Source organism: Bacillus sp. FSL W7-1346 (genome assembly GCF_038593335.1).
In the GTDB taxonomy this organism is placed as follows: Bacteria; Bacillota; Bacilli; order Bacillales; family Bacillaceae; genus Bacillus; species Bacillus altitudinis.
In genome coordinates this window covers 2,017,358-2,132,700 of sequence record NZ_CP151988.1, presented here as the reverse complement: position 1 = coordinate 2,132,700, position 115,343 = coordinate 2,017,358, and the positions used below count along the sequence as shown (strand labels likewise).

Genomic DNA, 115,343 nt, shown 5'->3' with positions numbered 1-115,343 from the left:
AATGTCAAATTCGCTCCGTGAAAGTAGCTGTCCTTCCTAGACTGCAAAGGTTTTCTATCACGCTGAAAAGAAGACAAAAGGCTAAAATCAAGTACATTTTAGCCTTTTGTCAACAATTTGAGATAGACGTGTATACGTCTATCTTTTTTAGGTGCTTTCATGTATCATAACGACAACGAAAGGGGTTTTGCGAAATGGGAAAAAGCAAAGCAAAGAAAAAGAGAGAACACCTTCAAAGACAGCACAGCCGAAATCCAGAACAATCGAGAGGAAATATGCCGCATTTTAGTACACACGAAAGAAAGACAAAAACAAAACAAGAAGCCTTGCAGCATATGATGAAAAAACATAAAGGTAGGAATGCTTATGATCGCTATGAACAGGATCATAAGCATTTTTATTTTGCTTTTTTGTGACAAGTAGATCAAATAATTGGAAAAATTTTAAAAAATAGGACAAACGGTCGTTTCTTTTTGTCTAAAAATGTAGTTAAATGACAAAAAGAAATGAAAGGGAGAGTGGGTATCGTGAAGGTCAAATCATTTGGAGCAGGGCTTTGTATGGCAAGTATGCTACTGGCATCGATGACATTCGGCGCATCAGATGTATCTGCAAAGGATCAAGCAAAAAAAGAGTATATGATCGGTTTTTCTTCTTCCGTTCAAGACAAAACACAAAAACAGCTTGTTGAAAAAGCCGGCGGTCATGTGAAAGAATCAATAGAGAAAATAGATATGATGAAAGTTTCGTTGAACGAAGCATCAAAAGAAAAACTACATCAAGCAAAAGAAGTTACTTTTATTGAGGAAGACCAAAAAGCAAAAACAAGCGGTCAAAGCGTTCCTTATGGCATCAAAAGCATCAAAGCACAAAAGGTACATAAACGAGGATATGCCGGACAGAATGTCAAAGTAGCTGTTCTTGACAGTGGAATCGACGGCAAGCATGAAGATTTACATGTAACTGGTGGTGTCAGCTTTGTTCCAACAGAGTCCGATCCGCTCGTTGACCCGCATGAACACGGAACTCACGTTGCAGGCACGATCGCAGCATTAGATAATAAAGTAGGCGTCGTTGGTGTGGCACCAAAAGCTTCGATCTATGCGGTGAAAGTGGCAGATGAAAATGGTGACGGCTACTATAGCTGGATCATTAAAGGCATTGAATGGGCGATTGAGAATGAGATGGATGTTATCAATATTAGTATGGGGGGAGCAAGTGAATCGGAGGCGCTGAAAGAAGCGGTAGATCGAGCTTATGACAACGGGATTCTCATTGTCGCATCTGCAGGAAATGCTGGGAGCTACGGGTCACTTAATACGATAGATTACCCGGCCAAATACAGCTCTGTCATGGCAGTCGCATCTGTGGATCAACGAAAGCAAAGAGCCTTTGATTCCTCTGTTGGGGAAGAAGTGGAAGTATCAGCACCAGGTGTTTCAACATTAAGTACCATTCCTCATAACGAATATGGATATAAGAGTGGAACGTCTATGGCATCACCTCATGTAGCTGGTGCTGCGGCAGTCATTCTATCAAAACATCCGAATCTGACAAATGATGAATTGCGTGAAAGGCTGACAAAAACGGCAACAAAACTTGGCGAACCTTTTTATTATGGCGCTGGGCTTGTGAACGTACAAAAAGCTGCACGATAAAGGAAACGAGAGAGCGGTGTACAGCTGCTTTCTCGTTTTTCTTTTTATAAAACTGTCATGTTTCGTCTGCTCTCTCATAGAATCTAGTAACCTTTACTATTTGGGAGGAAGGCGCATGCGGAAAAAGTCTTGGAAAGAACATCTTCTTCAGCACGTGAAAGATCATGTATCGATTTATTTGTTTGTTTCTGTACTATTTTTAATGGGCGTCATTTTTGGAGCCATTATCGTCAATAGTATGACAATGAGTCAGAAAGAGGATTTATTCTACTATTTAAATCAATTTTTTGGTCAACTGACGAATGAGAAAGCAGCAGAATCAAAAGAAATGTTTTTGCAAAGCTTTTTACATCATATGAAATATTTGGGCCTCATGTGGATACTCGGAATTTCCATCATTGGCCTGCCGCTTATTTTTCTTATGATTTTTTTAAAAGGGATTGTAGTTGGGTTTACTGTCGGTTTTTTGGTCAATCAAATGGGGCTTAGCGGTTTTTTTCTATCTTTTGTCTCGGTGCTTCCTCAAAATATCTTGCTCATTCCAGCGTATTTAGTGATCGGAACTTGTGCGATTGCGTTCTCCATTCGTTTAATTGGTCAGCTTTTTATGAAAAAAACCATCAGTCAAGCGCCAATCCATTGGTTTGGCCGGTATGCTTCTGTTCTACTGATGATTTTAACCCTCGCTGCTCTTTCGTCCTTTTTTGAATCATACTTATCATTCATGCTGATGAAAAAGCTGGCAGGTGTTCTGTTTTGATGATTTTATAATCGTTATTAAATAATAATCAATTTATTTATCAATTTAAAATGATTATAGTTGGCTCTCTGCACATCATTTGATATAATGATCAAGTAATGTGGCGTAGGAGGGAAAGTCAATGGAAAATCGGATTGATCGAATTAAGAAACAGCTTCATTCTTCCAGCTATAAGCTCACGCCACAGCGTGAAGCAACAGTAAGAGTACTGCTTGAGAATGAAGAAGACCATTTAAGTGCAGAAGATGTATACCTCCTCGTAAAAGAGAAGTCTCCTGAAATTGGTCTTGCTACTGTTTATCGGACGTTAGAATTGCTTACTGAACTGAAAGTTGTTGATAAAATTAACTTTGGAGACGGCGTTTCGCGATATGATCTTCGCAAAGAAGGAGCCGCTCACTTCCATCACCATCTTGTCTGCATGGAATGCGGGACAGTCGATGAGATAGAAGATGATTTATTAGAAGATGTTGAAGAGATTATTGAACGCGACTGGAAATTTAAAATTAAGGATCATAGATTGACATTCCATGGTATTTGCCACCGGTGTCATGATGATGAATCCGGCAAATAATCCGAATTGGAACCTTTTCATTCAAGATGAAAAGGTTTTTTGCATGTTCGCTGTATATTCCTTGTCCCACCTGGCATATGCTGAAGTAATGAGAACACGAGAAAGGACATGAAGAACATGCGAAAATGGCTCAAAACAACAGGGGAAGTAATGAAAGTATTTATCTTGTTCACTGGTTTTACCGTCCTGTTCTATTATGCTATGATATGGATAAATTCAGAATATGAAAGCTATCATCGTTATGATAAACCAGAAGGTGCAGCGATAAAAGTGATGGAAATGGATCAGCCGAAACAAGACAGCTGGCAGGATCGATTGATTTATTTTTATCAAAACGGGGAGTAGAAACCATTGAAGGATCAATTATCCGACTTTATTCATTTTATGACAGTAGAGAGAGGACTCTCTGAAAATACCATTGTCTCTTATAAAAGAGATTTACAGAACTATTTGTCTTTTTTAATGACGCATGAACAATTGACAGATGTAAAAGACGTCACACGCCTTCATATTATTCATTATTTAAAACAGTTAAAAGACGAGGGGAAATCGAGTAAAACGTCCGTCCGTCATCTATCATCGATACGCTCCTTTCATCAATTTTTGCTCCGTGAAAAAGTGACAACAGATGACCCGTCATGGAACATTGAATCACAAAAAACAGAGCGGAAATTACCGAAAGTTCTATCATTAGATGAGGTAGAAAAGCTGCTCGATACACCTAAGCAGCAAACACCATTTGACTACCGTGACAAAGCCATGCTCGAACTTTTATATGCAACAGGTATTCGTGTAAGTGAAATGCTTGATCTGACTCTTGCGGATGTGCATCTGACCATGGGGTTTATCCGCTGTTTTGGAAAAGGAAGAAAAGAGCGGATTGTGCCTATTGGTGAAGCTGCTGCAAGTGCGATTGAAGTGTATATAGAAAAAGGAAGAAACAAGCTGCTCAAAAAACAGCCGGCCGATGCCTTATTTCTGAATCATCACGGAAAAAAAATGTCGCGGCAGGGCTTTTGGAAGAACTTAAAGAAACGAGCCATAGAAGCAGGTATTCAAAAAGAATTGACGCCTCATACGCTCAGACATTCATTTGCGACACATTTGCTTGAAAACGGTGCGGATCTTAGAGCCGTACAGGAAATGCTCGGACATGCCGATATTTCTACTACACAAATTTACACACATGTCACAAAAACAAGATTAAAAGACGTGTATCACAAATTCCATCCAAGGGCATAAGTAAAGCATGGCACGGTGAACGTGTATCATGCTTTTTTATGTTTGGACCGTTTATGGTTGTCAATTGACTTGAAAACGGTTTATACTTGAGATGTCTGACCTCTCCAGTTGTGAAAGGTGAAAGGACAAGAATATTGAAGGAGGCGCTTTTTTATGCCTGATTATCAGTATAAACGTATTTTCCTCATTGTGATGGATTCAGTAGGAATCGGGGAAGCACCTGATGCTGCTGATTTTAATGATGTAGGTGCAGATACACTTGGACATATTGCTGAAAAAATGAACGGGCTTCATATGCCGAATATGGCGAAGCTTGGGCTAAGTCATATTAAAGAAATTAAAGGAATTCCAGCGGACGAAAAACCGCTTGCGTATTATGGAAAAATGCAAGAAGCATCCAATGGGAAAGACACAATGACAGGACATTGGGAAATCATGGGTCTTTACATCGACACACCATTTAAAGTCTTTCCAGACGGCTTTCCAGATGAACTGTTAAATGAATTAAAAGAAAAAACAGGGCGCGGAATCATTGGAAATAAACCAGCGTCTGGTACAGAAATTCTGGATGAGCTTGGCGAAGAGCACATGAAAACAGGCGATTTAATCGTTTATACTTCAGCAGATTCTGTGCTGCAAATTGCTGCACACGAAGAAGTTGTGCCATTAGACGAACTTTACCGCATTTGCGAAATCGCACGTGAACTGACTTTAGATGAAAAATATATGGTAGGGCGCATCATCGCTCGTCCATTTGTCGGGGAGCCGGGGGCATTTGTCAGAACACCAAATCGTCATGACTATGCATTAAAACCATTCGACCGTACCGTCATGAATGAATTGAAAGATGATGGACTTGATGTCATTGCGATCGGAAAAATCTCTGATATTTATGATGGTGAAGGAATCACCTCTTCACTCAGAACGAAATCCAACATGGATGGAATGGACAAGCTAGTGGAGACGCTGAAAACAGACTTTACTGGGCTGAGCTTCTTAAATCTTGTCGACTTTGATGCGCTTTATGGGCATAGAAGAGATCCAGAAGGCTACGGTAAGGCACTAGAGGAATTTGACGCACGTCTACCTGAAGTGTTTGATCTATTAAAAGAGGATGATCTGCTTGTGATCACAGCAGATCACGGAAATGACCCGGTTCATCACGGAACAGATCATACAAGAGAATACGTTCCGCTTATTGCTTACAGCAAAAAGCATCAAGAAGCGAATGAGCTGCCAACAGCGAAAACATTTGCTGATCTTGGGGCAACGGTAGCAGATAATTTTAAATCAACGCTGCCAAAATACGGAACAAGCTTTTTATCTCAACTCAAATAGGGGGAAATCGCGTGGGAGCACAGTTTTCAGAAGCGGCGGCATATATTAAACAAGCATCGACATATGTACCAACAGTTGGATTGATTTTAGGTTCAGGTCTCGGCATTTTAGCCGATGAGATTGAAAATCCAATCAAATTGAAATATGAAGATATTCCTGGATTCCCTGTTTCAACAGTAGAAGGGCATGCAGGCCAGCTCGTCATTGGAACGCTGAAAGGCACGGTCGTTTGTGCCATGCAAGGACGTTTCCATTACTATGAAGGGTATGATATGAAGCAGGTGACATTTCCTGTCCGTGTGATGAAAGAAATCGGCATTGAGACATGTATTGTGACAAATGCAGCGGGCGGTGTGAATACATCCTTCCATCCTGGCGATCTCATGCTGATTACAGATCATATCAATATGATGGGGACCAATCCGTTAATTGGACCAAACGACAGTCAAGGGGTTCGTTTCCCTGATATGTCTGCACCGTATGATAAAGATTTGTTGGCACTTGCAGAGAAAACGGCTAAACATTTAGGCATATCTGTGCAGCAAGGGGTTTATGCAGGAATGACAGGTCCTTCATATGAAACGCCGGCAGAGGTTCGTTTCCTCAGAACGCTTGGCGCTGATGCAGTCGGTATGTCGACTGTGCCAGAAGTGATTGTAGCACGTCATGCAGGCATAAAAGTACTTGGTATTTCATGCATCTCTAATGCGGCTTCAGGTATTTTAGATCAGCCGCTTTCTCATGATGAAGTGATCGAAGTGACGGAAAAAGTGAAAGCAAGTTTCCTTGATTTAGTGAAAGAAGTTGTCAAACAACTCTCATAGATCGTGTGAAAAAGCCTTCTGTTCATGAAACAGAGGGCTTTTTTTTATGGCAATCAAACGATCTCTGAATAAAACAGCCTTTATGAGGAAAAAATAGAAAGGATTACGATAATGGAGGTCTGCCACTTGAAACGTCATATATGTGCATTGTTTACTTTAATGATCCTTATCTCAATGGTTTCACCATCAGCGATGGCAAAAGAAAAGATTGAAAAGCCAGGAGAAAAACAAACATCAGAATTGGCGCATGAAGCCAAATCAGCGATTTTAATGGAACGTGACACGGGAAAAGTGCTTTACAACAAAAACAGTGATGAAAAGCTTGCCCCTGCAAGTATGACCAAAATCATGACGATGCTTCTCATCATGGAAGCGATGGATCAAGGGAAATTAAAAATGACTGATAAAGTAAGAACGAGCGATCATGCAGCATCTATGGGAGGCTCACAAATTTTCCTTGAACCGGGAGAAGAAATGACGGTTAAAGACATGCTAAAAGGCATTGCGATTGCGTCAGGAAACGATGCTTCAGTTGCCATGGCAGAACATATTGCTGGATCTGAAGAACAGTTTGTTGAGCAAATGAACAAAAAGGCAAAAGAGCTTGGGCTCACCTCAACGGTCTTTCAAAATCCAACAGGACTTCCTGAAAAAGATCATTACAGCACGGCTCATGATATGGCAAAAATGGCAAAAGAGCTGTTGAAATATGAAGAGATCACCAAGTTCACAGGTGTATACGAAGACTATCTTCGTCAGAACACGGATAAAAAATTCTGGCTTGTGAATACAAACCGTCTCATTAAATTTTATCCAGGTGTGGATGGGGTGAAAACAGGGTTTACAGGCGAGGCAAAATACTGTCTAACGGCATCCGCTAAAAAAGGGAACATGCGCGTCATTGCTGTTGTATTCGGCGCAAGTACACCAAAAGACAGAAATGCCCAAGTCGTCAAAATGCTGGATTACGCCTTTAGTCAATATACAACGCATCCTCTGTACAAGCGTGGTCAAGACGTAGCAGAGATCAAAGTGAGCAAAGGGAAAAAGAAAAAAATTCAGCTTGTCACGTCAGAACCGATCTCTCTTCTAACGAAAAAAGGTGAAAATGTCGATCAGATCAAAAAAGAAATTAAATTATCTCAAGATGTCACAGCCCCATTTTCAAAAGGAACGAAACTTGGCACCATCATCTTGAAAAAAGATGGAAAAGTGCTTCATGAAAGTCCTGTTGAAGCGAAAGAAGATATGGAAAAAGCCGGTGTTTGGACGTTCTTCAAACGGGCGATGGCCGAATTTGTTAAATGGAAGTAAAAGGTGAAAGACTGCTGCAACTGGCAGTCTTTTTTGCTATGAACGAAAAGAACATCTAAATGTGACGAATGATCACTAGTTTTGTCATGGTGAAGGATTTGCATGTGAAGAAAGAGAAACATTCTTTATCCGAAAATAGAGCAAGGAGGAAGAAAAGATGAGCCTTGGTATTGATTTTCAAATAAAAGAGAGCGTACTTTGCATTCGGTTGACAGGGGAGCTTGATCATCACTCCGCAGAGACATTGAGACAAAAGGTGACGAATTATTTGGAAACAGAGGACATTCGCCACATCGTGCTGAATTTAGCTGATTTATCGTTTATGGACAGCTCTGGCCTCGGAGTGATTTTAGGAAGATACAAAGAAATTAAACAACTTGGCGGTGAAATGGTCGTCTGTGCGATCTCGCCAGCGGTGAACCGTTTATTTGATATGTCCGGCTTGTTTAAAATTATTCGTATGGAGCCTTCAGAGCAAACTGCGCTGCAAACATTGGGGGTGGCATCATGACAAATGAAATGAATCTGACTTTTTCTGCTTTAAGTCAAAACGAATCCTTTGCGAGAGTAACGGTGGCAGCATTCATCGCTCAGCTCGATCCAACATTAGATGAGCTAACAGAAATCAAAACCGTTGTATCAGAGGCGGTCACGAACTCAATCATTCACGGGTATGACGGGAATCCAGACGGCAAGGTACACATTAGCGTCACGCTGGATGACCATATTGTGTATCTGACGATTCGAGATGAAGGTATGGGCATTTCAGATCTTGAGGAAGCAAGGCAGCCGCTTTTTACGACGAAACCAGACTTAGAGCGTTCCGGGATGGGTTTTACGATCATGGAGAACTTTATGGATGATGTCATGGTGGACTCATCTCCAGAAATGGGCACAACAATCCGCTTAACAAAGCATCTATCAAAAAGCAAAGCGCTTTGTAATTAAGGAGCTGCTCATATGGATGTGGAGGTAAAAAAGCAAGCAAAAAAAGCACAGCTGTCTAATGATGAAGTGAAACAGCTCATCAAAAAAAGCCAAGACGGAGATCAACAAGCAAGAGACCTCCTCGTAGAAAAAAACATGCGTCTTGTTTGGTCCGTTGTTCAGCGCTTTTTAAATAGAGGATATGAACCAGATGATCTGTTCCAAATAGGCTGTATTGGCCTGCTGAAATCTGTTGATAAATTTGATTTGTCTTATGATGTGAAGTTTTCGACCTATGCCGTTCCAATGATCATTGGTGAAATTCAGCGTTTCATTCGTGATGATGGAACCGTCAAAGTCAGCAGGTCCTTAAAGGAACTTGGAAATAAAATTAGGCGGGCAAGGGACGAATTGTCTAAATCTCATGGACGAATGCCGACTGTTCAGGAAATCGCTGAATATCTGGACATCACACCTGAGGATGTTGTCCTCGCTCAAGAAGCGGTCCGCTCACCATCATCTATTCATGAAACCGTGTATGAAAATGACGGCGATCCGATTACGTTGCTCGATCAAATTGCCGATCATTCAGAAGAAAGATGGTTTGATAAAATTGCGCTAAAAGAGGCGATTAAAGAATTAGAAGAGCGTGAGAAACTGATTGTCTATTTAAGGTATTATAAAGACCAAACACAATCAGAAGTAGCAGAAAGACTCGGAATTTCCCAAGTGCAAGTCTCACGGCTTGAAAAGAAGATTTTAAAACAAATCCAAATGCAAATGGATCAAAAAGACAGCTAGCCAATTTGGCTGGCTTTTTTTGTGTGGTAATTACCGGTAAATTAAGTTCTTTCAGTATGAGAACCATTTTTCACCACATACTATTTTTAACCCATCGTATAGGAAGTGACTTGGATGGACGGACAAATCTTTATTCGGCTGCGCCATCGGATTAAGACTGGTAATGATCAGCTTATTTATTTAGAGGATATTGCCCAAATCACTGGAGATGACAGTGCTGTGCAAAAGCTGAGCAAAATGCCGATATACCATGTCAGTAAAAAGGATCGTCACATCGTTGTGTTAGATATCATGCATGTGGTCAAAACGATCAAAAAAGCGTGGCCTGACATCGACATTCAAACGGTCGGAGGCTCAGAAGCCATTGTTGAAATAGACACAGGTAAACGCCAACTGTCGCCCGTATTATTCGTGTTTGTATGGCTCCTCTTATTTGTCGGAGCGGCCCTTGCCATCATGAATTTCCATGAGGATGTTAGTATGCGGCTTGTTCATATCCGCCTTTACGAGATGATTACTGGAAACACGGTTGAGCATCCTTATTTATTACAAATTCCATATAGCTTTGGACTCGGTTTTGGCATGATTTTATTTTTCAATCATGTGTTTAAAAAGCGTTTAAACGAAGAGCCAAGTCCGCTTGAAGTGGAAATGTTTAAATATCAGCTCGATCTTGATCATTATGTCGCACTCAATGAAAACAAAGAAACATTGAAAGATATCCATGATCGGTAAATGGCTTTTTGTGGTGCTTGTTGGGCTCGGCGGCGGTTTAACGGTAGGGGCAGGATTTGTGGCGTTTCTCACAGTGCTTGGTATTATCCCTCGATTAATGCAATTAACGAAAACGCAGCGTTTCATTCAAGGATATGAGGCTGCCGTGATAAGTGGAGCGGTCGTTGGCGGCTGGGCTACTTTAAGTCAAGTCCATTTGCATTTATCCAAATGGCTAGCGCTTCCGATCGGTCTTTTATCTGGCATTTTTGTCGGCATGCTTGCAGCCGCACTCACTGAAGTGTTAAATGTACTTCCTATCTTAACGAAAAGAATTGGAATGGACGGGAAAATAGTGCTGCTGCTCATGGCCATCGTCTTAGGAAAGGTGTTTGGCTCGCTATTTCATTGGCTTATTTATATTTAAAAATGTGGAGGGAACAACACGTGTCAAGTTTAAAAGAGAACTATCCATCTAAAGTGAAAACGTATCAGCCGAAACCTCCTTATGTACTGAACTGCATCAAGGCTTTTCTTGTCGGCGGTTTGATTTGTGCGATAGGCGAGGGATTGCAAAATTTCTATATTACTTTTTTTGATTTTAATGAGAAGACAGCAGGGAATCCAACGGTGGCGACCCTTATTTTAATTTCTGCTATTTTAACTGGTATTGGTATTTACGATAAAATCGGCCAGTTTGCTGGAGCGGGATCAGCTGTCCCGGTGACAGGATTTGCAAATAGCATGACAAGTGCGGCTCTTGAGCATAAAAGTGAAGGGCTTGTGTTAGGTGTAGCGACCAACATGTTTAAACTGGCTGGGAACGTTATTGTGTTTGGTGTCGTCTCGGCATATGTCGTAGGGATTATTCGATACGTCTTGGAAAAGATGTTTTCGTAGGAGGAATAAAACGTGAAACTAACAGGTAAGCAATCTTGGGTATTTGAACACAAGCTTTATGTGAATGCGGAAGGAACAGCTGCAGGACCGAAAGAAAAAGAAGGCCCAATCGGTCATCTCATTGATAAAACCTATGATGAAATGCACTGTTATCAAAAGAACTGGGAAATGGCTGAAAGGCAGCTCATGGATGATGCCATATCAATGGCCTTATCAAAAGCGAATTTGCAAAAAAGTGATATTGACCTTCTGCTGGCAGGAGATTTACTGAACCAAAACGTGACTGCCAACTATGTGGCAAGAGAACTCAAAATCCCGTTTCTTTGTTTATTTGGTGCCTGCTCCACATCAATGGAATCAGTCGCGATTGCCTCAGCGCTAGTAGATGGTGGCTTTGCCAATAGAGCACTTGCTGCGACAAGTAGTCACAATGCGACGGCAGAGCGGCAATTTCGTAATCCAACAGAATATGGCGGGCAAAAACCCGATACAGCCACAAGTACAGTGACAGGGAGCGGTGCTGTCGTCATCAGCCAAGAACCTTCCCAAATTCAAATTACAAGTGCCACCGTCGGACGGGTGATGGATCTTGGGATTACAGATCCATTCGATATGGGTTCGGCTATGGCGCCTGCAGCGGCAGACACAATCAAACAACATTTAGAAGACTTAGGAAGAACAGTAGATGATTATGATCTCATCCTAACAGGAGATCTATCTGGAATTGGATCGCCTATTTTAAAGGATCTTCTCAAAGAAGATGGCATTCAGCTTGGACGGAAGCATGATGATTGCGGATTAATCATATACACACCTGATCAAAATGTATTCGCTGGAGGCAGCGGCTGTGCCTGCTCAGCTGTCGTGACATTCAGTCACATCTTTCAAGAAATGAAGGCAGGGAATTTGCAAAGAGTATTGGTTGTGGCAACCGGGGCGCTTCTCAGCCCAATGATGGTTCAGCAAAAAGAGACCATTCCAACCATTGCGCACGGAGTTGTATTTGAGCGTGCAGGAGGAGAAAGCTAATGGATTATTTGATTGCTTTTGTTGCAGGCGGACTGATTTGCGTGATCGGCCAGCTTTTACTTGATGTACTGAAACTCACACCGGCACATGTCATGACGACCTTTGTTGTGGCGGGGACGATTTTAGACGGGTTTGGTATTTATGATAAATTTATTGAATTTGCAGGAGCGGGTGCTACCGTCCCTATCGTAAGCTTTGGTCATAGCTTGCTTCATGGGGCGATGCATCAGGCTGATGTCCACGGATTTATTGGAATTGGAATTGGAATTTTTGAGTTAACCTCTGCTGGAATATCAGCTGCGATTTTATTTTCATTTATCATTGCACTTATCTTTAAACCGAAAGGATAACCTAATATGGGGCAAAGACGCAAAGTCATTTTAGTGACAGACGGAGATATATATGCTGCCAAAACGATTGAGCTTGTCGCAAAGAAAGTCGGCGGAAGATGTATTTCCAGCTCAAAAGGGAATCCGAGCAAACGAACAGGACCAGAACTGGTCCAGATGATTTTAAAAACGCCATATGACCCAGTGTTTGTCATGTTTGATGATTCTGGCTTAACAGGTGAAGGAACAGGGGAGACGGCGATGAAGCACGTAGCACGTCACCCTGAAATTGAAGTGATTGGCGCCATTGCAGTGGCATCTAAAACCCATCAAGCGGAATGGACAAAGGTACATGTCTCCATTGACCGGGAAGGTGAACTGACAGAATACGGCGTTGACAAACATGGACTTCCAGAAATGGAACCACACAAAATGAGTGGAGATACAGTGTATTGTCTCGATTCACTACAGCTTCCGATTGTTGTCGGCATTGGAGATATTGGCAAGATGGGACGGAAAGATGATCTAAGCAAAGGGTCCCCCATCACAATGAAGGCAGTCGAATTAATTTTAGAAAGGAGCGGTTTCCATGAAGAAAGACAAGGTGCACGTGTACCGAGATCCGAAGAAAAATGAAGATTTTTTCAAAGACAATGTCGGGATGGGTCTCAGCTTTGACCTTGGCGTTCGGAAAATTTATGTCCATGATCAGGAAATCCAGCTTTACTATGTAAATGGATTATGTGATACACAATATGTGATCTATTTATTAAAAGAACTGATTGAAATCAATGATAACGAACCTGAATCAGATGATCTTGCACGTGTGGTAGAAAACCGTCTTGTCAATCAGCAAGTCTCAAAAGTTGAAACGCTTGATGAAGCAGTGGATCAAGTGTTGTCTGGACTTGTGGCAGTCGTTGTCGAAGGTGAAAATTACGCATTTATTATTGACGTCAGGAGCTACCCTGGCAGAATGCCGGAGGAACCGGATACAGAAAAGGTTGTCAGAGGTGCAAGAGACGGCTTTGTTGAAAATATCATTGTGAACACAGCACTCATTCGCAGAAGAGTGCGGGATGAAAAACTGCGATATAAAATGCTTAAAGTAGGTGAGCGTTCTAAAGCGGACGTCTGTGTTTGTTATATTGAAGACATAGCTGACCCTGATCTTGTTGATATTATCGAAAAAGAAGTGTCTGGGATTAAAGTTGACGGACTGACGATGTCTGATAAAACAATAGAAGAATTTATCATTAAGCAAGGATATAATCCCTTCCCGCTTGTGCGATACACCGAGCGCCCAGATGTAGCCGCTAACCATATATTAGAAGGGCATGTCATCATCATTACGGATACATCTCCTAGTGTCATCATTACACCAACCACTATTTTTCATCATGTTCAACATGCTGAAGAATACCGCCAGGCGCCAGCAGTTGGGACTTTTTTAAGATGGGTGCGTTTTTTAGGCATCTTATGTTCTACTTTTCTTTTGCCGATCTGGTTTCTTTTTATTCTAGAACCGAATCTTCTGCCAGACAATCTAAGCTATATTGGATTTAACAAACCTTCTCATATCCCTGTCATTCTCCAAGTATTCCTTGCTGATTTTGGGGTGGAATTTTTACGAATGGCGGCGATTCATACGCCGACCGCCTTGTCGACTGCCATGGGCTTGATTGCAGCCGTTTTAATTGGACAAATTGCAATTGATGTCGGTTTATTTACACCAGAGGTCATATTATACGTCTCGCTAGCAGCCATCGGCACATTCACCACTCCAAGTTATGAATTGAGTGTCGCTAATAAAATCATCCGACTGATCATATTAGCACTAGTAGCGATCTTTAAGCTGAATGGATTGATCATCGGTTTTACGCTGTTACTTATTTATTTAACATCCATTCGTTCCTTACAGACACCTTATATGTGGCCGTTCATTCCTTTTAATGGAAAGGCTTTGTGGCAAGTGCTCATTCGGACGTCTGTACCTGGCTCAAAAGTAAGGCCAAGCATCGTTCACCCTCAGAACAGATCAAAAATTCCGCCAAATTCTTAACGCTCGTTGAAAGTGGCTGAAGATTGTGATATTGTATTTTTAACTTTGAGAAACGGCAAAAGGCAGCTTGTGCAGCTGTCTTTTTTCAGCCGAGGCGGAGAAAGAGGGAATGACATTGTATTTACACGGCACTTGCAGACAAAATGAACTCGGACATTTAGAAATTGGTGGTGTTGATGCCGTTTCTTTAGCTGAAACGTATGGGACACCACTTTATGTATATGATGTGGCTTTAATACGGGAGCGTGCAAAAAGCTTTCAGAAAGCATTTATTGAAGAAGAACTAAAAGCTCAGGTGGCATATGCGAGTAAGGCGTTTTCTTCTATTGCCATGTTCCAGCTGGCAAAAGAAGAAGGCTTATCACTTGATGTCGTTTCAGGCGGGGAGCTGCACACAGCCATTTGTGCCGGGTTTCCAGTAGAAAAAATTCATTTCCATGGTAACAACAAAAGCAGAGAAGAATTAAAGATGGCACTAGAGCACGGAATTGGCTGTATTGTCGTTGATAATTTCTATGAAATGACACTCATTGAACAGCTTGGTCAAGAGCTGTCAAAACAGGTGAAAGTACTACTCCGCATCACGCCGGGTGTTGAAGCACATACGCATGACTATATCACAACAGGTCAAGAAGATTCAAAATTCGGTTTTGATCTTCATAATGGACAAGCAGACGAAGCAGTCAAACAAGTACTTGAATCAGAAGTGATCGAGCTCTTAGGTGTTCATTGTCATATCGGCTCACAAATTTTTGATACGGCTGGTTTTGTCCTTGCGGCAGATAAAATTTTCTTGAAGCTAGATGAATGGAGAGAATCATTTGGCTTTATTTCCACAGTGCTGAACTTAGGCGGAGGCTTTGGCATCCGTTATACAGAAGAGGACGAACCACTTCCAGCAACTGAATACGTGGAGAAAATTATTCAAGCGGTGAAAGAAAATGTAGCCCGCTATGAATTTGAGATGCCTGAAATTTGGATTGAGCCAGGCCGCTCACTTGTTGGAGATGCGGGAACCACTCTTTATACGATCGGCTCATCCAAACATGTACCTGGAATTCGCGATTATGTAGCCATTGACGGCGGAATGAGTGATAACATTCGACCTGCTTTATATCAAGCGAAATATGAAGCAGCGAGCGCCAATAAAATGAGCCAAACGCATGATCAAACGGTGTCCATTGCAGGGAAATGCTGCGAGAGTGGAGATATGCTCATTTGGGATATTGATCTGCCAGAGTTATCACAGGGAGACTTGTTAGCTGTCTTTTGTACAGGAGCTTATGGCTACAGCATGTCAAACAACTATAACCGCATCCCGCGCCCGGCTGTAGTATTTGTAGAAGATGGGGAAGCGCAGCTTGTCGTTGAGCGTGAGACATATGAGGACATTGTCAAATTGGATTTACCTTATCAATCAAAAGTGAAATCATCGACTTAAAAAAAGCTGCCTGATCATCAGGCAGCTTTTTCTATGACATTTATTTTCCACCAGTAAATACAGAGACGATCGCATTCCAAATGGAGACAAAGAAATCCCAAATCTTCTGTAGAAGGTTTTTCCCTTCATCTGATTCTATGAATTTTGTAATCTTGTCTTTTGCTTTATCAATTTGAGATCCGACTTGTTTCCAATCGATATTGATATTTTTCATTTTATCGAAGAGAGAGACAAGTTGATCTTTTTGGTCCTGCGTCAGATTTAAGTTCAAATCAGAAGCGGCTTGATCTACTTTTTCTTCCACTTCTTTTGTTGTTTTAGGAACTCCATTTTTGGCAATGTCATCTTTGATTTTTGCAATCAGGGCAGAAGCATTGTCTTTTCCAATAGAGTCACCCAATTTAGATGTTGTTACAAGCTCTTCGTTAGCCACCTGTTTCACATCTTCGGGAATGGCTTTGTCGCTTGACACTTCATAGGCTTTTAATAAACCTGTCAGTGCTGCTGTGCCAGATACTTCAAACGGCGCCGTCACGACAACCTTTGCATCTTTCACGCCTGCGGTCATTAAAGCATTTAAATACATCTCATCTGTAATGGTCTTAATGTTATGTGTATCCACGGTCAGACCCGCACCTGATTTTTCAATGGTGATGGATGAAGATGATAATGCTCGAGTCCCGATTTGAGAACGAGGGATATACTTTCCTAAATATTCGTGCTCTTCTTTATTGGTTACTTCAATTTTTGTCGCATTTTCAGGTGGATTCAACTCGTCAAGCACCTTCTGGCGATCAGCCGGTGTTAAGTCTTGCCCGAGTGTGACGATGACATCGCCGACAGCTGCATCCGCTAAGCTGACTTTTGGCGCACCAATCAGTAAAAGGAGCGCTGCCATCATACCAAGCATTGTTTTTTTAAACATGTTGACCTCCTTCAAGTCGAAAGCGTTTCTCGATGGTGAGAAACTCATCTTTTGAGTACATGATTTGAATCGTACTCCATCATATAGACGTAACAAATCAGTCTGACGTTTCAATTTTCTTTTAAAGATGTTTGAAACCTCCAATATGATGAAGTGATTTGCTCAGTCTGTGATCATTTCCTTAGGAGAAAAGGATCAAGCTCTTTTATTTTATCAATGATGGCAAAAGAGGTAAATCACATTAGGTAAGCAGGGGATGTTTAACATCACCGAAAATGTGCTATAATGAGCGTTGTTTAACCTGAAAGGAGAATGTGAAAAATGGCGAAAAAAGGATACATACAATTAACGAATGGAAAGAAAATTGAGTTTGAACTTTACCCAGAGGCTGCTCCAGGTACAGTAGCAAACTTTGAAAAATTAGCGAATGAAGGCTTCTACGACGGATTGAAATTCCACCGCGTGATCCCAGGGTTCGTAAGCCAAGGCGGCGATCCGAACGGTAATGGAACTGGAGGACCTGGTTACACAATTAAATGTGAAACAGAAGGAAACCCTCATCAGCACGAGAGAGGTTCATTATCAATGGCACACGCTGGTAAAGATACTGGCGGCAGCCAATTCTTTATCGTACATGACCCACAGCCGCACTTAAACGGTGTTCACACTGTTTTTGGCAAAGTAACATCTGGTATCGAAGCTGTTCTTGATATGGAACAAGGACAAGGCATGGAAAAAGTCGAAGTGATCGATGCTTAATCCAAAACACCGCTTAATTGCGGTGTTTTTTTATTTTACATCTGATGTTCCTGTGATCTGTGCCGTGAAGCGGTAGGTGATCATCCAATATAAAAGGGCTAAGGCGCTGATTGAGGCTCCAAATAGACATACCCCATTCCAGCCAGCGTTTGCGTATATGTTAGTTGATACAATAGAACCGAGCGCACTGCCGAGGGAATAAAAAATCATATAAGCAGCAGTCAGCCGGCTTCTCGCCTCAGGCCGGACCATGAAAATCATACTTTGATTGGTCACATGAACGGCCTGCACAGATAGGTCAAGAATGATGATACCAACGATTAATAAAATGAGGGAATATTCAGTGAAAAAAATAAAACACCATGAAAAGAGTAATAGGACAAGGGCGATGCACGTTGTTAACTGTCCTAAGCCTCGATCAGCAAGGCTTCCAGCTCGAGCGGCACCTAATGCTCCGGCAACTCCAGCAAGGCCAAATGCACCAATCGCCGTATGTGACAGATTGTATGGCGTAGTGCTGAGAGGCAGCACAAGTGAAGTCCACAGCGTGCCAAACACAACAAAGATCAGAAAACCCAGTACGCCACGAATACGTAGAATTCGTTCTTGTCTGAACAATATAAACATTGAAGCGAGCAAGTTCACATAGGATATGGAGACTCTCTTGCTGTCAGCACGCGGAAGATACCGGTACAACACGCCAGTAATGATCAGCATCATCACGCCGGAAACGAGATAGACTGATCTCCAGCCGGCGAGATCGGTTAGTACACCAGCAAACGTTCGTGCGAGAAGAATACCAATCACAATTCCACTTTGAACCAAGCCCACTATGCGGCCACGTTCTTCAGGAGCGGCCCATGTCGCTGCGAATGCTACGAGTACCTGAGTGACTACAGCAAGCAGTCCCACCGCAGCTAGTCCTATGAATAGGACGGTGGCGGTAGGGGCGATACCGACTAGAATGAGAGATAACACGGAAACTAGCATTTGAGCTACGATGAGCCGCCGTTGGTTGAACAGATCACCAAGTGGTACGATCAGTAGCAGTCCTAGCGCATAACAAAGCTGAGTAATCGTAATGACCATACCAATGGATGAATAACTGATACCAAACTCGGATGCGAGAGAGTCTAATAATGGCTGTGCAAAGTATATGTTTGCAACTGCCATCCCGGAGGCTGTCGCAAACAGTAGAGCCATATTGCGAGTCATCGTTGATCGGGTGTTTATTTGTAAATGAGTTGTTTCCAGATCAGAATGTTCAACGGCATTCATTTTTTCTTTTTTCATGCATGTCAGCAGCTCCTTTTGTACTGAAAAGTATAATATACTGATTGGTATAAAATGATTCCTGTTAAGGATAACCAGAGAAACGTTTTAAAGTCAAGATGATGTAGTGAAGATCTAGTCAATTTGACAATGATATGTCAATAAAATAAAATGATAATATACCGATGAGTAAAAAACGTTATAAGAAATAGATGATTGATTTAGTGAAGAGATTTTTATGATAGAAATGAGGGTTGATAATGGTTCGACAACGGGAATTTGATGAGGAAAAAGCGTTAGATGAGGCCTTGTTGCTTTTTTGGGAGAAGGGGTACAGAGCGACTACATTAAGCGACTTAACTGCAAAAATGGGAATACAGCGGCCAAGCTTATACTCAGCGTTCGGTGATAAAGAGGAATTGTTTGAAGCAGCATTACGCAAATATACAACTCAGCATGCTGCCCACATTCGAACAAAACTTCAAAACAATCTATCTGTAAAGGAAGCATTTCATACATTATTTGCTGAATTAGTAGAAGAGGAATATGGACATGGGCCGAGTAAAGGGTGCTTCTGCATCAATACAATAGTCGAGCTTGCCCCACACGAAGAGAAGTTTGAAATTCTCACAAGAGAGCATCAGATGTATCTTTCGGTCATTTTTGAAGAAAAAATTGTACAAGGTATTCGCTCGGGTGAGCTCGAAAGCAGTCTGAATGCCAAAGCCTTAGCACAGGCGCTGGTTGTTTCTTTTATTGGACTTACAGTTCTCATGAAATCTCGCCCAGAGCGTTCATTTGTAGATCATTCTGTAGCGACGATCCTATCCATATTGAAATAAATAGTCTATATAAAGAAAGCGTATTTTGATCCATTGATTAAAACACGCTTTTTCTTTTAGGGTGTGATGGACACGTTTTTGTGATATGATAAGAGAACAAACATTCGTATTCGTGAGTGTCACCATATGTAGCTCTAAAAATAAGTGGAAGTGCACATCTAAAAAGCGTGTGATCATGCTGAAAGAAAGCAGGAGATACTTTGAAACCATTAACAAAAGAAGAAAAAAACCAGATGATGATTGCTATTCAACGTTACTTTGCCGAAGAACGAGAAGAGGAGATTGGTGAATTAGCAGCCATCAATCTATTAGAATTTATCACAAAACATCTTGGAAGCTACTATTATAATCAAGGGGTTCGTGACAGCCGAAATATCGCTGTTCAAAGATCTCAATTGTTAGAGGAAGATCTATTCGCATTAGAGAAAAGAATATAATCAAAAAGCTCGTCTTTCTTGTTTACCCTGCTAACAGATAAAGAGGAAAAAAGACCCCCTTAATAAAGAACGCATATTCGTATCATATGTAATGATGAAAAGGTGGAACCAAAAGTCCATTTGAATCGTTATATAAGTAACCATTAATGAAAATCAGCTTTTTTGGTTTTATTTCATCAAAAGAAGGAATAGAACATACAAATAGGCGAAGTGCAGATGATGGAGGTTCTAAATATGGGGAAAATCAAATTAAAAATCGCAATCTTATTTGTTTTACTGCTTTGTTTAGGCGCAGGTTATTTATACATGAATGGCATGAAAATTGAAGATGTGCCAACAGCCATTGGCGAAAGCTTAACAAATAATGACAAAGATTACACAATCTATGAATATACCATTACAAAAATTGATGGTGATGAGTATTACGGTCAAGCCAAAAATGGCACGAAAATCATTTTTAACGGGAAGAAATTTGAAGATGATGTGGCCGATCTGAAAAAAGGCGATCGTATTAAAGCATACTTTAGTAATGAAAAAAGAATAGACGGTCTTATAAAAGTAGTAAAAGTCGTCAATTAACAAGTCTCCTTTCCTATAGGGAGGCTTTTTTATGAATAAGTGAATAAATCTTGATTGTTGCATTTGACCACAAGGATCGCTATAATAGCCCCTAAGGACAGCTAAATATCGATTGTATCCTTCGGGGCAGGGTGAAAATCCCGACCGACGGTAATAAAGCAAATGCTTTACAGCCCGTGACCCGTTAATTTATTAACGGTTGATTCAGTGAGAAGCTGAAGCCGACAGTGAAAGTCTGGATGGGAGAAGGATAACGAAAGCTATGTATGAACAAAAAATATGTGTTGATCATAGTTTTATTTCTAATGCAAAAAAACCACAGCCCCGGAATTTTTCCGGGGCTTTCTGTATGTCAATATAGTCATCGCATGCAGTGTTTATTAAGTGATCCCTCATCTTGTATGGACCATAAAAAGCGACGAAGGTGTTCAATCGATCACATGTCCCAAACATCGCTTTTTCATAAAGTGAGAAATACAAAAGAAAGAGAAAGGGAGGATCACATGTTTACGGGGATTATTGAAGAAGTGGGTACAGTTCAGTCATTGAGCAAAAGATCCGCAGATGCCATGGAAATCATCATCAAGTGCAGTCGTGTACTAGAAGATGTTCACCTAGGCGATAGTATCGCCATCAATGGCGTTTGTCTCACTGTCACAAGCTTCACAAAAGAACAGTTTGCGGCAGATGTGATGCCTGAGACGGTCAAAGCGACATCACTTGATCAGCTTGCGCCAGGTAGCCAAGTGAATTTAGAGCGAGCGATGTCATCAAATGGACGATTCGGCGGTCATTTTGTTTCAGGCCATGTTGATGGAACGGCTGTGATTACCCGTGTAGAAAAGAAGAGTAATGCCATTTACTATGATTTGAAAATGGACAAGACCCTCACAGATATGCTCACAAAAAAGGGATCGATCGCAATAGACGGCGTCAGCTTGACTATTTTCGATTTGCGAGATGCTCATGTGACAGTTTCTATCATTCCACATACGCTTGAAGGAACTATTTTCCCGACTAAATCTATGGGGGATGTAGTAAATATTGAATGTGACATGATCGGTAAATACATTTATCGCTTTTTAACAAAAGAGCAAAACGAAAAGCAGCCATCACGATTAACCCCATCATTTTTAAAAGAGCACGGATTCTAGGAGGCGATTGTATGTATCATTCAGTTGATGAGGCAGTAAATGCCCTGAAACGAGGAGAAATGATTATCGTAGTAGATGATGAAGACAGAGAAAATGAAGGAGACTTTGTGGCACTTGCTGAGCATGCAACGCCGGAAGTCATTAACTTCATGGCTTTACATGGAAGAGGTCTTATTTGCACACCAGTTCATGCCTCGATTGCGAAACACTTGGATCTGCATCCCATGGTCGAGCGAAATACGGATGCACATCATACAGCATTTACAGTGAGCATCGACCATACGTCAACGACAACTGGTATAAGTGCTTTTGAGCGCTCAACGACCATTTTGGCCATGTTAAATAAAGAGTCAAAACCAGAAGATTTTGCCCGCCCAGGTCATGTTTTCCCTCTTATTGCGAAAGAGGGAGGCGTAGTAGAAAGACCAGGTCATACAGAAGCGGCCGTTGATCTTGCTAAACTTGCGGGTTCAGTGCCAGCGGGTGTCATATGTGAAATTATGAATGCAGATGGAACCATGGCCCGCGTACCCGAACTGCAAAAAATTCAAAAAGAACACGATTTAAAGATGCTGACGATTGAAGCATTGCAGGCATATATAAACAAGCAAACAACGACAATGAAAACAAAATAAAAATCACAAAAAAGGATGATGAACATATGAATACAATACAAGGGAATGTAGTAGCAGAAGGATTAAAGTTTGGAATCGTCGTCGCTAGATTTAATGATTTTATTACAAGTAAATTGCTAGATGGAGCAGAAGATACATTGCTCAGACACGGAGCAAACGGTGACGATATTGATGTCGTGTGGGTGCCAGGGGCTTTTGAAATTCCGTATATGGCAAAAAAACTAGCAGAAACAAAAAAATATGATGCAGTCATTACACTTGGAACCGTGATTCGCGGGGCAACATCCCATTACGATTATGTTTGTAATGAAGCGGCTAAAGGAATCGCACAAAGTGCCATCTCAACAGGGGTGCCGATTATCTTTGGTGTACTGACAACAGAATCTATTGAACAAGCCATTGAAAGAGCCGGTACAAAGGCTGGAAATAAAGGCAGTGAATCGGCTGCAGCTGCTATTGAAATGGCCAACCTAAATCGAACGTTTCGTTAATTTGATGAAAAAGAGTTTAAAAACAACCTAAAAGTGTTTATAATGTGTGATGAGCAAGTGATTCATAAGACATTTGCTGGAAAATAGGATAATTTTAATATTGAGGGGTATATATGTTAATTCGTTACAAGAGGTCTTTTGAAAAAATTGCCATGGGACTCCTGTCCTTTATGCCGGGTGAGAAAGACGTCAAACAGCTTCAGCAGACGATAAAGTCGTATGAAATGGATGAAGATCGGCAGCTGTTCCTTTGGAAAGATGGTGAGGATATCGTCGGTGCGATTGGTGTGCTGAAAACAGACGACCAAGTACAAATCGAACATATTAGTGTCAATCCGTCCCATCGTGACCAAGGCATCGGCAAGGAAATGGTATTAGCCGTGGAAGAAGTATTCAAAACGAAAACGCTCATTCCAAATGAATTAACGCAAGGCTTTTTTCATAAGTGTCACAGTGAAACAAACTAAATATCACACATGTAAAAGCAGAGGTTATATGTCTCTGCTTTAGATTGTTGACAAAGGGCTAAAATGAACTTTATTTTAGCCCTTTGTCTTCTTTTCAGCGTGATAGAAAACCTTTGCAGCCCTAGGAAGGACGAGTACTGGAGCGGAGCGAATTCGATATTCGTGAGCACCGGCACGCAGGACTGACACCGAATGCGAGGGTTTGTCTACACGCTGAAGCAGAGGTTATATGCCTCTGCTTTTTTTACGTTCCATCTGCTTTTCACGTTCAAGCAATACGTCCGTTCGATCACGCAGTCTATGCTTTTCAATTAAGAATGTATGGGATAAGTTGCTCTCCTGTCCGAAGGTTAAGCCTTCTTTTTGGGCCATCTCTTGGCATAAAGAAAGAAGCGTTTCATCTCGGATTGGCAGCATCACACTTTCGTAGGGCATGTCTTCATCGATTTTCTTTTTCAGTGTTCTCAGCAGCAAAAGAAATGCCTCTTCATCAAGACCTAATTCTGTTAGTATGTTCCGGTCCGAATCTAATATATGAAGGCTGTTTGAAATCAGCCGTTTTGCTCCTTTTCCATTCCCTCGTCTTTGATGATACAAAGCAACAGCAAGCTGAATGAGACCCACCCAGTACTTTTTGCGCTGATGAGGAGGATCTTCTTTCCAAAATTCTTCAAGAATTTCATGACACTCAAAATAATCTCTTGTCGTATGAAATTCATGTAAAAAAGCCACGTACGCTTTAGGATACACAGCGGTCAACTCCTTTTCCACTATCAGTCTAACATACCGAAAAGAAAAGAAGAAAGAGCGCCCCTTTATGAAAGGACGCTCTGTTTCTTTAATAAACCCAAGCCGCGCCAACGATGATCAGCAAGATGAACAGCACAACAATAAGCGCAAATCCTCCGCCGAAGTAATAACCATCTCCCATAATGTTACGGCCTCCTTTTTCATCAGTTCTGATTACAATGGTATTCTATGTATAAATGCCCTCATTGGTATGGGCGAATCCGCTGTTTTTCTTTTTTTGCCTGCTGCCTCATGGTCGAAATTATATTGGACGAGAGCTTTATCGTGTCTTATACTAAAGGTTAGCCGATGAAAACGGTACTTAGAAGACAGTAGAAATGGTGAGAAAAGAATGCTGGAATATCAGGTGAAAATAGATTCGTTTGAGGGTCCTTTGGACTTGCTTTTACATTTAATTAACCGTTTGGAAATTGATATTTATGATATTCCCGTCGCTAAAATTACGGAGCAGTATTTATTATATGTCCACACGATGAGGGAGCTTGAACTGGATGTTGCAAGTGAGTATTTGGTGATGGCTGCAACCCTCCTGAGCATTAAAAGCAGAATGCTTCTCCCAAAACAAGAGGAAGAGCTGTTTGATGAAGACCTGATGGAAGAAGAAGAGGACCCTCGTGATGAGCTGATTGGCAAATTAATTGAATACCGCAAGTATAAAAATGCAGCGCAAGAACTGAAGGAACGTGAAGAAGAGCGGCAAAACGCCTTCACAAAACCACCAAGTGATTTAAGTGAATTTGCAAAAGAAGCAGAAGCGAAGGACACAAACTTACACGTCACGGTGTATGATATGTTAGGTGCGTTCCAAAAGGTATTGAACCGCAAAAAAATAACAAAACCAGCACCATCAAAGATTACAAGACAAGAAATCCCAATTGAAGACAAAATGAATGAGATTATGAACCATTTAAGAAAAACAAAAAAGCGGACCAATTTCATGACTTTATTTCAACATGATCAAAAGGAACACCTTGTCGTGACGTTTCTTGCTGTTCTCGAATTGATGAAAAGCCATCAAATCATGCTGGAGCAGGAAGGAAACTTTGAAGATATTTATATCATAGGGAGTGAAACGATTCATGACGCTTGATATCGTGAATTGGAAAGCCATCTTAGAAGCGCTGCTATATGCAGCAGGTGACGAAGGCTTAACAAGAAAACAGCTCATGTCTGTTCTTGAAGTTGATGAGGCAGCGTTGCTTGATATTATGTCTGCCGTAAAGGAAGAATATCAAAAACAAGAACGAGGGATTGAGCTTATTGAATATGCAGATTCATATATGCTGCTGACGAAAAAAGAATACAGCGTATATTTAAAAAAATTAGTAGAGACACCATCGAAAGGTTTGTCACAGGCAGCGCTAGAAGTGCTCGCCATTGTCTCGTATAAACAACCGATTACACGCAGCGAAGTCGAGGAGATCAGAGGCGTTAAATCAGAACGAGTGCTGCATAGTTTAGTGGCCAAAGCACTGCTCTGTGAAGTAGGACGTGCCGATGGACCGGGACGAGCGATCCTTTATGGGACAACACCTACCTTTTTAGAGCAATTTGGTTTAAAAGCCTTAGATGAATTACCGCCACTTCCAGAGAATGTGGAAGCAGATGGGGTGCAAGAAGAGGCTGATCTCTTTTTTGAAAACTTCAATCAAACATTTGAAGAGATAAAATAGTTCAAAATAAGGAAAAATGTATGATAAAATATAACAAAGATTTTAGGTCTAAAACCTTTGTTTGAAAGATAAAATGGTGACAAAGCCATGAGGGGAAGGTAAACACGAAACAAATGGCACATATGAATGTAAAGGCTCAAGTTGATCAAGCAGGCGTTTTTTTATCAAAGGTTGCAGTTGAAGTGAATGATTTTCTGAACGAAGCTACCTTATCAAGCTTGAAACGATTAAACCCGGAAGCGGAAGCCTATTATTGTGACATATTAAGTACATTGCGGAAGCTTGCAGTTTATAGCGAGGATGCCGCAGCGGTTTGCAGGAAAATCGGGCAGCAGCAGACATTCCCGCAGCAAGCCGCACAGCAGACGCTTCATCGTATTTATCATCAATGTATTGAAGAATTTTTTACGCCAAAAAAGGATACATGGTATGAAGATAGCCGTTCAGCCTATACAGGAAAAAGCTGCATTGTTTTCCATCATGAAGTATCGGCTGAAGTCAAACGTTTGTTTTCTTCATTAGAAAAAGAGTTTTTAACGATGAGAGAAGAGCTGGAATATACAACATCTCATCAGCAAATGAAAATGGTATAAAGAAGACAAGGCAACTCTCACATGAGAGTTGCTTTTTTTTATGGACGAGGCATCATAACTTTTTCAGCCGCGCATACACTTGTACAAAACGGACAAGGACGTGAATGAACATGCCCTATTTAAAAATTGGAACAGCAGTCCTTCTTCTATTGACACTCTTACTGCCTTTTTCCTCACACGCTCAAGCAGACATTTCATTATCGGTGAGTGCGAGAAGCGCCATTTTAATAGATGGACAGTCAGGCAGAGTCCTATTTGGAAAGGACGAGCACGAAAAAAGAAGAATCGCCAGTATCACAAAAATTATGACGGCTGTATTAGCCATTGAATCAGGAAAAATGAACGACATGGTCAAAGTGTCAAAACGTGCGATTCAAGCGGAAGGTTCTTCGATCTATTTAAAGGAAGGACAGAAGGTGAGCTTAGAAGACTTGACATACGGGCTCATGCTGCGCTCTGGAAATGATGCAGCTGTTGCCATTGCAGAACATGTTGGTGGCAGCTTAGAAGGCTTTATTTTTATGATGAACCAAAAGGCCTCTGAACTAGGCATGGAGAATACGAATTTTCAAAATCCGCATGGACTCGATGATCATAAAAACCATTATTCATCAGCTTATGATATGGCAATCTTAACGAAATACGCCATGAAGCATCAGCAATATCAAAAAATTGCCGGTACCACCTTTTATAAAGCAAAAACAATCGAAGGTTATTGGAAAAATAAAAACAAGCTGCTCACTGGTTTGTATCAATATTCGACTGGAGGGAAGACAGGATATACAAAACTTGCAAAACGCACACTTGTCTCCACAGCTGCAAAAGGAGATGCTGCGCTCATTGCTGTGACGATTAATGCACCGGATGATTGGAAGGATCATATCTCAATGTTTGAGTATGCATTTGATCACTATAAAACGTATGTGCTTGCTGAAAAAGGCAGGCTCGCTTCGTTAAAAGGGACTTTTTACGAAAAAAAAGCGTTTATTAAGCGGGATGTGGACTATTTTCTAAATGAGGATGAGAAAAAACTAGTGGAAATCGAAACGGAAATGCTGACGCCTGAAAAGAAATGGGAGAAAAACAAAGAAGCGATCCCAGATGTAGTAGGGAAAATGACGTTCTTACTCGATGGTCAGGTGATTGAGCAAGTCCCGATTTTTTATGAAAACAAACGCAACCGAATGCCTCAAAAAAGCTTTCAAGAAATGTTTAAGTCTGTCTTTCAGACATCGATAGGCGGATCTTCATGGTCAATCTGATCTGGGTATTCCTCACGGTCATCGGTCTTGTCTATGCAATGTTTAACGGAACGATGCATGAAGTGAATGAAGCGGTCTTTAAAGGATCAAAAGAAGCGGTCACCATTTCAATTGGGTTGATTAGTGTTCTTGTATTCTGGTTAGGATTGATGAAGATCGCAGAAGAAGCGGGTTTGTTACATTTCTTTAGTAAATTATGCCGGCCCTTTATCTCAAAACTATTTCCTGAGATTCCTGCGAATCATCCAGCAATGGGGTATATTCTATCCAATCTCATGGCGAATTTCTTTGGCCTGGGGAATGCCGCTACACCACTTGGGATTAAGGCGATGGAGCAGATGAAAGTACTAAATGGCGGAAAAAATGAGGCGAGCCGGTCGATGATCACTTTTTTAGCAGTCAATACATCTTCTATCACACTTGTGCCAACGACTGTCATTGCCATTCGTATGACCTATGGCGCAGATCAGCCAACAGATATTGTAGGCCCAACCATTTTGGCGACACTTATTTCAGGTATCGGTGCGATTATGATTGATCGCTATTTCCACTATCGCAGAAGCAGGCGGGGGTGATCTTGTGGCATTTATTAACTGGCTGTCACTTGCTTTGATTCCACTGATCATCGCAGGAATATTGATTGCAGGGACGATTAAAAAAGTACCGACGTACGAAACATTTGTAGAAGGCGGGAAAGAAGGCATTCAAATTGCCTTTTCAATCATTCCATATTTAGTCGGTATGCTAGTCGCCATTACGATTTTCCGTGCATCAGGGGCACTTGACTTTGTCATGGAGTTATTAAAACCTGTGTTTACAGCGATTGGTGTTCCTACAGAAGTGGTGCCGCTTGGGCTTATTCGTCCTATATCAGGAACAGCGGCGCTTGGTATGACATCAGACTTAATTGCGACTTATGGTCCAGATTCTTTTATCGGCAAGCTTGCCGCCGTTATGCAAGGGTCAACGGATACGACCCTTTATATTTTAACTGTCTATTTTGGAGCAGTTGGTATTAAAAAAATGGGAGATGCACTGAAAGTGGGGCTGCTTGCAGACCTGATTGGGATCATTGCATCGATTATTATCGTCAGTTTGTTATTTAGCGGCGCCTAATCAGGTGCTTTTTTTATTTCGTGGATGGAAAACAGCTTTTTTGTTGAAATTAGACAGATGAAACGCTTATTTTTCCACGAATGCTTGTTTGTTTCAAGCCAAGCAAGTAAGATAGTACATGAGGTGAAAGACAAATGGAACGTTTACAGAAAGTAATTGCCCATGCCGGCGTCGCTTCTAGACGAAAGGCTGAAGAATTAATTAAAGAAGGACGAGTTACCGTTAATGGTGAAACAGTGACAGAGCTCGGAGTAAAGGTGGGCTCTTCAGATAAAATTGAAGTCAATGGCTTAAAGCTTGAAAGAGAAGAACCGGTTTACTTTATGCTTTATAAACCGCGCGGCGTCATTTCAGCTGCCGAGGATGATAAAGGACGCAAAGTCGTGACAGACTTCTTTGATGATGTTCCGCAGCGTCTGTATCCAATCGGCCGGTTGGATTATGATACGAGCGGTTTAATTTTGATTACAAATGATGGCGAATTTGCCCATAAGCTCATGCATCCGAAATATCAAATTGATAAAACGTATGCAGCGAAACTAAAAGGCATCCCTTCAAAAGAATTGCTTAGAAAGTTAGAAAAAGGAATCATGTTAGACCATAAAAAAACAGCACCTGCCCGTGCCAAAATGCTTTCGATTGATAAACGAAAGCAAACATGTATTGTGCAATTAACCATCCATGAAGGCAGAAACAGACAGGTTCGTCGCATGTTTGAAGCAATCGGCCACGACGTTTTAAAACTCAAAAGAGAGCAATATGCTTTCCTTCATATTGAAGGCATGAGACCAGGAGATCGCAGAGAATTGACGCCGCATGAAGTAAAACGCCTAAGAGCGATTGCGGATCATGGGAAAAGCGCTTTTTAATTTTCACATAAACTTCAAAAAATGAAGAAGCATCAAAAGAAGGAGAATGCTATAATTTACCTGAATGTCTATGGGGAAGGGGTACTTCAGATGAAGAAAAGACGATTTTTCATACGGACGGGCATTCTCCTCGTGATGCTTGCTGCACTATGTTATACGATGTATAACTCAGTATTTGCCAAACAGGATCAAGTCAAAGAAGGATCTATTGCGCCTAACTTTGTCCTTCAATCGGTAGATGGGGAACGGATTGAATTAAAGGACTTAAAAGGCAAAGGCGTCTTTCTCAATTTTTGGGGTACATGGTGCGGTCCATGTAAGCAGGAATTCCCTTATATGGCAAATCAGTATGAAGTGTTCAAGGATCGCGGTGTCGAAATTGTTGCCGTAAATGTGGGAGAATCCAATATTGCTGTGAAGAATTTTATGGATGCTTATGGCGTGAATTTTCCTGTTGCCATGGACAAAGATCGTCAAGTGACAGAGGCATATGATATTACGCCGCTGCCAACCACATTTTTAATTAATCCTGAAGGCAAAGTAATCAAAGTCATAAAGGGAACGATGACAGAACGTAATGTCTATGAATATATGAATTTGATTAAACCAAAGGGGTCATAGAATGAAAGAGGTAAAGTGCGAGTGTGGACATATTAATCCAATCGGTACTGTTCTATGTGAATCATGCGGGAATCCCATTGCAGCAAAAGAGAAAAATTCATCAAAGCTGCTTGATATGAGATATGACGGCAGTGCAAGACGCTCGCAAACATACAACAAAACGATTGTTGATAAAGTATGGAACTTTTTTTCTTCCGTAAAAGTGGGTGTGTGGCTCATTGTCATCACACTGTTAGCTTCTTCGCTAGGAACTATTTTTCCGCAGGAGCGGTTTATTCCGCCAGGTGCATCAGCTTCCACTTATTATGAGGAGCAATATGGGTCGTTTGGCAAGTTATATTACATCCTTGGATTCCATGATCTTTATAATTCTTGGTGGTTTTTAGCCCTTGTCGCATCTATCGGAATTTCCCTTGTGATTTGCAGCCTTGATCGAGTGATTCCACTTTATCGCGCACTCAAAAATCAAGGGGTTGTCAAAAAAGAAGGCTTTATGAGAAGGCAGCGTCTTTTCAGCGAAACAAATCAAACATTAGATCAACATACATATGAAGGCATCGTTAGTAAAATGAAACAAAAGCGTTACCGCATAAGAGAAGAAGATGGACATATTTTAGCTGAAAAAGGCCGCTTTTCCCGCTGGGGACCTTACGTCAATCATATTGGATTAATTATATTTCTCATTGGCTCCATGCTTCGGTTTGTCCCGGGAATGTACGTGGATGAAACATTATGGGTAAGAGAAGGCGAAACGGCACCAATCCCAGGGACGGGAGGCCAATACTTCTTAAAGAATAATGCGTTTTCAATTGACCGCTATGAATCTGAAAAAGAAAAAGAAGTCTTTGAAAATGCGATTGAAAAGGCTGGCGATGGTCAAGTCGTCAAAAGCTATAAAACCGATGCCGTTTTATACAAACGTGAAGGGGAAGTTGTTTTTGGTGAAAAGCCAAAGCTAAAGCAGGTAACAGAACACGATATTAAAGTGAATGAACCGCTTAAGTTTGACAATTTCTCATTATATCAAGTGGATTTTAAACAAAATGAACTCGATCAAATGGTCTTTCAGCTGATTCGAAAAGATACTGAGAAATCTTTCGGAACAGTGAAGATTAATCTGCTGGAGCCTAAGTCAGAATATGATCTTGGTAGCGGTTACAAAGTCAAGGTAATGAGTTATTTGCCTGATTTTTATTTTGACGAAGATGGCACACCTAGTACGAAAACGAGGAATCCGAATAATCCTGCGTTCGTATTTGAAATGATCTCTCCTGAAAAACCAAAAGGTGAAAAAAGCTTTGTCGCGATTCAAGAGACAGTTGAGGCTTCTGATAACAATCTTTATAAAATGAAATTTGACCGGGTTGAAACAAAAAACGTGACAGGTTTAACGGTTCGAAAAGACTTAACACTCGGGGTACTTATTGTTGGCGGAATCATCTTTATGATCGGTGTCGTACAAGGGATGTACTGGCAGCATAGAAGAATCTGGCTGTCGGCAAAGGATGGAAAAGTATTTGTGGCAGGACATACAAACAAAAACTGGTTCGGCTTAAAGTCTGATCTTAAGGTGTTGCTGCACGACAGTGGCATCAAACAGCCAGTAGATCAAAAAGAACTGCCTGATACAACAAGTATCAGCAAAAGCAAGGGGGAAGGGTTAGATGGCGGCAGTCAGTGAAAACCTGTTATTTGCAGCTTTTCTATTGTATTTAGCGGCAGTTCCTTTTTTTGGAGGGGCCATTAAAGGAAAAAAGAAAGAAGAGGGTCCGCGTAAAAATAAGGCGGCACTTATCGGCATAACGCTCACCATCATCGGTTTTTTGAGTCAATTTGGCTATTTTATTTCAAGGTGGATCGCGTCTGGTCACGCACCAGTCAGTAATCTGTTTGAATTCACCACAGCCTTTGGCATGATGCTGGTGCTCGCATTTATTATTTTATATTTTGTCTATCAAGTGTCTGTGCTAGGTTTATTCACACTTCCAATCGCTTTATTAATCATTGCTTATGCAAGCATGTTTCCATCGGATATTTCACCGCTGATTCCTTCGCTTCAAAGTAATTGGCTATATATTCACGTCACGACAGCGGCGCTTGGTCAAGCCATTTTGGCGATCAGTTTTGTGGCAGGTGTGATTTTTCTTTTGAAGCATGTCGATCAAACAAAACCGGGGAAGAAAACCTTTGGCTTAGAGCTAGTCATGTTTATGATTGTGGTTACTCTTGCATTTATCGCTGTCACGTCCATCTTTAGAATGACAGGGTATGAAGCGAAATTTAATTGGGTAGATAAAAATAAAGAAGAGAGCGTCATGGTCTATGAGCTGCCTGCCTTAGTAGGGCCTCATAAAGGAGAACTTATCACAAAAGATCGTTTAGAGCCTGTAGTTGATCTGCCGCCTGTTTTTTCAGGTAGAAAGGTGAATACAGTGCTGTGGTCATTTGGCGTTGGGCTAATCATTTATGGACTGCTAAGATTGATCATTCGCAAACGACTAAGTGCGCTGCTTCAGCCGCTCGTAAGACAGGTGAATCTCGATTTAGTCGATGAAATTGGGTACAGGGCTGTTTCCATAGGATTCCCTGTATTTGCGTTAGGCGGCCTTATTTTTGCGATGATCTGGGCGCAAATTGCTTGGACGAGATTCTGGGGATGGGACCCGAAGGAAGTATGGGCTTTAATTACATTTTTATTTTACGCCGCCTATCTCCACCTTCGGTTATCACGAGGCTGGCATGGTGAAAAGTCCGCTTGGCTTGCTGTGATCGGATTTGCGATCATTATGTTTAACCTCATCTTTGTCAACCTAGTGATTGCGGGGCTTCATTCTTACGCGTAATCGCATGAAAAAGGCCAACTTTTATGATTCGATTCGGCTTTTTGTTAAAATGTATGTAACAACGGAGAAAGCAGGAGGATTGTCTAATGGAACACACAACTCAAACGAAAATATTAGTCGTCGATGATGAGGCAAGAATTCGCCGCCTTTTAAAAATGTATTTAGAACGGGAAAATTATGAAATTGATGAAGCGGAAAATGGGGATGAGGCCATTCAAAAAGGACTTCAAACCGATTATGACCTCATTTTGCTTGATTTAATGATGCCTGGGACAGATGGGATTGAAGTGTGTAATCAAATCAGAGATAAAAAAGCCACACCAATTATTATGCTGACAGCAAAAGGTGAGGAAGCTAACCGTGTGCAAGGCTTTGAGGCAGGAACGGATGATTATATCGTCAAACCTTTCAGCCCGCGTGAAGTGGTTCTTCGTGTGAAAGCACTGTTAAGAAGATCGTCGCAAACGTCATACCTTAATACTGGAACAACCACAAAAGATGTTCTCGTATTTTCTCATCTATCCATTGATCATGATGCACACCGGGTCACAGCAGATGGAAAAGAAGTCAGCCTCACGCCGAAAGAATACGAACTTTTGTACTTCTTGGCAAAAACGCCGGATAAGGTCTATGACAGGGAAAAGCTTCTCAAAGAAGTGTGGCAGTATGAATTCTTTGGGGATCTGAGAACAGTGGATACCCACGTCAAAAGGCTTCGCGAAAAACTAAATAAAGTGTCACCAGAAGCAGCGAAAAAAATCGTGACAGTATGGGGTGTCGGGTACAAATTTGAGGTCGGCGCTGAATGAAGCTGTGGAAAAGTGTCGTAGGAAAGCTATGGTTAACCATTCTTTTCCTCGTACTCATTGTTTTATCGATTTTAACTGTGCTTCTTTTAGAGTTCATTGAGAATTACCATGTGGAAGAAGCAAAGTCTGATTTAACACAAATGGCCAACAAAGTAGCAGTCATTTTAGAAAGCCATGAGGATCAATCACTTGCAAGATCGATTACATCAGAACTAGCTGATAAATTGACAAGTATCGCGATTGTTCAAGAGGATGGACTAGAATGGTATTCGTCTGAAAAAGGCGGGAAGCTTCCTGCGATCACAAAAGAACAAATTGAAGCAGACAAAGATTTGAACAAAGCACTGACACAACGAAAAAAAATCAGTAAACGAGCTGAATCTGATACAGGCAATCAGAAGGATGAACGCATTGTAGTAGGTGTTCCTTACGAGGCGAACGGAAAGAAAGGGATGGTTTTTCTTTCTCAATCCCTTCTTGCTGTAGAGCAGACAACAAAACATACGACGCGTTATATCTTCCTCGCAGCCGGAATTGCGATTGTGCTGACAACAATTTTCGCTTTCTTCTTATCTACTCGTGTCACCTATCCTCTCAGAAAGATGAGAGAGGGAGCACAAGATTTGGCGAAAGGGAAATTTGATACAAAGATTCCTATTTTAACGCAAGACGAAATTGGGGAACTGGCGATCGCCTTTAATCAAATGGGTAAGCAGCTTAAATTTCATATAACCGCTTTAAATCAAGAAAAAGAACATTTGTCCAACATTCTCAGCAGTATGGCAGACGGTGTCATCACGATCAATATTGATGGGACGATCCTTATGACAAACCCTCCTGCAGAAAGATTCTTGCAGGCTTGGTATTACGAGCAAAATATGAAGATCAAAGATGGGGATGAACTGCCGCCAGAAGCGCGTGAATTGTTTCATACTGCCGTCAGTACGGAAAAAGAGCAAATGATCGAAGTCACGCTGCAAGGGCGTACTTGGGTTCTTCTCATGTCTCCGCTTTATAACCAGCAAGATGTCAGAGGAGCGGTAGCGGTACTTCGCGATATGACAGAAGAGAGAAGACTGGATAAGCTAAGAAAAGACTTCATTGCAAATGTTAGTCATGAACTCCGCACACCTATTGCTATGCTGCAAGGCTATAGTGAAGCGATTGTCGATGACATTGCCGGATCTGAAGAGGAAAAGAAAGAGATTGCCCAAATTATCTATGATGAATCACTTCGAATGGGGCGTCTTGTGAATGATCTTCTCGATCTCGCACGTATGGAAGCTGGTCATATTACACTGAATCTTGAATCAACTGATACAGAAGAGCTGACTGAAAAAATTTACCGTAAATTCCTTGGAATTGCGAAAGAAAAACAAATCAACCTGACGTATGAAATTCAAGTAGAAGAACCGTATTTTGTATTTGATCCAGATAAAATAGAACAGGTTTTTACAAATCTCATCGATAATGCCATTCGTCATACACCAGAAGGCGGAGAAGTTCACTTCTCAGTTCAATCGGTGGAAAATGGGCTCAAGATGGATGTGAAAGATTCGGGAAGCGGCATTCCTGAAGAGGATCTCCCGTTTATTTTTGAACGGTTCTATAAAGCAGATAAAGCAAGAACAAGAGGACGTTCCGGTACGGGGCTGGGTCTAGCGATTGTGAAGAACATCGTAGAAGCGCATCAAGGCTCCATTCATGCACATAGTAAAGCTGGAACAGGTACTCACTTCACTTTCTATATTCCGAAAAAAAAGCAGGAACTCGTCTAATCTTGACGAAGAATCTTGTTACATGAGAAACACTTCTTTTCGAAAGAAAATGAAGTGTTTTTTCTATTTTCATATTTTTAAGGAGAAGTTAAACTAAAAGCCCTTTCCAAATTGTCGATCTTGTAATATATTTGTCATAAAGTTGTAATGTAACGTTTTGTGAGAGTCACTCGACAAAAATAAGTGAACGGAGGGGTTTCCTATGCATGAAACCTTTCAAAAAATATATGATTCGTACCATCAAGATTTGTACCAATTTTTATTTTATATGGTAAAAGATAAAAATCAGGCAGAGGATCTCGTGCAGGAGGTTTACATTCGGGTACTTCACTCATATAAAACTTTTGAAGGAAGAAGCAGCGAGAAAACATGGCTGTTTTCAATTGCAAGGCATGTGGCAATTGACTGGTTTCGCAAACAGCAAACTATCAGACAACGGGTGCTCGGCACGTTTGATTGGGATAAACAGGATGTAAAAGATCCAGACCTGCTCCCAGATGAATTGGCTGTACAGGATGAAAATATCAAAGAAATTTATGCCGCACTTGATCATTGCACCATTGATCAACGAGCCGTCATCATTTTAAGGTTTATCCAAGGCTACTCAATCATGGAGACGGCCAAGGCGCTAAAGTTCTCGGAAAGCAAAGTCAAAACAACGCAGCACCGAGGCCTGAAAGTGCTCCGAAAACATATGGAGCTTTTGAAGGAGGAGCTAGTGAATGAAAACGAACAGGTCCAATTGGAGCGAAGAACGAATTAAAGTATTACTCAGTCAGCTTCCAAAGGTGGAGGACAACCGTTCATCTAAGCAGATTTACCAGCAAATGCTGATGGCAAGCGGGAAGAAAAAGAAAAGTGCCAGATGGATCGGTCCAGCGGTCGCAACCGTTGTGGTCTTATTTATGGCGTTTTTGATTTCTCCTCATTTATTTCAGCCGGCTGCTCAAGATATAAAGAAAGTGAAAATGGACTCGAGTGCTGAAAAAGGACAGGTGAATGCTACATTAGAGGCGGTAAAAAACACAAATGATCCTTCACATGTTGCTTATGCATCTGACAAAGAAAAGTATATGACGATTTCATACATAGATGAATCGACTTCTCAAGTTGTCCCAATCAGTATTCAAAAAGAAAATAAGCATGATAATGTGCAGGCGCTTCTTGATACATATGAAAAACTTGAGCTGCCTGAAATGACAAAACCTCTTCAAGCTTATATGGATATGGTGGATGTGAGTGAAAAAGGGGATACACTGATTTTTCAGCTGAAAAATGATTTGTCTCTTGATACATTAAAAGAAGCCAATCGTTTTAAAGACATGGTCAAAGAAACGTTAAAATGGAGCCAATATAAACAAGTACAGGTGAAGTCTGTCAATGGCTCGCACCTTCAATTAGGGACGAATGGCCGTCTTGGTACCATTTCAATTAATAAACAAACAAAACACGCTTACTACGTTTTAGAAAATAAGAGCGGGACATTTTTGGTGCCGTCAAAAGATGATTATCCATCTTATAAAGATGCAGTAGAGGCGATGAAGCGGGCGAATGATGCAGGACTCGATCCACTCATTAAAGAAGAGCCTATTAAAAAAGTGACATCAAAAGGAAAACATGCAACCATCACGTTTGGAGCATCAGCACAATTAACGGACTCAATTGATCATATTTTACTTATTGAAGGACTGCTGCTCACAGCGAAAGATTTTGGTTTTACAGATGTCACGATACAAAATGCAGGAACAGATCAAGTAGGCCCATATGAATTAAAAGAACCGCTAGAGGTACCGGCACTGCCAAACCCAGTTGTTATCAAAGAACGCTAAAGGACGCAACTTATTGCGTTCTCAGCGTGTAGACAAACCCTCGCATTCTTTGTCAGTCCTGCGCTCCGGTACTCACGAATGTCAAATTCGCTCTGCTCCGGTGCTCGTCCTTCCTAGACTGCAAAGGTTTTCTATCACGCTGAAACGAAGACAAAGGGCTAAAATCAAGTTCATTTTAGCCCTTTGTCAACAATCTGAGGACGCAACTTATTGCGTTCTTTTTTCATGTATAGAAAAGGGCTTCCTTGAGGTATACTAAGCTGTCATGAAAAGAACTTCAAAGAAGGGAAGTCACTGATGAAAAGGTATTGCTACATATGTGCTAGCTGTTTCTTGTTCTTGGCCTTATCACCGTTTGCCCATGCAGAGAAAACAACCGAGTGGGTGGAACCAATCAAAGGTGAAGTCACTGATTTGTTTGGGACAAGAGGTGGTTCGCATAAGGGGTTAGACATTGCTGCACCAGAAGGAGAATCCATTTTGGCTGCTAGCGAAGGTGTGGTTACTCGTTCCTATGTATCTGCTACATATGGTGAAGTTGTATTTATTCGGCATCCAAATGGATATGAAACCGTCTATGCGCATTTAAATGCGCGTTTTGTGAAGAATGGTGACCATGTACAAACAGGGCAGCCGATCGGCATCATAGGCAACACAGGCGCTTCTAGGGGCACTCATTTGCATTTTGAGGTGCACAGGGGTAATTGGTCAGTTAGTAAAGAAGATGCAGTAGATCCGCTCACAATCATTGCAAGAGATCGTTTCCAAGAGCCAGCCCTTCATGTAGATGGATATGAGAAACATACATATGTCATACAACGAGGGGATACTCTCTGGTCTATAGCTAAAGCACATCAAATGACCGTTGATCAATTGAAGAAAATCAATGCACTGACAACGCATCTCATACGGACAGGTGAACGTTTAATCGTTTCAACAAAATAAACCTCATGCTTTTGCATGAGGTTTACCATTTTTTTATAGGTCAATCAGACGTACAGAAAGAATATCGCTCACTTTAGTTAACGTTTGGACAATTTCATCTTCAAGGTGCTTATCAAAAGAAAGCATCATGATGGCTTCGCCGCCTTTTTCTTTACGGCCTACTTGCATTGTCGCAATGTTCACATCGTGGTCGCCTAAAATCTTTCCAACTTGACCGATCACACCAGGTGCGTCAGTGTGCTGAATATAGACAAGGTGTCCATCTGGGTAAAAGTCAATATTGAAACCATTAATAGAAACGACACGTTCACCTAGATGCGGGATATACGTTGCTTTTAATGTAAAGGTGGAAAGGTCACCTTTGACTTCAATGGAAATGCTGTTCTCATAGCCAGATTCGCTTGAAGAAATTTTCTCGCTAAAGCTAATGCCGCGTTCTTTTGCCACCATACCAGCATTGACTTCATTTACAGTCGAATCGACACGCTCTTTCAAAAAGCCAGAAAGCAGACTTTTTGTAATAAATGATGTTTCGAGTTTTGCGATAGATCCTTCATATGAAATGCTGACTTCTTTTACAGGTTCTCTCATCGATTGAGAAACAAGACGTCCAAGTTTTCCTGCAAATTGATGATAAGGCTGGATTTTCTTGAACTCGTCTTTTGTCATCGCTGGTAGATTAATAGATGACATGACCGGGAGTCCTTTTGCAAATTGAAGAACTTCTTCAGAGACTTGTGCCGCTACATTTAATTGTGCTTCTTTTGTAGATGCACCAAGATGCGGAGTGGCAATGACGTTTGGATGATCCACAAGTGGATTCTCAGTAGGTGGTTCTACTTCAAATACATCGAGAGCAGCCCCTGCGACATGACCATTTTCAAGTGCTTCAAGAAGGTCTCGTTCGTCAATGATGCCGCCGCGTGCACAGTTCACTAGACGAACACCTTTTTTCGTTTTTGCGATTGTTTCTTTATTGAGAAGTCCTCTAGTTTCTTTTGTTAAAGGTGTATGTACCGTAATAATATCTGATACTTCAAGCACTTCATCAAGTGATTTTGCATTGACACCAATTTTTTCGGCACGTTCTTTTGTAAGGAAAGGGTCAAATACGTTGACGGTCATGCCAAATGCTCTTGCACGCTGGGCGATTTCACTTCCAATTCTGCCTAAGCCAACAATCCCAAGAGATTTTCCGTAAAGCTCAGCACCGACATATGCGCCTCTGTTCCATTCTTTTGATTTCACAGAAATATTCGCTTGAGGAATATGACGCATGAGAGATGAGATCATCGCAAACGTATGCTCTGCCGTTGAAATCGTATTCCCATTTGGTGCATTGATGACAATCACACCGTGTTTTGTTGCTTCATCAATGTCAATGTTGTCGACTCCCACACCAGCACGGCCAACAATTTTTAATGAAGTCATTTTTTCATAAAGTTCTTTTGTCACTTTTGTGGCACTTCTGACAAGTAAGGCATCAAACGTGTGTAATTCATCTTCTGCTTCTGTTACATTTTTTTGAACAATTTCAACAAAATCTGATTCTAATAGTGGTAAAAGACCATCATTGCTCATCTTATCTGAGACTAATACTCGAAACATCGTAAGATTTCCTCCTAAAATAAACGTCATAAATATCTGATAATTTACCATATTCCTTTTCACTGTGTCAATCAAATTAAAGCAGTAAAGCGAAAAAGAAAACACGAACATTTTTTAGTGTATTGATCAAGAATGGACACCTTTAAACAAAAGATACCCAATTTTTACGCATTTGTCATTATAAATTTTAGGTTTTTTACGATTTCTTAAAACTGATGAATTTGCTCAGGATTTTTATCTGTACAAATGCTCATATATCATATATAATGATGTCGAATTGAATAATGATCAATCTTCGGGGCAGGGTGTAATTCCCTACCGGCGGTGATGAGGCATAGTCTCTAAGCCCGCGAGCCTTTTTTGGCAGGATTCGGTGTGATTCCGAAGCCGACAGTATAGTCTGGATGGGAGAAGATGGAGGTTCGTAAACGTTGAAAACATGTCTGTTTATACGTTTATTTGTGTAGCCTAAATTTCCCGCTCCTGTGTATGTATTCAGAGCGGTTTTTTTGTGGCTAAAATTGAACAATCCTCTTTTCGAAAGATTTGATCGAAAAGGAGAGAGAATATTGAATCAAAGTAAAGTAAAACGTTTAGTTGTCATCAGCATGCTTAGCAGTATCGCATTTGTATTAATGTTATTGAATTTCCCTTTCCCTGGGCTTCCTGGGTATTTAAAAATTGATTTTAGTGATATTCCTGCGATTATTGCGATTTTAATTTATGGGCCAGGTGCTGGGATTGCTGTTGAAGCTTTAAAGAATCTACTGCACTACCTCATTCATGGTAGCATGTCCGGTGTGCCTGTGGATCAAGTAGCGAATTTTACAGCAGGTGTACTATTCATCTTACCGGTGGCTTTTATTTTTAAAAAGATTAAATCAGCAAGAGGGTTAGCATGGTCCATGATCCTCGGAACATTACTCATGACAGTCATGATGAGCATCTTAAACTATTTCTTGTTCCTTCCTGCTTATACATGGTTTTTGAATGCACCCGTCCTGTCAGATCATGTGCTAAAGGCAACCATTACAGCAGGGATCTTGCCTTTTAACCTGATTAAAGGAATCATCATCACCATCGTCTTTAGTTTCATTTTTGTCAAAATGCGTCCATGGTTTGAAAATAAACGTCGACTTCAAAATAGTTAATATAAAAAAAGCCCCTTTTAAAGGGGCTTTTATCCTATTCATGCTTAAGTGGATCACCATCGAAAGTTTCGTCCGCAACTTTAATTGAGTCAGTTGGGCAACCTTCAAATGCATCAAGCATATCTTCTTCAAGTACTTCTGGAACTTCTACAGTCCCCTGATTGTCATCAAGCGTGACAAATGCAATGCCTTCATCATCATAATCATAAATGTCTGGAGCAGCTGCACCGCATGCGCCGCAAGCAATACATGTGTCTTTGTCTACAATTGTATATTTTGCCATGTTAAAAAAATACCTCCCAGATTGTTCGATGGAACAAATGGTTTAACCTTTTTAGTTTCACCGATAAAAAACCAATTTCCTCAAACCTTATTGTAATGATTTTAAATTCACATTTCAACTGTAAAGTGATTGAGAATGCTTATCACATAAGGGTTTGTTCATAACTTTCCCCCATTAATTGAGTTTAAACATTTCTTCTTCAATGAAATCTGTTAAAATAAAGGGAGAAAATATTCGAATTTTGTCAGGAAGACAGGTGCTTTGGTCAATGACGATTCATTACTTGGATGTCATGTTGATGGACAGCGTACATAAATTGAACGGCGAACGCTCCATTAGTGCTGTCTACCATCTTTTTAAAGGAAAAAAATCATCACAAACGATACAGGATGCAAGTTTGTTTCAGCTTTCTAGCTACTTCGGCTGCTATCCAGCTTTTACGAGGGATCAGTTGAACCGCTCTGTACAAAGGCTAAAAGAGCAGCACTTCATCAGAAAGACAGGGGATACATTCATCGCCACAGATGCAGGAATAAGTATGCTCAGGCAGTGTTTCACTGAAAAACCGATGCCAGTTTATTTTAATGGTGCCAAGTATCATGATAAAGCAAAGGTGTTATGGATGAGACTGTCTTTACTTGTGCAGGTCCTTTCACATCATGCAGCGGGGTCACAACACTATGTGCCGATTCAAAGAGATATATCGGTTCAAAACTGGACAAAATCCTTCTTCTCGCAATATCACCAGAAGAAAAAGCTTTCTGAAGATATCCATCATGAGCTTGAAACACTTCTTGCTCATTTAACTGATCAAGAGGCACTGCTTTTTGTTTATTCATTGACTTCCAATGAAAGAATCGGACGGACGTACCAGCAAATGGCGGAATGGATGAAAGAAGATGTATGGTATGTTTACTTGCTTTTTTGGAATGTGCTCCATTATTTTATTCAATGTGCGCAAAAAGGTGAGGCACCGATCATCCAGCGAATGATAGATGATCTTCAATTCAAACGTGTGCTTACCACCTCTACCCATAAAACGCTTGAGCTTGTACAAAAAGGGTTCAGTATTGATCAAATTGCTCATATTCGTTCATTAAAAAAAGCGACAATTGAAGATCATATTGTAGAGCTCTCGATACATGAGCCGAGCTTCTCGATCGAACCATATGTCAGTAGTGAAGCTCAACAGGCGATACATGAGGTAGCCGGTCAGCTCCAAACCAACAAGATGAAGCTGATCAAAGAAAGTCTCGAGCATTCATTTACTTATTTTCAAATACGATTGGCATTGACAAGGATGGTGAAAGCAAGTGGATAAGCTTCATCAGACGCTGATGCGATACTTTGGTTATGATGCCTTCAAAACAGGTCAGGAGGACATTATTCGAAGTGTACTTCAACAAAAAGATACGGTTGCCATGCTTCCTACTGGTGGCGGGAAGTCACTTTGTTATCAAATTCCGGGCTATTTGACAGACGGGTTAGTGCTGATCATTTCACCTCTTTTATCACTCATGGAAGATCAAGTAGAACGCATGAAAATGCGCGGTGAAAAGCGAGTGGCTGCGCTTAACAGTACACTGTCCTTTCAGGAAAGAAGACATATTATTCGGCATTTGCCATCATATAAATTTTTATTTGTCGCACCTGAGGCGCTTATGTCAGAGGTATTGGTAGAGCAGCTCAAAGCGATGCATGTGGGTCTATTCGTTGTAGATGAAGCTCACTGTATATCGGAATGGGGACATGATTTCCGCCCGGAATATTCCAAGCTTGGGGAATGGAGGGAAGCGCTCGGTAATCCTGTCGCCTTAGCACTAACGGCAACTGCGACGAAACAAACCTTAAAAGATACTGTGCAAACGTTGCGGCTAGAGCATCCAGATGTTCATATTCATTCAGTCAACCGGCCGAATATTGCACTATTAAAAGAGGCGCATGAAACGAAAGAAGCAAAAGAGAAACGAGCACTTGAGTTTGTGGAAACCCTTCAAGGGCCTGGGCTGATTTATTGTCCGACCCGGCAAATGACAGAAGATATCTCACGTTTGGTGAAACAAAAAACGCATCAACGTGTAGAGTTTTATCATGGCGGAATGGAGTCAGGAGACCGCATGCTGATCCAGCAGCAATTTATCAGTGGTCAAATTGATCTCATTTGCTGTACAAGTGCTTTTGGAATGGGAATTGATAAAGCAAATATACGCTTTGTGATTCATATGAGTCCGCCTCAGTCAATTGAAGCATTTATGCAGGAAATTGGAAGAGCTGGACGGGACGGGAAAAATAGTGTGAGCGTTCTTTTATATACAGAAGAGGATGCGGATATTCAAAGTCATTTGATTCAAGCAGAAGGTTTTGATGATCCAGAAATTGATTTTTTCTTAGCTCGAGTATCACAAATGCCGATCAATGATGAAAAGAAATTACGTGAACAATTGATGGAAGCAGGGCTTCAGGAGACGCGCGCGCGAATGCTCTCGCATTATTACACGATGTACCAAACTGAACAGCCCCGTTTACTCATGAAGAAGCTGAAAGAAAAGCTGCAGGATAGACAAACAGAAAAGCTAAAAAAAGTGTGGCAGTTTAAAGAGCATATCACTGGCCATCGCTGCTTTAGGCAATCTTTGTTATCATACTTTGATGAGCAGCTTGATCTAACGGAGGACGCTTCCTTTGGGAACTGCTGCTCTTCATGCGGACTTGACCTGTCTGATTACGAAAAAAAAGATCAACCATTGGAGCTGAATGAAATGAAACACTGGAAGACCGAGCTGGATCGTCTGTTTCACCTGACAAAAGAGGCGCAGCATTGATTGAACAACATCGCCGTATTATTGAAAAATTAACCGATCGACAAGTAGTAGAACAGTTGTATTTTACACAGCTGCTCATGCTGATTGTCTCTTTTTTACTAGGGATGTTTATGTTTGATCATTGGACTGATTTTACAGCCCTATGGCAGATCCGAGATATGCGTATCCTGACTTACGGAATTGGCGGCGCTTTGCTTGTGATTATTGTCGACGCTATTGTCATGAAGGTGTTTCCGGCTCATATGTATGATGATGGCGGATTAAATGAAAAAATGTTCAAAAACCGCAGCATCCCGCATATTGTTTGGTTAACGCTGCTCATTGCCTTTTCAGAAGAAATTTTATTTCGCGGGATCGTTCAGCAGCAATTTGGACTGGAGATCGCAAGCATTGTGTTTGCACTTCTTCACTTTCGCTACTTGTCAAAAATACTCTTGTTTATCCTTGTGGTTTCTATTAGTATTTTTTTAGGACTTTTATACGAGTGGACAGGGAATTTATTCGTTCCTGTCATGACACACTTTGTCATTGACTTAGTCTTTGCAAGTCAAATTCGTTTTAAATATTGGGGGAGGGATGAACATGGAAGAAATGTCGAGAATGAAGAGAAAAAAGCAGCAGCTGACAAACATCCATGATGAGGATGTAGAGGAAAATCTTGAAGAAGAAAAAGTGCACCCTTCAGATGACTCTCACTTTCCTACACGAGAAGATTTTCATGAATATAAAAAGCAGCGAACTAAAAAAGTGCGTAATCCATTGTTTACGACACTGGCTATTATCTTTCCTATTATTGTCGTCACGGTTTTCTTCCTGTTGATTTATTACACATCAAAGGAAATTAATGATAACAACAATCAAGGTGTTTATATTGATAAAACGTCGAGTGCTGACACAGATCCAGTCCCGTCAGCACTTGTTGAAACAAAAAATGATTCAAGCGCTGACAAAGCGGATGCGTCTGATGATGAGAAGAAAAAGAAAGATGCTGATAAAGAAAAGCAGCGTTCAAAAGAAAAAGCAGAGCAAAAGAAAAAAGAACAAGCCGCTAAAGAGAAGGCTGAGCGTGAAAAGGCCGAAGCTGCAAAAAAGCGTGAGCAGCAACAGCTCGCTCTTCAAAAACAGCAGGAAGAGAAAAAGCGAAAAGAAGCAGAAGAGAAGAAGAAGCAGGAAGAAAAACCTGTTCGTGTCGTGCAGCATACTGTTGGACCAGAGGAAAACTTGTATCGGATTTCCATGAAGTATTATCAAAACCGATCAGGGGAAGAGAAAATTCGAGCTTACAATCATTTAAAAGGAAATAGCGTGTACAGCGGGCAAGTATTGAATATCCCATTAGAAAATTAATATTTGACATGAATGAATCGAAAAGCACATACATATGTAGAAAAAAGGGACAAGGGTGTATGTGATGACATTGCACGCAATCAGCCGCTATATGGATCAGCCGACACAGAAAATGATTGAAACATTGATCAAAAGGAAACGCAAATACGAGGGATTTGCAAAACAATGCAAAAGGTGGCAATGGACAGCCCTTTTATCACTTGCGATTCTTCTGTTTTATTTTGTGATAACAGCTAATAGCGGGGGCTCCCTGCAGCCGGAAGCGATGATTGCCACATTGCTTGGCCATGAGGTGTTTCTGTTTTGGATCATGGCTGAAGTGTTTGCTTTTTACGCATCGTATTATTATAAGAAAAAAGAAGAAAAGGCTGAGGATGAATATCATAAGCTCAGATGTGAAATTATACAGAAAAGCACAGATTTATGGCCTCAATCAAATCAATGGAAAGAGCGCGAGGCCGTTTTTCACTTCATGCAGACGCAATATGACATCAATCTCTATTATGAAAGTAAATAAATGAGCAAAAGACGTTTAAACAGTTGAAACGTCTTTTTTCATTCAAGCGTCCTATAAAAGAAAGCTGATACAAGGGAGTCATTCATAATGAAATATGCCATCGGATTTACTGCTGCCATAGCAGCTGTGACAACAGGTGTGTGTGTAACAGCGAAAATGGTGAAAACGGCAAAACAAAACAACATCAAAAAGCATTACTTTACAATAGAAGGACTGCAGTCAGATCGACCTGCTGTCATTTTCTTTATTTCTGATACACATCGCCGTCTAATTAGTGATACTTTATTAGCGGAAGTGAAAGAGCAGCAGCCTGATGTCATTATGATCGGCGGGGACTTAGCTGAAAAGGGAGTCCCTTATGCTAGAGTCGAAGAAAATGTGAAACGTTTAGCAAGGATTGCCCCGGTGTATTTTGTGTGGGGGAATAACGACCATGAGCTGCATCAGCAAAAACTCAAAGACATCCTCCATACCTATCAGGTGACGACATTGCAAAATGAGACGACTGTGTGGGATTTTGAAGGACAGCCCATTAAAATAGGCGGAATCGATGATATCCGGCTTGAAAAAGCAGATTATGAAGCGATTCGGCCGGAGTTTGTCAAAGAAGATGTGAATATCCTTTTATCACACAACCCAGATGTGCATCACTTGATGAGTGAAGAAGAGGGAATTGATCTTGTTTTGAGTGGTCATACCCATGGGGGTCAAATTCGTATTGGGAAATTTGGTCCGTATGAAAAAGGAAGAACAGGCCAAGTCAAAGGTGCTTTCTTTCTGATAAGTAATGGTTACGGAACAACAAAGATTCCGATGCGTCTTGGAGCAGAACCAGAAACCCATCTGATCTATTTAATGCCGCTAAAAACGCGCTAAGTTGATGCCCCATCAATATTTTCCATAAAAGTCACCGTAAGCATAGCTTCATGCTTGTCTTCCGTCTTGACACAGTGTAAACTGAATACAAAATTAAGAACCTATGACTCATCATCTCATATACTACAGTATGATGTGTGTTAGAAGAGGCAGGAGGGAACGTTATGCGGCTAGAGCGTCTGAATTATAATAAAATCAAAATTTTTCTCACACTAGATGATCTGACAGACCGAGGTCTTACGAAAGAAGACCTTTGGAAAGATTCGTTCAAAGTTCATCAGCTGTTTAAAGACATGATGAACGAAGCGAATCAGGAGCTCGGTTTTGAAGCGAATGGACCGATTGCTGTTGAAGTATTTTCTCTTCAGGCGCAGGGGATGGTCGTCATTGTGACAAAGAGTCAGCAGGAAGATGCTGATGATGAGTTTGATGAAGATTACATTGAGATGCAAGTCAAGCTCGACGAGAGCAAGCATGTGCTTTATCAATTTGCCTCGTTTGAAGATGTGATTCAACTGTCCCATAGTTTAAGTCGTATTGGACTTTTAGGGGGTACAGTTTACCATTATGAAGGTCAATATTTTCTCAGCCTAGATGATTTCGAAGAACTGTCTGCAGATACGGTCATTTCTATTTTAGCGGAGTTCGGTTCACCGACGACATTAACCATTCACCGGTTAAAAGAATACGGAAAAGTGATCATGCAGGAAGATGCAGTGAAAACGATTCAACTGTATTTTTAATCACTTTTTTCTATTATATTTAATACTGTTGTGATGAAACAACAGTATTTTTTTATATCCATTTTTATATTTATAAACGCTGATATTTTATTTTGATAAAAAACGCTTTTTACCTTTGCTTTACCAGTACGAAGGTGTATACTATTGCTTGAAAGGGAGCAGTAGATCATGAAAGATTTCTAGGGGGTTTATTTTAATGGCAGCCGATCAAAACGCCGCTCATAACGCAGAAGATAAGCTAGATGTTTTAAAGTCAACTCAAACCGTCATACATAAAGCGCTTGATAAATTGGGCTATCCGCAAGAAGTGTATGAATTGCTGAAGGAGCCAATTCGCCTATTAACGGTCAAAATTCCAGTACGTATGGATGATGGATCGGTGAAAATTTTCACTGGTTATCGTGCGCAGCATAATGATGCTGTCGGTCCAACAAAAGGCGGAATTCGATTCCACCCGAACGTTACTGAAAAAGAAGTAAAAGCGCTTTCAATTTGGATGAGTTTAAAATGTGGTATTGTGGATCTTCCTTATGGCGGAGGAAAAGGCGGTATTATCTGTGATCCAAGAGAAATGTCATTTAGGGAGCTTGAAAAACTAAGCCGCGGCTATGTTCGCGCAATTAGCCAAATCGTTGGACCAACAAAAGATGTTCCAGCACCAGATGTGTTTACAAACTCTCAAATCATGGCATGGATGATGGATGAGTATTCTAGAATTGATGAATTTAACTCGCCAGGATTTATTACAGGAAAACCAATTGTTCTTGGAGGCTCACACGGACGTGATACTGCAACGGCAAAAGGTGTAACGATCTGTATCAAAGAAGCGGCGAAGAAAAAAGGAATTGACATCAATGGGGCTCGTGTTGTCGTTCAGGGATTCGGAAATGCAGGAAGTTACTTGGCTAAATTTATGTATGATGCCGGAGCGAAAATCGTAGGAATTTCAGATGCTTACGGCGGTTTGTATGATGAAGATGGTCTCGATATTGACTACTTGCTTGACCGACGTGACAGCTTTGGAACCGTCACTAAATTATTTAATGATACAATTACAAACCAAGAGCTGCTTGAGCTAGATTGTGATATCTTAGTACCTGCAGCCATTGAAAATCAAATTACAGAAGATAATGCGGCGAACATTAAAGCCAAAATTGTCGTAGAAGCAGCAAATGGACCAACGACATTGGAAGGGACAAAAATTCTTTCAGATCGTGGTGTACTGCTTGTTCCAGACGTACTTGCAAGTGCGGGTGGAGTGACTGTTTCTTACTTTGAATGGGTTCAGAATAACCAAGGGTTCTACTGGACAGAAGAAGAAGTAGAAACTCGTTTAGAAGATATGATGGTGAAATCATTTAATAATATTTATGAAATGGCGCAAAACCGCCGTATTGATATGCGACTAGCAGCATATATGGTCGGTGTACGTAAAATGGCTGAAGCTTCTCGATTCAGAGGCTGGATTTAAGCGACTTATTTGCATCGCGCCTTAAAATCTCCTATCCTTAAATAGGAGATTTTTTTATGGAATCATGCAAAGAATCAAACAGCCCAGCAATTGTTATTGCAGTGAAACGACAGGAGTGGAACAAATGAAACAAGAAAAAGCGATCATAATAGGAGGAGGCCCGTGCGGTCTATCAGCTGCCATTGCATTCAAGCAAATTGGGATTGATGCACTTGTGATTGAAAAGGGCAATGTGGTCAACAGTATTTATCATTACCCTACACACCAAACCTTCTTCAGTACAAGTGAAAAGCTTGAGATCGGTGACGTCGCTTTTATCACTGAAAATCGGAAACCCGTTCGTATTCAGGCGCTTTCCTATTACCGAGAGGTGGTCAGACGAAAAAGCCTTCGTGTGAATGCTTTTGAAAAGGTAAACGCTGTGACGAAAAAAGATGGCCATTTTACCGTGAATACATCAAAAGACGACTATACATGTGACTATATTGTGATTGCGACTGGCTACTATGATCATCCTAACTATATGAATGTAAAAGGGGAAGACCTTCCTCACGTGTATCATTATTTTAAAGAAGGACATCCCTACTTTGATAAAGATGTGACGGTGATCGGCGGGAAGAACTCTAGTGTTGATGCTGCCCTGGAACTTGTGAAATGCGGAAGCAGGGTGACGGTTTTATATAGAGGAACTGAATATTCATCCAGCATCAAACCTTGGATTTTACCAGAGTTTGAAGCGCTTGTTCGAAATGGCACCATTCGAATGGAGTTCGGTGCAGAGGTGAAGGAAATCACAGAACAGGATGTTGTCTTTACAAACCAGCAGGGCCAAACGGATCGAGTGAAAAGTGATTATGTGTTTGCGATGACAGGTTATCATCCTGATCATTCATTTTTAGAAAAAATGGGTGTAACAATCGATCCAGAATCAGGCCGCCCAGCATTTAATGAACAAACAATGGAAACAAATGTAGAAGGTATTTTCATTGCAGGGGTTATTGCAGCTGGTAACAACGCCAACGAAATTTTCATTGAAAATGGAAGATTTCATGGCGGGTTGATTGCAGAAGAAATCAACAAAAGAATCAACGGGTAAAAAAAGAACTGGGTCCTTCTAAGGGATTCAGTTCTTTTTTATGTAAATTGGGATTATATAGAAGATTATTTTTGGGAAAATGGGCTCGAGTCATATAAAAAAGGGGTGATTCGTGGTACGATAATAAAGGATAATGTAGGGAAAGAGGTCTGATTATGATCGCAATCATTTCAGCAGGTTTAGCTCCCGGCATCGCACTTTTAAGTTATTTTTATTTGAAAGATCAATACGACAATGAGCCGGTTCATATGGTCATCAGATCTTTTATGCTAGGTGTCATACTTGTGTTTCCAACCATGTTTATTCAGTATGTCCTCCAAGAGGAAAATATCGCCACGAATCCTATCGTGATTTCATTTGTAACATCGGGTTTTTTAGAAGAATCATTAAAGTGGTTTATTTTAATGGTCAGTGTCTATGCGCACGTACAGTTTGATGAACACTATGACGGGATTGTCTATGGAACAAGTGTCTCCCTTGGATTTGCGACACTTGAAAATATTCTGTACTTAGTTGGTCATGGGGTAGAGTACGCGTTTACACGTGCCTTGCTGCCTGTATCAAGCCACGCTTTATTTGGTGTGGTGATGGGGTTTTATATAGGTAAAGCTCGTTTCTCTGATAAAAAAGAGCAGCGAAAATGGCTGATTCTCTCTTTAATACTTCCTATCCTTTTTCATGGCTTATATGATTTCATTCTTCTTGGCATGAAAAATTGGGGATATATCATGTTGCCGTTCATGATTTTTTTATGGTGGTTTGGTCTGCGGAAAGCCAAAAAAGCCCGTGCGGTGAAGATGGTACAAATTTAAATTGGAAAACGTCCTATACGTCTTTAGGGCGTTTTTTGTCTTTTCCATCCAATTCCCTCCTGTGATGAATGTATAAAAATAGGGATCGGAAGAAACATATATTCAAACATCAAAAGTACAGGAGGATCAAATATGGACAAAGCTCGTTTCATGAAACAAATCGTCCTTATCTTCTCAATTGTTCTGCTCGCGTCTTCATTGATGACAGCTGAAAAAAGTGAAGCTTTCACAAATCAAGTGATTCAGCGGGGAGCTACAGGAGAAGATGTCGTCGAGCTCCAGGCAAGGCTCCAATACAATGGTTTTTACAATGGAAAAATAGACGGGGTGTATGGCTGGGGAACTTACTGGGCCGTGCGCAATTTTCAAAGCCAGTTTGGTGTAAAGAAAGTCGATGGACTCGTAGGGGAAAAAACAAAAAGCCTATTAGTTCAAAAGACGAAATACTATAAAGAGTTTGTGCAACAGCAGTTGCAAAAAGGGAATCAGTTTACGCACTATGGCGGGAAACCTCTTGATCAGCAAACAAAGGCTCCTGCGCAAAGAAACACGCAAAAAAAGACAGCACAAGGTGCAAAAGAGAATCAAAAAAGTCAAAGCGGAGGAAACAGCTCGTCTGGAAAGCAGTCAGGAAATGGTCAAGCAAATCAAACGCCGAAACAAACAGCAGCCAACATGCCAGGTGGTTTTTCAAGCAATGACATTCAGCTCCTTTCACAAGCTGTTTATAGTGAAGCGAGAGGTGAACCTTATGAAGGACAGGTAGCGATCGCAGCCGTCATCTTAAACCGTTTAAACAACCCGACCTTTCCAAACACGATTGCTGGTGTCATTTTTGAACCGCTTGCGTTTACCGCTGTAGCAGATGGACAATTTTATATGGCGCCAAATGAAACCGCTAAAAAGGCAGTATTTGATGCCATTAATGGCTGGGACCCATCTGAAAGCGCCGTTTATTACTTTAATCCTGATACAGCGACAAGCCCATGGATTTGGGGAAGGCCACAAATTAAACGAATCGGGAAACATATTTTCTGTGAATAAAAAGAGGTGTAAATAAATGATCAGAGGAATATTGATTGCTATTTTAGGAATTGCTGTCATCTCAACAGGATACTGGGGCTATAAGGAGCATCAAGAAAAAGATGCAGTGCTGCTTCATGCAGAGAACAACTATCAAAGAGCCTTCCATGATCTAACGTATCAAGTCGATCAGTTGCACGATAAACTTGGCGCAACACTTGCGATGAACAGCCAAACATCTATATCTCCAGCACTTGCAGATGTATGGAGAATGTCATCAGAAGCGCATAACAATGTCAGCCAGCTTCCGCTCACATTGATGCCTTTTAACAAAACAGAAGAGTTTCTAGCGAATGTCGGTGACTTTAGCTATAAATCGTCACTTAAATCTTTATCAGATGAACCATTAAACAAAGATACACACAAAACCATTACCACTTTATATGATCAAGCGGCAGATATTCAAAACGAACTTAGACAAGTGCAGCATCTCGTACTCAACAAAAATTTAAAATGGATGGATGTTGAAATGGCACTGGCTGATGGAGATCGAAAAAACGACAACACCATCATTGACGGATTAAAAACCGTTGAGAGAAATGCTGATGCGTTTGCAGATGTTGATCTTGGTCCTACAAATGTGTCAACTGAATCAGAAACGCAAGGCTACAATCACTTAAAAGGGCAAAAGATTTCAAAAAAAGAAGCGATCCGTATCGCCCAGCAATTTGCGCCTGACCATAACAAAGATTTCAAGGTGAGAAAAAGTGGGAGTAAAACGAACCGTGATGTCTACAGCCTGTCAATGTCAGACCCAGATAGCCGAGCAAACTTTTATTTAGACTTGACTGAAAAAGGCGGCCATCCTGTCTATCTTCTTCAGAACCGTGAAGTGAAAAAACAAAAAATCAGTTTAAATGATGCCTCAGAAAAAGCACTAAGTTTCTTAAAGAAGCATGGATTCGATACTGAATCATTTCATTTAGATGAGAGTGCGCAATTTGATAATATCGGCGTATTTACCTATGTCCCTTTACAGAATAACGTATTGCTTTATCCAGATAGCATTCGAATGAAAGTCGCTTTAGATGATGGAGAGGTTGTGGGATTCTCAGCGAAAGACTATTTAATGAATCACAGAAAACGTGACATAAAAGCACCAAAGATTTCTCAAAAAGAAGCTGAAAAGACCTTAAATAAACATGTGAAGATTGAGGATACACATGTAGCTCTTGTTCAAAATGATATGTCAGAGGAAGTTCTCTGCTATGAGTTTTTAGGAACCATTAAAAACGACACATACCGAATGTTTATTAATGCAGATACTGGAAAAGAAGAAAGAGTAGATAAGCTAAAAAATGCAGAACCTATATATAAAGACCTATAGAAAAGGAAGCGAGGAAAAGGCGAATAAGCCTTTTCCTTTTGTTTTATACATGGTTTAATATAAGAGAGGATACGATTTCACAGATGAAAAGAGTGATGAGGAATGTTACAAATAGGGGATGCAATCACAATTGAGTATGTCAATGAGAACAAAGAAGTGAAAACTGCAAAATCGAAAGTTTTGGAAAATAATAACGATGATATTTGCATTAATTATCCAGCTGATAAAGAAACGGGGCGCACGATCTATTTAAATCAAGAAACAGAAATCACCGTCTTCTTTTTCGATGAAAATCAAATTCCATACAAATGTACAAGCAAAGTCATTGGGAAAAGAAAAGAAGATATCCCTATGATTGTCGTTTCGATTCCGCCAAAAGAAGAAATGATTCGGCTTCAGCGAAGAGAATATCTTCGAGTGGATACGATGGTGAAAGCGTCCATAACGCAAAATGGTGAAGAAACCTTCGACACATTTATTGTCAATATGAGTGCTGGCGGTGTAGCAATTGCTGTTCCAGAAGGTGTCTCACTAAAAGAATATGGCGAGGTCGTCACAGAGTTTGAACTTTCACTTAAAGAACCAGTGAAAATTAAAGCGATTGCAGAAATGAATCGTGTTTATCAAGATGATCAGACCGGGAAAACAAGAGCGATCATGGAATTTACTGAAATCACAAACGACCACCAGCAACACATTATGAAGTACTGCTTCCAGCAGCAGCTTCTAACACGTGTGAAAAAAGTATAAGAATAAAGGTTGTCAAAAGCTTCCATACTAGAGAGAAAGAATCTAGCGTTGGAGGCTTTTTGTATGAAAACAATGGAAAGATGGCTATTCAAAGCAGTGCTCATTCAGCTCATTCTGCTTTTGGCGGTTCAGGTCACCCTTCACTTGACGAAAGGAGAACTATTTTTGTCAAAAGTCGTACAATACGAGGGTGTGAATAACATGAGCATTGAAGATTGGATTGAGACATTTAAGCAAAAGGATTGATAGAAAATTCCCCCGTTTGAGCGGTGATCGTGTTACAATTCATAAGGGAGATTCAATCAAGGAGAGGTATTATGAAAAAGAAATTATCTATCGCAATTGACGGTCCTGCTGCAGCAGGAAAAAGCACTGTGGCAAAAATTGTCGCAGCGAAAAAATCATATATTTATATCGATACAGGTGCGATGTACCGCGCAATTACACTTGCAGCACTCAATCAAGGCGTAGACCTTGAAGACGAACAGGCACTTGATGCGTTATTGAAAAACACAGTCATTGAACTTGTGTCAACTGACGAAGGTCAAAAAGTACATTTAGACACGATTGATGTCACAGAAGACATCAGAACAGACCGTGTGAGCAATCAAGTCTCTGTTGTTGCAAAGCATCGAGCTGTTAGGGAAGAAATGGTCCGCAGGCAGCAAGAGCTGGGGAACCGAGGCGGTGTCGTCATGGATGGAAGAGACATTGGCACGCATGTTCTTCCAGATGCAGAAGTGAAAATTTTCTTGCTTGCGTCAGTAGAGGAAAGAGCAAAACGTCGTTTTGAAGAAAATCAGAAAAAAGGCTATGATGTCAATTACGATCAGCTGATCGAAGAGATTGCAAGACGTGACAAGCTTGATTCTGAGCGGGAGGTATCACCGCTGAAGAAAGCAGATGACGCCATTGAAATTGACACGACTTCTCTTTCTATTCAAGAGGTTGCAGGTAAAATTTTAGATGCAGCAGAGCGTGTAGAAAAACAGTAAGAAATTTTAGAAAACTTTTATAAGTTAGAGGTTTATCTCTTGACAAACAAGGTCTTTTATTAGAAGTTTATACTAATACTATTTTTATTGATCATTCAAGCAATTCTGTTGATTTGAATGTTTCTATAATACATATTCGGCTGGCAATCATCATGCTAAGGACACATATTCACCCAGTCGTTTTAACTAAGCTGTGTAGGTTTGGACCAAGGAGGTTATCGAAATGACAGAGGAAATGAATCAAATCGATGTTCAGGTACCAGAGGTTGGAGATGTAGTGAAAGGGATTGTTTCTAAAGTTGAGGACAAGCATGTCAATGTAGATATCGTCAATGTGAAACAACCTGGGATCATCCCAATCAGTGAATTATCAAGTCTTCACGTTGAAAAAGCATCAGATGTCGTGAAAGATGGCGACGAGTTAGAGCTTAAAGTAACAAAGGTCGAAGACGATGCTTTGATTTTATCGAAACGTGCTGTTGATGCAGACCGCGCTTGGGAAGACCTAGAGAAAAAGTTTGAAACAAAAGAAGTATTTGAAGCAGAAGTAAAAGACGTTGTCAAAGGTGGTCTAGTGGTCGACATTGGTGTTCGCGGATTTATTCCTGCGTCTCTTGTTGAGGCACACTATGTAGAAGACTTCACTGACTACAAAGGAAAAACACTCTCGCTTGTTGTGGTAGAGCTTGACCGCGAAAAAAACCGCGTGATTCTATCGCATCGTGCAGTCGTTGAGCAAGAACAATTAGACAAGAAGCAAGACTTCCTGCAAAAGCTTGCAGTAGGCAGTGTGATTGATGGAAAAGTGCAGCGTCTGACTGACTTTGGTGCATTTGTTGACATTGGCGGCATTGATGGATTAGTTCACATTTCTCAACTATCCCATGCGCATGTCGAAAAGCCATCTGACGTTGTTGAAGAAGGACAGGAAGTAAAAGTCAAAGTTCTTGCTGTTGACCGCGATAACGAACGTATCTCACTATCTATTAAAGAAACATTACCAGGACCTTGGAGCCAAATTGGTGAAAAGGTAAAACAAGGTGATGTTCTTGAAGGAACCGTTCAACGTCTTGTGAGCTTTGGAGCATTTGTTGAAATTCTGCCAGGTGTAGAAGGACTTGTGCATATTTCCCAAATTTCACACAAACATATCGGTACTCCTCAAGAAGTCCTTGAAGAAGGGCAGACTGTGAAAGTGAAAGTGCTTGATGTCAATGAAGATGAAGAGCGCATTTCACTTAGCATTCGTGAATTAGAAGAGAATCCTGAAAAACAAATCGAAGAGGATTACCGTCAATATCAGGCGAAAGAAGAAAATACAAGCGGATTCCAGCTTGGTGACCTGATTGGTGATAAACTCAATAAACTAAAATAATTTGGTGATCAAAATTGACGCGAGCAGAAAGAAAGAAACAGCATATTGAGCATGCTTTGTCGACTGGCCAGCATGCAGCAACAGGTTTACAAGATGTTTCCTTCGTTCACGCCAGTTTACCAGATCTTGCGACATCACAAATTGATACACATACGACAATTGGCGGACTGACTTTCGGTTCGCCAATTTTTATCAATGCAATGACTGGTGGAGGCGGAGAATCGACCTATGAGATTAATCGCTCTTTATCTATCGCAGCGAAGGAAACCAATATTCCAGTAGCAGTCGGATCACAAATGGCTGCACTGAAAGATGCAGACGAACGTCGTACGTATGAAGTGGTTCGACAGGTGAATCCGGATGGACTCGTTTTTGCCAATTTGGGCAGTGAGGCGACAATTCAGCAAGCACGGGATGCCGTTGACATGCTGGAGGCAAACATGCTCCAAATTCACTTAAACGTGATTCAAGAGATCGTCATGCCTGAAGGAGATCGTGATTTCAGAGGTGCTGTTGAGCGGATCGCAGCCATCACTGAATCAATTGAGGTACCTGTTGTCGTCAAAGAAGTTGGATTTGGGATGAGTAAGGAAACAGCAAAGAAATTATTTGATGCTGGAGTTGCTGCTGTTGATGTAGGTGGATTTGGGGGAACAAATTTTTCTAAAATCGAGAACCTGCGCCGTCAAAAAGCACTTCGCTATTTTGACCAGTGGGGAATTCCAACTGCAGCGAGTTTGGCTGAAGTACATACAGCCTTTCCAGATCAAACCGTCCTAGCTTCTGGAGGCATTCAAGATGCACTTGATGTGACAAAATCAATTGCTCTTGGTGCGTCTGCCGCTGGATTAGCCGGCTTTTTCTTAAAATCCCTGACGAGTGGAGGAGAAAAGGGCCTCATCTCTGATATCATTGATCTACAAGATGATGTGAAGATGTTGATGACAGTACTTGGCATGAAAACAATTGAGGAGCTAAGGCAAGCTCCGATTGTGCTTACAGGGGAAACAAGTCATTGGCTGAAAGAAAGAGGCGTGGATACTACGTACTATAGTTTAAGAAATAAGAAGACAAAGGACTAAATGAAATGTAGCCCTTTGTCTTCTTTTCAGCGTGAAAGAAAATTTTTTTGTCTATGAAAGACAGCTGCTTTTTGCGGAACGAATTTGACATTCGTGAGCACCAATGCGTAGGACTGACACTGAATGCGAGGGTTTGTCTGCACGCTGAGACATGTGGTGATCACATGTCTTTTTTTATTGATTTCTTTTGCGAGCGTCTTCCGGGCCTTCTAAAGTTGTTGCCCCTTTGTGATGAATGGATTGATCGCGATCAGATTCAACTCTTCTTGACGCCTTTAGGCGTTTTTCCTGTCTATCCTTACCCATTATACATCCCTCCTCAACTATTAGGGTGTCACCTCTTGTTTATTTCATGCAAATCCCGCACCTTCTCATATGTTTAAAAATTGGAGATTTTCCCATAATGTAATTGAGGTGATGAGGGTTGGAGGCATTGTACTATTATTGGTCAATATGGTTCGTTTGGATTATGGTGACATTTATCATGGAGAAAAGCACGTGGCGCAATGTGCTGGGCGTATGTGTTCTCATTCATATTATATGCAGTCATGTCATGGTTTCTATTTTAGACATGAGGATCAATGCAGGATTTTTGATGACCTTTTTATATGCTTGCATGTCATTCGTGATCTTTCGGCCTGCTCATCGAATCATGCGAATCATGCAATTAGGTTCCATGGTCAGTGCGTATGCCTTTTTTATGATTTTTGCATTATATGATCCAGTTTGGTTCACGATAATAAAGGTGGACTGGGTTGTATTTGCCTTGCTGATCTTGATGTGTTTAACATATGGGCATCAGTTAACGGAACGGATCACTTTATGGATGATGGCTATATGTCTGGGGGAAGCCCTTTATGCGCTTACGATTCATCGCCTCACATCTTCCATTGTCATAGGAGATCTCTCGTTTCTTTCCATGGCTGTTCAAGGAGCTGTCTTTCTATTAGGTGTAGGTCAGCTTGAAAAACTCTTGAACACCCGTTCATCTAGAAAACCAGTAAAAGGGGCTGCAAAATCAACATGACAAATTACACGTTTCCTGTGATTATTGGTGTCATCTTTGGGATGGCGGCTAGGCTCTATATGCTAAGAACTGATTATCGGCAATATCCCACATATATTCATGGACAAGTGATTCACATTGCGCTAGGTTTTATCGCATCAGGGCTTGGTGCTATTATTATGCCTGCGCTGATCCAGGAAGAATTCACTGCAATTACCTTTCTGACGCTTGCAGCCACGCAATTTCGTGATGTGCGTAATATGGAAAGAAATACATTGACCCAAATGGATTCGTATGAGCTTGTCTCACGAGGCAGTACATATATCGAAGGCATTGCGATCGCCTTTGAAAGTCGAAATTATATTGCCATTCTTACTGCCCTTATTACAACGACCGCCTGTATTTTCTTTTCGCTCGTCGTTGGGACAGTGGTCGGTATTCTTTGTTTTTTCATGGCAAAACTATTAATGTCAGGGAGCCAATTAAAGGATATCGTGAATATTCAAAAAGGGGAACTTCGTTTTGACGGCGCAGGACTTTACGTAAATGATATTTACATTATGAATATCGGGCTGCCTGAAAAGCAAAAATTGATTTTAGAGCATGGAATGGGGTTCATCTTGACTCCGAAGAATTTTAACTCGGCCACAACCATCGCAAACCTTGGGCAGCGGCAAGCTATCTTATTTGATTTATCCAACGTGCTTGGTGTATACCGAGATTCTGGTGAACCATCGCTTTGTCCGCTCGCAAAACGTGATCTGAATAATGGCACACTTGGCGTATTCATTTTACCGCAATGGCAGCGTGAAGATTTGGCTGTCCGTGTATTAGAAGAGGTGCCTATTTTAGAAAATGCCATTAGAATGCCGACAGATTTCATTAAAAAGAAAGTGAGGTAATAGGGCATGGCGAACACCATTGAACAATTTATATTGGCTGTGGCGACAACAAATAAAGAGCGGGTCATTGGCGGAACAGCCGTTTTTTTCTGTGAAAATAAAGAAGAGCTCGACATGTATGCCATGAATTTAGAGGCCATTTTAGATGGAATTGCACACGGTATTGGAGAAGATCTTTATTTGATTGTCAAACATTTTTAAGTTATTCATTGTGGTCTGATTAAAAATTGATATAATATATAAGTTGAACCCTTCATGTTTGAAGGGTTTATTTCATAAAACTGAATGAAAATTATAAATCCCGGTTGAAACATGATGATGAACATATTGAATCGCGGCTGGATTGAAAGGAAGGGTACTATGGGTAAACCTGTCGTAGCCATTGTTGGAAGGCCCAACGTTGGAAAATCTACAATTTTTAATCGAATCGCAGGCGAAAGAATATCGATTGTAGAAGACACACCTGGTGTAACAAGAGATCGAATCTATAGCTCTGCTGAATGGTTAAATTATGACTTTAATTTAATAGATACTGGTGGAATTGATATTGGAGATGAGCCGTTTTTGGCGCAAATTCGCCATCAGGCTGAAATCGCAATGGATGAAGCGGATGTTATTATCTTTATGGTCAATGGAAGAGATGGCGTCACATCTGCGGATGAAGAAGTCGCAAAAATTTTATATCGCACGAAAAAACCTGTCGTACTTGCTGTCAATAAATTGGACAACCCTGAAATGAGAAGCGACGTGTATGACTTTTATGCACTTGGATTTGGCGAACCGTATCCGATTTCTGGAACACACGGACTCGGTCTAGGTGATCTGCTTGATGCTGTCGCAGAGCATTTCAAAAACTTACCAGATACACAGTATGATGAAGAAGTGGTACAGTTCTGCTTAATAGGCCGCCCAAATGTAGGGAAATCCTCTTTGGTGAATGCGATGCTCGGTGAAGAACGTGTCATTGTCAGCAACATCGCTGGTACGACAAGAGATGCTGTAGATACAATGTTTACGTACAACCAACGTGACTTTGTCATTGTTGACACAGCCGGTATGAGGAAAAAAGGGAAAGTTTATGAAACAACAGAGAAATACAGTGTACTCCGTGCGTTGAAAGCCATTGATCGATCGGATGTTGTCGCTGTTGTACTTGATGGTGAAGAAGGCATTATTGAACAGGATAAACGTATTGCCGGCTACGCACACGAAGCGGGTAAAGCCGTTGTGATCATTGTGAACAAGTGGGATGCTGTTGAAAAAGACGAGCGTACAATGAAGGAATTTGAGCAAAACATTCGCGAGCATTTTCAATTCCTTGATTATGCACCTGTCTTATTCATGTCTGCTCTTACGAAAAAGAGAATTCACACGTTAATGCCAACAATTATTACCGCTAGTGAAAATCATGCGATGCGCGTTCAAACGAACATTCTAAACGATATTATCATGGATGCCGTAGCAATGAACCCAACGCCGACCCATAACGGACAGCGTCTGAAAATTTACTATGCAACACAAGTGGCGATCAAACCGCCGTCCTTTGTTGTGTTTGTAAATGATCCAGAACTTATGCACTTTTCTTATGAGCGTTTCCTAGAAAACCGAATTCGAGATGCATTTGGTTTTGAAGGAACACCAATTAAAATATTTGCGAGAGCGAGAAAATAAAAAGGGTGAGCAGGATGAAGAAAATTTCAGTACTTGGAGCAGGGAGCTGGGGAACAGCTCTTGCGCTTGTATTAGCTGATAATCATCATGATGTACACATGTGGGGACATAGACAAGAATTAATTGATCAAATCAATGAGAAACATGAAAATCATGATTACTTGCCTAATGTTGCATTGCCAGCGTCTATTCAAGCGACAACAGATATGAAACAGGCACTAGAAGGGACAGATGCGATTATTGTCGCTGTGCCAACAAAGGCCATTCGAGAAGTATTGAAGCAGGCAAATGAGTTTGTTTCGTCAAAGGTGCCATTTGTTCATGTTAGTAAAGGAATTGAACCAGATACGCTTCTTAGAATTTCTCAAATGATTGAACAAGAAGTCCCAGAAGCAAAAAGAGAAGCAGTTGTTGTCCTGTCAGGACCAAGTCATGCTGAAGAAGTGGGTCTGCGTCATCCGACAACTGTTACAGTTTCATCAGAACATATTGAAGCGGCTCAATTTGTTCAAGATTTGTTTATGAACAACAACTTCAGAGTGTACACAAACCCTGATGTGATTGGGGTGGAAATTGGCGGGGCGCTGAAAAACATCATCGCTCTTGCGGCAGGGATCACAGACGGACTCGGATATGGCGATAATGCGAAAGCAGCGCTCATCACAAGGGGTCTTGCTGAAATCGCCCGCCTCGGCACAAAAATGGGAGGAAACCCTCTTACGTTTGCCGGATTAACAGGTGTTGGAGATTTGATTGTCACATGTACAAGTGTTCATTCGCGTAACTGGCGCTGCGGGAATTTACTCGGTAAAGGATATAAGCTCGAAGAAGTGCTTGAAAAAATGGGGATGGTTGTCGAAGGCGTCCGCACAACAAAAGGCGCTTATCAGCTCTCCAAAGAATACAAGGTCAGCATGCCGATTACAGAGGCTCTTTACGGCGTCCTATTTGAAGGGAAAAAGGTAGACGATGCTGTAGAATCCTTAATGGCACGTGTGAAAACACATGAGATGGAAGACCTTGTGAACATGTTCGAAAACCAAACAAAGTAATTGGAAGACTGAACTTAGGCGTGTAGAGGATGCAAGAAGGGGCAGACTTGCATAACATAACAATGAAGTTTGAATAGAGCTTTGCCTCTACAGAATGAGGAAAAATAGTCGACCTAATGACTGAAGCAGAGTCCCCCTCTTTGCTTCAGTTTTTTTATGCACTTTTTTCTGAATGATTGGAAAAATGATTGATATTTTACTTAATTTTGGTTTAGAATGAAATATAAACGCTTACAATTCGTTTGTATTAAAGGGGGACAGGCACGATGAGTTTTGCTTTAATCAAGATGTGGTTTGCGCTTGGTTCAATGGGGCTCATGTTTTTAGCCGTTGTAACCATTTATCTGAGTAGATTTAAGCTGAAGAGCCGGTTTCTGAAAATAACAGCCTCAACTGTCGCGTACAGCTTAATGCTCATATCAGGTGTCATTGTGTTTTTAGTTGTATTTAGCGGGCCGGTCAATGAATAAAGAAAAAGGAAGAATGTGATGATCAAAGCAAAAATCAGTGTCATGCTGTTAACACTTATTTTACTTACGGGGTGCCTCTATCCAGAGAATCGCAAAGCTGAAAACCGCGTGCCATATAAAGAGCAGCTGCAAAGTGTGCAGACAGCGATTGAAGACTTTCAAAAAGCGACAAATGGCCTTTTACCGATTGAAACAAAAGAAGGCGACACACCTATTTATCAGAAGTATGTCATTGACTTTAAGCGTCTGTCACCAAGATATTTACACGATGTACCGTCGACATCTTTTGAAGGCGGGGGCGAATATATCTATGTCCTCACAGACGTCGAACAAAATCCAACGGTGAAACTGCTTGATGTCAAAATGACACAAACGATCAGTGAATTACGTCTGAGGATCAAAATATATCAAGATGAACATACATATCCGCCATATGGCAAAGTAGTATCCAAAGATTTATATACGTTAAATGAAAAAAAACTAGGGTTAACAGCACCGCCTACAGTGACGAGCCCTGTCACGGGGGAATCACTTCCATTACTGATTTCCTCAAATGGCGAAATCTATGTTGACTATCGCAGTGATTTTGCCCAGATTTTGAAAAATACGAAACAAAAGCTGAAACCAGGTGAAAATATTCAAGATGTCTATTGGCAGGAAACCCCGTTTGTACCAGCGTTTTCTGTTCCATATACGATCAACAAAAAAGGTGAGCCGGCTTTTTTAGAAAAAAAGACGTCATAAACAAGAATGAACCTTTCTCCTCTGCATATAAATGAGGAGAAAGGTTTTTTTATGGCTAAACATACTCTCAAAACAAAAAAGGTGTCATATTCAAATAGGACAACGTCATACACATATATTGTCCTGACACCTTTCAAGCACCGTTTGATTGAAGTATAGAGTATTTTATTTGAAAACGAGGATAGCAAGTCCGGGAGGGGATCACTTGGAAAAAGTCGATATTTTCAAGGATATCGCTGAACGAACAGGAGGCGATATATATTTAGGAGTCGTTGGAGCTGTTCGTACAGGGAAATCTACGTTTATTAAAAAGTTTATGGAGCTCGTGGTGCTCCCGAATATCAATAATGAGGCAGACCGTGCAAGAGCACAGGATGAATTGCCGCAAAGCGCAGCAGGAAAAACCATTATGACCACAGAGCCAAAATTTGTGCCAAATCAAGCGGCATCCATTCACGTGAGCGACGGCCTGGATGTCAACATTAGGCTTGTCGATTGTGTAGGCTACACCGTGCCTGGTGCACGCGGGTATGAAGATGAAAATGGTCCGAGAATGATTAATACGCCGTGGTATGAAGAGCCAATCCCGTTTCATGAAGCAGCGGAAATTGGTACACGCAAGGTCATTCAAGAGCATTCAACCATTGGTGTTGTGATTACAACAGATGGATCAATTGGGGAAATCCCAAGACATGACTATATTGAATCAGAAGAACGTGTCATTGACGAACTCAAAGAAGTTGGAAAGCCGTTTATTATGGTGATCAACTCTGTGAGACCTTATCACCCTGAAACAGAAGCACTGCGGCAGGAACTTAGTCAAAAATATGATATTCCTGTACTCGCGATGAGTGTCGAAAGTATGAGAGAACAAGACGTTCTCAGTGTACTTCGTGAAGCATTATATGAATTTCCAGTGCTTGAGGTGAATGTGAACCTGCCAAGCTGGGTCATGGTACTAAAAGAAGATCATTGGCTAAGAGAGAGTTATCAGGATTCAGTGAAAGAAACCGTCAAGGATATTAAGAGATTAAGAGATGTTGACCGAGTGGTAGGTCAGTTCAGTGAATTCGATTTTATCGAAAGAGCGGGCTTAGCAGGCATTGAAATGGGTCAGGGGATCGCAGAAATTGATCTGTATGCGCCGGATGATCTATATGATCATATCCTAAAAGAAGTGGTTGGTGTGGAAATTAGGGGCAAAGATCACCTTCTTGAGCTCATGCAAGATTTTGCACATGCGAAAACGGAGTATGATCAAGTGTCTGACGCTTTGAAAATGGTGAAGCAGACTGGTTACGGAATTGCGGCACCAGCTTTGTCAGATATGAGTTTAGATGAGCCGGAAATCATTAGGCAAGGATCAAGATTCGGCGTCAGATTAAAAGCAGTCGCGCCATCTATTCATATGATTAAGGTAGATGTAGAAAGTGAGTTTGCGCCGATTATCGGAACAGAAAAACAAAGCGAAGAGCTCGTCCGATACTTAATGCAAGACTTTGAAGATGATCCGCTTTCGATCTGGAATTCCGATATATTTGGACGCTCACTCAGCTCGCTTGTCAGAGAAGGCATTCAAGCAAAACTCTCGCTGATGCCGGAAAATGCAAGGTATAAACTAAAGGAAACGCTTGAACGAATTATTAACGAAGGATCAGGCGGTCTGATCGCGATTATTCTATAGGATGTGAGACCTCTCATTGATGGGGGTCTTTTTTTGCGTGCGGGTGAAGTCATAAAAAGACAATTGTATAAAGATTAGTCAGATTCAGGCTGAAATTAGGAATATTCGTTCGCAAAAGTGCCCTTAATCCTTGACGAATAAGGATTCTTCCCTTTAAAATGCTTGATATGGTATTTCATATGTGTTAATCTACTTACAGAAAATCTTCACTTTGTTGGACAAACATTCCTTCAAAGAGAAGTTTTCTAATGAAAAGCCATGTATGACGCTTTCTAGACGCTCTTTTTTTTCAAAAAAAGTGTATAGAAAGAAGATGAATTGTGAAGAAATGATAACAATCTATTGAATGCATATTTTTGGGAGGAGGTGAAAGGCATGAACAAGACAGAACTTATTAACGCGGTTGCTGAAGCAAGCGAGTTATCTAAAAAAGACGCGACAAAAGCAGTTGATTCTGTTTTTGATACAATTTTAGATGCACTTAAAAATGGTGACAAAATCCAACTTATTGGTTTTGGTAACTTTGAAGTACGTGAGCGTTCAGCTCGTAAAGGACGTAACCCACAAACTGGTGCAGAGATCGAAATCCCTGCAAGCAAAGTACCTGCTTTCAAACCAGGTAAAGCACTTAAAGACGCGGTGGCAGGTAAATAATCGTTATGTGTAATGATCCTATTGAAGGAGTTATACATATACAGTTTCACACTGGTCTAGAAAAGCCCCTTTGATAAGGGGCTTTTCCTTTTGAGTCAAATGGTTTGTTTAGAACGCTCTCCTTTGCTTTTAGGATCTGAAGTGTGCTAGAATCTGAATGAAATGTAATCGCCTTTGGAGGATATAATACATGAGTGAAATAAATAAAGAATTAATCGAACACGCAGTACGCAATATATTAAAAGCAATCGGAGAAGATCCAGATCGTGAAGGACTTCTTGATACCCCAAAACGAGTAGCAAAAATGTATGAAGAAGTGTTCTCGGGATTAAATGAAGATCCAAAAGAACATTTTAAAACCATTTTTGGTGAAGATCATGAAGAACTCGTTCTTGTCAAAGATATTGCTTTTCATTCAATGTGTGAACACCATCTTGTGCCATTCTATGGCAAAGCCCATGTCGCTTATATTCCGCGCGGCGGAAAAGTAACGGGACTCAGCAAGCTGGCAAGAGCAGTAGAAGCCGTGGCAAAGCGCCCGCAGCTTCAGGAGCGCATTACATCAACGATTGCAGATAGTATGGTGGAAACTTTAAATCCACATGGTGTGATGATTGTCGTTGAAGCAGAGCATATGTGTATGACGATGCGCGGAGTGAAGAAGCCCGGCGCTAAAACAGTCACTTCAGCCGTACGCGGTACATTTGCAAATGATGCGGCAGCAAGAGCAGAAGTGCTTTCATTTATTAAAAACGACTAATCCATAGATGGAAGGTGAACAGATTGAGTGAAAATAAAGCATCTGATTTTGTGGTGATTAAAGCCATTGATAATGGTGTCAATGTGATCGGCTTAACTAGAGGTTCCGATACAAGATTTCACCATTCCGAAAAGCTCGATAAAGGTGAAGTCATTATCGCGCAATTTACTGAGCACACATCAGCCATCAAAGTGCGGGGCGATGCTGTCATTCAAACAAGCTTCGGTGAAATTCAAAGCGAAGCAAAGAAATAACGCACGACTATGCACTTGATAGCATGAAAGTCAGGCCTGATATGGTATAATAAATCTTTATACAATGTAGAGAGCTACATATGAAACTGTAATTTTTGGGACAAGGGTGATATCTTTGCAAGACATCTACGGAATTTTATCTAATCTGAATATAAAATTAAACAAAAAGCTTTCTCATCCTTATTTGGCGAAGCATTTGCGTGCGCCGCTCATCGATGAAGATAAGCTCCTTCTTTTTCATGCAATGTTTGATGAAGCTCAAATCGATGCTGAGAAAAAAGAAAATTATATTTTAACGGCGATGCTTGTGCAAATTGCCCTTGATACCCATGACGAAGTCACAACTGCTGCAGCCATCAAACAAGACGAGTTCAAAAATCGTCAGTTGACCATCCTAGCAGGAGACTATTTCAGCGGTCTCTATTACTCTCTTCTCTCTGACATGAAAGACATTTACATGATCCGCACTCTCGCCACGGCGATCAAAGAGATTAATGAACATAAAATTAGACTATATGATCGATCCATTCAAGATGCAGCCCACTTTTATAAAAGTGTTGCTACAGTAGAATCTGCGCTATTCCAAAGAATTTCTGAGCACTTTCAATTGACGCATTGGAATGAAATTGCAAGTCGCTTCCTTGTTTATAAACGTTTTATGAAACAAGCAGAAGACGACAAACATTTAAAACTTTTTTTGAACGATAGCTATACGGACGCCTATACATGTTTTGACAACTTTGAGAATGAAGGCTATGAAAAGGCCAAACGATCAATCAAGGAGCATCTAGTTTCATCTCCGATCGTTCAAAAAGAGCTATTAAATCGCTTGGATCATATGAAAAATGAACCTGCGTACCATCAGAAAGTGGAAGAAGGGTAAGTCATGCAGCAATCAAAAGAACAGCGAGTACACGGTGTATTTGAAAAAATTTATAAAAACTATGACCAAATGAACTCTGTCATTAGCTTTAAACAGCATAAAAAATGGCGCGATAAAACAATGAAGCTCATGAATGTTCAAAAAGGAGCCAAAGCACTAGATGTATGCTGCGGAACTGCCGATTGGACGATTGCGCTTGCAGACGCTGTTGGAGAAACAGGCGAGGTCAAAGGCCTTGACTTCAGTAAAAATATGCTGAGTGTTGGCGAAACGAAGGTGAAAACAGGCGGCTACAATCAAATTGAGCTGCTCCACGGCAACGCAATGGAGCTTCCTTTTGAGGACAACTCATTTGATTATGTCACAATCGGTTTTGGCCTTCGAAATGTCCCTGATTACTTAACAGTGCTAAAGGAAATGACACGAGTGGTAAAACCCGGTGGAATGGTTGTCTGCCTTGAAACATCACAGCCTGAGATGATTGGGTTTAAACAAGGGTATTATGTCTATTTCAAATACATCATGCCGCTCTTTGGTAAGCTGTTTGCCAAAAGCTATCAGGAGTATTCATGGCTTCAAGAATCAGCCAAAACATTCCCTGGCATGAAAGAACTGGCGTCTCTTTTTGAAGAGGCCGGTCTGTCTGATGTCTCGTATCATCCATTTACAGGCGGTGTAGCAGCAACACATATCGGAAAGAAGCTTTGAATAAACGATATTTGGGTGAAAATAATGAAACTAAAAGCAATGATTTCTTTTCTAAATCATGATATCGATATAATTGAAAAAGAGCTTGAACAAACCGTTCGCTCTGATTATGCATTATTAAGTGAAGCTGGTCTTCATTTGCTGCAAGCGGGCGGAAAACGAATCCGCCCCGTTTTTGTTCTCCTTTCAGGCATGTTTGGTGACTATGATATTAATAAAATTAAATATGTAGCCGTAGCGCTTGAATTAATTCATATGGCATCACTTGTCCATGACGATGTCATTGATGATGCAGAACTGAGAAGAGGAAAACCGACGATTAAAGCAAAATGGGACAACAGAATTGCGATGTACACGGGGGATTACTTATTTGCAAGATCACTCGAGTACATGACGAAAATCAATCACCCAATGGCACATGAAATTTTGTCAAAAATGGTCGTCGAGCTCTGTCTTGGGGAAATAGAACAAGTCAAAGATAAATACAACATGGACCAAAACCTTCGTACATATTTAAGAAGAATTAAACGAAAAACAGCCTTGCTTATTGCAGGCAGCTGCCAATTAGGTGCGATTGCAGCTGGAACAGATGAAAAAACACATAAAGCCCTTTACTGGTTTGGGTACTATGTTGGTATGTCGTACCAGATCATTGATGATGTCCTTGATTTTACATCAACTGAAGAAGAATTAGGTAAACCTGTTGGCGGGGACCTTTTACAAGGAAATGTCACTCTTCCCGTTTTATATGCGCTTCAGAACCCGACGTTAGAAGGTCAGTTGAAGCTGATCAATAGTGAAACGACGGAAAAGCAGCTGAAACCTGTGATTGAACATCTCAAACAAACAGATGCGATCGACCGTTCCATTCGAGTGAGTGAAATGTATTTGAAAAAAGCATTTGAACAGCTCGATCAACTTCCGCGCGGGCGGGCTAAATCTTCATTAGCGTCGATTGCAAAATATATTGGTAAACGAAAATTCTGATCAACGTTTCGTTGGTTGGTTTTTTTGTGAAATTTTTTGTCAAAAATTGATTATTATAAAAAAAAATGATACGATCACTTTGTAACAATGTAAGCCTATACATACATAACGACGGGGTGGAAAACGTATATGGACAAAACATTTCTTATGGTCAAACCTGATGGTGTGGAAAGACAATTAATCGGTGAAATTTTGTCAAGATTCGAAAAAAAGGGGCTTCAGCTTGTTGGAGCAAAGCTCATGAGCATTCCAAAAGAAGTAGCAGAAACACATTACGGAGAGCATAAAGAAAAACCATTTTTCGGTGAATTGGTTGACTTTATTACGTCAGGACCTGTATTTGCGATGGTATGGCAAGGTGAACAAGTCGTAGACGTAACAAGGCAGATTATCGGAAAGACAAATCCGAAGGAAGCGCTTCCGGGAACGATAAGAGGTGACTATGGATTAACTGTTGGCAAAAATATTATCCATGGCTCAGACTCACCAGAAAGTGCCGAAAGAGAAATCAACCTTTTCTTTAAACAAGAAGAACTGACAAATTGGGATCAAACGATCTCAAGCTGGATTTATTAATGTTCAAGCCAAAGTGTTCATCAAATGATCACTTTGGCTTTTTTATATTGAGATTTCTATACGAATTTTCGCATGAGATGATACAAATTTATGATAAAAACAGCTATACTAGGACAAAGATAGATGAGACAGGAGAGGACATTGATGGATCAGTATCAAGTATTTGTTGGAAAATGGAAAAAACTAACTGGGGTAGATCTGAACTTATATAAAGAAGCACAAATGAAACGAAGATTAACATCCCTTTATGATAAAAAAGGATATAAAGATTTTGAGGCATTTGCGTCTGCTCTTGAAAAGGACAAAGCGCTATTAGATGAAACGATGGATCGAATGACGATCAATGTGTCAGAATTTTACCGAAACTATCAGCGCTGGGAAGTACTTGATCAAAAAATCCTGCCGTTGCTTTCAAAAAACAGTGGCACCCTAAAAATATGGAGTGCAGCTTGCTCTACTGGAGAAGAGCCGTATACACTCTCAATGCTGCTATCAAGCCATCCGCTTGTGAAAGACTTCCAAATTATTGCAACGGATATTGATGATAAAGTCTTGCAATCCGCGCAAAAAGGAAGATATCATGAACGATCTTTGCAAGAGGTGCCAGATCAAATCAAGCAAAAATATTTCACAAAAGAAGATTCTTCATTTTACACGGTGAAGGATGAGATTCGAAAGCACATTCAATTTAAGAAACACAACCTTTTAGCAGATCCATATGAAAAACAGCTGGATCTCATCGTGTGCCGAAATGTCCTCATCTACTTTACAGAAGAGGCGAAAGAAGAAATTTACTTAAAAATGAGCAGCAGTTTAAAGCAAAACGGCGTATTATTTGTTGGTTCTACAGAACAAATTTTTCACCCAGAAAAGTTTGGATTAACCTCTGCTGATACTTTCTTTTATCAAAAGAAGGGGTAGTAGCTGACTTTTTAGTAGGAAGTGTGTTATCATAGTTTTACTTAAAAGCGTTAATGCGATGAAGGGAGAATAAGTCATGAGGTACTTAACAGCAGGTGAATCACATGGTCCACAACTGACCACAATTATTGAAGGAGTTCCAGCGGGACTTTACATAGAGCAGGATGACATCAATTATGAACTGGCTAGAAGACAAAAAGGTCATGGCCGCGGAAGAAGAATGCAGATTGAAAAAGACCAAGCGAAAGTGTTAAGTGGTGTTCGCCACGGGAAAACATTAGGTTCTCCTATTGCACTTGTTGTTGAAAATAATGATTGGAAGCACTGGACAAAGGTCATGGGTGCAGAGCCAATTACTGAAGAAGAAGAGAGTGAAATGAAGCGTCAAATCTCTCGTCCAAGACCAGGGCATGCGGATTTAAATGGTGCGATTAAATATGGTCACCGTGATATGAGAAACGTATTAGAGCGCTCATCAGCACGCGAGACAACGGTTCGTGTAGCAGCAGGTGCAGTAGCGAAACAAATTTTGGCTCACCTTGGAATCAAAGTGGCTGGTCACGTCCTTGAAATTGGTGGAGTAAAAGCTTCCCATACCGCTTATGAATCTATTGAAGATTTGCAAAAAGTAACAGAAGAATCACCTGTTCGCTGCTATGACAGTGAAGCTGGTCAAAAAATGATGGATGCCATTGACGAAGCGAAGAAAAACGGCGATTCAATTGGTGGTATTGTCGAAGTCATCGTTGAAGGGATGCCAGTTGGAGTCGGCAGCTATGTGCACTATGACCGCAAACTGGATAGCAAGCTTGCAGGCGCAGTACTGAGTATCAACGCTTTTAAAGGTGTTGAATTCGGTATTGGCTTTGAGGCAGCTTCTAAAAATGGCAGTGAAGTTCATGATGAAATCATCTGGGATGAAGAAAAAGGCTATACGAGAAAAACAAACCGCTTAGGTGGTCTTGAAGGCGGAATGTCAACTGGCATGCCAATCGTCGTAAGAGGGGTTATGAAACCAATCCCAACCTTATACAAACCATTGCAAAGCGTGGATATTGAAACAAAAGAACCTTTCTCTGCAAGTATTGAACGTTCTGACAGCTGTGCTGTTCCAGCCGCAAGTGTTGTGGCAGAAGCAGTCGTTGCATGGGAAATCGCCAATGCAGTGGTTGAGCAGTTTGGTCTTGATCAAATTGACCGCATTAAAGAAAATGTGGACAAAATGCGCCAGCTTCAGAGGGAGTTTTAATGAAAACACTGGAAGTGAAGACGTCTTCAGCCACTTATCCTGTATATATCGGTGATGGGATTAGACAAAATATCGTAGACTTGATTACTTCCACTGGGCGATCCTACACGAAGCTCTTTATCGTGACAGATTCAGCCGTCGATGCCCTTTATGGAGATGAAATGGTTCAATTACTGAAACAGAAATGGTCTGTACAAAAAGTAGTGGTGCCAAACGGAGAACAATCAAAATCTTTTGCACAGTTTGAGCAGATTCATACGAAAGCCATCCAATTTCAACTCGACCGCTCCTCATGCATCATTGCATTAGGAGGCGGGGTGATTGGAGACTTGGCTGGCTTTGCTGCTGCCACTTATATGAGAGGCATTGATTTTATTCAAGTACCAACCACGCTGCTTGCACATGATAGTGCAGTCGGCGGAAAAACCGGAATCAATCATCCGCTCGGCAAAAATTTAATTGGTGCGTTTCATCAACCGGCTGCTGTCATTTATGATACAAGTATGCTAGAGACACTCTCACCAATAGAGCTGAGATCAGGCTTTGCAGAAGTGATAAAACATGCACTGATTTCAAGTGAAGTCTTTTTATCAGAACTGATGTCCATTCGTTCGTTGACAGAATTATCAAAGGATGAACTGGCACATATGCTTTATCAAGGGATTCAAGTGAAAGCATCCATTGTTCAAGAAGATGAAAAAGAACAAGGTGTGCGGGCATACTTGAATTTAGGTCATACACTAGGGCATGCCATTGAAGCGGAGTATGGATACGGTGCGATCACGCATGGAGATGCCATTGCAATTGGCATGCAGTTTGCTTTATATGTCAGTGAAAAAGAGCAAGGACTCAGCCTAGATCGTGAGAAACTTAAAGTGTGGATGAAAGAACTAGGGTTCCCAGTACAAGTCACACAAACGATTTCAACCAAAACATTTGTCGATCGCATGATTGGTGATAAGAAGGCAAGAGGCGGGAGTGTTCAGTTTGTTTTGCTAAAACAAGTTGGAGACGTCACCCTGCAATCTTTCACAAAAGATGAGCTGTATCACTGGCTCGAAGAATGGAAACGGGAGGAGGGCTGTCTATGATGTTTCGCGGGATACGCGGGGCTACAACTGTGACAGAAGATACAGAAACAGAAGTGTTAACCAAAACGAAGCAGCTGCTAGAAGCGATCATTTCAAAAAACCAAGTAGATCCAGAGCGTGTCGTGCAGATCTTGATTTCAGCTACACAAGATATTCACTCTGTTTTTCCAGCAAAAGCACTCAGGCAGTTTGAAGGATGGACCTATGTGCCTGTCACTTGTATGCAAGAGCTTGACATTGATGGAGGTCTAAAGAAGTGTATTCGCGTTTTAATGACCGTTCAGACAGATGTCAAGCAGGAAGACATCCAGCATGTATACTTGGAAGAGGCTGTCACGCTTCGGCCTGATTTACAGTTGACAAAAAACAAGGAATTATAATACGATATGAACAGCCGAAGTTTACACACAGGTGTGAACGGCATTGCAAGCTTAGAGAAGATGAGAATGAGACTAGGGTAGTTGAGATGAGTAGAGTTGAGCAGAGATACGATACTTCTATTTAATCATACTGCCTAAAAGAGCGAAGCCTCTTTTAGGCTTATTTCGTATACTCAAACAAATCCTCAAGATGTCCCCTCATTCTCCTTAATTCCATTTAAGGAGTGTGCTTATGAAATCCCAATCAAACCTTACCCAATTTTTAAGAGACAGTCAGTTTTACAAAACCATCCCGATTGTTGAAACCATTACAGTTGATACGCTCTCACCCATTCAAATTGTTGAGAAACTGAAACAGGATATTGTGTATTTGCTAGAAAGCAAAGACGAATCTTCTAGCTGGTCGAGATATTCCTTTATCGGATTACATCCTTTTTTAACATTACATGACGAGCAAGACCATTATATTGCTCGTGACGCTGCAGGAAAGTCAGTGATGCAAAAAGCGGAGCTGAAAGAGTTGCTTGACTGGATGAAAGAGCAATATCAAATCAAGACACCTGAAATTGATATCCCATTTACTGGCGGAGCCGTAGGGTACTTAAGTTACGACCTCATTCCCAACATTGAGCCGTCTGTCAAGCCGCATCCGAATGCATCAACAACAGATAATTGCACATTATTTGTTTGCCAAACAATGATCGCATTTGATCATGAAACAAACCAAGTTCATTTTATTCAGTACACGCAGCTGAACGGTCATGAAACAGACGAAGAAAAAATTCTGGTTTATCGAGAAAATCAAAAGCAGCTTGAACTGATGGTACAGCAGCTTCATACAAAAATTGATATGAAAGAATTGATTATCTCAGGGAATATGAATGAATCCCCTTCGTTTGAACAGGTGACGTCTACCTATGAAAAAGCAAAATTTTTAAAGGATGTCGAAAAAATCAAGGAGTATATTCGAGCGGGTGATATCTTCCAGGGTGTACTTTCTCAGCGTTTTGACATTCCAGTGACAGTGAGCTCATTTGAATTATATCGTGTGCTTCGGATCGTCAATCCATCACCGTATATGTATTTTATGAAATTAAAAGATCGAGACTTAGTGGGAAGCTCGCCAGAACGATTAATCCATGCGAAAAACGGTCACTTAGAAATCCATCCAATTGCTGGTACAAGAAAACGAGGAATGACAAAAGAAGAAGATGATGCACTAGCAAGAGAGTTGCTCGATGATGAAAAAGAAAAAGCAGAACATTACATGCTAGTGGATCTGGCTCGAAATGATGTGGGGCGTGTAGCAGAATACGGCAGTGTGTCTGTCCCAACTTTTACAAAAGTCGTGAACTTTTCGCACGTCATGCACATTATTTCTATTGTGACAGGGAAGCTGAAGCAGGATACACATCCAGTAGACGCGCTTATGTCCGCTTTTCCAGCAGGCACATTGACAGGCGCCCCAAAAATTAGGGCGATGCAATTATTAAACGAAATGGAGCCTGAGCCAAGAGAGACGTATGGCGGCTGTATTGCCTATATTGGTTTCGACGGCAATATCGATTCCTGTATTACCATACGCACAATGAGCGTCAAACATCAGACTGCTTCTATACAAGCAGGTGCCGGCATTGTCGCTGATTCCGTTCCAGAAAACGAATGGGAAGAGACATGTAATAAGGCAGGAGCACTTCTAAAAGCCATTCAGCTTGCTGAACATATTTTCTCAGAAAAGGAGAGTGTGCCAAATGAATCAACGACTATCAGCTCTTGTTAATGGAGGAAAACTATCAGAAAAAGAAGCGAATGGCCTGATGCATGATATGATGAGCGGCTCGTTAACAGATGCTGAAGTCGCTGCTAGTCTATCTATTTTAGCGCATCGAGGAGAAACAGCCGAAGAAATGACAGGCTTCGTGAAAGCCATGAGGCAGCATGCAGCACCAGTAGAAAGGTCACTTGATGTCGTTGATACGTGCGGTACAGGAGGCGATGGTTTATCAACATTTAATATATCAACAGCCGCCGCCATCGTTGCTTCGGCTGCTGGGGCGAAAATCGCCAAGCACGGAAATCGTTCCGTTTCCTCTAAAAGCGGGAGTGCTGACGTGCTAGAATGTCTTGGTATTCAAATTCAATCCACACCTGAAGAAACAAGACGACAAATACAGCAGAAAAACATGGGCTTTTTATTTGCACCGCTCTATCATTCTTCTATGAAACAAGTAGCCGCTGTACGCAAGCAGCTCGGATTTCGGACGGTATTTAACTTATTAGGACCGCTTTGCCACCCGATGCAGGCCAAAAAGCAAATCATCGGTGTGTATGCAAAGGAAAAGGCAAAGCTCATGGCGAAAGCTCTTGCTCCTTTAGAGCCAGAACATGTCCTGTTTGTTTGCGGAGATGATGGGCTGGATGAATTAACCATTACAGCAAATTCATACATCATTGAACTCAAAAAAGGTGTCATGACAGAATATACGTTAAACCCAGAAGACTTCGGACTTGAAAAAGGGCATTTATCAGACATTCAGGTCCAATCACCAGAAGAAAGCGCCAAATTGATTCAGAATATATTGAATTATCAAGCAGGTGGAGCGCCGCTTCATATTACAGCGCTTAATGCTGGGGCCGCATTATATGTGGCAGGAAAAGCAGAGAGTCTGATGGCAGGAACAATGAAAGCATTAGAAACGATCAAAAACGGATCAGCTAAAGAACAATTAGCCCGTCTAAAACAAAAAACGAAAGAGGAAGAGATCTATGCTTAATGAAATTATCGCCCGTAAAAAAGAACATGTGCAAACCTTGCAATTACCTGAGGAAGGACATTATGAAAGACAATCATTTAAAGAAGCCCTTATGAATCCTCACCGCTCGATCGGACTGATTGCTGAGGTGAAAAAAGCGTCTCCTTCCAAAGGCATCATTCAGCCTCATTTTGATCCTTTACAGACAGCAAAAGCATACGAAACATCAAATGCAGATTGTTTATCTGTCTTAACGGATGAACCGTTTTTCCAAGGGAAAAACGAATATTTGTCTCTTATTAAAGAACACATCACACGTCCTATTTTAAGAAAAGATTTCATTATTGACTCTATACAAGTAGAAGAATCGAAACGGATAGGGGCAGATGCCATTTTATTAATTGGAGAGGTGCTTGAGCCGCAAAAGCTGTATGAGCTCTATACAGAAGCGAAAGAAAAAGGAATGGATGTCCTCGTTGAAGTACATGCAGCACATACACTAGAAAAGATCTTACACCTATTCACTCCTGAGATCATCGGTGTGAACAACCGGAATCTCAATACGTTTACAACAACTGTTGAACAAACAAAAGAGATCGCGCCACTTGTTCCAAAAGACGTATTACTAGTAAGTGAAAGTGGCATAAAGACATTTGATGATCTGACCTTTGTGAAACAGCACGGAGCAAATGCCGTTCTTGTTGGTGAATCTTTAATGAGGGAACAATCACAGGAGAAAGCCGTTCAGGCATTGTTCGGAGAATGAATAGGATGAAACCTTATTTAAAATATTGCGGGGCTGTCTCACAAGAGGATGTCGCATGCATCTCGCAATCACAAGCGGATGCCATCGGTTTTATTTTTGCGCCGAGTAAAAGACGGGTTGATCCAGATCAAGTGAAACACTGGCTGTCACAAGTAAAATGTAAAAAAGAGATCGTGGGGGTATTTGTGAATGAAAAAACACCAAAAGTGTGCGAGATTACAAACAACCTCCCCTTAGATATTGTGCAGCTTCATGGTGATGAGACGCCAGAAGATGCAAGCGACATCAAACAACAAACGAAGGCGCTCGTTTGGAAAGTGTTCCATCACGAACCCGATGTAAACGACACACTTGAACATATGACGGCATTCGCTCCAAGTGTCGACGGTTTTCTCATTGATGCGAAAGTGAAAGGAATGAGAGGCGGTTCTGGAACAGCTTTTGCATGGGAGGCAGTGCCTTCATATGTTCAGCTTGCAAAACAACTGGGGAAAACTTGCGCCATTGCTGGCGGGATCACGCCAGATACCATAATAGATCTGCTTGCTTTTGGTCCAGACGCCATAGACCTTTCAAGCGGTATAGAAGAAAACGGGAAGAAAAGCAGTACAAAGATGAAAGCGCTCGAAGAAAGGATGTTGAACCATGTACGCATATCCAAATGAGATTGGCAGATATGGAGAATTTGGAGGGAAATTCGTTCCTGAAACGCTCATGCAGCCACTAGAAGAGATCGAACAAGCTTTTCGTGAATTAAAAGAAGACCCTGCTTTTCAAAAGGAATATATATCGCTTTTGAAAAACTATTCAGGCAGACCAACTGCACTCACATATGCTGATCAATTATCGGCATATCTCGGCGGTGCTAAAATCTATTTAAAAAGAGAAGATTTAAACCATACAGGCGCTCATAAAATTAACAATGCGCTTGGGCAGGCACTGCTAGCGAAAAAAATGGGGAAATCAAATATCATCGCCGAAACAGGAGCAGGTCAGCACGGTGTAGCTGCTGCAACAGTGGCCGCAAAATTCGGTTTATCCTGCACTGTATTTATGGGAAAAGAAGATGTGGAAAGACAATCACTCAATGTGTTCCGAATGAAACTACTCGGCGCTGAAGTCATACCTGTCACAAGCGGGAACGGAACATTAAAAGATGCAACCAATGAAGCCATCCGCTATTGGGTCCAGCATTGCAGTGACCACTTTTATATGATCGGCTCAGTCGTTGGACCTCATCCGTATCCTCAAATCGTCAGTGAATTTCAGCGGATGATCGGAGATGAGGCAAAAGCGCAGATACTTGAAAAGGAAGGGCAGCTTCCTCATAAAGTCGTTGCCTGTGTTGGCGGAGGGAGCAATGCGATAGGGATGTACCGGGCGTTCTTAGATGAAGAGGTCGATATCATTGGTGTAGAAGCTGCTGGAAAAGGAATCGACACTCCGCTTCATGCAGCGACCATCACGAAAGGGACAAAAGGTGTCATACATGGATCTTTGACATACTTGATTCAAGACGAATTTGGTCAAATTATTGAGCCCTATTCCATTTCAGCTGGATTAGACTATCCGGGGATCGGGCCAGAGCATGCGTACTTGCATGCGAGCGGCCGGGTTCAATATGTGAGTGCGACAGATCAAGAAGCACTAGATGCGTTAAAGCTGCTCACAGAAAAAGAAGGAATCCTGCCAGCAATCGAATCTGCACATGCTTTAGCCAAAGCGTTTGAAATGAGCCAGAACATGAGTGAAGACGACATTGTCCTTGTCTGCTTGTCAGGCAGAGGAGATAAGGACGTGCATACATTAATGAATGTGCTTGAAAGTGAGGGTGAAACAAAATGATCACATTTCAATTAGAGCAAGGTCAGAAATTATTTATTCCCTTTATTACAGCGGGTGATCCATCAGAAGAGATCACCATTGATTTAGCCCTCGCGCTTCAAGCAGCAGGGGCACATGCGATTGAACTAGGTGTGCCGTATTCTGATCCGTTAGCGGACGGCCCTGTCATTCAAAGAGCTTCTAAAAGAGCGCTTCATCATGGTATGAATATCGTAAAAGCGATAGAATTAGCAGGAAAGATGAAAAAAAACGGCGTAAAAATTCCTGTAATTCTATTTACGTATTATAATCCTGTGTTACAATTAGACACAGAATACTTTTTCGCTTTACTGCGCAAAAATCATATTTCGGGACTCTTAACACCCGACTTGCCTTTTGAAGAGAGCAGCGAGCTGCAGAAGAACTGTCAAGCACACGACATTTCATATATATCACTCGTTGCACCAACAAGCAAGGAACGATTAGAAAAAATTGTAGAGCAGGCAGAAGGTTTTGTGTATTGTGTTTCATCTCTCGGCGTCACAGGTGTCAGACAATCTTTCGACGCATCGATTACAGATTTTATTCAACAAGTGAAAGAGCTGAGTCAAATACCAGTTGCTGTAGGTTTTGGTATTTCAACAAGAGAACAAGTAGACTCAATGAATAAAATGAGTGATGGTGTCGTTGTCGGCAGTGCGCTTGTCAAAAAAATTGAAGAGCTTCAAGAACAATTAGTAGCAAGTGATACACGCCAAGAGGCTTTAAGAGAATTTGAAACATATGCAAAAACATTTAGTCCCCTCTATTCATTCAAATGAGGTGAAACATTTTGCAAATCAAAGATCAATTAAAACAGCTAAAACCGTATCAACCTGGGAAACCAATTGAAGAGGTCAAAAAAGAATATCAATTAGACAAAATTGTGAAATTGGCTTCAAATGAAAACCCTTTTGGATGTTCCACACATGCAAGAGAGGCCATACAAGCTGAACTTGAACATTTAGCGATTTATCCAGACGGATACAGCGCAAGTTTAAGAACGGAACTGGCTGAGTTTCTTCAAGTAAATGAAAAACAATTAATATTCGGGAATGGCTCAGATGAACTTGTGCAAATTATTGCTAGGGCATTCCTTGATCAACATACAAATACGGTGATCCCATCTCCGTCATTCCCGCAATACCGTCACAATGCAGTGATTGAGCATGCAGAGATTAGAGAAGTACCACTTCTAAATGGTGGAGCTCATGATCTAAAGGGAATGCTGGATGCGATGGATGACAACACAAAAGTCGTTTGGGTGTGTAACCCGAACAATCCGACAGGAAATCATTTGTCAGAATCTGAGCTCGTATCGTTTTTAGATCAAGTGCCTGCTCACGTGCTTGTCGTTCTAGATGAAGCATATTTTGAATATGTTCGCGCGGAAGACTTTCCGAACAGTTTATCTCTATTAAAAGCCTATCAAAATGTCATTGTACTGCGCACATTCTCTAAAGCATATGGACTTGCGGCACTTCGAGTAGGTTATGGGGTTGCTTCAGAGGAATTGATTACCGCCATTGAACCTGCGAGAGAGCCATTTAATACAAGTCGTATCGCTCAGGCAGCTGCACGTGCAGCCATAAAAGATCAAGACTTCATTCAATCGTGCAGGGAAAAAAATGAAGCAGGTCTCAAGCAGTATCAAGAATTTGCAGACCGCTTTGGATTATTTATCTATCCGTCTCAAACAAACTTTGTGCTAATTGATTTTAAAAGAGATGCTGATGAGCTGTTCAATGCACTTTTGAAAAAGGGCTATATCGTTCGATCTGGTCAAGCTCTTGGATTCCCAACTTCTTTACGTATTACTGTTGGAACAAAGGAGCAAAATGAAGAAATCCTAACTACACTTGCCGATTTATTACAAGGCATTCGTGCGTAGCATAACAATGAAGTCATATCCTGTTTATGGGATATGGCTTTCGTTGTAACTCATCCAATATACATATAAGCTATTGAAACAGCTTGTTTAATTTTCGCGAAAAATCAGGTGATGAACATGAATGAAGCAAACGAAACCATATTAATCGCTGGGCTCGGTTTAATTGGTGGTTCTATTGCACTGTCGATTAAAAAAGAATTTCCACATAAAAAAATTGTAGGCTATGATGTCTCTAAAGAACAAATGATTGCTGCAACAAAACTAGGGATCATCGACGCGACTGCCGAGTCCTTTATAGAAGGCTTAAAAGCATCAGCAACGATTATTTTGGCAACGCCAGTACAACAAACCGTCAAAATGTTAAGTGATATTGCAGCATCTGGAATTGAAAGAGAGCTCACGATTACGGATGTAGGGAGCACAAAGCAAAAGGTCGTTCACTTTGCTGAAAAAACGTTGCCTGATCATTACCAATTTATTGGCGGGCATCCGATGGCAGGATCTCATAAGTCAGGTGTCATTGCAGCGAAAGACTTTTTATTTGAAAATGCATTCTACATTTTAACGCCAGCAAAGGTAACAAGTCGTCAGGCTGTTGACCGTTTGAAGGATCTGCTGAAGGGAACCAATGCTCATTTCATTGAAATGACACCCGAAGAACATGATGCTGTGACAAGTGTGATTAGTCACTTTCCACACATCGTCGCTGCCAGTCTTGTGCATCAAGCGCATCATTTTGAAGAAGAATTTCCTCTTGTAAAACGGTTTGCTGCAGGAGGCTTTCGAGATATTACCCGTATTGCATCAAGTAATCCTGCAATGTGGCGCGATATCCTTTTGCATAATAAAAACAAGATTTTAGACCGATTTCATGAATGGAAAAAAGAGATTGACCGCATTGAATCCTTTGTGCAACAAGAAGATGCTGAGGGGTTATTCTCTTATTTCCAAGAGGCCAAGGAATATCGCGACGGCCTGCCTTTAAGGAAAAAAGGAGCGATCCCTGCTTTTTATGATCTTTATGTCGATGTGCCTGATCATCCTGGTGTTATTTCGGAAATTACAGGATATCTAGCAAATGAAAACATTAGTATTACAAATATCCGTATTATTGAGACGCGAGAAGACATTAACGGGATTTTACGCATCAGTTTTCAAACAGATGACGATCGAAAGCGGGCAGAACTCTGTATAAAAAATAGAGCAAATTACGATACATTTTATGCTGATTGAGGTGAGGAACATGAAAATTCATAAAAGTGCTCCTATGAATGGAGAAATTCATATTCCAGGAGATAAATCCATTTCTCATAGATCTGTGATGTTTGGCGCTATTGCTGACGGGACTACAGTAGTAAAAAACTTTCTTCCTGGCGCTGATTGTTTAAGCACGATTGATTGTTTTAGAAAAATGGGTGTCGACATCGAACAAAAAGGTACAGATGTTGTCATTCATGGCAAGGGACTAAAAGGACTTAAAGAGCCGAGCGATATTCTCGATGTTGGTAACTCAGGCACGACCATTCGTTTAATGATGGGAATCTTGGCTGGCTGTGAGTTCCACAGTACGCTGATCGGAGACGAAAGTATTGCCAAAAGACCGATGAAACGGGTAACAGGTCCGTTAAGACAATTGGGAGCCAAGATCGATGGTAGAGCAAATGGTGAATATACACCGCTTTCTATTCGTGGGGGCAATTTAAAAGCTATCTCTTATGAGTCTCCAGTTGCCAGTGCCCAGATTAAGTCGGCTGTCCTTCTAGCTGGACTGCAGGCAGAAGGAACAACGACGTTAACTGAACCGCATAAATCAAGAGACCATACCGAAAGAATGTTATCAATGTTTGGTGTCTCGCTACATGAAGATGCACAAAGTGTTTCAATTGAAGGTGGACAAACGTTAAAAGCAACAGATGTATTTGTCCCTGGAGATATTTCTTCAGCTGCATTTTTCTTAGTGGCTGGATCTATCGTTCCAAACAGCCGGATTGTATTGAGAAATGTCGGTTTGAACAAAACGAGAACTGGTATTATAGATGTGCTAAAACAAATGGGTGCAGACCTCGACATTCAAGAAGTGGATGCTAAAGGCGGAGAACCGTACGGTGATTTAACGATCTCTACCTCTTCATTAAAAGGGATCGACATTTCAGGTGATATGATCTCTAGACTCATCGACGAAATTCCTATTATTGCGCTCCTAGCTACTCAAGCAGAAGGAACAACGATCATTAAAGATGCCGCTGAATTAAAAGTGAAAGAAACCAATCGTATTGATACAGTCGTTTCAGAACTTAAAAAACTAGGTGCTCATATTGAAGCAACAGATGATGGAATGAAGATTCATGGTAAAACGAGCCTTAAAGGCGGCGCAGTCGTCTCAAGCTACGGAGATCATCGAATTGGTATGATGTTAGGAATTGCGGCATGTATAACAGAGCAAGCAATCGAGATTGAAGATACAGATGCAGTACGTGTATCTTACCCAAATTTCTTTGAACACATTGAATACTTAACGCAAACAGTCTGAGGATTTCCTCAGGCTTTTTCTTTCCTTTTGCATATTTGAAAGAACTATAGCATAGCTTGTCTCAAGGTGAAACCTTGAAAAAGAGCATTTTGCTGATTCAAAAACAATTTTTTAGCGTATTCGGTTTACAAATCGTCAGTTTAGTAAAGTATTGATTGAAAAAGAGTCTTCAAAACACAAAAATGGCTTCATGTTAAAAGAGCAACATATTTGCTGGATATGCAGCTGTCGATTATGATATGAAGTAACAACAGTTTAGGTTTTTGGAAACAGAAAGGAACGGTTTGATTTGAATAGTTCATTACAAGAAGCCATAAAATTAGTTGAGGCGGGTGAGACTGAAAAGGGACTCCAAACACTTGCTCAAGCAGAGAAGCATCTTCATGATGAAGAAAAAGCGCAGGCAGCTCAGTTATATTATGACTGGGGAGATATTGATAAAGCACGGAATCTCATTAGTGATTTACATGATTTATATCCAGAAGAAACAGGATTAACCTGTTTTTATGCAGAGCTTTTAATAGACTCTGACGAAGAAGAGAAGGCAATAGCAGTTCTTGAAACGATTCCTGAAGATGACGATGCGTATCCAGAGAGTTTATTGTTAATGGCAGATTTGTATCAAATGCAAGGACTATTTGAAGTCAGTGAACAAAAGCTTTTAAAAGCGAAAGAGTTACTACCTCATGAAGCCGTCATTGATTTTGCTTTAGGGGAATTGTATTTTTCTCAAGGTCTTTCAAAGAAAGCAGCCGACTATTTCTACAAAGTGGCCGATCAACAAAATGAAATTGGCGGTGTCAATGTATATCAGCGGCTCGCTGAATCATTAAGCACAGCTGGAGAATTTGAAGATGCCCTTGAATGGTATGAAAAGGCTGTAAAGGATCAAGTGGATCCAAATACACTTTTTGGCTATGGATTTACAGCGATGAGGGCTGGCAGAACGAAAACGGCTATTCAGCAGCTTTCTGAACTAAAAGATATTGATCCTTCGTATTCGTCACTTTATATGCCTTTAGCCAAAAGCTATGAGGAAGAAGGACTATATCATGAAGCTTTAGAGATAGTAAAAGAAGGAATTAAAGTGGATGAGTATAACAAAGAGTTATATTTATATGGGGCAAAGATTGATTTGAAAAATGGCCATTCGGAAGATGCGAAAAAATTGCTTCAAGAAGCACTTGCTCTTGATCCAGGATATATTGAAGCGGTTCAAACGCTGCTTGCGATCTATTTAAATGAAGAGCTGTTTGATGAAATTCTGGATGTGATTAAAGAGGTTAAAAGCTTTGGGGAAGAAGATCCAAAATGGAATTGGTATGCTGCTTCTGCTTCTGTCGGACGAGAAGAATACGATGAAGCCGCTGAGTATTTCAAACTTGCTCTGCCTGATTTTGATGAGGAACGTGACTTTTTATATGAATATGCTTCGTTCCTTTTAGAAGAAGGCAGACAAAAAGAAGCCTTGCCGTTATTACGAAAAGTTCTTCAGAAAGATGGCACGAATGAAGAAATTGAAGAAACGATTTTAAGAATTGAAGACGAAATTTCCTTATAGTTTGCAGGAATGAAGAACTGGTTTGTTGAATAATTCATGTATAGCAATTTAATTTACGATAGAGGAGGGAATAACATGCAGACCCCTGTTTCTGTCAATGAAAAGAAGGAATTTATCCGGTGGTTCTTAAACCATTATCAGTTAAAGCGAAGAGAGTGTGTTTGGATATTAAATTATTTAATGAGTCACGACTCTTTGATGGAAAAGGTTCATTTTGTAGAGCAAGCCGAATTTTGCCCAAGGGGAATTATTATGTCAACACACTGTGTGGATGAAGTTCCCTTTAGATTTTATAAAGAAAATATCATGACGACAGATGCAGAAAAATCATTTCATGATATTCGTTTGAATAAACAGCAAGATTTATTTATTCAATTGAATTTCCGATCTGCATATCGTTCGCCGGAATATGCCGCTGTACTTGAAACAAACCCTCATATTCCTAAAGATCTTTATGAAAATGAAAAAGATAAAGATCTTGCTGAGAAAGTGCTAGAGCATTCTATCGCTACTTTCCAAAAAGAACGGCTGATGAAAGAAATCGATGAAGCGCTTGACCGTCATGATCAAGAAACATTTAATAAGTTAGCAAAAGAATTAAGCCTATTATCATAAACCAAGCCAATAAGCCTTGCCCTATACAGGCAGGGCTTATGTGATGAAAGAGGGGAACTAGATGAAGTTTCAGGCGGAGGATGCGGATCTCTTTTTACAATCTAAAGATTACATTGATACCGCTATCATTCCATTAGTTGGGATAAATGCGAGCCATATCAAACAAACCGTGTCTTTAGGTGAGTTTACAATGCTTGTGGCAGAAGATCTTGAAAGGCAACTGAAAGGCAGAGTGTTTCTTTTTCCTCCACATACATATTTAGAAGTAAATCATCGTAAGCAAGAAGACATACTTGCAGTAAAACAATCATTGCAAGAACATTTTCAGCATGTTGTGTTTATCACATCTGATAATAAATGGAAAGAACAGCTAGAAGTGAGCGAATCGGCATTTATATTGCAGTCTGTTCCGCTTGAGCATTTAAAGGTCAATTTAAAGCAAAAAGTCATTCAAGACAGTGTAGAACAAATTTTGAACTTTTTGTTACAAAAATGGAACCCGTCATAAAAACCCTTACATTTGCATTGTACATAGCTTTTTAGGCTGTTGACCTTGTGAATAGATTGATATATTATGAGGGTGTCCTAGTTTTATGAAATTTTTTCTAATTCAGTTATAAAGTAGCTGACGACCTGAGGGGGGGAGAAAAAAATGAGCGAGAAGAGACATGGAGTGTCCAGGCGTCAATTTTTGAATTACACGTTGACCGGCGTGGGGGGATTTATGGCCGCTGGAATGCTCATGCCTATGGTTCGCTTTGCGCTTGACCCTGTGCTAAAAGGAACAGAGGATCAGGATATGGTTCAAGTTGTCAGTGTAGATGAACTGACAAGAGAACCGAAGCGCTTTGACTTTAAAATTGATCAAGTAGATGCATGGTATGAGTCAAAGGAATCTAGGTCTGCATGGGTGTACAAAGAAGGGGATGACATTGTCGCTTTATCGCCAATCTGTAAACATTTGGGATGTACAGTGAACTGGAACAGTGATCCGAAAAATCCAAACAAATTTTTCTGCCCATGCCATTATGGGCTGTACGACAAGGATGGTACAAACGTACCCGGAACTCCACCGCTTGCACCGCTTGATCATTATAAGCAGCAAGTGAAGGACGGATACCTCTATCTTGGAAAAGCTGTGCCGAAAGGGGAAGGGTAACGATGCTTAACAAGATTTACGATTGGGTAGATGAGCGGCTGGACATCACACCGATATGGAGAGACATTGCGGATCATGAAGTGCCAGAGCACGTCAATCCAGCACATCATTTCTCTGCTTTTGTGTATTGTTTTGGCGGTTTAACGTTTTTTGTGACGGTCATTCAAGTCCTTTCGGGCATGTTTTTAACGATGTATTATGTACCGGATATTAAAAACGCATGGGAATCTGTCTATTATTTGCAAAATGAAGTGGCATTTGGACAGATTGTAAGAGGGATGCACCACTGGGGTGCGAGTCTAGTCATTGTTATGATGTTTTTACATACGCTGAGGGTCTTTTTCCAAGGGGCGTATAAAAAGCCTAGAGAGCTAAACTGGATTGTCGGTGTGCTCATTTTCTTTGTGATGCTTGGACTTGGTTTTACAGGATATCTTTTACCGTGGGATATGAAGGCGCTATTTGCGACGAAGGTTGGTCTTCAAATTGCAGAGGCGACACCTTTCATTGGGAAAGAGATTAAAACGCTGCTTGCAGGTCATCCTGACATTGTAGGTGCACAAACGCTGACGAGATTTTTCGCTATCCATGTCTTTTTCTTGCCAGCGGCATTATTTGGGCTGATGGCTGCCCACTTTATTATGATTCGTAAGCAAGGAATTTCTGGACCGCTGTAAAATTTTGCGTTTGATGAATGTTCAATGAGGAGGGGATGACTTTGCATAGGGGAAAAGGGATGAAGTTTGTCGGAGATTCCAGAATACCGGCAGAAAGAAAACCTAACATACCTAAAGACTATTCCGAATATCCGGGAAAAACCGAAGCCTTTTGGCCGAACTTTCTTTTAAAGGAATGGCTTGTGGGTGCTGTTTTTTTAATTGGATTTCTTGTCCTAACTGTTGTTCATGCACCTCCGCTTGAGCGGATGGCTGATCCGACAGATACGGGCTATATTCCGCTGCCAGACTGGTATTTCCTATTTTTGTACCAGTTGTTAAAATATGAGTTTGCTGCAGGGAGCTATACGGTAGTTGGCGCAATGATTATGCCTGGAATTGCGTTTGGTGCTCTTTTACTCGCACCATTTCTTGATTCTGGTCCTGAACGCAGGCCATATCGAAGACCAATTGCAGTTGGGATGATGATTCTTGCAGTTGGTGCAGCAACCTATTTAACATGGGAATCTGTTGCTACTCATGACTGGGAAGCAGCTGCGAAGCAAGGTGAAATCAAGAAAGAAGCAGAGATTGATACCTCAGCTGAAGAGTATAAAATCTATCAAGAGCAGACATGTATCTCCTGTCACGGAGATAATATGCAAGGCGGGGCAGCTGGACCGTCACTTGTTGACAATGGTTTAGCACCAGAGGAAATTGCGAAAATCGCTGTAGAAGGTAAAGGCAACATGCCTAAGGGCATTTTTAAAGGCAGCGATGAAGAACTTGAAAAGCTCTCGAAATATTTATCTGAGGTCAAATCTAAATAATTCAGTTGTTTAAATGCAAGTACAAGGATATACTCAAAAGGAGAAAAAAGCTGGCGCTGTCAGCTTTTTTCTGATTTTAACAGATCGTGAGTGAAGAGAAATATGAGATGGATTCAATATTTGCTAGCCACACGCTACATGCTTGTGCTGGTGCTCATTGTCAACTTTCTTGGTACTGTGTACGGCTACTACTGGTATATCCCGCAGCTCGTTGAGACGCCGGCTATCTTTTTACCTTTTGTTCCAGACAGTCCGACGGCAAGCTTTTTCTTTTTATTTGTATTACTAGCCTTTCTAATGAAACGCCATGCTCCTTATTTTGAAGCACTGGCCCTTGTCACCTTGATCAAATATGGATTATGGGCTGTAGGGATGAATCTTTTCGTGCTCGTTTCTGTTGATGATTTTCCTTGGGAAGGATATATGCTAATTGGTTCGCACTTTGCGATGGCGGTACAGGCTGTGTTATTTGCGCCGTATTATCGTTTTCAAATGCGTCATTTGGTTGTAGCAGGCATATGGATTTTACATAATGATGTGATTGATTATGTATTTGGAATGATGCCGCGTTATTCTATGCTTTCTGCCTATTCAAATGAGATCGGCTACGTGACGTTTTGGTTAAGTATTGCCGTTCTTCTTGTTTCGTATTATCTTGTCATCTCGAAAAAATCGGTCAAGCTTGAACTCCCTTAACAATGTTGGTCTAACCTTGTCCTTTTCTTCATACGCTGTATGGAGAAAGGCTAGGAGGGACTTGCATGAAACGAAAGTCAATCGCGATGATTCTATTATTATTTCTTGTCTTGCATCCAGCTGCTGCAAAAGGTGAGGAAACAACAGCTGCTAAAGCGCTGCAAGAATTAACGGAACTATCAGATTCAATCTTTCAATTAACGAGACAAGCTAAATATGATGAGGCATTACAAGTTGCATTGTATGCTGAAAAGACATTTAAAGCTGAGAATTGGCGCGGAACTTTGACGAATACGCAGGTTCGGCAAATTACACTTGGCTATCAAGATATCATTAAAGGACTCCCGCAGGAAGACTTAAATGAGCGCGAAAAACTTCGGTATGCCTCTCAGTTTAGAATGCTTCTCGATGCGATACAATCAAATTCAGAACCTCTTTGGGGATCTCTCGAGAAGCCGATTATGGGGTCTTTTCCGACATTAAAGAAAGAAGTAAAAGATCCAGAATCGACGACGTTCTATGAAACTTGGAATGAGCTGGTTTCATTGTATGATATGATTTATCCGAGTTTAACCATTGATATCTCGCCTGAAAAGCTGCAAACGATTAAGCAGCACATGGAAGTAATTGAACAAGGTGAATTTTTAAAAGCATCGAGTGGGACAAAGCTTGAGCGTCTCACGAAACTCGAAGAGGATTTATCAAGTGTGTTTGCGAACGTTGATCAAGATGAAGCGGATCCATCGCTTTTATGGGTCATTTTAACAACAGGAAGTATGATTTTACTCACTTTAACGTATGTTGGGTTTAGGAAATACCGTGCTGAAAAAGAAAAAAAGCAAAAGAGACAAGCCGATTATCCAAAGTCATAAAAAAAGAAGCACCGTTATCGGGCTTCTTTTTTAATGGGGATTGAGCGGCTTTTTATGTTCATCTAATGTGAAGCCTTCACCAAGTACGTCATGCACGTCACTCACTGATACAAAGGCATGAGGATCGACGGAAGTTACGACGCTCTTGAGGTGGACAAGCTCATTTTTTGGAACGACGCAGTAAAGGACGTTGCGTTCCTGTTTCGTATAGGAGCCGACACCCTTTAAAATGGTCACTCCACGCTCCATTTCCTCTGTGATTTTCTTTTGAATGATGTCATCCTTTTCAGAAATAATCATCGCTCCTTTGGCAGCGTAAGCGCCTTCTTGCATGAAGTCGATGACTTTTGCAGCAACAAATACGGCAACAAGTGTATACATGGCTTCTTTGTAATTTAAATAGGTGAGAGAGATGGTAATGACGCACGCGTCGAAGATAAACATCGTTCTTCCCATTGCGACTTGATAATGTTTGTTGATCAATCTTGCAATAATGTCAACGCCGCCTGTTGTCCCGCCGAATTTAAAGATGATTCCGAGGCCTGTTCCGATAAACACACCTGCAAAAAGTGCGGCTAAGGCTAAATCGTGCTGAAGAGGCATATGTATTTGAAAGCGCTGGAAGATGGCTAGAAAGACAGAAAGACTGACGGTTCCGACAATTGTATATGTAAACATGGTTCTGCCAAGCATTTTCCAGCCGATAAAAAAGATCGGAATGTTTAACACAAGGTTTGAAATAGATGGATCAATGTGAAATAGAAAATATAAAAGCAGTGTGATACCTGTAAATCCGCCTTCCGCCAAGTTGTTCTGCATATTAAAATGAACAAGGCCGAAAGAAAAAATCGCAGATCCTATTAAAATAAATACGATATTTTTAAGACGAATTTCTTTTAGCAAAAGATCACTCCTTTTTTTGCTTAGACAGCGATAATATTATATGGTATGGAAGAGAAACAAGCAAACTGAGTTTTAAACATTTGTCAAATATTTATGATTTCGCTAACATGTAAGAGATGGATAGGAGGATGAGCTTCATGACGAATGAAAAAACGCTGCGTCACGTGCAGCAAGAAGTCGATGATTACATAGGACAATTTAAAGAAGGCTATTTCAGCCCGCTTGCCATGATGGCCCGTCTGACAGAAGAATTAGGTGAGCTGGCAAGAGAGGTTAACCATTACTATGGAGAAAAGCCGAAAAAAACAACGGAAACAGAGAAAAGCATGGAAGAAGAAATTGGTGATGTGCTATTTGTGTTAACATGCCTTGCCAATTCACTCAATATATCACTTGAAGAAGCCCATGATCGTGTGATGCATAAATTCAATACAAGAGACAAAGACCGCTGGACGAAAAAAGAAGGGAAGTAGAGAAGATGACGAATCAAACCATCAAAGTTGTAATCGCTGGAGCAAGAGGAAGAATGGGGATAGAGGCTGTCAAGCTGGCAGAAGAAACAAGCCATTTTGAACTAGTAGCAGCACTTGATCACACACATGAGGGGAAAAAGCTATCAGATGTGCTTCATACAACATCTGATGCGCCCATTTATACGGATATTGACGTGTGTCTTTCAGAAACAGCACCGGATGTATTAATTGATTTGACGACCCCAGAAATCGGTAAAGTACATACAAGAAAAGCCCTTGAACATGGCGTACGTCCAGTTGTAGGCACAACAGGTTTTTCAGAAGACGACCTAAAAGAACTTCAGCAATTAACAGAAGAAAAAGGGATAGGCTGTATTATTGCGCCTAACTTTGCTGTTGGTGCTGTTTTAATGATGAAGTTTGCCAAAATGGCAGCGAATTATTTTCCTGATGTTGAAATCATTGAGCTTCATCATGATAAAAAATTGGATGCTCCGAGCGGTACAGGATTAAAAACGGCTGAAATGATTGCTGAAGTAAGAGAAAGCAAAAAGCAGGGGCACCCTGAAGAAAAAGAACTAATCGAAGGTGCTCGAGGAGCAGATTATGATGGCATCCGCCTTCACAGCGTAAGACTTCCAGGCATGATTGCACATCAAGAAGTGCTGTTTGGAATGGACGGACAGACGCTCACGATCCGTCATGATTCTTATAACCGTGCATCATTTATGTCAGGTGTGAAGCTTTCTGTTGAACAGGTGATGCATATTGATCAACTCGTCTATGGCTTAGAAAATATTATCGACTAATAAGGAGTGGACCCCTGATGAACATTGCTTTAATCGCTCACGATAAGAAAAAAAGTGACATGATTCAATTCGCCATTGCGTATCGAGATCTTTTGGCAGATCATACACTTTATGCAACAGGAACCACAGGTTTAAGAGTGAAAGAAGCGACTGGGCTTCCCGTTCATCGTTTCCAATCAGGACCACTTGGAGGGGATCAGCAGATTGGTGCCATGATTGCTGATAATGCAATGGATCTTGTGCTCTTTTTTAGAGACCCTCTCACTGCACAACCGCATGAACCGGATGTATCTGCACTCATCCGGCTTTGCGATGTGTATGCCATTCCATTAGCGACCAATATGGGGACTGCCGAAATTTTAGTCAGGAATTTAAATAAAGGTACGTTTGATTTTCGAGATGTAGCAAAAAACGGAGGAACACATGAAACCACTTGATATCCTTGCATTCGGTGCCCATAGCGATGATGTAGAGATCGGTATGGGTGGAACGATTGCAAAATACGTAAAAAAAGGGGCACGTGTTGGGATTTGTGACTTGACTCAGGCTGAATTATCTTCAAACGGAACGGTTGAAAGCCGAAAAGAAGAGGCCAGAGCAGCCGCTGACATTTTAGGCGTCACGACTCGAATACAGCTCACGCTGCCAGATAGAGGACTTTATCTGAATGACGAAGCGATGAAAGAAATTGCAGGTGTCATCCGAACATACAAACCAAAACTTATTTTTGCCCCGCACCACCAAGATCGACATCCTGATCATGGTCATGCGGGTTCACTTGTAGAAGAGGCCGCTTTTTCTGCAGGTATACATAAATTTGAAGATTCATACAAGCAGCCAGCGCATAAAATAAGCCAGATGTATTATTACATGATTAATGGCCACCATCGTCCAGATTTTGTGATCGATATCTCAGACGAGATGAACCAAAAAATTGATAGCTTACATGCGTATAAAAGCCAATTTGTCAAAACAGAGAGTTCAGTGGAGACACCGCTTGTAAATGGTTATATTGATTTTGTCAAAATGAGAGAGTCGATGTATGGAAGGGAAGTCAATAAACTTTTTGCAGAAGGGTTTCTGACAAAGAAGCCACTTTTGATGGACGATGACTTACTTGGGGGGTAATTATGAAAAAATTGAAGATCGGAATCACTTGTTATCCAAGTGTTGGCGGATCGGGCATTATTGCCACAGAGCTTGGAAAACGTTTAGCTGAAAAAGGGCACGATGTTCATTTCATTACCTCGAGTATTCCGTTTAGACTCAATAAAGTGTATCCGAATATTTATTTTCATGAGGTGGATGTCAATCAATATGCTGTGTTTCAATATCCGCCTTATGACCTTGCACTGGCAAGTAAACTCGCAGAAGTGGCAAAACGAGAGAAGCTTGATATTATTCATGCGCATTATGCGGTCCCTCACGCTGTCTGTGCGTTCTTAGCCAAACAAATGACTGGACAGTCTGTCAAAGTCGTCACCACCCTTCACGGGACGGATATTACGGTTTTAGGCTATGACCCATCTTTAAAGGAAGTCATCCGGTTTGCGATCGAATCATCTGACCGCGTAACGGCTGTATCACATTCATTAGCTGCGCAGACATACGATCTGATTAAACCGAATAAAAAAATTGATACGATCCATAATTTCGTCGATGAGCGTGTATATTTGCGTGAAGATCACGAAGTGCTGAGGACGCATTATGGTCTTCTGCAGGATGAGAAGGTCGTCATCCATGTATCAAATTTCCGTAAAGTGAAGCGGGTGCATGACGTGATCCATGTGTTTAAACAGATTTCTGAACAGGTGAATGCAAAACTGCTACTGATTGGGGACGGACCTGAAAAATCGGTTGTTTGCGAGCTTGTGAAAAAGCTTGGATTAACGGACCGCGTGTTATTTTTAGGCAAGCAAGAGAAAGTGGAGGAGCTCTATTCGATTAGTGATTTGAAGCTGCTGCTTTCTGAGAAAGAGAGTTTTGGTCTTGTACTACTTGAAGCAATGGCATGCGGAGTACCTTGTATAGGAACAGACGTTGGAGGAATTCCAGAGGTGATTGCACATGGAGAGACAGGATTCCTTGTTCCGCTTGGTGATGTAGATGGAGCAGCAAAACATGCCATCTCTATTCTGAAAGACAATGCGCTCCATCAGCAAATATCGATGGCAGCCAAGTCTAGTGTGGAAGCCAATTTCTCTTCTGACAAAATTGTGAGAGAGTATGAAGAGCTTTACTTAGAATTGATCGAAGGTGATGTTGAAGATGAATGAACCATTCACGCATGCGATCCCTATTTTACATACACTGCACGAACATGGGTATCAAGCTTATTTTGTCGGCGGTGCGGTGAGAGATGTCCTTTTAGGCAGGGAAATTGGAGATATCGATATTGCGACAGATGCCACACCTGATGTGGTGGAGTCTTTATTTGATAAAACAGTAGATGTCGGCAAAGAGCATGGCACTGTTATTGTGTTACTTGACGGGGGCAGCTATGAGGTCACTACGTTTCGGACTGAATCAGAATATGAAGACTTTCGCCGGCCTAAAGAAGTGGCGTTTATTTCATCACTAAAAGAAGATCTTTTAAGAAGAGATTTAACGATCAATGCAGTAGCCATGGATATTCATGGTGACATCATTGACCATGTAGGCGGCAAGCGTGATATTAAGCGAAGACGGATTCAAACGGTTGGAGATCCTGCATGCCGCTTTCAAGAAGATGCGCTTCGGATGATGAGAGCGGTGCGGTTTTTAAGCCAGCTCGGATTTGAGCTTTCTAAAGAGACGGAAGAAGCAATGAAAAAAGATAAACATCTGCTTGCTAACATATCTGTTGAACGCAAAAAGATCGAAATGGAAAAACTTTTAAAAGGCCGCTACTGTGAGCAAGCCATCAAGGTGCTCATCTCCACCAAATTGTATGAAGAATTGCCTGGCCTCAAAAAGGATCAGCTGAATGAAACGTTCCAAGCTTTCCCGTATTATTTATTGGATGGGTTAGATGAGGTGTGGGGAGCCTTTATCCATTTACTTGGTCTAGATGGGGCGGAGGCGGTGTCCTTTTTAAAAGAATGGAAGTTATCAACGAAACTTTTAAAAGAAGCCGTTGCCATTAGCAAATATGTTGATTGTGACTGGGATGCGGAAAAAATGTTTGAAGCTGGTGAACATGTCCTGCTTTCTAGTATGAAAATCACGCAACTCAAACATGAGCGCCGCATTTTCTTTGATGAGCTGGAGGCGGCGAAACGTTCATATGATGCGTTGCCGATTAAACAGCTTCAAGACCTTGCAGTGTCAGGAAAAGATTTGATGGCCTTTCGGCAAAAGCCAGCTGGTAAATGGATTGCAGAAGAGCTTTCTTCTGTAAAAAAAGCCGTTTTGCAAAACCAGCTTGAAAACCGAAAAGAAGCCATAGAGGAGTGGCTCATAGCGTGCGATCAGCGATTAGAAAACGATTAATTGAACTATTTACAGCATCTGAGCAAGATTTTGTCTCAAGCCAGCAAATATGTGATGAGCTTGGCTGCTCCCGAACGGCGGTATGGAAGCATATAGAGGATTTGCGAAAAGAGGGATATGAGGTCGAAGCGGTCAGAAGAAAAGGATACCGGCTGCTTCGTAAACCGGACAAAATTAGTGAAGACGAAATTCTGTTTGGTTTGGAAACAGAGCTGTTTGGCCGGCATATTTACTTTCAAGAAGAAGTCGCCTCAACTCAGCTCATTGCCCATGACTTCGTCAATAAAGGAGCCCCGCACGGCTCGCTTGTTGTCAGTGATCATCAGACAAACGGAAAAGGCCGCCTTCAAAGAACGTGGCATTCACCAAATGGGACAGGCATTTGGATGAGTTTGATTCTCCGGCCGGAAATACCGCTGCACAAAGCGCCGCAAATGACGCTTTTAGCATCTGTCGCGATCGCTGAAGCCATAGCGCAGCAAACGGGTCTCAGTCCATCAATCAAATGGCCAAACGATATTTTGCTAAACGGAAAAAAGGTCGTTGGTATTTTGACTGAATTAAAAGCAGAAGCTGACCAAGTTCACGCAGTCATTATTGGTCCAGGCATTAACGTGAATCAGACGGCTAATGATTTTCCTGAAGAATTAAAGGATGTTGCGACGAGTTTGCAAATGGAACTGGGTGAAAAGGTAGACAGAGCGGCATTGATTCAAACCATCATGTCCACCTTTGAAAAAAGGTATGATGAATATATGACTTATGGTTTTGCTCCGATCAAACAATTATGGGAATCGTATGCGATGACCATTGGAAAACGTATCATCGCACGCACCGTCAATGGACAATATGCTGGAACGGCGCTTGGGATTAACGATGAAGGCGTTCTCTTACTCGAAACGGAGGGCGGAATCCAAAACATCTACTCCGCTGACATTGAGATCAAGTCAACTTAAGTGGAACACCCGGCACATTTTTGATATACTTCGTGTGGGCAGTATCTGAAAAAGAACTGTACCTGTTAGGAAGAAAAATTCGATAAATTTCTGCCTTGATCCTAAGGGACTTGGACAGAGGGATGATTCGTCTGCACATGAGAGATAAAAGCGTGTGAGATCAGACAAGCCATCTCCTCTCCAGAATGAGGAGGAACAAATGAAGACAAAGTTAGATTTTTTCAAAATGAAAGAACAAAACGAACCTATCGTGATGCTGACAGCATACGACTATCCAGCTGCAAAGCAAGCGGAAAAAGCGGAAGTCGACATGATCTTAGTTGGTGACTCACTTGGGATGGTTGTCCTTGGACTTGATTCCACAGTGCAAGTGACGATGGATGATATGATTCATCACACAAAAGCAGTCAAAAGAGGAGCAAAAGACACATTTGTTGTGACGGATATGCCATTTATGTCTTATCATTATTCATTAGAAGAAACGATGAAAAATGCAGCACGCATTATGCAAGAAAGCGGTGCTGATGCATTAAAGCTTGAAGGTGGAGACGGAGTATTTGAATCCATCCAAGCACTTACAAGAGGCGGTATTCCTGTTGTAAGCCATTTAGGGCTCACCCCTCAATCAGTAGGTGTCCTTGGCGGCTATAAAGTGCAAGGAAAAGACAAAGAGAGTGCACAGAAATTGATTGAAGATAGTCTGAAATGTGAGGAAGCAGGCGCCATCGCTCTTGTGTTAGAGTGTGTACCTGGTGAACTGACAAAACGGATTACTGACATGCTAAAGATTCCTGTGATCGGAATTGGGGCAGGATCTGAAGCAGATGGACAAGTTCTTGTTTACCATGATGTGGTAGGGTACGGCGTGTCTAGAACACCTAAATTTGTGAAACAATACGCGCAAATCGATGCTGTATTAGAAGAAGCGCTCATACAATATACAAAAGAAGTAAAAGCACGCACATTCCCAGAGGATGCTCATACCTTTCATATGAAAGAAGAAGTCCTTGATGGTTTATATGGGGGGATCAAGGAATGAAGGTTGTCTCCCATATTCATGAACTAAAAGACATGATCAAGCAGCATCAAGAGAAGCAGCATTCCATTGGATTTGTCCCTACAATGGGTTTCCTTCATGAAGGACATCTTACGCTTGCAAAAGAAGCAAGAGATCAAAATGACATCGTGGTGATGAGCATCTTTGTTAATCCATTGCAATTTGGACCGAATGAAGACTTTGAATCCTATCCAAGAGATATGAAAAGAGACCAGCGTCTTGCTGAAGAAGCTGGAGTAGATATATTATTTACACCTGATGTGAAGGAAATGTACAAAGACGAGCCATCGATTACGATGACTGTCCAAAAGCGTACAGACGTCTTATGCGGGAAGAAACGCCCAGGACACTTCGACGGCGTTGTCACGGTGCTCACAAAGCTGTTTCACCTTGTCGCACCAACCAATGTATACTTTGGTCTAAAAGATGCACAGCAAGTCGCTGTTATCGATGCGATGATCAAGGATTTCTTTTTCGATCTTCACCTTGTGTCTGTTCCTACTGTTCGAGAAGAAGACGGTTTAGCGAAAAGTTCAAGGAACGTGTATCTGTCAGAAACAGAAAGGCAAGAAGCACCTGCTTTATACCGGGCATTAAAAAAAGGACAGACAGCTGTAGAAAAGGGTGAACATGATATAAATCGTATTTATCAATTAGTGGAAGAAGAGATTCTTCAAACGAGTGGGGAAATCGATTATATTGACATTTACTCCTACCCAGAGCTTGAACCCCTTCAGCACTTAACGGGCCAAGTGATCATTGCCACTGCTGTGAAGTTCTCCCGGGCAAGACTGATTGATAATGTGATTTTCCATGTTCCTGAAAGCGGTGAAAAACATGTATAGAACTTTTATGACCTCGAAACTTCATAAAGCGACAGTGACTGAAGCAAACTTACACTATGTAGGCAGTATTACCATCGACGAAGATTTGCTTGATGCGGCAGGCATGATGGCAAATGAGAAAGTGCAAATTGTCAATAATCACAATGGTGCTAGACTTGAAACATATATCATCCCTGGAGAAAGAAAGAGCGGTGTCATTTGTTTAAATGGTGCGGCAGCAAGATTGGTTCAGCCAGGAGATGAAGTCATTATTATCGCTTATGGGATGTTGTCAGAGGAAGAAGCGAAATCGCACACACCTAAAGTGGTCGTGTTAAATAAACAAAATCAAATTGAACAAATGATTGGGCAAGAGCCTGCGAGAACGATTTTATAACGCACGCTCACATGGAAACAGAACAGTTTCATCAAAAGGAAGCTGTTCTGTTTCAGCTATATTGCCCAGAGTGTGTTTCACTATGAGTGGAACGAGGAATTGAGGTGTCCATTTTATGACCGATCAAAGGTTTGTTGTCGTTGATATTGAAACCACCGGGAATTCACCAAAAAAAGGTGATAAAATCATTCAAATTGCTGCGGTGGTCATTGAAAATGGACAAATTGTCGAACGGTATTCAAAATATGTGAACCCAGGGAAAACGATTCCTGGATTTATTGAACAGCTGACAGGTATTAAGCAGCACATGGTTGATGACGCGGTGTTTTTTGAGGACATTGCCCAAGAGGTGTATGATCTCATACAGGGCGCTTATTTTGTTGCGCACAATGTTCATTTTGATTTGAACTTTTTAAACGATGAACTAAAAGCATGCGGGAAAAATGAGCTGGATGTGCTAGCGATTGATACGGTTGAAATTTCTAGAATTCTTTATCCTGAGCTTGAAGGTTATAAGTTAACTGAATTAAGCGAAGAGCTCATGCTTCCACATGACCACCCGCACAGGGCGGATAGTGATGCGGAAGTTACTGCCATGTTATTTTTAACCTTATTACATCAATTAAGGAATACACCGCCAAATGTGTTAAAACAGCTGCGCAGATTATCCTCTTATCTTCTAAGTGATATAGGACTTTTAATTAAGCAGCTTGAAACCAATCACACGAGTCAGGATGATTCGCTTGTAGAAGTAGGATCTTTTGCTGTGAAAGATGTGACCAATCCTATCACTGAATCGACATATGCAGTAGGCGCTGACGACGAGCAGCTGTTTGAGGAGATAAAAGAGAAACTCCCTCAAACATTAGAAGGCTATGAAGTAAGAGAAGGCCAGCTCACGATGATGAACAAAGTAAGAGATGCGTTCCATGAAAGAGCTTATGCGTTAATTGAAGCGGCGCCAGGAATCGGGAAAACACTCGCTTATCTTATACCAGCTGCTTTAGAAGCAAAGAAATCAGGAAAACCTGTCATTATCAGTACATATTCTATTTTACTACAGCAGCAAATGCTTCAGCGCGATGTTCCGCTACTCAAGCAATTGCTCCCATTTGAGCCAGCCGCCTGTGTGTTTAAAGGGCGGGCACATTATATTTGTTTAGATAAGTTTGAGCATGTGCTGCATGAGGAAGATGATAACTATGATGTTGTCTTAACAAAAGCGCAAATTTTAATGTGGCTCCTTGTCACTGAAACAGGTGATTTGTCTGAACTGAATTTACCGTCAGGAGCTGCAAATATAAAAGACCGTATCTCTTGTGTACACATGCCATTTACATCGAAAAAACGCCGTTTTAAAGAACATTGTTTTTATGAACGGGCTAAACGAAAGGCTCAAACCGCTGACTTAATTTTGACGAATCACCGTCTGCTTTTATCCCAAACGGAAGGAGCCTCTATCTTTCAGGATGCAGACGTCTATGTGATTGATGAGGCCCACCAATTTGAAAAAACAGCCAATGAAACGCTAGGTGACAGTGCGTCTTATATCCAGCTTCATGCGAAATTAACGCAGCTTGGCTCTTTGCATGGCGGGCTGCTTAAGAAATTGAAAAAGAGATTTCATGGGGCAGGTTTATCAACTGACACCTTTATTGAAATGGACGAGTATCTTCAGCAGTTGCAGATGGAAAGTGACGCATTTTTTAGTACCGTTCATTCTTTTGTCAAAAGGACAAAACCAAAAGCGGACATCAATCGTCTCATTCATAGAGTCCGTCATCATTCAAAACATGCTCAGTGGGTCCGAATTAAAGAATCAGCGAGTAAGCTTTGTTCATTATTGATTGCTTGTGAGAAACTGTATGAGCAGCAAAAAAATGAGCTGCTTCACAAAAGTGATCAGTTCATAGATCAGTTTGCATTTGAAGCAGAAGAATACGATCAAGTGATGTCGTTTATGCAGACATTCTGCAGTACGCTGTACCGGTTTATCTTTGAACCAAACAATGATGAAACCGTTTGGATTGAGATTGATGCAAAGGGTGCCAAGAATGCTGTCTTTATGCACGCGCAGCCGCTAGATACAGGGGAGCTGCTAGCTGATCGGTTCTTCATGAACAAAAAAAGCGTTGTCCTCACATCAGGGACGCTTACCATCAATCAACGCTTTGATTATTGCTTGGAACGTTTTGGCCTGCAAGATTTTTACCCACACCTTGTCCAAATTGATTCACCTTTTGAACTTGAAAAACAGCTTAAGGTCGTTGTACCGGCTGACATGCCGCCGATCACAAACCGTGATGAACGCGATTATGTGAAGCAAGCTGCAACATATATTAAGATCATGGAAAAGCAGGATCAAGCGAAAATATTGGTGTTATTTAATTCACATGAGATGTTAAAAGCAGTGTATGAAGAGCTGAAATCAGAAGGTATGCAATCGGCCTTGTTTGCTCAAGGTTTGACAGGCGGGAGCCCTGTAAAATTGACAAAAATGTTCAAATTGGCGAAGCAAGCCATCTTGCTAGGAACAGGGACTTTCTGGGAAGGTGTGGATTTTCCTGGCTCAGAGCTAACGACCGTCATTATGGCAAGGCTTCCTTTCCGACCGCCTGATTCACCGCTCATTGAAGCAAAATGCGAAGCGGCAAAAAAACAGGGGAAGAATCCGTTTAAAGCCGTCGCTCTCCCGGAAGCTGTGTTAACTTTTAAGCAAGGAGCCGGCCGCTTGCTGCGCTCGGAAAAAGACATCGGAACATTGCTGATTTTAGACCGCCGAGTGAAAACCGCTTCGTATGGAAAACTATTTTTAGAATCACTTCATCATGCGCCAGTTCACGAGATGTCCAAAGAGTCGCTTGAGGCGTATATAGAAAAGCTTAACAACGAAAAGCCGCTGTCATAAGCGGCCTTTCACTGGTGTGGGTTTGGAGTTAATTTATCGTAACGGCTTTTTATGTTCCGTTGTAAAAATAGTATCGGTTCTCACATTGAAAAGTATGACTAACAATATTTACGTACCGAGGAGGAATTAGAAGTGGAAAGTAAAATAGAGGTACTTTCAACTGTTCAAATTAAGCATTCAGAAGACCTATACAAAATCGTCGATTTGCTGAACAGAACGCTTAAAAGGGAAGATCTTATGTTTGGATTAGCATTAGATCAAGAAGATCAAAATCAAGCGATATTTACCATATATCGCACATAGGGGAAGCTTGACATGAAAAAAATAGTTTGGATTATTTCATCCGTTGCTGCGCTCGTTTTACTCATTGGCATCATTAGCTTTTCGTGGATTTATCAAATGGCCATGGGTCAAAAAGAAGAAGGTCATGAGGCAGCGATTGAACGAGCAAAAAAGCAAGCATCATTAGCACAAGTAGAGCAAGTGGATACCTTTGTTGGGAAAGAAAAGCAATTTATTGTGGAAGGTAAAAACAAACAAAACGAAGCGATCTATGTGTGGGTACCTGCCAGCAAAAAAGAAAAAGTCATTGCTAAAAAAGCTAAAGAAGGCATTACTTCAAACCAAGCAGTACAAGCCGTTCAAAAGGAGAACACCATTTCTAAGCTAAAAAATGTTCAATTAGCACGAGAAGGTGACGTCCTCCTTTGGGAAGTAACGTACTTAAATGAGAACAACCAATATAGTTTCAGCTATGTTGATTTTACGACAGGACGAGTGGAAAAAAATTTAACACCGTAGTTTCTTCTGTCTTGCGTTGACCATGCTGATTTAGAACGGTTATAATAAAATGTATGAAAAAAGAATCACACCGATCTAACAAGGTGAGTTTCTTTCTGGCTTTGGAGGGAAATATGTTGAAAACAACTATTAATCAAGTGTTTAAACACGTCGATGAAGAAGTAACAATCGGCGCATGGATTGCCAATAAACGTTCAAGCGGGAAAATTGCATTCTTGCAGCTTCGCGACGGGACAGGCTTTATTCAAGGAGTCGTTGTAAAAGCAGAGGTAGAAGAGGAAGTCTTTAAGCTTGCGAAATCAGTGACACAAGAGACATCGGTCTATGTCACAGGACAAGTAACAAAAGACGAACGTTCACCACTTGGTTTTGAATTACAAGTGAAATCCATTGAAGTGATTCACGAAGCAACAGATTACCCAATTACACCAAAAGAACATGGAACAGAATTCTTAATGGATCACCGTCATTTATGGCTGCGTTCTAAAAAACAGCATGCCATTATGAAAATCCGTAATGAAATTATTCGTGCTACATATGAGTTTTTCCATCAAGAAGGTTTCGTGAAAGTGGATCCGCCAATCTTAACAGGAAGTGCTCCAGAAGGAACAACAGAGCTGTTTGCTACTAAATATTTTGATGAAGATGCATATCTTTCTCAAAGTGGACAGCTTTACATGGAAGCTGCTGCGATGGCACTCGGAAAAGTATTCTCATTTGGTCCAACATTTAGAGCAGAAAAATCGAAAACAAAACGTCATTTAATCGAGTTCTGGATGATCGAGCCTGAGATGGCATTTGTTGAATTCAATGAGAACCTTGAGTACCAAGAAAATTATGTGTCTCACGTTGTTCAAAGTGTACTTGAAAACTGTAAAGTAGAACTGCACACACTTGGCCGTGATACAGCAAAATTAGAAAACATCAAAGCACCATTCCCGCGCATCACATATGATGAAGCGATTAAATTCTTGCAGGATAAAGGATTTGATGACATCGAATGGGGAGATGACTTCGGTGCGCCACATGAAACAGCGATCGCCGAAAGCTATGATAAACCAGTCTTTATCACTCATTACCCAACCTCATTAAAACCATTTTATATGCAGCCTGCACCAGACCGTGATGATGTCGTCCTTTGTGCAGATTTAATTGCGCCAGAAGGCTATGGCGAGATTATCGGCGGTTCTGAACGTGTTCATGATTTAGATCTGCTTGAAGCAAGACTAAAAGAACATGGATTAGATCAAGAAACGTACAAATGGTACACAGAATTAAGACAATATGGTTCTGTACCACATTCAGGTTTTGGTCTTGGACTTGAACGAACAGTTGCTTGGATTAGCGGAGCGCCGCATGTGCGTGAAACAATTCCATTCCCAAGATTATTAAACCGTTTATATCCTTAAGACGTGAAAGCCTCCAATATATGGAGGCTTTTTCAAACGTCTTAAGGGCAGCACGTATGAGAAAACGTGATATACTGAAAGTGAAGAGGTGTATCCGATGAAAAGGCAGCAATTTATAGATATGCAGAAAATGGGTTCGACCAGTTTGCCTAATTTGCTGATTGCCCATTATGAGCAATTAGGACTGAATGAATCACAAATGATGGTCATGTTAAAGATTAAAATGAATGAAGAACAAGGTGTCTTTTTTCAAACATTTGAAGAGCTTTCACATGGTATGACCATTTCGGCCGAAGAATGTGCTTATATGGTGCAGTATTTGATTCAAAAAGGGTTTATTTCGATCCAGCCGTTTGAAGACAGGTCTGGTATTCAGCATGACCGGTACTCGGTAGAACCCTTATGGGGTGTGCTGTATGACTTTTTAGAAGCAAAACAGGCGAAAGACCTGCAAAAGAATCATGTGCAGGCTGAAAAATCTTTATATGCGCTATTTGAAGATGAGTTTGGCAGACCACTTTCTCCTCTTGAAGGGGAAACACTCTCGATCTGGATGGACCAAGACCATCATGATGCTGAAATGATTCGTCTTGCTCTAAGAGAAGCCGTTTTATCCGGAAAATTAAATTTTCGCTATATCGATCGAATATTGTTTGAGTGGAAAAAGAAAGGGCTGAAAACAGCGGAAGAAGCGAAAGAGCATAGCCAACATTTCCGTTCGCAGCAAAAAGCCCCACCTTCAAAAGAAGAAACATCTTCATATAAAAGACAAGTTCCTTTTTATAATTGGCTGGAACAATAACCAATAAAGGAGAAGGCATGTTATCAAAAAAACAAATCAATGAATGTTTAGATATTATAGGAGATATGTTTCCAGAAGCTGAGTGTGAGCTTGTTCATTCCAATCCATTTGAACTAGTGATTGCTGTCGCACTCTCAGCGCAATGTACAGATGTTTTAGTGAACAAAGTGACCAAACATCTATTTCAAAAATATAAAACACCAGAAGACTATTTAAGTGTGCCGCTTGAAGAGTTGCAGCAGGATATTCGTTCGATCGGTCTTTATCGTAATAAGGCAAAAAACATTCAAAAATTAAGCCAAATGCTGATTGAAGATTATGGCGGTGAAGTGCCAAGAGATCGAGATGAGCTAATCAAGCTCCCAGGGGTTGGGCGGAAAACAGCAAATGTCGTTGTATCTGTCGCTTTTGGAATTCCCGCCATTGCAGTAGATACACATGTCGAGCGCGTCAGCAAACGACTTGGGATTTGCCGCTGGAAGGATTCTGTTCTTGAGGTAGAGCAAACCTTAATGAAGAAGGTGCCAAAAGAGGATTGGTCCGTGACCCATCATCGTCTCATCTTTTTCGGCAGATATCACTGTAAGGCACAGCGGCCACAGTGTGAATCTTGTCCACTTCTTGATATGTGCAGAGAAGGGCAGAAGAGGCTGAAAAAAGGGCTGGTGAAGCTGGCATGAGCGGAGCAGCTGTTTTCACCTCATATGTCGAAAAGCTAAAAGAGAAAAAGGTAGAGATAAGCGGCGAAAAAAAGGATATATTAAGAATCAATCCACTCGCATTTGATCTATCTTCAGAACCTTTACTAGATGAGCAACCGTGGGAGAAAACGGAAGAATTTGTTCCTTTGATGTTTGATCTGTGGAATGAATTAAAAGACAACATGCTTCCTCGCTTTCAAACGAGAAAATCTCGGTGTGAAGAGGATGATATGCTGCAAGGCATTGTCAGTATGATTGCAATGTTTTACTGGATCAAAGGAGAGAAGCTTCAAACCGTTGATTGGGAGCAAATTAAACAACAGACGTTTCCAGTAGCCCCTATTAACTGGACAGAACGATTAGAGTTTATTTTGCTTAAACCTACTCAATATCATTGCTTTATTCAATTGGACGAGTTATACACAGAGCTCAAAAAGCAGTATGGAAAATATGAAGCACTCAGAAAGTTAAAACAAAATCGTTAAAAAAGCACTTGCCACATAGGGCAAGTGCTTTTTTGTTATTCGTCTTCTTTGCGAGAAGTAGAATTTGACTGAGTATTTGAGCTTTGAGAATTGGCTTTCTCGTCGTCTTTCTTTTTATCTTTATTGGCATCGCTCTGTGAGTTGCTGTTTCCATTTGTACTGTCTGAGCCATCACTTGAACCACCATTGCCGTTTTCGGTATTTCCGCCTTGATCTTTTTTATCATCAGGCTTCTGTTCATCAGTGCCACCTTGGTTTTGATTATCATCAGTTTGATCTGTCTGCTCATCATCAGGTTGCTGTGGCTCTTCTTCTTCTTTGTTCTCATCATCTGCTTTTTCTTCCTCTTCTTCGTCATCTTTAATGGTGAGGAAGGTAGAAGCCGCTTTACTTGTGACATCGTCTACAGTCGCTGTCACTTGGAATTTATAGGTGGATCCTGGCTTCACATCAGAGATGACGGCTTCTTTAGAAGAGCTGTTTTGAATGTCTTTATAGCCGCCATCATCGACCGCTTGCTTTACATTAAATGTTGCATCTGCATCGTCATCATAACCCCAAGTGAGTGTAATCGATTTTTTCTCTTCATCATACACCGCTTTTAAGTCAGATGGTTTGTCAGCTTCTTTCTTTTCATATGTGTCAGAAACTTTTGTTGGGACAGTTCCTTTGACGAAGTATTCCGTTGTCTTCTTATCACTTGGTGTGTTTGGTCCAGCTAACTTCGCTGGATCTGATCCTTTTTCAACCGTTGCTTCAACGACACTGTCTGGCTTTTCAAATGAGCCGCTTCCATCATCAATTTGAGAAATTAATTTCTGGAAAACAACTTTGGCAACACGTTGTTCATAATCCGTAAGCCACATTTTGCCGTCTGCATCTTTTGAGTTGCCGATTCCAGTCCACACAGCTGCTGTGTATTGCGGCGTGTAACCGACAAACCATGAATCTTTCGCACCGCCAGAAGGGATGTTGTATTTATTAATATCATCTTGTGTAAAGTTGGTTGTACCTGTTTTACCAGCTACTTGAACATTCGGTACTTGTGCGAGTGTACCTGTTCCAGATTGTACAGCAGTTTTCAGCATATCTGTGATCATAAATGCAGTGTAATCACTCATGGCTGCTTTAGAGTCTGGCGTTAAGTCAAGCTTCGTCCCGTCATTAAATTCAACAGACGTTACAGCATGCGGTTCATTATAGTATCCGTTGTTACCGAATGCACTAAATGCACCAGCCATTTTAAGAGAAGAGACACCTTCGTCAAATCCGCCGATTGAGTAAGACTCAGGAATGTCAGAAGGTAAGTCCAAACCTAAGTTATTGGCGAATTGAACAGCATTATCTGTACCAGCTTCTTGGAAAGCTTTTAAAGCAGGGATGTTTCGTGATTGTGCCAAAGCACTTCTCATCGACATTTTCCCTAAGTGTCTTCTGTCAAAGTTGTTAATTGGTGTACCGTTAGAGTACGTATAAGGCGCATCATCAATTTGCTGATATGTTGACCATTTTTTGTTTTCAATTACAGGGCCGTAATCTAAAATTGGTTTGATTGTAGATCCCGGCTGGCGTTTTGCATCAGTGGCATAGTTAAAGCCGCCGGCTGGTACATCACGACCACCGCCAATGGCACGAATTTCACCATTTTTTGTATCTAGCAGGGTGACTCCAGCTTGCATACCTTTCGTAAATCCGGCTGAATCCCCATTGATGATGTCATCCAGATGATCCTGTGCTTTTCGATCAAGAGAAGTATAGATTTTTAATCCATCTGTTGATACATCTACTTTGGCTTTTTTCTGTACTTCTTCCATGACTTCTTCAATATAAGCAGAGTACTTACTTGAGTTTTGACTCTTATATTTATCAGCTGAAACAACCGTTTTGCTGACAGGTGTTGCTTTTGCTTCCTCATACTCTTTTTCTGAAATATAGCCTTGTTTTTTCATTAGGCCTAAAACGATATTACGACGTTTTTCCGCTGCCTCTGGATGTTTCACTGGGTTATAGGCAGATGGACTTTGCGGCATACCTGCAAGTGTGGCAGCCTGTGCAACAGTTAGTTTATTTAAATCTGTCACTCCGAAAAATTGTTCAGCTGCTTTCCCAACACCATAAGCATAAGGAGAGAAGAAAATACGGTTTAAATACATTTCTAAAATTTCATCTTTAGAGTATTTTTGCTCAAGCTGAATCGAGAGCCATACTTCCTGTACTTTACGTTTTAACGTCTTTTGATTGTTAAGCAGGGAGTTCTTCACAACCTGCTGTGTAATCGTACTTCCACCTTCTGCTCCAAAACCGTCCTCGACGTTTGCGACAAGAGCACCGCCAATACGGATAGGATCAATCCCGTGGTGTTTATAAAAACGTGCATCTTCAGTTGCAATAAACGCGTCTTTTACCACGTCGGGTATATCTTTAATCGAGACATACGTTCTTTTTTCCGCCCCGACTTCTGCAAAGACTTTTTTGTCTTTATCGTAAAGTTTTGAAGAATACGGCGTTTTTAGCTTGCTATCATCAATAGAAGGAGCGCTTGATGCAAAAACGGCAAAAGTTGTGATTCCGGCTACTAAACAAAGAAGACCGATCACGAGTAAAGATAAAAATATTTTTTTAAATAGACCTGCTTTCTTTTTGCCTTTTTTGTTCTTTTGCTTCTTATTGTTTTCTTGACTTGCTTTACGTCGCTGTTCACGACTTGTAAATTGATCAGACATCACATCTCAACCTTTCGTGTTAAACCTTTTTCGAACGTAAATGTTGCTTCCTGTCATCCGAAAAATGAAGTGTCTCCACTACTTTAATATAATCAATTCTTGGCGAATATCCAAGTGTCATGAGGTGACCTGCTTCCATTAATTCATCTTTGCTAATGGATTTACGGCCGTTTTGCTGCTGCCGCTCCCAAAAGAAGAAGAGGTCAGTAGCGGACAAATAATAAACGGAACCAAATGCGGATATAATAACAAAACAAATACCGCCTTGCTTTTCAACCTGTTTCATATGCTCAATTTGATGGTCGTGGAAATTTTTGAGCGGAAACGAGGTGGTGCTTTTGGTTTCCTTTGCTTCAAAATCGATATAACGCCCTTTGTATACCCCGTTGTAGTCTGTTGTGGAGGATTGTTTAAAATAGGCTTCTTTAATGACAGCAGCGCTTCTTTTTGGATAATCCACATTGACAATTTGAACAGGGGTAGGCTTTTTATGAATGACTGCGATCCCGTTGACCAAATAGTACTGGTTCGTTTCATTTAAGTCAGCTTCAAGCGTCATCCCGCGGTTACTATAAGATGATTCGCCGCTGATTCTTTTTTTTGTCCCAATTTGTTGAATGGGCTGATACGATTTTCCGTTAGGATACCGAATCATCAAGTTTCAGCCTCCTTTTAATGCATTTTGTATTGGAGAGATCACCATGTTGTCACAACAAGAGCACATGATTACCCAGCATATTTTACATGAAACGAAAGCGAAAAATAAGGACAACCTGACAAGGACAAATGCGTACAAGCGCTTTTATGACCGTCATCCAGAGATGAAATGGTCTCTGCTTGCTTCTTTTGTCTCCAGAAATGCTGGATGGTCGATGACAGATTTAAAAGGCGAGCTCTTCCATCCGGGTTTAACGGATCAGCAAGGGCATCTGTTCTTTACAGCATATGAAAGAGCGAATTGGCTGATCTTTTCAGATGCTTACCCGCAGCTTCTCTTGTATGAATGGTCAAAAAGGTGCCGCAAACCTTTATTTCATCTGCTGCCCCATTTCGGTGTGTCTCGTTTTATGAGCGCTGAGTGGGAACGATTTTGGCAAAAGCGTGACACAGAGCGATTGCTGCATGCACTCATCATAAATGAACAATATACTATACAATCTCCTATTATACAAAATCCTCTCCTGAAAAAGAATGTTTTTCACTCGATTCAATATCTTTTCAGCGAGTGGGCACATTTTCAAACCGTCGTTTTTCCGACAGTAGACGGGCATTTGTACGGCTTAACCATACGAAAGTTTTCCCAAGTAAAAGAGCGCATTACGTTAGGGAAAAAACTAGCAAAACTATTGTTTCGAGCCGATTTGTTTTCGGATTTTTATCATTTTTTGCATACCGTGCCGCATACGGGATCTCGATTTGATTTTGAACCGTTTTTAGGGATTGCGCGAAGGTCAAGCCCTTTCCTCAGAACAGTGTATCCAGTCATGACACATTCATTAGACGATCAAAGGGAAGATTGGTTTCAAAAGAAATTGAGTCCATCCTTGTTTGAAGCAGAGCGTTTACCAAAACAAATTGAGCTGACCGACTGGTATTTTCATAAAAAAAGGCAGCTTCGTTTTCTTTTCTCATTAGAACACTATTTTTTGCATAAATAAAAAGCAGGGGGTACCTGCTTTTTTTACGTGGATGGACGGTTAGGGCCGCCGAGCTTTTTATCAAGCTGATCTGTACTGTTTTCTTTCCCTTTTGTTTTTTGCTCTTTTGGTGCTTGCTGCTTTTTCATGACATCTACCTCCTTTGTCCTTAGAATTTACACAATCGGACGCGATCATACAAAGAAGGACAAGCACGTGTCGAAATGGAAGAAATTGCGCTTATCTTCACTTAGATTGGCGATTTAGTTCTAGTTTTGTCATGTATGAAGGAGGGAGTAAAAGAAAAGAGAATGTAACGAGAGATGATAAAGGAGGAATCTGATGATGAGCGAATTTGTATCAAAAGAATCCATTATGCAGTTGTTAGAGGAAATTGAGCGAAAGATTGATGAGGTGGAAGAAGAACTGTCTTTAGCTGTCAAAAAAACAAAAAACGCTGCCGTAGAGGAGCAAGAACAAATCATTGACCGTCTTGAATCTGAAGTGAAGGAATGTGAATTGAAAATTCATGCAGCAGAGTATAAGCTGGCGGCAAGACCCGCATATCACGCCGGATAGCTTTTCTATTTGAGCAATAAGTAAACGTTTGATAGGATGGTTCATAGAGGTGAACACTTTGGATAATCAAACATTACTGAAACATACACAAGAGTTGATCACGTGGATCGAAGAAGCATACGAGCAGTACCTTAAGGGAAAGGCAGAAGAGGAATACCCAGTTTATGATTTTTACAACGATATTCAACCGGCCGTTGTCAAATTTGATCAGCAAATGGAAGAGTGGCTTACTGCTGCTACCTCATTTATTCATCAGGCCAAACCTAGATACTTACATCAAGAACAGCTTGAAGCCGTCCAAGAAAATGGAAAAGAGGTTGTGCTGCAATCTTATTTTGGCAAACAGCATGCACCTCGTGTGAAAAATTTAGTTGAGTCAGTGATTTATACACTGAACCTTTTAATAGAAGAAATCAACAAACGCAGCTGATGAAACAGTCTGCGTTTTTCTTATGGCTGCTGTAGGCACATCTTCTGCTTCCTGAACATAATATATCATTGACTTCAATATGTTTTCAGAGCGAGAGGAGCGAGATACATGTTCCCTTATTCAAACCAGCCATCTTATGAAATGAATCAATTTCAGCAACGGCCTTTTCCGTATCCAGATATGCAGCAGCCTCCGCAGCCTCCAGAATATTTCATGCCCCCATATCAAGGTGAAATGAACCAGCCGCCGTCTGCAGGCTATCAGCCGCCTTTTGGATATCAGGAAAACTTCCAGCCTTATCAGCCGCAGCCTGAAGCAATGAATCAGCCGCAAATGCAGCCGCCGGGCATGATGCCTATGCAGCAACCTATGAATCCTTATCCTTTGCCAAGGCCACAAAAACAGCAATCATCTCAATTTAAAAGTGTGCTGTCACAATTTAAAAAAACGAATGGGCAATACGATTTTAATAAAATGTTTGATACTGCTGGACAAATGATGAGTACAATGAATCAAGTGGGCTCATTGGCGAAAGGATTTACTAGTATTTTTAAAGCATAGCAAAACCCAATAGATATACATCTATTGGGTTGTTTGTTTTGGCGCAGTCACACGAAGTGATTGATCTTTCCAAACGCTCTTCATATTGGTTTCATCTATTTTTGCAGGCATTAAAATGGTTTTGGTAAAGCTCGAATAGGAGGAAGTCGTGTCTGTTTTGATTTTTTCCTGTACCGATAAGTGTAAATATTGCGCTTTCACTTCTAGTGCGATATCACCTTCGACAAAATGGTCTGGAAATCGAATCTCAATATATACATATTGATCATCTTCTGTCACATCGGTTGTAATGGATGCAAGTGAATGGCTCGTGGTCATCAGCGCCTCTGCACTATTTAAAATGTCATGAAATGGCGATGATGCAAAAAATTGTTCAATCGCTTCATATAGAATGTCTTCATTTGCTAACAACTCGTGTTTCTTTTCACTTTCATGTTTCATTTGAATCACCTCTCATCTACAGCCTATGCAAAAGGGGCTCAGGCGGTTATCAATTGATGAGAGGAAAAAATTATGATTAAATAGTGTTGAATGAAGCAAGGTGTATGGGCGTGAAGATTTATACGCTGAATAGATCTAGAAGCAAAGCTTGAAGGGAGCAAATGAACATTGCTGAAAAAATTATTCGGTTTCGGAAAAAACCAAGATGATGTAAAGGAAGAAGTCATTTATTCTCCAGTGGATGGAGAGTTAATGGATATGACCGATGTACCAGATCCCGTTTTTTCTCAAAAGATGATGGGAGACGGCGTAGCTGTAAAACCAAAAAACGGCACCATTGTGTCACCAGTAGATGGTGAAATTATTCAACTCTTCCATACAAAACATGCAATTGGGATTCGAACACTCTCGGGGCTTGAGCTTCTGATTCATATCGGACTTGAAACGGTTGGATTAAATGGTGAAGGCTTTGAAGCACACATAAAAGAAGGGGATAAAGTGAAAGCAGGTGATCCTCTCATTACGTGTGATTTAGCGCTGATTGAAGAAAAAGCGGCAAGCACAGTGACACCAATTGTCATCATGAATGGTGATTTAGTAGAACATCTTGACAAAGAACCTAAGGGCTCTGTAGAAAAGCAGACGTCCAAGCTTTTTACAGTGAAAATGAAATAATCCAAAAAACTACCCTGAGTTGATAGGGTAGTTTTTTGATTGAGGACATTAATCCTCCATTGGAACCCAGCCTTTACTTGCTTCCATGACAGTCCATAAACCCTCTGGAATCATGTACTTGTCTTTTTGACTGCGTTTAATGACGGTTTCAATCTCGTTTTCTCTGCCTTCTTTAATCTTTACTGCCCAATCGGGATCAACAATGACTTCTCTTGCAACAGCAATGAGTGGAATCCCTTGATTGTATGCATTCAGTGCATCCTCAGCTGTAATGACGCTGCCGACGCCGATGAGTGGAAGCGTGTCACCACAGCGCTCTTTTAATAATTCCATCCGCGTCTTACTTGTATCAGCACCACGTCTTGCTTTAGCGTCAATCTCCATTAAAGAAATATGCAAGTAATCAAGGTTTTTTGTCTTAAGTACGTCCACTAAAGTAAATGTTTCTGTCATGGTTAAACCAGGTGTTTCTGGTTCTTCAGGTGATAATCGATACCCAAAGATAAATGGTTTTGTTACATGCTCTTTGATTGCTTCTTTCACTGCATCTACTACTGCAATTGGAAATGCGAGACGCTTTTCTTCGCTTCCGCCCCATTGATCTGTACGCTGATTACTATGCGGGGAGTAGAATTGCTGTAATAAATATCCGTTCGCTCCATGGATTTCGATCCCATCAAATCCCGCTTGGATTGCGCGCCTTGCTGCTTCTTTAAATGAGTCGATGATGTGAGGAATTTCTTCTTCTGTCAAAGCTCTCGCAATTTGTTTTCCATCTTTAAATACATCACTTGGCGCAACGACATCACCGTTTGGGACTAAATGAGGGAGAGCCTGAGAGCCGCCATGATGAATTTGCATAATGGCTTTTGTTCCTTTCGCTTGAATCGCAGAAGCAAGCTTTTGAAGGCCAGGTATATCTTCATCTCTTGCAATAGAAGGCTGTCCTTCAAACGCCTTACCATCTGGCGTCACGTTTGCACATGCGGTGATGACCATGCCCATTTCGCTTGATCTAGCGGTAATAAAATCAATTTCTTCCTTTGAGATCGTGCCATCCTCATGAGAACCGAAGTGTGTCATTGGTGCAACGACTAAACGGCCATCAATAGAGGCACCCCCTGGGAATGTAAAAGGTTCAAATAAAGGCTTAAATTCGTTTTTCAATCTGATCATCTTCTTCCTTGATAAAATCATTTCACTATAGAAGTGTAATAGATATTGTTACAACACATCAAAATATTTGCTCACAAGCGGTGCATCAAAAAATTGCCGCCTAGTCATGCAAACAAATATTCGGTACACTAGAATGAGAGGTGGATACCAGATGAAGAAGAAAACAATGAACGAACTCATAGAAGATTTAAAAAAAGACGAACAGGTCGAGCATTGGCATGAAATTGAAGCGAAGCCTGCACTGACTTCTCCAATTCCTGAAAGAGTAAATGACAGGCTCAAAGTGGCGCTTGAAAAAAGAGGTGTGAGCGAACTGTACATTCATCAAAAGGAAGCCTTTGAACGTGTGATGGATGGTGAGAATGTGGTGACTGTGACACCTACAGCTTCAGGTAAAACGCTTTGCTACAATCTGCCAGTTCTTCAGTCGATCGCAGAAGATCAGACAAGCCGCTCCCTCTATTTATTTCCAACAAAAGCACTTGCGCAAGATCAAAAAAGTGAATTAAACGAAATCATTCATGAGATGGATGTTCCAATTCACAGTGAAACCTATGACGGGGACACCTCCCCAGCGATTCGCCAGCGCGTCAGACAGGCAGGACATATTGTCATCACAAATCCAGATATGCTGCATTCAGCGATTTTGCCTCACCATACGAAATGGGTCAGTTTATTTGAGAACTTAAAGTATATTGTCATTGATGAGCTTCATACATATCGAGGCGTGTTTGGCAGTCATGTCGCCAATGTCATTCGCAGACTAAAGCGAATTTGTGCATTTTATGGAAGTGACCCGACCTTTATTTGTACTTCAGCGACCATAGCGAATCCGAAAGAGCTTGCAGAGCAGCTGACCGGAAGCAAGGTGCATCTCATTGAACGAAACGGAGCACCTAGCGGTAAAAAGAATTTTGTCTTTTACAACCCGCCAGTCGTCAATAAGCCATTAAATATTAGACAAAGTGCGGCCACTGTTGT

Annotated in this window: 133 protein-coding genes and 2 riboswitches (1 of these 135 cut by a window edge); of the genes, 120 read left to right on the top strand and 13 right to left on the bottom strand. The window is 41.0% G+C overall.

The window, feature by feature from the left end; translation table 11 throughout:
• The first annotated feature begins 194 nt into the window (after window positions 1-194).
• The 20 genes from NST09_RS10925 (at window position 195) to lysA (ending at window position 15,913) form a co-directional block, all read left to right on the top strand.
• Window positions 195-416 (top strand): hypothetical protein, encoded by a 222-nt coding sequence (locus tag NST09_RS10925; RefSeq protein ID WP_008344413.1) that lies wholly within the window; start codon window positions 195-197, stop codon window positions 414-416.
• A gap of 111 nt (window positions 417-527) precedes the next feature.
• Window positions 528-1,658: a S8 family peptidase gene (locus NST09_RS10920; RefSeq protein WP_008344415.1), complete on the top strand. Its 1,131-nt coding sequence runs from the start codon at window positions 528-530 to the stop codon at window positions 1,656-1,658.
• A gap of 115 nt (window positions 1,659-1,773) precedes the next feature.
• A complete protein-coding gene (gene spoIIM / locus NST09_RS10915) occupies window positions 1,774-2,418 on the top strand; it encodes a stage II sporulation protein M (RefSeq protein WP_008344417.1) in 645 nt (214 codons plus the stop codon).
• 121 nt (window positions 2,419-2,539) lie between these two features.
• On the top strand, window positions 2,540-2,992 hold the full coding sequence (fur, locus tag NST09_RS10910; protein ID WP_003215577.1) for a ferric iron uptake transcriptional regulator: 453 nt from the start codon (window positions 2,540-2,542) through the stop codon (window positions 2,990-2,992).
• A gap of 117 nt (window positions 2,993-3,109) precedes the next feature.
• Window positions 3,110-3,337, top strand: coding sequence for a YqzK family protein (locus NST09_RS10905; protein WP_008344420.1), 228 nt, complete (start codon window positions 3,110-3,112; stop codon window positions 3,335-3,337).
• A gap of 6 nt (window positions 3,338-3,343) precedes the next feature.
• Entirely contained in the window at window positions 3,344-4,234 is an 891-nt protein-coding gene (gene xerD, locus NST09_RS10900) for a site-specific tyrosine recombinase XerD (protein ID WP_007501057.1), read from the top strand.
• Between the two features lie 153 nt (window positions 4,235-4,387).
• Entirely contained in the window at window positions 4,388-5,572 is a 1,185-nt protein-coding gene (gene deoB / locus NST09_RS10895) for a phosphopentomutase (protein WP_017357920.1), read from the top strand.
• A gap of 11 nt (window positions 5,573-5,583) precedes the next feature.
• Complete coding sequence (locus NST09_RS10890; RefSeq protein ID WP_019743098.1) at window positions 5,584-6,396, top strand: purine-nucleoside phosphorylase; 813 nt, start codon at window positions 5,584-5,586, stop codon at window positions 6,394-6,396.
• 111 nt (window positions 6,397-6,507) lie between these two features.
• Window positions 6,508-7,710 carry a D-alanyl-D-alanine carboxypeptidase family protein gene (locus NST09_RS10885; RefSeq protein WP_089374163.1) on the top strand — a complete coding sequence of 401 codons (1,203 nt, stop codon included), beginning with the start codon at window positions 6,508-6,510 and terminating at the stop codon, window positions 7,708-7,710.
• A gap of 157 nt (window positions 7,711-7,867) precedes the next feature.
• Complete coding sequence (spoIIAA, locus tag NST09_RS10880; RefSeq protein WP_008344431.1) at window positions 7,868-8,221, top strand: anti-sigma F factor antagonist; 354 nt, start codon at window positions 7,868-7,870, stop codon at window positions 8,219-8,221.
• On the top strand, window positions 8,218-8,658 hold the full coding sequence (spoIIAB, locus tag NST09_RS10875; protein ID WP_007501052.1) for an anti-sigma F factor: 441 nt from the start codon (window positions 8,218-8,220) through the stop codon (window positions 8,656-8,658). The genes spoIIAA and spoIIAB overlap by 4 nt, the downstream gene beginning before the upstream one ends.
• Window positions 8,659-8,670: 12 nt before the next feature.
• A complete protein-coding gene (gene sigF, locus NST09_RS10870; RefSeq protein WP_007501051.1) occupies window positions 8,671-9,438 on the top strand; it encodes an RNA polymerase sporulation sigma factor SigF in 768 nt (255 codons plus the stop codon).
• Window positions 9,439-9,552: 114 nt separating this feature from the next.
• The gene (locus NST09_RS10865; protein WP_008344433.1) at window positions 9,553-10,173 is read left to right on the top strand and encodes a stage V sporulation protein AA; all 621 of its coding nucleotides are present in this window, start codon (window positions 9,553-9,555) and stop codon (window positions 10,171-10,173) included.
• Entirely contained in the window at window positions 10,163-10,579 is a 417-nt protein-coding gene (locus tag NST09_RS10860) for a stage V sporulation protein AB (protein WP_007501049.1), read from the top strand. Before NST09_RS10865 ends, NST09_RS10860 begins: the two co-directional genes overlap by 11 nt.
• Window positions 10,580-10,599: 20 nt before the next feature.
• Window positions 10,600-11,052, top strand: coding sequence for a stage V sporulation protein AC (gene spoVAC / locus NST09_RS10855; protein ID WP_019743094.1), 453 nt, complete (start codon window positions 10,600-10,602; stop codon window positions 11,050-11,052).
• 12 nt (window positions 11,053-11,064) lie between these two features.
• Window positions 11,065-12,081 (top strand): stage V sporulation protein AD, encoded by a 1,017-nt coding sequence (gene spoVAD / locus NST09_RS10850; RefSeq protein ID WP_008344437.1) that lies wholly within the window; start codon window positions 11,065-11,067, stop codon window positions 12,079-12,081.
• Complete coding sequence (gene spoVAE / locus NST09_RS10845; protein ID WP_007501045.1) at window positions 12,081-12,431, top strand: stage V sporulation protein AE; 351 nt, start codon at window positions 12,081-12,083, stop codon at window positions 12,429-12,431. The genes spoVAD and spoVAE overlap by 1 nt, the downstream gene beginning before the upstream one ends.
• A gap of 6 nt (window positions 12,432-12,437) precedes the next feature.
• Window positions 12,438-13,046 carry a stage V sporulation protein AE gene (locus NST09_RS10840; RefSeq protein WP_007501044.1) on the top strand — a complete coding sequence of 203 codons (609 nt, stop codon included), beginning with the start codon at window positions 12,438-12,440 and terminating at the stop codon, window positions 13,044-13,046.
• On the top strand, window positions 13,000-14,472 hold the full coding sequence (locus NST09_RS10835) for a spore germination protein (protein WP_007501043.1): 1,473 nt from the start codon (window positions 13,000-13,002) through the stop codon (window positions 14,470-14,472). Before NST09_RS10840 ends, NST09_RS10835 begins: the two co-directional genes overlap by 47 nt.
• Before the next feature lie 115 nt (window positions 14,473-14,587).
• The gene (gene lysA / locus NST09_RS10830) at window positions 14,588-15,913 is read left to right on the top strand and encodes a diaminopimelate decarboxylase (protein ID WP_060781163.1); all 1,326 of its coding nucleotides are present in this window, start codon (window positions 14,588-14,590) and stop codon (window positions 15,911-15,913) included.
• 40 nt (window positions 15,914-15,953) lie between these two features.
• On the opposite strand, the gene NST09_RS10825 is transcribed toward lysA, so the two are convergent.
• Window positions 15,954-16,838 (bottom strand): DUF1002 domain-containing protein, encoded by an 885-nt coding sequence (locus tag NST09_RS10825; RefSeq protein ID WP_060781162.1) that lies wholly within the window; start codon window positions 16,836-16,838, stop codon window positions 15,954-15,956.
• Between the two features lie 321 nt (window positions 16,839-17,159).
• On the opposite strand from NST09_RS10825, the gene NST09_RS10820 reads away from it, so the two are divergent.
• Window positions 17,160-17,597: a peptidylprolyl isomerase gene (locus NST09_RS10820; protein WP_007501040.1), complete on the top strand. Its 438-nt coding sequence runs from the start codon at window positions 17,160-17,162 to the stop codon at window positions 17,595-17,597.
• Between the two features lie 30 nt (window positions 17,598-17,627).
• Here NST09_RS10820 and NST09_RS10815 read toward each other — a convergent pair whose 3' ends face one another.
• The gene (locus tag NST09_RS10815) at window positions 17,628-18,890 is read right to left on the bottom strand and encodes an MFS transporter (RefSeq protein ID WP_060781161.1); all 1,263 of its coding nucleotides are present in this window, start codon (window positions 18,888-18,890) and stop codon (window positions 17,628-17,630) included.
• Window positions 18,891-19,129: 239 nt separating this feature from the next.
• Between NST09_RS10815 and NST09_RS10810 the strand changes: the two genes are divergently transcribed.
• From NST09_RS10810 to NST09_RS10780, 7 genes are all read left to right on the top strand, one after another.
• On the top strand, window positions 19,130-19,711 hold the full coding sequence (locus tag NST09_RS10810; RefSeq protein WP_017359789.1) for a TetR/AcrR family transcriptional regulator: 582 nt from the start codon (window positions 19,130-19,132) through the stop codon (window positions 19,709-19,711).
• 200 nt (window positions 19,712-19,911) lie between these two features.
• Window positions 19,912-20,148, top strand: a complete 237-nt coding sequence (locus tag NST09_RS10805; RefSeq protein WP_008344450.1) for a DUF2164 domain-containing protein — start codon at window positions 19,912-19,914, stop codon at window positions 20,146-20,148.
• Window positions 20,149-20,382: 234 nt separating this feature from the next.
• On the top strand, window positions 20,383-20,727 hold the full coding sequence (locus NST09_RS10800; protein ID WP_008344451.1) for a hypothetical protein: 345 nt from the start codon (window positions 20,383-20,385) through the stop codon (window positions 20,725-20,727).
• Window positions 20,728-20,840: 113 nt separating this feature from the next.
• Window positions 20,841-20,982, top strand: a riboswitch (FMN riboswitch).
• Window positions 20,983-21,230: 248 nt separating this feature from the next.
• On the top strand, window positions 21,231-21,881 hold the full coding sequence (gene ribE, locus NST09_RS10795) for a riboflavin synthase (protein WP_026050106.1): 651 nt from the start codon (window positions 21,231-21,233) through the stop codon (window positions 21,879-21,881).
• 11 nt (window positions 21,882-21,892) lie between these two features.
• Entirely contained in the window at window positions 21,893-22,516 is a 624-nt protein-coding gene (gene ribB, locus NST09_RS10790; protein WP_342493001.1) for a 3,4-dihydroxy-2-butanone-4-phosphate synthase, read from the top strand.
• A 26-nt stretch (window positions 22,517-22,542) separates the two neighbouring features.
• Window positions 22,543-23,007 carry a 6,7-dimethyl-8-ribityllumazine synthase gene (gene ribE / locus NST09_RS10785; protein ID WP_007501031.1) on the top strand — a complete coding sequence of 155 codons (465 nt, stop codon included), beginning with the start codon at window positions 22,543-22,545 and terminating at the stop codon, window positions 23,005-23,007.
• Window positions 23,008-23,120: 113 nt separating this feature from the next.
• Entirely contained in the window at window positions 23,121-23,474 is a 354-nt protein-coding gene (locus NST09_RS10780; RefSeq protein WP_008344455.1) for a GNAT family N-acetyltransferase, read from the top strand.
• Window positions 23,475-23,699: 225 nt separating this feature from the next.
• Here NST09_RS10780 and NST09_RS10775 read toward each other — a convergent pair whose 3' ends face one another.
• Window positions 23,700-24,224, bottom strand: a complete 525-nt coding sequence (locus NST09_RS10775) for a DUF309 domain-containing protein (protein ID WP_017359784.1) — start codon at window positions 24,222-24,224, stop codon at window positions 23,700-23,702.
• 88 nt (window positions 24,225-24,312) lie between these two features.
• Window positions 24,313-24,405: a YjcZ family sporulation protein gene (locus NST09_RS10770; protein ID WP_008359694.1), complete on the bottom strand. Its 93-nt coding sequence runs from the start codon at window positions 24,403-24,405 to the stop codon at window positions 24,313-24,315.
• Window positions 24,406-24,615: 210 nt separating this feature from the next.
• Between NST09_RS10770 and NST09_RS10765 the strand changes: the two genes are divergently transcribed.
• The 15 genes from NST09_RS10765 to NST09_RS10695 all read left to right on the top strand — a co-directional run bounded on the left by NST09_RS10765 (window position 24,616) and on the right by NST09_RS10695 (window position 38,622).
• Window positions 24,616-25,374, top strand: coding sequence for a segregation/condensation protein A (locus tag NST09_RS10765; RefSeq protein WP_007501021.1), 759 nt, complete (start codon window positions 24,616-24,618; stop codon window positions 25,372-25,374).
• On the top strand, window positions 25,364-25,957 hold the full coding sequence (gene scpB, locus NST09_RS10760) for an SMC-Scp complex subunit ScpB (protein WP_008344462.1): 594 nt from the start codon (window positions 25,364-25,366) through the stop codon (window positions 25,955-25,957). The genes NST09_RS10765 and scpB overlap by 11 nt, the downstream gene beginning before the upstream one ends.
• A gap of 113 nt (window positions 25,958-26,070) precedes the next feature.
• A complete protein-coding gene (locus tag NST09_RS10755; RefSeq protein WP_019743086.1) occupies window positions 26,071-26,550 on the top strand; it encodes a YpuI family protein in 480 nt (159 codons plus the stop codon).
• A gap of 110 nt (window positions 26,551-26,660) precedes the next feature.
• A complete protein-coding gene (locus NST09_RS10750; RefSeq protein WP_019743085.1) occupies window positions 26,661-27,812 on the top strand; it encodes a D-alanyl-D-alanine carboxypeptidase family protein in 1,152 nt (383 codons plus the stop codon).
• Complete coding sequence (locus NST09_RS10745; protein WP_008344468.1) at window positions 27,800-28,387, top strand: nucleoside recognition domain-containing protein; 588 nt, start codon at window positions 27,800-27,802, stop codon at window positions 28,385-28,387. Before NST09_RS10750 ends, NST09_RS10745 begins: the two co-directional genes overlap by 13 nt.
• 4 nt (window positions 28,388-28,391) lie before the next feature.
• Window positions 28,392-28,928 (top strand): spore maturation protein, encoded by a 537-nt coding sequence (locus tag NST09_RS10740; RefSeq protein ID WP_017367522.1) that lies wholly within the window; start codon window positions 28,392-28,394, stop codon window positions 28,926-28,928.
• 134 nt (window positions 28,929-29,062) lie between these two features.
• The gene (rluB, locus tag NST09_RS10735) at window positions 29,063-29,797 is read left to right on the top strand and encodes a 23S rRNA pseudouridine(2605) synthase RluB (protein ID WP_008344472.1); all 735 of its coding nucleotides are present in this window, start codon (window positions 29,063-29,065) and stop codon (window positions 29,795-29,797) included.
• A 90-nt stretch (window positions 29,798-29,887) separates the two neighbouring features.
• Window positions 29,888-30,418 (top strand): thiol-disulfide oxidoreductase ResA, encoded by a 531-nt coding sequence (locus NST09_RS10730; protein WP_008344474.1) that lies wholly within the window; start codon window positions 29,888-29,890, stop codon window positions 30,416-30,418.
• Window position 30,419: 1 nt separating this feature from the next.
• Entirely contained in the window at window positions 30,420-32,099 is a 1,680-nt protein-coding gene (locus tag NST09_RS10725; RefSeq protein WP_116307094.1) for a cytochrome c biogenesis protein ResB, read from the top strand.
• On the top strand, window positions 32,083-33,261 hold the full coding sequence (gene ccsB / locus NST09_RS10720) for a c-type cytochrome biogenesis protein CcsB (RefSeq protein ID WP_017359778.1): 1,179 nt from the start codon (window positions 32,083-32,085) through the stop codon (window positions 33,259-33,261). The genes NST09_RS10725 and ccsB overlap by 17 nt, the downstream gene beginning before the upstream one ends.
• An 86-nt stretch (window positions 33,262-33,347) precedes the next feature.
• On the top strand, window positions 33,348-34,070 hold the full coding sequence (locus NST09_RS10715) for a response regulator transcription factor (RefSeq protein WP_003215596.1): 723 nt from the start codon (window positions 33,348-33,350) through the stop codon (window positions 34,068-34,070).
• Window positions 34,067-35,848, top strand: a complete 1,782-nt coding sequence (locus NST09_RS10710) for an ATP-binding protein (protein WP_008344481.1) — start codon at window positions 34,067-34,069, stop codon at window positions 35,846-35,848. Before NST09_RS10715 ends, NST09_RS10710 begins: the two co-directional genes overlap by 4 nt.
• Window positions 35,849-36,050: 202 nt before the next feature.
• Window positions 36,051-36,611: an RNA polymerase sigma factor SigX gene (sigX, locus tag NST09_RS10705; protein ID WP_007501006.1), complete on the top strand. Its 561-nt coding sequence runs from the start codon at window positions 36,051-36,053 to the stop codon at window positions 36,609-36,611.
• Entirely contained in the window at window positions 36,571-37,677 is a 1,107-nt protein-coding gene (locus tag NST09_RS10700; protein WP_058214423.1) for a hypothetical protein, read from the top strand. Before sigX ends, NST09_RS10700 begins: the two co-directional genes overlap by 41 nt.
• A 297-nt stretch (window positions 37,678-37,974) precedes the next feature.
• Window positions 37,975-38,622 carry a M23 family metallopeptidase gene (locus NST09_RS10695; RefSeq protein ID WP_058214422.1) on the top strand — a complete coding sequence of 216 codons (648 nt, stop codon included), beginning with the start codon at window positions 37,975-37,977 and terminating at the stop codon, window positions 38,620-38,622.
• Between the two features lie 33 nt (window positions 38,623-38,655).
• Here NST09_RS10695 and serA read toward each other — a convergent pair whose 3' ends face one another.
• On the bottom strand, window positions 38,656-40,230 hold the full coding sequence (gene serA / locus NST09_RS10690; protein WP_008344488.1) for a phosphoglycerate dehydrogenase: 1,575 nt from the start codon (window positions 40,228-40,230) through the stop codon (window positions 38,656-38,658).
• Between the two features lie 287 nt (window positions 40,231-40,517).
• A riboswitch (FMN riboswitch) is annotated at window positions 40,518-40,650 on the top strand.
• 149 nt (window positions 40,651-40,799) lie between these two features.
• On the opposite strand from serA, the gene NST09_RS10685 reads away from it, so the two are divergent.
• A complete protein-coding gene (locus NST09_RS10685) occupies window positions 40,800-41,381 on the top strand; it encodes an ECF transporter S component (RefSeq protein ID WP_008344490.1) in 582 nt (193 codons plus the stop codon).
• 34 nt (window positions 41,382-41,415) lie between these two features.
• On the opposite strand, the gene NST09_RS10680 is transcribed toward NST09_RS10685, so the two are convergent.
• Entirely contained in the window at window positions 41,416-41,664 is a 249-nt protein-coding gene (locus NST09_RS10680) for a ferredoxin (protein WP_008344492.1), read from the bottom strand.
• A 268-nt stretch (window positions 41,665-41,932) separates the two neighbouring features.
• On the opposite strand from NST09_RS10680, the gene NST09_RS10675 reads away from it, so the two are divergent.
• From NST09_RS10675 to fni, 17 genes are all read left to right on the top strand, one after another.
• Window positions 41,933-42,985: a helix-turn-helix domain-containing protein gene (locus tag NST09_RS10675; RefSeq protein WP_224558427.1), complete on the top strand. Its 1,053-nt coding sequence runs from the start codon at window positions 41,933-41,935 to the stop codon at window positions 42,983-42,985.
• Window positions 42,978-44,486 carry an ATP-dependent DNA helicase RecQ gene (locus tag NST09_RS10670; protein WP_342493000.1) on the top strand — a complete coding sequence of 503 codons (1,509 nt, stop codon included), beginning with the start codon at window positions 42,978-42,980 and terminating at the stop codon, window positions 44,484-44,486. Before NST09_RS10675 ends, NST09_RS10670 begins: the two co-directional genes overlap by 8 nt.
• A complete protein-coding gene (locus tag NST09_RS10665; RefSeq protein WP_268359006.1) occupies window positions 44,483-45,124 on the top strand; it encodes a CPBP family intramembrane glutamic endopeptidase in 642 nt (213 codons plus the stop codon). Before NST09_RS10670 ends, NST09_RS10665 begins: the two co-directional genes overlap by 4 nt.
• Window positions 45,069-45,833, top strand: coding sequence for a LysM peptidoglycan-binding domain-containing protein (locus NST09_RS10660; protein ID WP_268359007.1), 765 nt, complete (start codon window positions 45,069-45,071; stop codon window positions 45,831-45,833). Before NST09_RS10665 ends, NST09_RS10660 begins: the two co-directional genes overlap by 56 nt.
• A gap of 64 nt (window positions 45,834-45,897) precedes the next feature.
• Window positions 45,898-46,350: a DUF2663 family protein gene (locus tag NST09_RS10655; RefSeq protein WP_007500988.1), complete on the top strand. Its 453-nt coding sequence runs from the start codon at window positions 45,898-45,900 to the stop codon at window positions 46,348-46,350.
• 87 nt (window positions 46,351-46,437) lie between these two features.
• Window positions 46,438-47,226, top strand: coding sequence for a metallophosphoesterase (locus NST09_RS10650; RefSeq protein ID WP_210552092.1), 789 nt, complete (start codon window positions 46,438-46,440; stop codon window positions 47,224-47,226).
• Between the two features lie 164 nt (window positions 47,227-47,390).
• Window positions 47,391-47,969, top strand: a complete 579-nt coding sequence (locus NST09_RS10645) for a genetic competence negative regulator (RefSeq protein ID WP_007500984.1) — start codon at window positions 47,391-47,393, stop codon at window positions 47,967-47,969.
• 196 nt (window positions 47,970-48,165) lie between these two features.
• The gene (locus tag NST09_RS10640) at window positions 48,166-49,440 is read left to right on the top strand and encodes a Glu/Leu/Phe/Val dehydrogenase (RefSeq protein WP_007500982.1); all 1,275 of its coding nucleotides are present in this window, start codon (window positions 48,166-48,168) and stop codon (window positions 49,438-49,440) included.
• A gap of 124 nt (window positions 49,441-49,564) precedes the next feature.
• Entirely contained in the window at window positions 49,565-50,536 is a 972-nt protein-coding gene (locus NST09_RS10635) for a YpdA family putative bacillithiol disulfide reductase (RefSeq protein ID WP_050827355.1), read from the top strand.
• A 155-nt stretch (window positions 50,537-50,691) separates the two neighbouring features.
• The gene (gene prsW, locus NST09_RS10630) at window positions 50,692-51,348 is read left to right on the top strand and encodes a glutamic-type intramembrane protease PrsW (RefSeq protein ID WP_008344507.1); all 657 of its coding nucleotides are present in this window, start codon (window positions 50,692-50,694) and stop codon (window positions 51,346-51,348) included.
• A 132-nt stretch (window positions 51,349-51,480) separates the two neighbouring features.
• The gene (sleB, locus tag NST09_RS10625) at window positions 51,481-52,392 is read left to right on the top strand and encodes a spore cortex-lytic enzyme (RefSeq protein WP_008344509.1); all 912 of its coding nucleotides are present in this window, start codon (window positions 51,481-51,483) and stop codon (window positions 52,390-52,392) included.
• A gap of 16 nt (window positions 52,393-52,408) precedes the next feature.
• Window positions 52,409-53,758: a germination protein YpeB gene (gene ypeB, locus NST09_RS10620; protein ID WP_046343864.1), complete on the top strand. Its 1,350-nt coding sequence runs from the start codon at window positions 52,409-52,411 to the stop codon at window positions 53,756-53,758.
• A gap of 102 nt (window positions 53,759-53,860) precedes the next feature.
• Window positions 53,861-54,508: a flagellar brake domain-containing protein gene (locus tag NST09_RS10615; protein WP_046343862.1), complete on the top strand. Its 648-nt coding sequence runs from the start codon at window positions 53,861-53,863 to the stop codon at window positions 54,506-54,508.
• A 63-nt stretch (window positions 54,509-54,571) separates the two neighbouring features.
• Window positions 54,572-54,754 carry a YpfB family protein gene (locus NST09_RS10610; RefSeq protein ID WP_008344514.1) on the top strand — a complete coding sequence of 61 codons (183 nt, stop codon included), beginning with the start codon at window positions 54,572-54,574 and terminating at the stop codon, window positions 54,752-54,754.
• Window positions 54,755-54,825: 71 nt separating this feature from the next.
• A complete protein-coding gene (cmk, locus tag NST09_RS10605) occupies window positions 54,826-55,503 on the top strand; it encodes a (d)CMP kinase (RefSeq protein ID WP_017359766.1) in 678 nt (225 codons plus the stop codon).
• A gap of 223 nt (window positions 55,504-55,726) precedes the next feature.
• The gene (gene rpsA, locus NST09_RS10600; protein ID WP_008344519.1) at window positions 55,727-56,878 is read left to right on the top strand and encodes a 30S ribosomal protein S1; all 1,152 of its coding nucleotides are present in this window, start codon (window positions 55,727-55,729) and stop codon (window positions 56,876-56,878) included.
• A 14-nt stretch (window positions 56,879-56,892) separates the two neighbouring features.
• Window positions 56,893-57,960 carry a type 2 isopentenyl-diphosphate Delta-isomerase gene (fni, locus tag NST09_RS10595; RefSeq protein ID WP_342492999.1) on the top strand — a complete coding sequence of 356 codons (1,068 nt, stop codon included), beginning with the start codon at window positions 56,893-56,895 and terminating at the stop codon, window positions 57,958-57,960.
• Window positions 57,961-58,134: 174 nt separating this feature from the next.
• Here the strand turns inward: fni and NST09_RS10590 are convergent, their stop codons facing one another.
• Window positions 58,135-58,266 (bottom strand): YpzI family protein, encoded by a 132-nt coding sequence (locus NST09_RS10590; RefSeq protein WP_008344525.1) that lies wholly within the window; start codon window positions 58,264-58,266, stop codon window positions 58,135-58,137.
• Between the two features lie 178 nt (window positions 58,267-58,444).
• Between NST09_RS10590 and NST09_RS10585 the strand changes: the two genes are divergently transcribed.
• From NST09_RS10585 to ypjB, 36 genes are all read left to right on the top strand, one after another.
• Window positions 58,445-58,987 (top strand): hypothetical protein, encoded by a 543-nt coding sequence (locus NST09_RS10585; RefSeq protein ID WP_136944838.1) that lies wholly within the window; start codon window positions 58,445-58,447, stop codon window positions 58,985-58,987.
• Window positions 58,984-59,868, top strand: coding sequence for a YIEGIA family protein (locus NST09_RS10580; protein WP_039165753.1), 885 nt, complete (start codon window positions 58,984-58,986; stop codon window positions 59,866-59,868). Before NST09_RS10585 ends, NST09_RS10580 begins: the two co-directional genes overlap by 4 nt.
• 6 nt (window positions 59,869-59,874) lie before the next feature.
• Window positions 59,875-60,069 (top strand): hypothetical protein, encoded by a 195-nt coding sequence (locus NST09_RS10575; RefSeq protein ID WP_008344527.1) that lies wholly within the window; start codon window positions 59,875-59,877, stop codon window positions 60,067-60,069.
• 159 nt (window positions 60,070-60,228) lie between these two features.
• Window positions 60,229-61,539 (top strand): ribosome biogenesis GTPase Der, encoded by a 1,311-nt coding sequence (gene der, locus NST09_RS10570; protein WP_008344528.1) that lies wholly within the window; start codon window positions 60,229-60,231, stop codon window positions 61,537-61,539.
• Window positions 61,540-61,553: 14 nt separating this feature from the next.
• The gene (locus NST09_RS10565; protein ID WP_025207551.1) at window positions 61,554-62,591 is read left to right on the top strand and encodes an NAD(P)H-dependent glycerol-3-phosphate dehydrogenase; all 1,038 of its coding nucleotides are present in this window, start codon (window positions 61,554-61,556) and stop codon (window positions 62,589-62,591) included.
• 266 nt (window positions 62,592-62,857) lie between these two features.
• Window positions 62,858-63,061 carry a DUF2768 domain-containing protein gene (locus tag NST09_RS10560; protein ID WP_017367508.1) on the top strand — a complete coding sequence of 68 codons (204 nt, stop codon included), beginning with the start codon at window positions 62,858-62,860 and terminating at the stop codon, window positions 63,059-63,061.
• Window positions 63,062-63,079: 18 nt separating this feature from the next.
• Window positions 63,080-63,805 (top strand): hypothetical protein, encoded by a 726-nt coding sequence (locus NST09_RS10555; RefSeq protein ID WP_342492998.1) that lies wholly within the window; start codon window positions 63,080-63,082, stop codon window positions 63,803-63,805.
• Between the two features lie 205 nt (window positions 63,806-64,010).
• A complete protein-coding gene (gene spoIVA, locus NST09_RS10550; RefSeq protein ID WP_008344534.1) occupies window positions 64,011-65,489 on the top strand; it encodes a stage IV sporulation protein A in 1,479 nt (492 codons plus the stop codon).
• A gap of 375 nt (window positions 65,490-65,864) precedes the next feature.
• A complete protein-coding gene (gene hbs, locus NST09_RS10545; RefSeq protein ID WP_003215863.1) occupies window positions 65,865-66,143 on the top strand; it encodes a non-specific DNA-binding protein Hbs in 279 nt (92 codons plus the stop codon).
• A 190-nt stretch (window positions 66,144-66,333) separates the two neighbouring features.
• On the top strand, window positions 66,334-66,903 hold the full coding sequence (gene folE, locus NST09_RS10540; RefSeq protein WP_342492997.1) for a GTP cyclohydrolase I FolE: 570 nt from the start codon (window positions 66,334-66,336) through the stop codon (window positions 66,901-66,903).
• A 23-nt stretch (window positions 66,904-66,926) separates the two neighbouring features.
• Window positions 66,927-67,157, top strand: coding sequence for a trp RNA-binding attenuation protein MtrB (mtrB, locus tag NST09_RS10535; RefSeq protein WP_008344541.1), 231 nt, complete (start codon window positions 66,927-66,929; stop codon window positions 67,155-67,157).
• 115 nt (window positions 67,158-67,272) lie between these two features.
• On the top strand, window positions 67,273-68,040 hold the full coding sequence (locus tag NST09_RS10530) for a heptaprenyl diphosphate synthase component 1 (protein ID WP_007500958.1): 768 nt from the start codon (window positions 67,273-67,275) through the stop codon (window positions 68,038-68,040).
• A gap of 3 nt (window positions 68,041-68,043) precedes the next feature.
• Entirely contained in the window at window positions 68,044-68,748 is a 705-nt protein-coding gene (locus NST09_RS10525; RefSeq protein ID WP_007500957.1) for a demethylmenaquinone methyltransferase, read from the top strand.
• 24 nt (window positions 68,749-68,772) lie between these two features.
• A complete protein-coding gene (hepT, locus tag NST09_RS10520; protein ID WP_007500951.1) occupies window positions 68,773-69,735 on the top strand; it encodes a heptaprenyl diphosphate synthase component II in 963 nt (320 codons plus the stop codon).
• 129 nt (window positions 69,736-69,864) lie between these two features.
• Complete coding sequence (ndk, locus tag NST09_RS10515) at window positions 69,865-70,311, top strand: nucleoside-diphosphate kinase (protein WP_281215268.1); 447 nt, start codon at window positions 69,865-69,867, stop codon at window positions 70,309-70,311.
• A 144-nt stretch (window positions 70,312-70,455) separates the two neighbouring features.
• Window positions 70,456-71,232: a protein-glutamate O-methyltransferase CheR gene (locus tag NST09_RS10510; RefSeq protein WP_008344547.1), complete on the top strand. Its 777-nt coding sequence runs from the start codon at window positions 70,456-70,458 to the stop codon at window positions 71,230-71,232.
• A 76-nt stretch (window positions 71,233-71,308) separates the two neighbouring features.
• On the top strand, window positions 71,309-72,481 hold the full coding sequence (gene aroC, locus NST09_RS10505; protein ID WP_007500947.1) for a chorismate synthase: 1,173 nt from the start codon (window positions 71,309-71,311) through the stop codon (window positions 72,479-72,481).
• Window positions 72,481-73,572: a 3-dehydroquinate synthase gene (gene aroB / locus NST09_RS10500; RefSeq protein ID WP_007500945.1), complete on the top strand. Its 1,092-nt coding sequence runs from the start codon at window positions 72,481-72,483 to the stop codon at window positions 73,570-73,572. The genes aroC and aroB overlap by 1 nt, the downstream gene beginning before the upstream one ends.
• Entirely contained in the window at window positions 73,569-73,952 is a 384-nt protein-coding gene (gene aroH, locus NST09_RS10495; RefSeq protein ID WP_008344549.1) for a chorismate mutase, read from the top strand. Before aroB ends, aroH begins: the two co-directional genes overlap by 4 nt.
• Before the next feature lie 232 nt (window positions 73,953-74,184).
• Complete coding sequence (gene trpE, locus NST09_RS10490; RefSeq protein WP_046343849.1) at window positions 74,185-75,732, top strand: anthranilate synthase component I; 1,548 nt, start codon at window positions 74,185-74,187, stop codon at window positions 75,730-75,732.
• Window positions 75,704-76,726 carry an anthranilate phosphoribosyltransferase gene (trpD, locus tag NST09_RS10485; protein WP_017359755.1) on the top strand — a complete coding sequence of 341 codons (1,023 nt, stop codon included), beginning with the start codon at window positions 75,704-75,706 and terminating at the stop codon, window positions 76,724-76,726. The genes trpE and trpD overlap by 29 nt, the downstream gene beginning before the upstream one ends.
• A complete protein-coding gene (trpC, locus tag NST09_RS10480; protein ID WP_342492996.1) occupies window positions 76,719-77,471 on the top strand; it encodes an indole-3-glycerol phosphate synthase TrpC in 753 nt (250 codons plus the stop codon). The genes trpD and trpC overlap by 8 nt, the downstream gene beginning before the upstream one ends.
• The gene (locus NST09_RS10475; RefSeq protein ID WP_342492995.1) at window positions 77,468-78,136 is read left to right on the top strand and encodes a phosphoribosylanthranilate isomerase; all 669 of its coding nucleotides are present in this window, start codon (window positions 77,468-77,470) and stop codon (window positions 78,134-78,136) included. Before trpC ends, NST09_RS10475 begins: the two co-directional genes overlap by 4 nt.
• Window positions 78,117-79,316, top strand: a complete 1,200-nt coding sequence (gene trpB, locus NST09_RS10470) for a tryptophan synthase subunit beta (RefSeq protein WP_007500937.1) — start codon at window positions 78,117-78,119, stop codon at window positions 79,314-79,316. Before NST09_RS10475 ends, trpB begins: the two co-directional genes overlap by 20 nt.
• Entirely contained in the window at window positions 79,313-80,116 is an 804-nt protein-coding gene (trpA, locus tag NST09_RS10465; protein WP_052320776.1) for a tryptophan synthase subunit alpha, read from the top strand. The genes trpB and trpA overlap by 4 nt, the downstream gene beginning before the upstream one ends.
• Window positions 80,117-80,127: 11 nt before the next feature.
• Entirely contained in the window at window positions 80,128-81,225 is a 1,098-nt protein-coding gene (hisC, locus tag NST09_RS10460; RefSeq protein ID WP_136944843.1) for a histidinol-phosphate transaminase, read from the top strand.
• Between the two features lie 117 nt (window positions 81,226-81,342).
• Window positions 81,343-82,458, top strand: a complete 1,116-nt coding sequence (locus tag NST09_RS10455; protein WP_025207544.1) for a prephenate dehydrogenase — start codon at window positions 81,343-81,345, stop codon at window positions 82,456-82,458.
• A 10-nt stretch (window positions 82,459-82,468) separates the two neighbouring features.
• Window positions 82,469-83,755, top strand: a complete 1,287-nt coding sequence (aroA, locus tag NST09_RS10450) for a 3-phosphoshikimate 1-carboxyvinyltransferase (protein WP_024718513.1) — start codon at window positions 82,469-82,471, stop codon at window positions 83,753-83,755.
• Between the two features lie 289 nt (window positions 83,756-84,044).
• Window positions 84,045-85,316 carry a tetratricopeptide repeat protein gene (locus NST09_RS10445; protein ID WP_035702924.1) on the top strand — a complete coding sequence of 424 codons (1,272 nt, stop codon included), beginning with the start codon at window positions 84,045-84,047 and terminating at the stop codon, window positions 85,314-85,316.
• 75 nt (window positions 85,317-85,391) lie between these two features.
• Window positions 85,392-85,931, top strand: coding sequence for a ReoY family proteolytic degradation factor (locus tag NST09_RS10440; protein ID WP_008344562.1), 540 nt, complete (start codon window positions 85,392-85,394; stop codon window positions 85,929-85,931).
• A gap of 61 nt (window positions 85,932-85,992) precedes the next feature.
• Window positions 85,993-86,439, top strand: a complete 447-nt coding sequence (locus NST09_RS10435) for a YpiF family protein (protein ID WP_017359747.1) — start codon at window positions 85,993-85,995, stop codon at window positions 86,437-86,439.
• A 144-nt stretch (window positions 86,440-86,583) separates the two neighbouring features.
• Entirely contained in the window at window positions 86,584-87,090 is a 507-nt protein-coding gene (locus tag NST09_RS10430) for a ubiquinol-cytochrome c reductase iron-sulfur subunit (RefSeq protein WP_342492994.1), read from the top strand.
• A 2-nt stretch (window positions 87,091-87,092) separates the two neighbouring features.
• Window positions 87,093-87,767, top strand: a complete 675-nt coding sequence (qcrB, locus tag NST09_RS10425) for a menaquinol-cytochrome c reductase cytochrome b subunit (RefSeq protein ID WP_003215804.1) — start codon at window positions 87,093-87,095, stop codon at window positions 87,765-87,767.
• A gap of 41 nt (window positions 87,768-87,808) precedes the next feature.
• Window positions 87,809-88,576: a menaquinol-cytochrome c reductase cytochrome b/c subunit gene (locus NST09_RS10420; protein WP_008344567.1), complete on the top strand. Its 768-nt coding sequence runs from the start codon at window positions 87,809-87,811 to the stop codon at window positions 88,574-88,576.
• Between the two features lie 102 nt (window positions 88,577-88,678).
• Window positions 88,679-89,272: a DUF1405 domain-containing protein gene (locus NST09_RS10415; protein WP_017359746.1), complete on the top strand. Its 594-nt coding sequence runs from the start codon at window positions 88,679-88,681 to the stop codon at window positions 89,270-89,272.
• A 65-nt stretch (window positions 89,273-89,337) separates the two neighbouring features.
• Entirely contained in the window at window positions 89,338-90,144 is an 807-nt protein-coding gene (gene ypjB, locus NST09_RS10410) for a sporulation protein YpjB (RefSeq protein ID WP_008344572.1), read from the top strand.
• Between the two features lie 30 nt (window positions 90,145-90,174).
• On the opposite strand, the gene NST09_RS10405 is transcribed toward ypjB, so the two are convergent.
• Window positions 90,175-91,047, bottom strand: a complete 873-nt coding sequence (locus NST09_RS10405; RefSeq protein ID WP_003215598.1) for a YitT family protein — start codon at window positions 91,045-91,047, stop codon at window positions 90,175-90,177.
• 137 nt (window positions 91,048-91,184) lie between these two features.
• Here NST09_RS10405 and NST09_RS10400 point away from each other — a divergent pair, with 137 nt between their 5' ends.
• The 17 genes from NST09_RS10400 (at window position 91,185) to NST09_RS10320 (ending at window position 106,140) form a co-directional block, all read left to right on the top strand.
• A complete protein-coding gene (locus tag NST09_RS10400) occupies window positions 91,185-91,520 on the top strand; it encodes a nucleotide pyrophosphohydrolase (RefSeq protein WP_008344575.1) in 336 nt (111 codons plus the stop codon).
• Window positions 91,521-91,525: 5 nt separating this feature from the next.
• Complete coding sequence (dapB, locus tag NST09_RS10395) at window positions 91,526-92,329, top strand: 4-hydroxy-tetrahydrodipicolinate reductase (protein WP_008344578.1); 804 nt, start codon at window positions 91,526-91,528, stop codon at window positions 92,327-92,329.
• Window positions 92,330-92,346: 17 nt separating this feature from the next.
• Window positions 92,347-92,766, top strand: a complete 420-nt coding sequence (gene mgsA, locus NST09_RS10390; protein ID WP_008344580.1) for a methylglyoxal synthase — start codon at window positions 92,347-92,349, stop codon at window positions 92,764-92,766.
• Window positions 92,753-93,457, top strand: coding sequence for a bacillithiol biosynthesis deacetylase BshB1 (gene bshB1, locus NST09_RS10385; protein WP_342492993.1), 705 nt, complete (start codon window positions 92,753-92,755; stop codon window positions 93,455-93,457). Before mgsA ends, bshB1 begins: the two co-directional genes overlap by 14 nt.
• Window positions 93,458-93,459: 2 nt before the next feature.
• A complete protein-coding gene (gene bshA / locus NST09_RS10380; RefSeq protein ID WP_116307063.1) occupies window positions 93,460-94,605 on the top strand; it encodes an N-acetyl-alpha-D-glucosaminyl L-malate synthase BshA in 1,146 nt (381 codons plus the stop codon).
• Entirely contained in the window at window positions 94,598-95,800 is a 1,203-nt protein-coding gene (locus NST09_RS10375) for a CCA tRNA nucleotidyltransferase (RefSeq protein ID WP_342492992.1), read from the top strand. Before bshA ends, NST09_RS10375 begins: the two co-directional genes overlap by 8 nt.
• Window positions 95,773-96,756: a bifunctional biotin--[acetyl-CoA-carboxylase] synthetase/biotin operon repressor gene (locus tag NST09_RS10370; RefSeq protein ID WP_025207537.1), complete on the top strand. Its 984-nt coding sequence runs from the start codon at window positions 95,773-95,775 to the stop codon at window positions 96,754-96,756. The genes NST09_RS10375 and NST09_RS10370 overlap by 28 nt, the downstream gene beginning before the upstream one ends.
• 199 nt (window positions 96,757-96,955) lie before the next feature.
• The gene (panB, locus tag NST09_RS10365) at window positions 96,956-97,795 is read left to right on the top strand and encodes a 3-methyl-2-oxobutanoate hydroxymethyltransferase (protein WP_046343839.1); all 840 of its coding nucleotides are present in this window, start codon (window positions 96,956-96,958) and stop codon (window positions 97,793-97,795) included.
• Entirely contained in the window at window positions 97,792-98,658 is an 867-nt protein-coding gene (panC, locus tag NST09_RS10360) for a pantoate--beta-alanine ligase (protein WP_341041902.1), read from the top strand. The genes panB and panC overlap by 4 nt, the downstream gene beginning before the upstream one ends.
• Window positions 98,651-99,034, top strand: a complete 384-nt coding sequence (gene panD / locus NST09_RS10355; RefSeq protein ID WP_017359738.1) for an aspartate 1-decarboxylase — start codon at window positions 98,651-98,653, stop codon at window positions 99,032-99,034. Before panC ends, panD begins: the two co-directional genes overlap by 8 nt.
• 115 nt (window positions 99,035-99,149) lie before the next feature.
• Window positions 99,150-101,942 carry an ATP-dependent DNA helicase DinG gene (gene dinG, locus NST09_RS10350; RefSeq protein WP_342492991.1) on the top strand — a complete coding sequence of 931 codons (2,793 nt, stop codon included), beginning with the start codon at window positions 99,150-99,152 and terminating at the stop codon, window positions 101,940-101,942.
• Between the two features lie 132 nt (window positions 101,943-102,074).
• Window positions 102,075-102,245: a YpmA family protein gene (locus tag NST09_RS10345; protein ID WP_008344594.1), complete on the top strand. Its 171-nt coding sequence runs from the start codon at window positions 102,075-102,077 to the stop codon at window positions 102,243-102,245.
• 12 nt (window positions 102,246-102,257) lie between these two features.
• Window positions 102,258-102,743 carry a cell wall elongation/penicillin-binding protein regulator TseB gene (gene tseB / locus NST09_RS10340; protein ID WP_007500889.1) on the top strand — a complete coding sequence of 162 codons (486 nt, stop codon included), beginning with the start codon at window positions 102,258-102,260 and terminating at the stop codon, window positions 102,741-102,743.
• A 116-nt stretch (window positions 102,744-102,859) separates the two neighbouring features.
• Window positions 102,860-104,152: an asparagine--tRNA ligase gene (asnS, locus tag NST09_RS10335; protein ID WP_024718525.1), complete on the top strand. Its 1,293-nt coding sequence runs from the start codon at window positions 102,860-102,862 to the stop codon at window positions 104,150-104,152.
• Window positions 104,153-104,249: 97 nt separating this feature from the next.
• Window positions 104,250-104,954: a DnaD domain-containing protein gene (locus tag NST09_RS10330; RefSeq protein WP_007500879.1), complete on the top strand. Its 705-nt coding sequence runs from the start codon at window positions 104,250-104,252 to the stop codon at window positions 104,952-104,954.
• A gap of 17 nt (window positions 104,955-104,971) precedes the next feature.
• Window positions 104,972-105,634 carry an endonuclease III gene (nth, locus tag NST09_RS10325; RefSeq protein ID WP_008344602.1) on the top strand — a complete coding sequence of 221 codons (663 nt, stop codon included), beginning with the start codon at window positions 104,972-104,974 and terminating at the stop codon, window positions 105,632-105,634.
• Window positions 105,631-106,140 (top strand): YpoC family protein, encoded by a 510-nt coding sequence (locus NST09_RS10320; protein ID WP_041507035.1) that lies wholly within the window; start codon window positions 105,631-105,633, stop codon window positions 106,138-106,140. The genes nth and NST09_RS10320 overlap by 4 nt, the downstream gene beginning before the upstream one ends.
• A 35-nt stretch (window positions 106,141-106,175) precedes the next feature.
• Here NST09_RS10320 and NST09_RS10315 read toward each other — a convergent pair whose 3' ends face one another.
• The gene (locus NST09_RS10315; RefSeq protein ID WP_025207532.1) at window positions 106,176-108,863 is read right to left on the bottom strand and encodes a PBP1A family penicillin-binding protein; all 2,688 of its coding nucleotides are present in this window, start codon (window positions 108,861-108,863) and stop codon (window positions 106,176-106,178) included.
• 19 nt (window positions 108,864-108,882) lie between these two features.
• Window positions 108,883-109,518 carry a Holliday junction resolvase RecU gene (gene recU, locus NST09_RS10310; protein WP_072368256.1) on the bottom strand — a complete coding sequence of 212 codons (636 nt, stop codon included), beginning with the start codon at window positions 109,516-109,518 and terminating at the stop codon, window positions 108,883-108,885.
• A 46-nt stretch (window positions 109,519-109,564) separates the two neighbouring features.
• Between recU and NST09_RS10305 the strand changes: the two genes are divergently transcribed.
• Window positions 109,565-110,521, top strand: coding sequence for a DUF2515 domain-containing protein (locus NST09_RS10305; protein ID WP_017359732.1), 957 nt, complete (start codon window positions 109,565-109,567; stop codon window positions 110,519-110,521).
• Window positions 110,522-110,544: 23 nt separating this feature from the next.
• On the opposite strand, the gene sspM is transcribed toward NST09_RS10305, so the two are convergent.
• Complete coding sequence (gene sspM / locus NST09_RS10300; protein WP_017359731.1) at window positions 110,545-110,649, bottom strand: acid-soluble spore protein SspM; 105 nt, start codon at window positions 110,647-110,649, stop codon at window positions 110,545-110,547.
• 196 nt (window positions 110,650-110,845) lie between these two features.
• On the opposite strand from sspM, the gene NST09_RS10295 reads away from it, so the two are divergent.
• From NST09_RS10295 to NST09_RS10285, 3 genes are all read left to right on the top strand, one after another.
• Complete coding sequence (locus NST09_RS10295) at window positions 110,846-111,079, top strand: DUF5446 family protein (RefSeq protein WP_234717153.1); 234 nt, start codon at window positions 110,846-110,848, stop codon at window positions 111,077-111,079.
• A 58-nt stretch (window positions 111,080-111,137) separates the two neighbouring features.
• On the top strand, window positions 111,138-111,509 hold the full coding sequence (locus NST09_RS10290; RefSeq protein ID WP_017359730.1) for a YppE family protein: 372 nt from the start codon (window positions 111,138-111,140) through the stop codon (window positions 111,507-111,509).
• A gap of 108 nt (window positions 111,510-111,617) precedes the next feature.
• A complete protein-coding gene (locus NST09_RS10285; RefSeq protein WP_017359729.1) occupies window positions 111,618-112,070 on the top strand; it encodes a YppG family protein in 453 nt (150 codons plus the stop codon).
• 21 nt (window positions 112,071-112,091) lie between these two features.
• On the opposite strand, the gene NST09_RS10280 is transcribed toward NST09_RS10285, so the two are convergent.
• Window positions 112,092-112,511, bottom strand: a complete 420-nt coding sequence (locus tag NST09_RS10280) for an Hsp20/alpha crystallin family protein (RefSeq protein ID WP_007500867.1) — start codon at window positions 112,509-112,511, stop codon at window positions 112,092-112,094.
• Window positions 112,512-112,679: 168 nt separating this feature from the next.
• Between NST09_RS10280 and NST09_RS10275 the strand changes: the two genes are divergently transcribed.
• Window positions 112,680-113,186 carry a PTS glucose transporter subunit IIA gene (locus NST09_RS10275; RefSeq protein WP_008344623.1) on the top strand — a complete coding sequence of 169 codons (507 nt, stop codon included), beginning with the start codon at window positions 112,680-112,682 and terminating at the stop codon, window positions 113,184-113,186.
• Window positions 113,187-113,234: 48 nt separating this feature from the next.
• Here NST09_RS10275 and NST09_RS10270 read toward each other — a convergent pair whose 3' ends face one another.
• Window positions 113,235-114,353: an NADH-dependent flavin oxidoreductase gene (locus NST09_RS10270; RefSeq protein WP_024718533.1), complete on the bottom strand. Its 1,119-nt coding sequence runs from the start codon at window positions 114,351-114,353 to the stop codon at window positions 113,235-113,237.
• 160 nt (window positions 114,354-114,513) lie between these two features.
• Between NST09_RS10270 and NST09_RS10265 the strand changes: the two genes are divergently transcribed.
• Window positions 114,514-115,343, top strand: partial view of a DEAD/DEAH box helicase gene (locus tag NST09_RS10265; protein ID WP_046343826.1) — the 5' end (the start) only. It continues 1,417 nt past the right edge of the window; the window shows 830 of its 2,247 coding nt (coding positions 1-830); the start codon lies at window positions 114,514-114,516; its stop codon lies beyond the right edge, outside the window.

Bases quoted from the DNA above. Each gene is read 5' to 3' on its own strand.
- NST09_RS10925 (WP_008344413.1), top strand. From the start codon at position 195: ATGGGAAAAAGCAAAGCAAAGAAAAAGAGAGAACACCTTCAAAGACAG.
- spoIIM (WP_008344417.1), top strand. From the start codon at position 1,774: ATGCGGAAAAAGTCTTGGAAAGAACATCTTCTTCAGCACGTGAAAGAT.
- fur (WP_003215577.1), top strand. From the start codon at position 2,540: ATGGAAAATCGGATTGATCGAATTAAGAAACAGCTTCATTCTTCCAGC.
- NST09_RS10905 (WP_008344420.1), top strand. From the start codon at position 3,110: ATGCGAAAATGGCTCAAAACAACAGGGGAAGTAATGAAAGTATTTATC.
- deoB (WP_017357920.1), top strand. From the start codon at position 4,388: ATGCCTGATTATCAGTATAAACGTATTTTCCTCATTGTGATGGATTCA.
- NST09_RS10885 (WP_089374163.1), top strand. From the start codon at position 6,508: ATGGAGGTCTGCCACTTGAAACGTCATATATGTGCATTGTTTACTTTA.
- spoIIAA (WP_008344431.1), top strand. From the start codon at position 7,868: ATGAGCCTTGGTATTGATTTTCAAATAAAAGAGAGCGTACTTTGCATT.
- spoIIAB (WP_007501052.1), top strand. From the start codon at position 8,218: ATGACAAATGAAATGAATCTGACTTTTTCTGCTTTAAGTCAAAACGAA.
- sigF (WP_007501051.1), top strand. From the start codon at position 8,671: ATGGATGTGGAGGTAAAAAAGCAAGCAAAAAAAGCACAGCTGTCTAAT.
- NST09_RS10865 (WP_008344433.1), top strand. From the start codon at position 9,553: ATGGACGGACAAATCTTTATTCGGCTGCGCCATCGGATTAAGACTGGT.
- NST09_RS10860 (WP_007501049.1), top strand. From the start codon at position 10,163: ATGATCGGTAAATGGCTTTTTGTGGTGCTTGTTGGGCTCGGCGGCGGT.
- spoVAE (WP_007501045.1), top strand. From the start codon at position 12,081: ATGGATTATTTGATTGCTTTTGTTGCAGGCGGACTGATTTGCGTGATC.
- NST09_RS10840 (WP_007501044.1), top strand. From the start codon at position 12,438: ATGGGGCAAAGACGCAAAGTCATTTTAGTGACAGACGGAGATATATAT.
- NST09_RS10835 (WP_007501043.1), top strand. From the start codon at position 13,000: ATGAAGAAAGACAAGGTGCACGTGTACCGAGATCCGAAGAAAAATGAA.
- NST09_RS10825 (WP_060781162.1), bottom strand. From the start codon at position 16,838: ATGTTTAAAAAAACAATGCTTGGTATGATGGCAGCGCTCCTTTTACTG.
- NST09_RS10820 (WP_007501040.1), top strand. From the start codon at position 17,160: ATGGCGAAAAAAGGATACATACAATTAACGAATGGAAAGAAAATTGAG.
- NST09_RS10815 (WP_060781161.1), bottom strand. From the start codon at position 18,890: ATGAAAAAAGAAAAAATGAATGCCGTTGAACATTCTGATCTGGAAACA.
- NST09_RS10810 (WP_017359789.1), top strand. From the start codon at position 19,130: ATGGTTCGACAACGGGAATTTGATGAGGAAAAAGCGTTAGATGAGGCC.
- NST09_RS10800 (WP_008344451.1), top strand. From the start codon at position 20,383: ATGGGGAAAATCAAATTAAAAATCGCAATCTTATTTGTTTTACTGCTT.
- ribE (WP_026050106.1), top strand. From the start codon at position 21,231: ATGTTTACGGGGATTATTGAAGAAGTGGGTACAGTTCAGTCATTGAGC.
- ribB (WP_342493001.1), top strand. From the start codon at position 21,893: ATGTATCATTCAGTTGATGAGGCAGTAAATGCCCTGAAACGAGGAGAA.
- ribE (WP_007501031.1), top strand. From the start codon at position 22,543: ATGAATACAATACAAGGGAATGTAGTAGCAGAAGGATTAAAGTTTGGA.
- NST09_RS10780 (WP_008344455.1), top strand. From the start codon at position 23,121: ATGTTAATTCGTTACAAGAGGTCTTTTGAAAAAATTGCCATGGGACTC.
- NST09_RS10770 (WP_008359694.1), bottom strand. From the start codon at position 24,405: ATGGGAGATGGTTATTACTTCGGCGGAGGATTTGCGCTTATTGTTGTG.
- NST09_RS10765 (WP_007501021.1), top strand. From the start codon at position 24,616: ATGCTGGAATATCAGGTGAAAATAGATTCGTTTGAGGGTCCTTTGGAC.
- scpB (WP_008344462.1), top strand. From the start codon at position 25,364: ATGACGCTTGATATCGTGAATTGGAAAGCCATCTTAGAAGCGCTGCTA.
- NST09_RS10755 (WP_019743086.1), top strand. From the start codon at position 26,071: ATGGCACATATGAATGTAAAGGCTCAAGTTGATCAAGCAGGCGTTTTT.
- NST09_RS10750 (WP_019743085.1), top strand. From the start codon at position 26,661: ATGCCCTATTTAAAAATTGGAACAGCAGTCCTTCTTCTATTGACACTC.
- NST09_RS10745 (WP_008344468.1), top strand. From the start codon at position 27,800: ATGGTCAATCTGATCTGGGTATTCCTCACGGTCATCGGTCTTGTCTAT.
- rluB (WP_008344472.1), top strand. From the start codon at position 29,063: ATGGAACGTTTACAGAAAGTAATTGCCCATGCCGGCGTCGCTTCTAGA.
- NST09_RS10730 (WP_008344474.1), top strand. From the start codon at position 29,888: ATGAAGAAAAGACGATTTTTCATACGGACGGGCATTCTCCTCGTGATG.
- NST09_RS10725 (WP_116307094.1), top strand. From the start codon at position 30,420: ATGAAAGAGGTAAAGTGCGAGTGTGGACATATTAATCCAATCGGTACT.
- ccsB (WP_017359778.1), top strand. From the start codon at position 32,083: ATGGCGGCAGTCAGTGAAAACCTGTTATTTGCAGCTTTTCTATTGTAT.
- NST09_RS10715 (WP_003215596.1), top strand. From the start codon at position 33,348: ATGGAACACACAACTCAAACGAAAATATTAGTCGTCGATGATGAGGCA.
- NST09_RS10710 (WP_008344481.1), top strand. From the start codon at position 34,067: ATGAAGCTGTGGAAAAGTGTCGTAGGAAAGCTATGGTTAACCATTCTT.
- sigX (WP_007501006.1), top strand. From the start codon at position 36,051: ATGCATGAAACCTTTCAAAAAATATATGATTCGTACCATCAAGATTTG.
- NST09_RS10700 (WP_058214423.1), top strand. From the start codon at position 36,571: ATGAAAACGAACAGGTCCAATTGGAGCGAAGAACGAATTAAAGTATTA.
- NST09_RS10695 (WP_058214422.1), top strand. From the start codon at position 37,975: ATGAAAAGGTATTGCTACATATGTGCTAGCTGTTTCTTGTTCTTGGCC.
- serA (WP_008344488.1), bottom strand. From the start codon at position 40,230: ATGTTTCGAGTATTAGTCTCAGATAAGATGAGCAATGATGGTCTTTTA.
- NST09_RS10680 (WP_008344492.1), bottom strand. From the start codon at position 41,664: ATGGCAAAATATACAATTGTAGACAAAGACACATGTATTGCTTGCGGC.
- NST09_RS10675 (WP_224558427.1), top strand. From the start codon at position 41,933: ATGACGATTCATTACTTGGATGTCATGTTGATGGACAGCGTACATAAA.
- NST09_RS10660 (WP_268359007.1), top strand. From the start codon at position 45,069: ATGGAAGAAATGTCGAGAATGAAGAGAAAAAAGCAGCAGCTGACAAAC.
- NST09_RS10655 (WP_007500988.1), top strand. From the start codon at position 45,898: ATGACATTGCACGCAATCAGCCGCTATATGGATCAGCCGACACAGAAA.
- NST09_RS10650 (WP_210552092.1), top strand. From the start codon at position 46,438: ATGAAATATGCCATCGGATTTACTGCTGCCATAGCAGCTGTGACAACA.
- NST09_RS10645 (WP_007500984.1), top strand. From the start codon at position 47,391: ATGCGGCTAGAGCGTCTGAATTATAATAAAATCAAAATTTTTCTCACA.
- NST09_RS10640 (WP_007500982.1), top strand. From the start codon at position 48,166: ATGGCAGCCGATCAAAACGCCGCTCATAACGCAGAAGATAAGCTAGAT.
- NST09_RS10635 (WP_050827355.1), top strand. From the start codon at position 49,565: ATGAAACAAGAAAAAGCGATCATAATAGGAGGAGGCCCGTGCGGTCTA.
- prsW (WP_008344507.1), top strand. From the start codon at position 50,692: ATGATCGCAATCATTTCAGCAGGTTTAGCTCCCGGCATCGCACTTTTA.
- sleB (WP_008344509.1), top strand. From the start codon at position 51,481: ATGGACAAAGCTCGTTTCATGAAACAAATCGTCCTTATCTTCTCAATT.
- ypeB (WP_046343864.1), top strand. From the start codon at position 52,409: ATGATCAGAGGAATATTGATTGCTATTTTAGGAATTGCTGTCATCTCA.
- NST09_RS10615 (WP_046343862.1), top strand. From the start codon at position 53,861: ATGTTACAAATAGGGGATGCAATCACAATTGAGTATGTCAATGAGAAC.
- NST09_RS10610 (WP_008344514.1), top strand. From the start codon at position 54,572: ATGAAAACAATGGAAAGATGGCTATTCAAAGCAGTGCTCATTCAGCTC.
- cmk (WP_017359766.1), top strand. From the start codon at position 54,826: ATGAAAAAGAAATTATCTATCGCAATTGACGGTCCTGCTGCAGCAGGA.
- rpsA (WP_008344519.1), top strand. From the start codon at position 55,727: ATGACAGAGGAAATGAATCAAATCGATGTTCAGGTACCAGAGGTTGGA.
- NST09_RS10590 (WP_008344525.1), bottom strand. From the start codon at position 58,266: ATGGGTAAGGATAGACAGGAAAAACGCCTAAAGGCGTCAAGAAGAGTT.
- NST09_RS10585 (WP_136944838.1), top strand. From the start codon at position 58,445: ATGGAGAAAAGCACGTGGCGCAATGTGCTGGGCGTATGTGTTCTCATT.
- NST09_RS10580 (WP_039165753.1), top strand. From the start codon at position 58,984: ATGACAAATTACACGTTTCCTGTGATTATTGGTGTCATCTTTGGGATG.
- NST09_RS10575 (WP_008344527.1), top strand. From the start codon at position 59,875: ATGGCGAACACCATTGAACAATTTATATTGGCTGTGGCGACAACAAAT.
- der (WP_008344528.1), top strand. From the start codon at position 60,229: ATGGGTAAACCTGTCGTAGCCATTGTTGGAAGGCCCAACGTTGGAAAA.
- NST09_RS10565 (WP_025207551.1), top strand. From the start codon at position 61,554: ATGAAGAAAATTTCAGTACTTGGAGCAGGGAGCTGGGGAACAGCTCTT.
- NST09_RS10560 (WP_017367508.1), top strand. From the start codon at position 62,858: ATGAGTTTTGCTTTAATCAAGATGTGGTTTGCGCTTGGTTCAATGGGG.
- NST09_RS10555 (WP_342492998.1), top strand. From the start codon at position 63,080: ATGATCAAAGCAAAAATCAGTGTCATGCTGTTAACACTTATTTTACTT.
- hbs (WP_003215863.1), top strand. From the start codon at position 65,865: ATGAACAAGACAGAACTTATTAACGCGGTTGCTGAAGCAAGCGAGTTA.
- folE (WP_342492997.1), top strand. From the start codon at position 66,334: ATGAGTGAAATAAATAAAGAATTAATCGAACACGCAGTACGCAATATA.
- NST09_RS10525 (WP_007500957.1), top strand. From the start codon at position 68,044: ATGCAGCAATCAAAAGAACAGCGAGTACACGGTGTATTTGAAAAAATT.
- hepT (WP_007500951.1), top strand. From the start codon at position 68,773: ATGAAACTAAAAGCAATGATTTCTTTTCTAAATCATGATATCGATATA.
- ndk (WP_281215268.1), top strand. From the start codon at position 69,865: ATGGACAAAACATTTCTTATGGTCAAACCTGATGGTGTGGAAAGACAA.
- NST09_RS10510 (WP_008344547.1), top strand. From the start codon at position 70,456: ATGGATCAGTATCAAGTATTTGTTGGAAAATGGAAAAAACTAACTGGG.
- aroC (WP_007500947.1), top strand. From the start codon at position 71,309: ATGAGGTACTTAACAGCAGGTGAATCACATGGTCCACAACTGACCACA.
- aroB (WP_007500945.1), top strand. From the start codon at position 72,481: ATGAAAACACTGGAAGTGAAGACGTCTTCAGCCACTTATCCTGTATAT.
- aroH (WP_008344549.1), top strand. From the start codon at position 73,569: ATGATGTTTCGCGGGATACGCGGGGCTACAACTGTGACAGAAGATACA.
- trpE (WP_046343849.1), top strand. From the start codon at position 74,185: ATGAAATCCCAATCAAACCTTACCCAATTTTTAAGAGACAGTCAGTTT.
- trpD (WP_017359755.1), top strand. From the start codon at position 75,704: ATGAATCAACGACTATCAGCTCTTGTTAATGGAGGAAAACTATCAGAA.
- trpC (WP_342492996.1), top strand. From the start codon at position 76,719: ATGCTTAATGAAATTATCGCCCGTAAAAAAGAACATGTGCAAACCTTG.
- NST09_RS10475 (WP_342492995.1), top strand. From the start codon at position 77,468: ATGAATAGGATGAAACCTTATTTAAAATATTGCGGGGCTGTCTCACAA.
- trpB (WP_007500937.1), top strand. From the start codon at position 78,117: ATGTACGCATATCCAAATGAGATTGGCAGATATGGAGAATTTGGAGGG.
- trpA (WP_052320776.1), top strand. From the start codon at position 79,313: ATGATCACATTTCAATTAGAGCAAGGTCAGAAATTATTTATTCCCTTT.
- NST09_RS10455 (WP_025207544.1), top strand. From the start codon at position 81,343: ATGAATGAAGCAAACGAAACCATATTAATCGCTGGGCTCGGTTTAATT.
- aroA (WP_024718513.1), top strand. From the start codon at position 82,469: ATGAAAATTCATAAAAGTGCTCCTATGAATGGAGAAATTCATATTCCA.
- NST09_RS10440 (WP_008344562.1), top strand. From the start codon at position 85,392: ATGCAGACCCCTGTTTCTGTCAATGAAAAGAAGGAATTTATCCGGTGG.
- NST09_RS10435 (WP_017359747.1), top strand. From the start codon at position 85,993: ATGAAGTTTCAGGCGGAGGATGCGGATCTCTTTTTACAATCTAAAGAT.
- NST09_RS10430 (WP_342492994.1), top strand. From the start codon at position 86,584: ATGAGCGAGAAGAGACATGGAGTGTCCAGGCGTCAATTTTTGAATTAC.
- qcrB (WP_003215804.1), top strand. From the start codon at position 87,093: ATGCTTAACAAGATTTACGATTGGGTAGATGAGCGGCTGGACATCACA.
- NST09_RS10415 (WP_017359746.1), top strand. From the start codon at position 88,679: ATGAGATGGATTCAATATTTGCTAGCCACACGCTACATGCTTGTGCTG.
- ypjB (WP_008344572.1), top strand. From the start codon at position 89,338: ATGAAACGAAAGTCAATCGCGATGATTCTATTATTATTTCTTGTCTTG.
- NST09_RS10400 (WP_008344575.1), top strand. From the start codon at position 91,185: ATGACGAATGAAAAAACGCTGCGTCACGTGCAGCAAGAAGTCGATGAT.
- dapB (WP_008344578.1), top strand. From the start codon at position 91,526: ATGACGAATCAAACCATCAAAGTTGTAATCGCTGGAGCAAGAGGAAGA.
- mgsA (WP_008344580.1), top strand. From the start codon at position 92,347: ATGAACATTGCTTTAATCGCTCACGATAAGAAAAAAAGTGACATGATT.
- bshB1 (WP_342492993.1), top strand. From the start codon at position 92,753: ATGAAACCACTTGATATCCTTGCATTCGGTGCCCATAGCGATGATGTA.
- bshA (WP_116307063.1), top strand. From the start codon at position 93,460: ATGAAAAAATTGAAGATCGGAATCACTTGTTATCCAAGTGTTGGCGGA.
- NST09_RS10375 (WP_342492992.1), top strand. From the start codon at position 94,598: ATGAATGAACCATTCACGCATGCGATCCCTATTTTACATACACTGCAC.
- panB (WP_046343839.1), top strand. From the start codon at position 96,956: ATGAAGACAAAGTTAGATTTTTTCAAAATGAAAGAACAAAACGAACCT.
- panC (WP_341041902.1), top strand. From the start codon at position 97,792: ATGAAGGTTGTCTCCCATATTCATGAACTAAAAGACATGATCAAGCAG.
- panD (WP_017359738.1), top strand. From the start codon at position 98,651: ATGTATAGAACTTTTATGACCTCGAAACTTCATAAAGCGACAGTGACT.
- dinG (WP_342492991.1), top strand. From the start codon at position 99,150: ATGACCGATCAAAGGTTTGTTGTCGTTGATATTGAAACCACCGGGAAT.
- tseB (WP_007500889.1), top strand. From the start codon at position 102,258: ATGAAAAAAATAGTTTGGATTATTTCATCCGTTGCTGCGCTCGTTTTA.
- NST09_RS10330 (WP_007500879.1), top strand. From the start codon at position 104,250: ATGAAAAGGCAGCAATTTATAGATATGCAGAAAATGGGTTCGACCAGT.
- nth (WP_008344602.1), top strand. From the start codon at position 104,972: ATGTTATCAAAAAAACAAATCAATGAATGTTTAGATATTATAGGAGAT.
- NST09_RS10320 (WP_041507035.1), top strand. From the start codon at position 105,631: ATGAGCGGAGCAGCTGTTTTCACCTCATATGTCGAAAAGCTAAAAGAG.
- NST09_RS10315 (WP_025207532.1), bottom strand. From the start codon at position 108,863: ATGTCTGATCAATTTACAAGTCGTGAACAGCGACGTAAAGCAAGTCAA.
- recU (WP_072368256.1), bottom strand. From the start codon at position 109,518: ATGATTCGGTATCCTAACGGAAAATCGTATCAGCCCATTCAACAAATT.
- NST09_RS10305 (WP_017359732.1), top strand. From the start codon at position 109,565: ATGTTGTCACAACAAGAGCACATGATTACCCAGCATATTTTACATGAA.
- sspM (WP_017359731.1), bottom strand. From the start codon at position 110,649: ATGAAAAAGCAGCAAGCACCAAAAGAGCAAAAAACAAAAGGGAAAGAA.
- NST09_RS10295 (WP_234717153.1), top strand. From the start codon at position 110,846: ATGAGCGAATTTGTATCAAAAGAATCCATTATGCAGTTGTTAGAGGAA.
- NST09_RS10285 (WP_017359729.1), top strand. From the start codon at position 111,618: ATGTTCCCTTATTCAAACCAGCCATCTTATGAAATGAATCAATTTCAG.
- NST09_RS10280 (WP_007500867.1), bottom strand. From the start codon at position 112,511: ATGAAACATGAAAGTGAAAAGAAACACGAGTTGTTAGCAAATGAAGAC.